Consider the following 111264-nt stretch of genomic DNA (forward strand, 5'->3'; position numbering starts at 1 on the left):
GTACCTGATCCGGCTCGACCGCCCCCTCCGCATCTCCGGGATCACCGTCGTAGCGCTCGCTGTGAACATCGCGCTCGACTTGGTCCTGATCCCCCGGCCACGGGGAGGGCCGGACCCGGGGCGCGGGCGGGTTCCGCGGCGAGGGCCTCCCGATATTCGCCCTCGTGGCGGAGATCGGTTACTTGCCCTCGTGGCGGTGGTCGCCGCGGTGGTCGCCGCCGCGGACGACGGTGAACTGGGCGGTGGCGGTCCGGTTGCCGACCTTGACCGTCACCGTCTTGGCGCCGAGCTTGGCCTTGGCCGGTACGGTCAGCGTCTTGGTGACCGTCCGCTGGTCGAGCGACACGCGGTAGCTCTTGCCCTCGGGGCTCGTGATCGTGGCCGCCTTACCCGCCGCCGCGCCCTTGACCACAATGGTCACCCCGTAGGAGGCGCCCTGCTTGACGCGGGTCGGGTTGACCGAGACCTCGAGAGAGGCCGGGCTCCGGCGCTCCTTCAAGTAGAGGGTGGAGGCCGTGGTCTCCCGCTCGTGGGCGGTGGAGGTCGGCCGCTTGGGCCGCGCGTTGTCGTCCGTCGCGGTGGGGTGGCCCGTCTTGACCGGTGCGGTGGGCTTGGTGGTCGGGGTGGTCTTCACGCCCGGCGTGACCGTTGTGACGGGCTGCGGCTGGCCGCTGTCGGCGAAGGCGCCGCCCGCGAACGGCAGGGCGACGAGGGCGGCACTGGCCAGGGTCACGGTGAGGGGCTTCAGGAAACGCACTGAGATCAACGTCCAATCCTGGATGACCCGGCCGCATCCCGATGAATTCGGCCCCCGAGAGTCATCCGCACGCCCTGAACTCTGCCGACGCCACATGAGAGATGTCTGATATGCCGCTTTGTTTTATCTATGTCGGGTTGACATAAATTTTGCGGTCGTGCCGGCGGCGAGAGTGCATCGACCATGTCGGGTCAGGTCGATGGCCACGACCGCCCAAGTGCCCCGTGCTCTCGGGCCCGTCTGGCAGGGGCAGGCGGCGCTCCTCGACCTGTCGGGAGCCGGTGTCCAGGCGGCGATTTTCCCTTCCAGCAGGCAGGCCGCAAGATCTCCCATTTTTCGGGAGGGAGTATGAGAGGCCACGTGCTAGCGTGGCAGCTGTTGCAGTTTTGGTACCCACGAACTTTGCGCGCCCGAAGGGTTCCGCCCCGACGGCGTGTTGTTTTCACCCGGTCATTTCCGGATGGGTCATTGCGGCGACATGGGATTCGTGACCTGCGGGTCCCGGCTCTGCGCCTATCAAAGGAGATCGACATGGCGACTGGCACCGTGAAGTGGTTCAACTCTGAAAAGGGCTTCGGCTTCATCCAGCAGGACGGCGGCGGCGCCGACGTCTTCGCCCACTACTCGAACATCGCCGCCCAGGGCTTCCGCGAGCTGCAGGAAGGCCAGAAGGTGAGCTTCGACATCACGCAGGGCCAGAAGGGCCCGCAGGCCGAGAACATCGTTCCGGTCTGATCAACGACGTAACACCACGACGAGCCGGGGTCCGCGCACGCGGGCCCCGGCTCGCGTGTGTTCAGGCAAAGATCCCGCGTGGTCCGGAAGCGCGTGTCAGGCAAAAATCCCGTGTGGTTCAGAAGCGGGTGGGTTCAGAGGCACGGGGGTTCAGAGGCACGGGGGTTCAGAAGCGGCGGTAGGTGATCGGGCCGTGCTGGACCGCCACCTCTCCCACCCGGACGTTCGCCCCCGGGTGCGGCGCGTGGATCATCTTGCCGTCGCCGATGTAGATTCCCACGTGGTCGGGCGGGGCGCCGAAGAAGACGATGTCACCGGCCTGCGGCGGCCCTGAGATCGGGCGCCCGCTCGCCTGGTAGCCGGCCGCCGTGGTGTCGCCGATCTTGATGCCCGCCTGGTTCAGCGAGTAGTAGACGAGCCCGCTGCAGTCGAAGGCGCTCGGGCCGTTGGCGCCCCAGACGTACGGCTTGCCGAGGTGCTGCCGGGCCGCGTTGACGATGTCGGCACCGGTGCCGCCACCCGGCACGTACGGCACGGCCTGGGCGACCGCACCCCCAGAGCCCCCGGAGCCCCCGGAGCCCGAAGATCCACCGGATCCGGAAGACGCGGCCACCGGGGCGGACGCGGAGGCGGGGCTGTAGGCGTTGCCGTTGCCGTTCGCACTCGCCAGTGTCGTCTTCTGCCAGTCGGGAAGCGGCGTCGGGTCCCAGTGGACGGTGTGGCCCGGCGCCGGCACGAACGTCTGGTCTCCGGGCGCCTTGATGGCGGCGAATGTCGCCTCCCGCCCGTTCCAGTGCTCGCCGATCGTCTTCACTGCCTGGTTCACGACCTTGTTGACAGAGGTGAGGTGCGTTTTCGCGTCCTCGACCGCGTCGGCGACGGGAGAGGCGAGCGCCTTGTCGAACTCCGCCTGCGTGGCGTCCGGATTGTTGGTCTTGTAGGCGCGGGCCTTGTCGAGGACGTCGCCGCAGATCCCGCGTACCTTCGAGGCGGCCGTCTCCAGCGCCTGGGCGACGTCGTCGAGAACCGTCGCGCTGTCCGTCAGGGCGTCGTGGAGCGCGCCGCCGGCCGTGGAGTAGCGGCGCATGTACTTGTCGAAGGCGTCGGCGGAGTCGCCCTGCCAGGCCGTGTTGACGCCCTTGACCGACGTGCCGAGGCGGCCGACGTACTCGCCCGTCTTGCCGCCGGCGCCGCGCCAGCGCTTGGCCACGCCGCGGACCGAGCCGGGATCGCCGCTGACGGACTTGAGGATGTTCGCAAGGCCGTCACCGCCGGGCAGGTCACCGAGCTCCACGCTTCACTCCTTGATCACGCGCCCGAGGCCTGGTTCGCCGTGTGGACGTTGTCGCGTACCTTCTCCAGCGCCCGCTCGACGCCCTGGAGCTTGTTCTGGACATGTCCCAGCTCGCCGGAGACCCCGGTCTCGATCTTGTCGAGGAGGGCGGCCAGCGAGGAGGAGCCGGTCAGGTCACCGAAGATCGAGGAGTCGGCCGTCTTGGCCGGATACCCGCCCGCGAGGTCGGCGAACTCCTTGGACAACCGGTTCGCCGCCGATTGGCAGTCTTCGAGCGCCTGGCGGTGAAGGTCGACCTTCGCCATCAGCGATCCTCCAGGGGTACGGGACCGACGGTGACGCGCCCATCAAACTGCGCATCCCCCACAAGTAGCTGATCGTATCGGTAAGCCCCTAATTCATCGCTAGATGCCCGACATCGGGCGGCCCAGCAGGCTGGTGGCCACGGCCTCCAGGTACGGGGCCACGTCATCGGGCGTGGCCTCGGCCAGGGCCGGGGTGGCGACGACCGAGCGCAGGATGCCGATGCCGACCAGCCAGGCGCTGAGCAGCTCCGCCCGCAGCTCCACGTCCGGCCCGTCGACCAGCTCCCCCAGAGCGTGGACATAGGTTCGTACCCCTCCCGGGCGAACCGCAGCCTGGCGACCTCCAGCAGCTTCGCCCGGTGCGGACGTGCACCGGGGCGGCCGGACGCGCTACCTCCTGCACCACCCCGGCTTCACCGGCTCGCTCAGACAGCCCGCGAAGACGATCATCCAGCTCCTGGCCAAGGTCGTCGCCCAGCCGATCGGGAAGAGCATCCAACCGATCATCGAGCTGACGGACGACCCGACCGGCCGGGGAGCGGGACGCGGGTCTGGGACGGTGAGCCGTTTCGCCGATCCGTACGTCGTAGGAGTATGAGAATCTTGCGGATCGCGCTCATCGTGGTCTTGAGTACCGCTCTGAGCGCCACCATGGCACCCGCCGCATCGGCCACGCCCGTCGCCAAGAAGGTGCTGGTCGAGCTGCGCGAGCAGGGCGGCTTCGCGGGCTTCGACAACCGGGTGATCGTCTACACCAACGGTTGCGTACGCCTGAGCCGTCGTACGGGCCCGACCGTGAACAAGTGCCTCACCCGCGGCGAACAGCGCAAACTCCAGCACGACCTGAAGCTCCTGCGCCTCGGCCACTCCCAGGCCAAGCCCCAGGGAGCCGACTTCCTCAAGTACACCCTCACCTACCGAGGCCACCGCGTCAGCCGCTACACCCTGACCGCCACCTGGACCCCGGTGGTACAGCGGATGGAGCGGTTTCTCGTGAAGTACTGGGCGCCGGACTGACAGATCGCCACAGATCACCTGATTCCTCGTAAGATGCGGGCATAGGTGAGGAAGGTGTAGGCGTGACCGAGCACGAGCTGCCCGCGGGGAAGGTCGACCCGACCGTTCCCAGTGTCGCCCGGATGTACGACTACTTCCTGGGCGGGAAGGACAACTTCTCCGCCGATCGCGAGGCGGCCGAGCACATCATCCGGATCAGTCTGGAGACCGGCTCCGACATCCGCGAGATCGCCCGAGCGAACCGCGGGTTCCTCATCCGCGCGGTGGAGGAGGCGGCCAAGGCGGGTGTGCGGCAGTTCCTCGACATCGGCACCGGTCTGCCTACCCAGAACAACGTGCACCAGGTCGCGCAGCGCGTCATCCCGGACGCCAAGGTCGTCTACACCGACAACGACCCGATCGTCCTGGTCCATGCCCGTGCCCTGCTCGCCGACAACCCCGACACGGTGATCGTCGAGGGCGACACGCGCGACCCGAAGGCGATCCTGGACGCCGCCGCCGCGCACCTCGACTTCAGTCAGCCGGTCGCCCTCCTCGTCGTCGCCGTGTTCCACTTCCTCGCCGACGACGAGGAGGTGGCCCGCATCGTCCAGACCCTGCGCGAGCCACTGGCCTCGGGCAGCTATCTGATCATCTCGCACGGGTACATCGAGGAGAACGAGGGCATCCCGGCCAGGCTCGCCGAGGCCCAGGACGTCTACCGGCAGACCAGCTCGGGGGCGATGACCTGGCGCGACCGCGACACCGTACGCGGCTACTTCGACGGCCTCGAACTGCTCGAACCGGGCGTCGTACCCGCGCAGGACTGGCGCAACGACGAGCAGTACATCCCGGCCAGCCTGGCGAAGGGCGGCGTCCTGGGCGGCGTCGCGCGCGTCCCGTAACCGCACGTCCGTCAGGGCGGCGGGGCGATTCCCGAGCCGGGCTCCTCGACCTCGGCCAGCGCTCGGAACAGCAGCGCCACTCCCACTGCCCCGGGATCGGCGACACCCTTGGCCCGCTCGCCCACGTAACTGGCCCGCCCGAGCCGAGCCCGCAGCCCGGCCGTGCTCCGGGCACCGTCGGCGGCGGCCGTGGCGGCGCGGGCGAAGGCTCCGGCATCGTCCGACTCCAGCGCCGCGACCGCGGGCACGAGCGCGTCGACCAGAGTGCGGTCACCCACCGCGGCCTCGCCCACCCGCTGAATCGCGGCCAGCCCGGCAGAGGCGCCCGCGGCCCAGCTCGGCACATCACCGTCGAGCGCCCGGCCCGTCGGCTTGTCACCATCGAGCGCCCGGCCGATCTCGGTGAACAGCAGCCCGAACAGCGGCCCGCTCGTACCCCCGACGTCGTCGAGGAACACCCGTCCCGCCACGTCGAACCCATGCCCCGCCGTACCGGCCCGGTCGAGCTCGTCGATGACGCGACGCAACCCGGAGCGCAGGTTGTCGCCGAAGTCGCCGTCCCCGCTGAGCTGGTCGAGCCGCGTCAGCTCGGCGTGGGCCGCCTCCACGTCGGCGGCGTAGCGGCGGAGTACGGGCGACGCGGTCATCGGTTCTCCTCAAGGCGGACGAAGGCGGGTGTCATGGCCGGAGCCCGCCACCAGCGGTCCCAGGACGGGTCGAGCCGGGTGAGGGTCAGCGAGAAGCCCGCCATGTCGAGCGCGGGCACATACGTCCCCACCAGCGAGCCGCGCACGTCCAGCCCGCGTGCCGACAGCTCGCCCGCCACCTGGTCGAAAACGCCGTACAGCTCCAGCTGGGTGGTCCCGCCGAGCCCGTTGACCAGCACCACGAGGTCGTCGGAACCCGGTGGCAGACCGGCCAGCAGCTCGTCGAGCATCCGGGTGACCAGCTCGCCGACGGGTGGCCTGGTGATCGTCTTGGTCGCCCGCTCGCCGTGGATGCCCACGCCGTACTCCAGCTCGTCGAACCCCAGCTCGAACGAGGGGGCGCCGGTCTGCGGCGAGGTCTGGGCCCGCGCCGCCACCGCGAGGCTGCGCGAGGCGGCAGCGAACCGCGCGCCGAGTTCGGCCAGTTCGTCGAGGCCGAGCCCCTCGTCGGCGGCGGCGCCGAGGAGCTTCTCCACGATGACGGTCGCGCCGGTGCCGCGCCGTCCCGTCGCCGTCTCCGCGCTCTCGGTCGCCAGATCGTCGTCGACCAGCACCCGGCGGACCTCGATGCCGTCGTGCCGCAGGCGTTCGGCGGCGATGCCGAAGTTGATCCGGTCGCCGGTGTAGTTCTTCACGATGTGGATGACCCCGCCGGGACCGGCGGCGGCCCGGCTGGCCGCCAGCACCTGCCGGTTGTGCGGCGAGGCGAACACCTGCCCCGGCGCCACCGCGTCGAGCATCCCCCTGCCGAGGAACCCGCCGTGCAGCGGCTCGTGCCCCGAGCCGCCGCCGGACACCAGCCCGACGGTCCGGCGCGGATCGCGGTCGCGGGCCCGCAGGAAGACCGGGTCCTCGCTCAGTTCGACGAGGTCGGCGTGCACCCGTGCGAACCCGCGCAGGGCGGGCGTCACGGGATCGCCTTCGGCGAGGAACAGGCTCATTGGATCGCCTCCTTGGCGGCGGGCACTCCACCGAGCGCCTCACGGTTGAGCTCGCCCGACCCCAGCCGACTGGCCGCCAGGCTGGACAGAGCCGCGATCGCGATCATATAGACCACGAGCCAAGTCCAGTGGCCGCCACCTGCCGCGAGCAGCGCGGTGCCGGCCAGCGGGGCGAGCCCGCCGCCGAGCGTGGCCCCTACCTGCTGGGTGACCGACAGGCCCGTGTAGCGCACCTGAACCGGGTAGAGGTTGGCGAACAGCGCCGCCTGCGCGCCGTACATGGAGCCGTGGCCGACGGCCAGGCCGAGCACCATGGCCAGGGTCATCAGCGGCAGGCTGCCGGTCTGCACGAGCAGGAAGAACGGCACGGCGAGCAGCAGCTGGAACACCGCGCCGCCTACGTACACCTTGCGCCGACCGATCCGGTCGGACAGCGCCCCGAACAGCGGCAGCGTGAAGCACTCGGCCAGGCACGCGATCAGTACGGCCATCAGCACCGGCCCGCGCGGCAGGCCCAGCTCCGTGGTGACGTAGGCGATGGCGACCACGTAGTAGACGTTGAACAGCCCGCTCTCGGCCACCTTGGCGACGATCGACAGCAGCACCTTGCCCGTGTAGTCGGCGAACAGCTCCTTGACCGGCAGCTTTCGTACCTCGCGCTCGGCCCGCATCTTGACGAACTCGGGGCTCTCGCTGATGCGCAGCCGGATGTAGAAGCCGACGGCCACCAGCGCGATGCTGGCCAGGAACGGCAGGCGCCAGGCCCACGACTCGTACGCGCCCGCCGGCAGGAACGCGTCCAGCGCCGTGACCAGGGCGACCGGCAGCAGCACACCGGCCGGGGTGCCGATGTGCACCAGGGAAGTGAAGAAGCCCTGGCGTCGCTTCGGGCTGTACTCCAGGGCCATCAGCACGCCGCCGCCGTACTCGCCGCCCATCCCCAGCCCCTGGATCAGCCGGATGAGCACCAGCAGCAGGGGCGCGGCGATGCCGATCGACTCGTACGAGGGGATCAGGCCGATGGCGAAGGTGCCGGTGCCCATCATCAGCATCGTGGTGATGAGGATGTTCTTGCGGCCCAGCCGGTCACCGAAGTGGCCGAAGATCAGGCCGCCGAGCGGGCGCGCCAGATAACCGACGAAGAAAGTGGCGAACGCGGCCAGCGTGCCGACCAGGGGGATCTCGGCCGGGAAGAAGACCTTGTTGAAGACCAGCGCGGCCGTCGTGGCGTAGAGCGTGAAGTCGTAATACTCCACGGTCGTGCCGAGGGCGCTGGCCCAGACGACACGTTTGACTGGCGTCCCGCTCTGCATTGGACATCCTTTCATGTCCGGGTGATAATCTAATGTATCAGACACTAGATTTAACATGGCCGCAACAGCCGGGCCACGAGGAGGATGTCGATGAGCGACCTGAACCTGCACGGGATGATCTCCACGGTGGTGACCCCGTTCGACGAGAACGACGAGGTGGACCTCGATCTCCTGCGCCAGGAGGTCAAGTACCTGCTGGAAGCCGGGGTCACCGCGATCTGCGCGTGCGGCAGCACCGGGGAGGGCCAGACACTCTCCCTGGAGGAGAGCCGGGACATCTGCCGGGTCGTGGTCGAGGAGGTCGCCGGGCGGGTGCCGGTGATCGCCGGAGTGATCCAGAACTCGACGGCCCAGGTGATCCGCTATTCGCTGGCGCTGAAGGAGGTGGGCGTCGACGCGTTGCAGATCACGCCGGTGCACTATGTCTTCGCGCCGTCGGCCGAGGAGACCGTGGCGTACTACCGGGAGATCGGGGTTGCGGTGGACCTGCCGATCGTGCTCTACAACGTGGTGCCGTGGGCCCTCGTACCCGTGGACGTGATCGAGCGGCTCGCGGCCGTTCCGCAGCTGGTGGCCATCAAGCAGAGCGGCGGCGACATGCACCTGCTGGTCGACCTGCTGGCCCGGGTACGCGACCGGTTCACCATCCTGGCGGCGCTCGACGACCTGCACTACCCGGCGTTCGTGCTCGGCGCGCACGGCGCGCTCGCGGCCATCCCGACCGTCACGCCGCGACTCAGCGTCGAGCTGTGGAACGCCATCCAGGACGGCGATCACGCGCTCGCCCTGAAGCTGCACGAGCGTATTCTCACGGTGTGGCGGGCGATCGACGGACCCAACCTGCCGGCCACGCTCAAGGCGGCACTGGAGCTGCAGGGCCGCAACGGAGGACGTCCCCGGAAGCCCTTCGCGCCGGCGAGCCCCGCCGAACGCGAGCGGATCGCGGTGGCCCTCCGCGCGGCTAACCTGATCGACTAGACATCACACATCTGCAGGGAGAGATCGTGCCGGGTCAGTCCGTCAAGCTCTCGAAGGGCTCGTCCCTGGTCGTGGATTCCATCGCGGACCAGCTCTACGGGATCCTGCGCGACCGCATCACCAGCGGGGTGTACGCCCCCGGCTCCCGGTTCGATCCGAACTCGGTGGCCACGGAGTTCGGCGTCTCGCGCACGCCGGTCCGCGAGGCGCTGGCCCGCCTGGAGCACGACCAGCTCATCGAGACACGGCCTCGGTCGGGGACGTTCGTGGCCCGGCCGGACGTCACCGACGTCCACGAGGTCTGCCAGCTGCGCAAGGGCATCGAGTGGCTGGCGACCGGCATCGCCGCCGCCGTCATGCCGCTCCCCCGGATCGCCGAGCTCCGCGCCGAGGTCGTCGAGGCACTGGCGTACGCGGAGAAGGGTGACTACGAGCCGTTCTTCGTCAGTGACACGCGCCTGCACACCGAGATCGTGGCGGCCACCGGCAACGAACGGCTCATCCGGGTCCGCTCCTCGACGGAGCCGTTCGTACAGTGGCTGCGCGTGCTGGGCGCCACCGGCCCGCACCGGATCGCCGGCTCCACCCGCCGCCACCTGGAGATCCTCGACGCCATGGCGGGCCGCGACGTCGCGGCGGCGCAGACGGCGGCCGCGATCCACCTGGACGAGGTCGAGGAGTGGACGGTGGCCGACATGGAGTCGCACGCCATCACCACCTGACAGATGGCGGATGACGGTCGCACGCCATCACGACCTGACGTACTTGGTAGGGCCTGCACTACCTCGATACGCCAGTGAGCGGGAGCGATCTGGAGGGGCGGCGACTCGTAACGTTCTTGGCATGACAACGCTCCGGCACCGCATCGCCACCGACACCCGCTACGTCCTGCTGGGTTTCCCCACCGCGGTGATGTCCTTCGTCCTGGTCCTGATCGGTGTCGCGGCCGGAGCGGGCAGCGCCGTCGCCTTCATCGGCCTGCCGATCCTGGCCGCGGCCGCCGCCATGGCGCGTAACTTCGCCGACGTCGAGCGTGTGATGCTGCCCGACGTACTCGGCCGCCGCGTCGCGCGTCCCCGCTACCGCCAGGCCCCCTCGGACGCCGGCTGGTTCCGCCGCACGATGAACCCGCTGACCAGCGGGCAGGCAGCGCTGGACATGCTGCACGCCGTCGTCGCCTTCCCCCTCGCCATCGTCACCTTCGTCGTCACCCTCGTGTGGTGGGCGGGCGCGATCGCCGGGCTGACCTTCCCCCTCTATGGCTGGATCATCGCCGGCCTGCCCGAGTTCCACGGCGGGCTGCCCGAACTGCTCGGCCTCGGCAGCGACACCACCACCTTCGTGGTCTTCAACACCGTGCTCGGCGTCCTGTTCGCGCTGACGCTGGTACCGGTCGTGCGCGGCGCCGCCCTGATCAAGGCCAGCCTCGCCCAGGCTCTGCTGACCCGCCCCGCGTACGACGAGCGCCCCGCGACCGTCCGGGCGCACCGGCTCGCGGCGGCCGAGTTCTAAGCCGCGTCGTACGATCCCTGTGGATCGGACACGGTCCGTACGACCCCGATCCCGGTAGATTGAACACGGTCCGTATGGAGTCCCAGCTCCGGTGGATTGAACCTGGACCAGATTCGGCCCGTACATCATGAGGACAGCTCAGGACGCTCCCACGGGCATGACGCGGAGGTATCCGTGCCGGTGAATCGCCAGCTGTTCGTGAGTGGCCTGGCCTTGGCCATGATCGCCGCGTGCAGCGCCTCTGGGACGCCGCCCCAGGCCGGTGCCTGGTCGGTGAGCGCCGGGCCCCGGGCGAGTACCGCACCGGCGCAGCCCACACTGACGGAGGACGGGGCCGAGTTCGTCCTCAACGGCTACCGTGAGCGACTGCAACAGGCCAGGAAGCGGAACGGTTCCGGACTGCAGGAAACGAGCGCCGGCCTGGCGTTGGAGCTCGACCGGGCCGTCTTCCGGCTCGCCAGGCTACGCGGTGACCGGCTCGGCACGCTGCCCCGCCTCACCAGCACGCGTTTCGTGATCCCGAAGAACCCCGGCAGCGCCCGCTGGTTCCTGGCCGAGATCACCGAGCAGGGCAAGGACTACCGGACCCAGCTCATCCTCCAGGAGACCTCCGGCGGCTGGCGCCTGGTCGCCGGATCGACCACCCCGCTCCAGGCACCCGCCCTGCCCATCGCGGTGGACGACGATGGACTGGCGACCGCGGTGGCCGCCGACGACACCACGGACCTCGCCGTCGCCCCCCGCGCGATGGCCGCCGCGCACGCGCGCTCCCTGGCCACCAACGGCAAGGACACGGAGGCCAAGCGCCTCCTGGCCGCAGGCCCCTACACGACCCAGTCCGCCACCGCCCGGCTCGCCGACATGCGCCTCCTGCGCGGCCAGTGGGACGTACGCGACCGCACCCAGGTGGTCCCGACGATCTACGCGCTGCGCGCCTCGGGAGGAGGGGCCGTCGTCTGGTACGGCGTACGGGAGCAGCAGAGCTTCACCGCCCGGCCCAACGCCGCGACACTCTCCTTCACCCGGCCGGAGCCCGCCGTGCTGAGCGGCAAGAAGGAGTTCCGCAGCCGGGTCATCCTCGTCCAGGCCACCTGGTTCGCCGCCGTCGTCCCCGCCGCGCCGTCGAAGAGAACACGCGTCGTCGCCGACTGGACCGCCCAGATCAGCGTCACGGGCGACTGAATGCGCTGCACCAGAGAGCCGAACCGAACAGGCAGCGGCGTTTGCGCATCTAGGCGAATTAGTCGCCTCGCAGCTCCGCCCGCAACTCCTCGCGGCTGGCCTCCCGAGCAGCGACCCGCTCGGCAGAGTCCCAGTCGGGGTCGATCTCGCGGATCTTGGCCTTGGTATCGGACCACTTCACGAACTCGCTCATCGTCGTTCCCCTTTGTCCTTTCTCGGCTTGTCCTCCTGCGGCGCGTCCAGTTTCCTCGAGCGTTATTACCTGCCGCCGGATCTCTATGATCTTTGATGCCCGGCCAGTAGCTTTTGCTCATGACGCCCACGCAGCTTCGCGCGTTCGCGGCCGTGGTGCGGCTCGGGTCGGTCAAGCAGGCGGCGGCGGAGCTCGACGTGTCGGAGGCGGCCGTCTCCCTGCACGTCGGCCAGCTGCGCAAGGAGCTCGGTGACCGGCTGTTCACCAGGACCGCCTCCGGGCTCGCGTTCACGCCCGGCGGGTTGCGGCTGGCCAGCAGGGCGGCCGAGATGCTCAGCCTGCAGGAGCGCACGATCATCGAGGTGAGCCAGGCAGGAGGCGGGCGCCGGCTGTTACGCGTCGCCGCGGAGAGCCTGTTCGCCGAGCACGCGGCGCCCGGTTTGATCGGGTTGTTCGCCGGGCGAGCCGCCGATCTCGACGTGGAGCTGAGCGTGCACGACCCACGGCGGTTCGGGTCGTTGCTGCGCGCGCGGACCGTCGACGTGGCGATCGGCCCCAGCCCCGGCGGAGCCGTGGATGAGACGCTGTCCTGCAAGCCGTTCCTGAACTTCCAGCTCGTCGTCGTGTGCGGGCCCGAGCACCCGCTCGCCGGGCGCGACGTCGGCGTGCACCAGCTTCGCGACCAGGTGTGGCTGCTCGGCCCCTCGGCCGCGACCGACCTCGGCGCCGTGCCGACGATGCTGCGCAAGCTCAACGTGCCCGAACACCATCAGCAGATCTACCAGAGCCACGCCGCGGCACTGGAGGAGGCACAGCGCAACAGCGGCGTGGCGCCGGCGATCTCGTTCGCGGTGGCGCCAGACCTCGCCAACGGGCGCCTGGTACGCATCGCCGGGCCCGCCCTGCGGTTCGACGGGGGCTGGGTCACGATGACGCTGGCCGAGGGCGGCGTGGCTCCGGCGGCGGCCGAGCTGGTCAGGTTCGTCACCACGCCCCGCGCCACTCAGGCCATGCTGCGCGGCCCCGGCGTGAACGTCGGCCGCTTCCGCCCGTCCATCCACATCACCCTGTGGAGCTGACCGTCTCAGCGCCCGTGAACACACCGCTCGACGAGGCCACGGATACCTCAACCCCACCTAACGTCGAAGACCCGGGAATTCAAGGGCTTCGGGGTGAGCGGCGAAGTAGTCGGCGATCGGGGTGGGCTTGCGGCCGGTAAGGTGCTCGACCGCGTGTGTGGTCACGTCGAACCAGCCGTCGCGCTTGTACGTCCCCAGGCCCGTCCATCCCTGAACGTACATCTCGGGGAGCCCACGTCCGGACAGCGTCGCGGCCAGGTCGGTGTCCGAGACCTGTTCGCAGCGGATCGGGCGGCCGGTGACCTGGGCGAGCGCGGCGGCCACGTCCGCGTCCGTGACCGCCTCCGGGCCAGTGACCTCGAGGAGTTGCCCCTCGCAGCCGCCCTCCGCCAGCACGGCCGCGGCGACGGCGGCGCTGTCGTCGCGGGTGATGTGTCCCACCCGGCCGTCACCCGAATTGCTGGGCAGCACCCCGGTGGCGACGGCGATGGCGGGCAGGCCGACGAGGTTCCACATCTCCGGCCACTGGTTGAACCGCAGCGCCGTGAACGTCAGCCCTGACTCGGCCAGCAGCCGCTCGGTCTCCCCGTGGTTCTGGATGAGCGCCTGGGGCTGGCCCGGATCGCCCGCCCTGGCGAACGACGTGTAAATCACCTGGCCTATCCCGGCCTTGGCCGCCGCCTCGATGGCGTTGACGTGCCCGCGAGGCGCTCCGGTGAGCGAGCCGATGCTGATCATCAGCAGCCGCTCCGCGCCCTCCAGCGCGCCGGGCAGGCCGGCTGGATCGTCGAAGTCGGCGTACCGGGTGGCCACCCCGAGGTCGGCGACGGCATCAGGGGTACGGGACAACGCCACGACTTGGGCGGCGTCCACCCGCTGGAGCAGGTGCCCGACGGTGAGGCGTCCGAGCTGCCCGGACGCTCCGCTGACCACGATCACGATGAATCCCCCTTGGAGGTCGATGTGCGTACCCTGATCTTTGGCCAACCGGCGAAAGGTCCGAAAGAAGGCACATTCATGTCCACTGCAGCCATCACCGTCCCTGTCACGGTGGCTGAGCACGAGAACTGCCCGGCGACCAGCGTGCTGCGTCGGGTAGGTGACAAGTGGAGCGTCGTGATCCTGTCGATTCTGGAGCGCGGGGCGCACGGCTTCAACGAGCTGGACAGGTCCGTGGAGGGGCTCAGCCGCCGCATGCTCACCCGTACGCTGCGTGCCCTCGAAGAGGATGGCCTGATCAGCCGCACGGTCCATCCGAGGGTCCCGCCGCGCGTCGACTACGCGCTCACCGACCTGGGCCGCTCCTTCCTGGGGCCGGTACGCGCCTTGGGCCTCTGGGCCGTCGCCCACCAGTCCGACCTCGAAGCCGCCCACAGCAGGTAGTGCTTGACCTCGAAGGCGCACAGCGTGACCGGATGGTGCGAGAACCGTCGCGCTGTCGCGCCTGCCGTGGAGGTCGGTCCTCGTGCGTACGATCAGGCGCGGGCGAGCTCCGCGAGTACGGTGCGGAGTGAGTCGAACGTGTCGGCCGGGAGCAGCAGGTCGCAGTACGGCAAGGCCGCCGCCATCCCGGCCACGCGTGGTTCGAAGCCAGGTGCCGCTGCCCGTGGGTTCATCCAGATCACCTGGTGCGCCCGGCGGCGCAGCCGGGCCATCGCGGCGCCCAGTTCCTCCGGTGGATCGGCGTCCCAGCCGTCCGAGCCGATGAGGACGATGGCGCCCCGCACCTTCGCGCCGTGGTGCGAGGCCAGCAGCGCCCGTACGTTGGTCGCGATCCGCGTGCCCCCGAACCTGTCGCTCACCCGCTCCGAGGCCAGCTCGATCGCGGCGGCCGTCGAGCGATGCGCGAGCACCGGCGTCAGCCGGGTCAGCGTCGTCGCGAACGCGAACACCTCCGCGTCCACCGCCACCGCGAGCACCCGCATCAACTGGAGGTACGCCGACGCCTGGGCCTGCATCGACTGGCTGACGTCACAGAGCATGACCACGCGCCGGGGCCGGTCGACGGGCCGCTGCCTGGCCAGCCGGAGTGGCTCCCAGCCGGTACGGCGGGCGCGGGCGAGCGTGGCTCGGACCGCTATCGCGCGGCCCCTCGACGACACCGCCCGCCTGCGGCTGCGCCGTACCGGCCAGGCGGCCACGGTCGTCGCCAGCCACGCGCCGAGCAGCTCGCACTCCCGCTCGCCGAGTCGCTCGAACGGCACGTCCGCCAGCCCTTCGGCGTCACTCGGCAGCCGTTCCGGAACGGCCGGGCCGTCCGAGCCCTCTGCGGTCGCGACCACTGCCGGCAGCGTCATCCAGGGCAGCCCGCCAGGGTCGTCGCCACCATGGGAAGCGGTCGGCAGCGGGGCGAACGCCTCATCGGTGGCGCCGTTGGTCGTGTTGAGAGGCCTGCGGCGGGCGTGCGGGTCGAGGGCGGGTCCCGTCGCGTGGAACACGGCCGCGAACACTTCGTCGAAGGGCTCGATCTCCGACTGCCGCCGTACCAGGTTGATGCGCGCGGTCCAGTACAGCTCCGGCAGCGTGCCGGGGGGCGCGATCGCGAGGGCGCGGGTGAAGTCCTCGATGCCGGTGAAGCCCACGGGCACACCGTGCCGCCTCAGGAGTACGGCCAGCGCCGCCGCGAACGCCGCCCGGTCGACGCCCGCCAGCAGGGCTCCCGGCCGCCGCCCGCTATGAGACAACGGTCCAGATGACGACCACCGCCACGATGACCACGACCACCCCGACGACGAGCGGCACCAGGCGCTTGTAGACGGCCCCACCGGCGACGCCCAGCACGTCCAACGACTCCGGCTCACCAGCAGGCGCCTCAGTCGTGTCGGGGGCCGCCGTCTCAGGGATCGGCTCCGTGAGCTTGGCTTCGAGGCAGGTGACGAACCGGCCGAGCAGCTTGTTGGAGACCTCCTTGATCATGCCGCTGCCGAGCTGCGCCACCTTCCCGGAGATCTTCAGATCCGTGTCCACCGACACGACCGTGCGCGGCCCGTCAGCACGCAGCTGCGCGGTGATGGCCGCCGAGGCGTTGCCCGCTCCACGCGAGTCCCGTCCCTTGGCGTCGATGACGGCCCGGTGCTCCGCGTCGTCCTTCTCCAGGAACCTGACCGTCCCGGCGTACTCGGAGACGACCGGCCCCACCTTCACCCGTATCTTGCCCGAATAGACGTCACCCTCCACCCCCGTGAGGCGGGCGCCCGGCATGCACGGGGCGATGCCCTCCAGGTCGGTGAGGACCTCCCAGGCTCGTTCGATGGGCACGCTGACCGTGAACTCGTTGTCGATCTTCATATGCCTCTCCCGGCCTCGATCGCCTCGGTGATGACGGCGCGGTCGTCCAGCGTCTTCGCGAGGGTGCTCAATGTCCGTACGACGTCCTCCCTGACCAGCCGCGACGCGCCCAAGGAGGACAGGGCCGAGACCCAGTCGATCGTCTCGGCCATGCCCGGCGCCTTGTCGAGGTCGAGGCGGCGCACCTGGCCGACGAAGTCCGTGGCCGAGTGGATCAGCGCGTCGTTCGCGGCGGGGACCGTACGCCGGAGGATCTCCGCCACCCGCTCCGGGGCGGGGAAGTCGATCCAGTGGTACAGGCAGCGCCGGCGCAGCGCGTCGTGCAGGTCGCGGCTGCGGTTGGAGGTCAGGACGACGACCGGGCGGCGTTCGGCGGTGAAGGTGCCCAGCTCGGGGATGGTGATCGCCGCCTCCCCGAGGAACTCGAACAGCAGCGCCTCGAACTCGTCGTCCGCCCGGTCGATCTCGTCGATCAGGAGGACGGGCGGCTGCGGCCCGCGGTGCCTGATGGCCTGGAGGATCGGGCGCTCCTGGAGGAACGCCTCGGTGAACAGGTCGGCGTCGTTCAGCCTGTCGTGGCGGGACTCGGCCAGGCGGATGGCCAGCATCTGCCGCTGATAGTTCCACTCATAGAGGGCCTCGCCGGCGGTCAGTCCCTCGTAGCACTGGAGCCTGATCAGCGGCGTGGCCAGGGCGCGGGCCAGGGCCTTGGCGGCGGTGGTCTTGCCGACTCCGGGCTCGCCCTCCAGCAGCAGCGGACGGCCGAGGGTCAGGGCGAAGTACAGCGCCGCCGCCGTGCCGTCGTCCACCAGGTAGTCGAGCTCGTCAAGGCGGCGGCGAATGTCGTCCGCACCGGCGAACGCGGTAGGCGCAATAGACGCCACGTCCTTACCGCCCTCCCGCCCGCGCGAGATCGCCCGTACGGATGGCGGTCACGATCTCGGCGAGGATCGACAGCGCGATCTCCGGCGCCGTGCGGGCGCCGATGCCGAGTCCGGCAGGCGAGTGGACCCGGCGGCGCTCCTCCTCGCTCAGCCCCATCTCCCCCAGCACCGAAGCACCCCGCCGCCGACTCGCCACCAGGCCGACATAGCCGACACCGGCCTCCAGCGCGGCCCGGATCGCCTCCGGCTCGCCGCGCCCGTGACTGCACACGACGGCCGCCGTGGCACCCGCCGGACCGGGTGAGGCGTCGGCAGGCCGTACGGTGAAGTCCAGAGGCCCGGCCAGGGCGGCGAGGGCTGTGGCGATCGGCGAGGAACCGACGATCCAGAGCACCGGAGGCGGCAGCAGCGGCTGCAGGAAGATCTCCAGTGCGCCCCCGGACAGGCAGTGGTTCACCACGACCTGCGCGCCCGGCGAATCGGGAAAGTCCGGCTCGCCCTCCGGCAGCACCCGCAGCAGCACCGTCCGCCCGTCCGACAGCGCCGAGAGCGCCGCCGTACGCACGGAGCTCTCGGCGCACTGCCCGCCGACGAACCCCTCGATGGACCCGTCGGACAGGATGATGGCGTCGTCGCCCGGACTGACCGCCGTGGGCAGTTGGGCCCGGACGACGACCGCGTGGACGAACGGGACGCGCTCGGCGACCAGCTCCTCCATGCGTTTGGTGTACGGCATGTACGGCTCCGAGAATCAGATGGGCGGCGTGGGCACGCCGCGCATGGCGTCCCACACCCGCGAGGGGGTGAGCGGCATGTCGGCGTGCCGGATGCCGAACGGCTTGAGCGCGTCGACGACCGCGTTGACGATCGCCGGCGGGGAGCCGACGGTGGCCGATTCGCCGACGCCCTTGGCCCCGATCGGGTGGTGCGGTGAGGGGGTCACCGTGAAGCCGGTCTCCCAGTCGGGCACCTCCAGCGAGGTGGGGATGAGGTAGTCCATGAGCGAGGCGCCGAGGCAGTTGCCGTCCTCGTCGAACGCGATCATCTCCATCAGCGCCATGCCGACCCCGTCGGTGAGACCGCCGTGGACCTGGCCCTCGATGATCATCGGGTTGATCCTGGTGCCGCAGTCGTCCACCGCGATGAACCGCCGCACCTTGACCTGGGCGGTGCCGGGGTCGATGTCGACGACGCAGATGTAGGCGCCGTGCGGGTAGGTGAGGTTCTCGGGGTTGTAGCAGATCTGCGCCTCCAGGCCGCCTTCGATGCCTTCGGGCAGGTCCCCGGCGCCGTGCGCCCGCATCGCGATCTCCTGGATCGTGACGGACTTGGCCGGGTCGCCCTTGACGCGGAAGGAGCCCTTGTCCCAGTCGAGGTCCGCGACCGACACCTCCAGCATGCCGGAGGCGATGATGCGGGCCTTGTCGCGTACCTTGCGGGCGACCAGGGCCGCCGCCGCGCCGGACACGGGGGTCGAGCGGCTGCCGTACGTGCCGAGGCCGAACGGCGTCTGGTCCGTGTCACCGTGCACCACGTCGATGTCGGCGGGCGGGATGCCGATCTCCTCGGCCACGATCTGCGCGAACGTGGTCTCGTGGCCCTGGCCCTGGCTCTGTACCGACAGCCGGACGACCGCCTTGCCCGTCGGGTGGACGCGCAGCTCGCAGCCGTCGGCCATGCCGAGGCCGAGGATGTCCATGTCCTTGCGCGGGCCCGCGCCGACGGCCTCGGTGAAGAAGGAGACGCCGATGCCCATCAGCTCGCCGCGGGCGCGCCGCTCGATCTGCTCCTTGCGCAGCTCCTCGTATCCGGCGATCTCCATGGCCTTGCGCATGGTGGGCTCGTAGTCGCCCGAGTCGTACACCCAGCCGGTCTTCGTCGTGTACGGGAACTGGTCGGGCTGGATGAAGTTCTTCATCCGCAGCTCGATCGGGTCCATCCCCAGCTCGTACGCCAGGCAGTCGACGATCCGCTCGACCAGGTAGACCGCCTCGGTGATGCGGAACGAGCAGGCGTACGCCACCCCGCCGGGCGCCTTGTTGGTGAAGACGGCGGTCATCTTGCAGTAGGCGGCCCGCAGGTCATAGCTGCCGGTGAACACGCCGAAGAAGCCCGCCGGATACTTCGTCGGCGCGGCGACGCCGTTGAACGCGCCGTGGTCGGCCAGCACGTTCGTACGGATGGCCAGGATCCTGCCGTCCCGGGTGGCCGCGATCTCGCCGCGCATGATGTAGTCGCGGGCGAAACCGGTGCTGATGAGGTTCTCGGCGCGGTCCTCCACCCATTTCACCGGCTTGCCGGTCACGATCGAGGCCACGATCGCGCAGACGTACCCGGGATAGATCGGGACCTTGCCCCCGAAACCGCCGCCGAGATCGGGCGAGATGACCCGGATCTTGTGCTCGGGCAGCCCGGCGACCAGCGCGTACAGTGTGCGGTGGGCATGCGGCGCCTGGGTCGTCGACCACAGGGTCAGCCTGCTCTCGACCCGGTCGAAGTCGGCCACGCAGCCGCAGGTCTCCATCGGCGCGGGGTGTACGCGCGGGTAGACGATGTCCTGACTTACTACGACGTCGGCCGTGTCGAACACCGCGGCCGTCTCCGCCGCGTCGCCCGTCTCCCAGTCGAAGCAGTGGTTGTCCGTCTTGCCGTCGAGGTCGTCGCGGATCACGGGCGCGGCGGGGTCGAGGGCCTTGCGGGCGTCCATCACCGGGTCGAGCACGTCGTACTCGACGTCGATGAGCTCCAGTGCGTCGCGGGCGGAGTAGCGGTCCTCGGCCACCACGAACGCGACCTCCTGGCCCTGGAAGCGGACCTTGTCCGTGGCCAGGACGGCCTGCACGTCGTTGGAGAGCGTGGGCATCCAGGCCAGGCCCTGGGCGGCCAGGTCGGCGCCGGTGACGACGGCCTTGACCTTCGGGTGCGCCTGCGCCGCGCTGACGTCGATGCTCACGATCCGCGCGTGCGCGACGGGCGAGCGCAGGATCGCCAGGTGCAGCATCGCGGGCAGTTGCACGTCGTCGACGTAGCGGCCCCGGCCGCGGATGAAGCGCGGGTCCTCCTTGCGGAGCATCCGGCCGTGGCCGAGCGGCTTCTGGTCGTTGTCGGTGAATCCGGCGGGCCGGTGTTCGGTGCTGGTCACGATGTCGCCTCCTTGGCGGCGGCCCAGCGCACCGAGCGGACGATGGTGGCGTAGCCGGTGCAGCGGCAGATCTGCCCGGAGATCGCCTCGCGGATCTCGCCCTCGGAGGGGTCGGGGTTGCGGTCGAGCAGCGCCCTGGCCGTCATCATCATCCCCGGCGTGCAGAACCCGCACTGCAGCCCGTGGCACTCCATGAAACCCTGCTGGACGGGGTCGAGCGTGCCGTCCTGTTCGAGGTCCTCGACCGTGCGCACCTCATGGCCGCCGGCCATCGCCGCCAGTACGGTGCACGACTTGACCGGCTCACCGTCGAGCCAGACCACGCAGGTGCCGCAGTTGCTGGTGTCACAGCCCCAGTGGGTGCCGGTCAGCCCGAGGTGGTCACGCAGGAAGTGGACCAGGAGCAGGCGCCCCTCGATCTCCCTGGTGACCTCCTCGCCGTTCACGATCATCGATACGCGCACGTCACACCCCTTCTCTGAGCCGGGCGACGGAGCGGCGCAGGGCCCTCCTGGTGAGCTCCTTGGCGAGGTGGCGCTTGTAGAGGGCGCTGCCGCGCATGTCCGTGGCCGGGTCGCAGTGCTGTGCGGCCAGCTCCCCGGCCCGCTCGTACAGCTCCTCGGACGGCTCTCTGCCGCGCAGGGCTGCGGAGACGGCGGGCATGCCGGTCGTGTTCGGGCCGACCGCGGCGAGGCCGACGCGGGCGTCAGCGATCACGTCGCCGTCCAGCCACACGGCCGCGCCCGCCGACACGATCGCCCAGTCACCCGCGCGCCGCTCGACCTTCTCGTACGCGCTGGACCCGCCGGACCGGATCGGGACCCGGATCTCCACCAGCATCTCGGCGTCCTCGACCGCGGTCTCATAGGGCCCCCGGTAGAACTCCTCCATGGTCACGACCCGTTCGCCCGAGCCGCCCCGGATCACGCAGCTGGCACCCAGCGTGGTGCACACCGCCGACAGGTCTTCCGACGGGTCGGCCTGGCAGAGCGAGCCGCCCAGTGTGCCCCGGTTGCGGACGACCGGGTCGGCGATGACCCGCTCGGCGTCACCGAAGATCGGGAACGTGGCGGCCAGCTCGGCCGACTCCAGCAGCTCGCGATGCCTGGTCATGGCGCCGATGCGGACCTGGCCGGGCTCGGTCCTGATGTAGCCGAGCTCGGCGTGCAGGTCGTTGATGTCGATCAGATATTCGGGAGTGGCGAGCCGTAACTTCATCATCGGGAGCAGGCTGTGCCCGCCCGCGATGAGCCGCGCCGAGCCACCGAGCCGCTCCAGCAGCCCGATGGCGTGATCGACGCTGGTGGCCCGCTCGTACTCCAACGGCGCTGGAACCTGCATCCGGACACCCCCTCGCTCGTCGTGGGCCCTCAGACGACTCCTGCGCAGCGAGGTTGTCAACGCTCACCTAAGGAAAGCCTTAACTGCCCGCGTGGGTGAGGGTCTCCCAGGCGACGAAGAGCTGGTTGGTGCCGGCGGGACGCTGCTGCTCGGTGAGCTGCTGGGTGTTCGTCATCGGGATGCCCTGGCGGTTGTGGAGCTGGTTGAAGCCGACCTCGGTGATCGGGCCGAGGCCCAGGTTCAGGCTGCCGCCGCACAACCATGAGGGCACGGCCGCGCCGAGCTGGTACTTCGACTGGAAGCCGAGCGCCTGCCTGAGCCGCTCGCCGACCTCCGGGTAGAGGTCCTGGCCCTGGATCTTGGTCGTTTCGGCGACATGGGAGATGGCCGAGATCCCGTAGCCGGTGTGGGTGAAGTCGCGGCAGGTCTCCTGAGTGAGGCCGGTGACGAAGGTCGTCTGCCCCTGCCAGTACTTGACGAGCTCGTCGCGGGTGTCGTTGCCGCTGCCGGGCGCGCCCTTGGGCAGTTCCCCGTCGGTGCTGAGGTAGACGTAGGCCGGCACCCGGCCGCGGTACTTGGTGATCGCCTTGTCGTAGCTCGTCCGGTCCTCCAGGAAGACGGAGATGCCGACGGCCGCCTCCATCATGCTCAGCTCCCAGTTGCCGTTGCTGTTGGAGCCGTTGATGACCTTCGGCAGGTAGACGGTGCGCAGCATGGTGGCGAAGCGGTCGACGTTCGGCCAGCTCGTGTAGGTGTAGCGGATGATCTCGGCCGCCCGTGGCCAGACCGAGCCGGCCCAGCCGGTCTGCAGGGGCGCGTTGCTGTTCGTGTGGTCCTTGATCACCGCGGACCAGGCGTCCATGATCTCGATGGCCTTCTTGGCGTACTTGGCGTCCCTGGTGACGTACCAGGCGAGAGACATCGTGTACGCGGCGAGCGCGTCCTGGCGCTCGTCGGTGCAGCCGTTGTTGGGGTTGGAGTAGGGGCCGCACTCGACGACGGCGCGGGGCTTGGCCGCGCGGGTGAGTGAGGCCAGCGAGTGGCCCATCATCTGGTCGTAGGCCGACTTCCACGGCTGCGCGCCCGCGTTGACCTTGGTACGCATGAAGTCCAGCTGGTCCCGGCCGAGCAGCACTCCGGGGTGGGTGAAGGTCGCGGGGGCGGCGGCCGCGGGCAGCGGCAGGGCCAGAGAGGCGACCAGGGCGGCGGTGGCGATGATACGGGGGGTCATGACAGCTCATCCAACGAGCGTTACGGGGCCCGGTCAAGACGCTTAGGAAAGTTTCCTAACTTTTCCGGGGAGTAGAGTGCCCGGCATGATCGACGTTCCCCTCTGGCCGGATACTCCCCCCGGCCCGGCCACCGGCGAGTCACCGAGCTTGACGCTGTACGCGGCGGACGGCCCGGCCACGGGCGCGGTGGTGGTGTGCCCCGGTGGCGGTTACTCCCGGCTGGCCGGGCACGAGGGCGCGGACGTGGCCCGCTGGCTGGTCACGCTCGGCATCGACGCCTACGTGCTGGCGTACCGGGTGGCCGGCGACGAGCCGGGGCGCGAGCCACTGCATCCGGCTCCGCTGTACGACCTGCGCCAGGCGGTGCGCGTCGTCCGTGAGCGCGGGGCCGGGCGGGTCGCCGTCATGGGGTTCTCGGCGGGCGGCCACCTCGCCGCCACCTTCGCCACCGCCAAGGACGAGGACCGCCCGGACGCCCTGATACTCGGCTATCCGGTCATCGACCTCATCGGGTGGAGCGCGCACTCGGGGTCGCGCCGACAGTTGCTCGGCCCTGACGCCACCGAGGAGCAGGCGACGGCCCTGTCCGCGCACCTCAACGTGACCGCCGAGACGCCGCCGGCGTTCCTCTGGCACACGGCGGCGGACCAAGGGGTCCCGGCTGCCAACACCCTGCTGTTCGCCGACGCGCTCGGCCGCGCCGGCACGCCGTACGAGCTGCATGTCTTTCCCGAAGGCAAGCACGGGCTCGGGCTCGCCCAGGGCGACCTGGCCGCGTCCGCCTGGCCGGGCCTCTGCGCCACCTGGCTCACCGCCCAGGGCTTCGGCCCGCGCCCCTAAGAACGGCCCGCACTTCTGAGACGAGCGGCGCGGCCGGCCGTGGCGGCTCTGCCGGTCCCGACTGCGCGGCCAGGTCGTCCCTTGCCGCGCAGCAGCCGGTCATAGCGGTTTGGGTGACTAACTTCCTGGGGTCAGTGCCGGGACGAGTCGTACCGGCCGTGCGAAAGGGAACGGCCGCGTCCCTCCCGGACCGTCTGCCGCAGCGCGGCGCGGAACCGCCCCGGCCCCCAGGCACGGCCGTGGACCATCCGGGCGAGCGTGTCGCGGTCGGCGGGACCGTGCTCGTCCAGCGCATGGGTCACGGCGTCGACCTCCCGGTCGAGCTGCTCGTCGGCGCTGGCGGTGACGCGGCCGCTCGCCGCGCCGGTGCCGACCATCCCGGGAGAGGGGAATGTGCTCCCCGGCCCCGGCAGGAACCGCCGAGCTCCCGTGGCGTCCTGCGCGTGGCGGTGGTGAATGCGCTCACGGCGCTCGTCCGCGTAGGCTCCGGCCTCCTCGGCCGTCAGCGGGCGGGCGATGTCCTCCAGCGACTGCTGTTCCGCCCGGACGCCGAACATCAGCTCGGCGACACCGCCGAGCGCCATGGCCGCCGCGCCGATGAAGAACCCGGCGGCCACCAGCGTCAGGTTGCCGCTGTGGATGAACTGCCCGAACAGCGCCGGCCCCGTGATGCCGCCGATCGCCGTCCCGACCGCGAAGAACAGGGCGATGGCCAGCGCCCGCGTCTCCATCGGGAAGATCTCGCTGACGGTGAGGTAGGCCGAGCCGGCCCCAGCGGAGGCGACGAAGAAGGTCAGCGCGATGAGCACCATGAACGAGGTCGTGGTCAGTGCCCGGTTCAGCATCAGAACGGCGATTACCGCGGTCAGGGCGGCCGACACCAGGTACGTGCCGGCGATCATGGGAATCCGCCCAACGGTGTCGAACCAGCGTCCCAGCAGGAGCGGCCCCAGGAAGTTGCCGAGCGCGAAAACGACCATGAAGTACGGGATGGACCCGGACGCCACCCCGAAGAAACCGTGCAGCAGCGTCCCCAGGTCGAACGTCACCGCGTTGTACAGGAACGCCTGCCCGATGAAGAGAGCGAGGCCCAGGAGCACCCGGCGCGGATAGCGTTCCATGGCCACCCTGGCGATCTCCCGGAACGGGATGGCGGCGCGCTGCCTGACCGTGATCTCGCCCTTGGGCGGGGGCAGGTCGCCGCCGATCTCGGCCTCGATCTGGTCCACGATGCGTTCGGCCTCCTCCTCGCGACCGTGGATGAACAGCCAGCGGGGACTCTCCGGAAGGCTTCGGCGGGTGAACATGATGGCGAACCCGAGCACGCCGCCGATGACGAACGCCAGCCGCCAGCCGATGTCCATCGGAAAGAGGGCGGTGCTGAGGAAGGCCAGCGCGGCGACGCTGCCGATGGCTGCCCCGGCCCAGTAGCTGCCGTTGATGGCCAGGTCCGCCCGGCCCCGGTTGCGCGCCGGGATGAGCTCGTCGATGGCCGAGTTGATCGCCGCGTACTCGCCTCCGATGCCCATCCCGGTCAGGAAGCGCATGAGGAACAGGTACCAGGGCTCGAACGCGAAGGTGGTGGCCACGGTGGCGACCATGTAGAGGCCCAGCGTGAACATGAACATCTTCTTGCGGCCGAGCCGGTCCGTGAGCTGCCCGAACAGCAGCGCTCCTACGCACGCGCCGGCGACGTAGATGGCCGCCGCGGTGCCGATGTCGGCGCTGTTGACGGCGATGCCGCTGCCGCGTTCCGTCATGCGGGAGGCGACCGCGCCGACGATCGTCACCTCCAGCCCGTCGAGGATCCACACCGTTCCCAGACCCAGCACCACCCTCCAGTGGAACCGGGACCAGGGCAGCCGATCCAGCCGGGCCGGGATGTTGGTCCGGATCATGCCAAGGTCTTCTGCGGTCATGGTCAAAGCTCCTTCACGGAACGTCCTTCAGCGGTGCTCCGGAGGGATGCCGGCAGTACAGTCGTTTTAATGCTGCTTTGTCGGGTTTTCGGGCATCGTTTTCGCTTCGAGAATGAGGGGGAGACGATGCGCTGGCATTGTCAGCGCGGCTGCGGAGCAGAGGGCGCAAAGTGCTACGCGAGCGTCCGGGACGCCCGCCACTACGCCCGCGCCTTCGACAAGGAGGACCGCGACGATCTTGGCAGGCGGGCTCCCCTGGTGGGGCTCCTGCCACTGCGGCTCGTCCGCGCCCTCCGTAAAAGGAGTCGGAGGAGCTGAATGCCGCTATGGGAGCAAGGAGGCGAGGTCCTTCGGCATCCCCGCCTTCACGTCCTCCCACTCGCCTTCGGTGATGTGACTCTTGAGCACTTCAAGAACCTTCCTGACCATCTCCTCCGTGCTCCCGTCATGGTCGAAGGCCACTTCGGCGCGTACGCGGTCGAGGAACTCCTCGCGGTTCACCTTCACCGGGACGCTGCTCGGCCGCCAGCCGTCGAAGTAGACGCCCCGCAACAGCAGCGGAAGTTGGGCGGCGAGGTGGGCGCTCGCCTCCACCGTCAGCCGGTCGCGCAGCGCGTGCAGCACGGCGCGCAGCGCGCCGTAGGAGTGGTTACGCCGCTCCGAGGGCCAGCCGCAGGCCTCCTCGATCTCGTGCAGGATGCGGTTGGTCCTGTCCACTGTCCGGTTGAACGGCGCGTAGCCAGTTTCAACCATGTCCCCACCTCCTTTCCCGGGGTCCCAACTCCTTTCCCGGGCATCACCTCGAGACTCGTCCCAGCTGCTCCCCGGCCACATCCCCGAAACGTGCAGTGGCGTGAATGATCTCCAGAAGCATGGGCTTCACCGTTCCTCCTCTGGGAGGCGGTCTGACATGCGGGGACGCGAACAGGAATGGCATGACGTGGACGGCCTGCTCGACGCCGTTCAGGCGGGCAAGGGCGCGACCCTGCTGGTGGACGGGGAGCCGGGGGTCGGCAAGACCCGGCTGCTCGACGAGGCGGCCGCCACCGCCGGCGAGCGCGGCATCGCCGTGCTCCGGGGCGCGCTGGAGGAGCTGGGCGAGCTGGTGCCGTGCGGCAGCCTGTTCGAGGCCCTGGACCTACGGCTCGACCCAGACTCGCGGACGCTGGAGGCGTTGCGAACGCGCTTCGAGGAATGGCCCACGGCTCCGGTCCTGGCCGTGCTCGACGACCTGCAGTGGGCCGATCCGGCGACGCTGGTCGCCCTGCGCACTCTCCACGGCCTGCTCGAATTCCGGCCGATCGGCTGGCTGCTGAGCCGCTCGACCGGTGTGGGACAGGACCAGTCCGCCTCCCTGTTCGACCTGCTGGAGCGCCACGGGGCCGGCCGGGTGCGGCTCTCGCCGCTGTCCCCGGCCGCCGCCGTCGCCCTGGCCACCGACACGCTCGGGGCCGCGCCGGGACCGGCGACGCTGGCTCTGGTGGACATCGTGGGCGGCAACCCGCTGCTGATCACCGAGCTGCTCGCCGGCCTTCTCGACGAAGGCCAGGTCCTCGACGGCGACGTCGCCCTGCGCATCCCCGACCGGTTCACCAGGGTGGTGCGGCACTGGATCGGCGGCCTGAGCGCGGTCGCCAGGAACCTGGTGGAGACGGCCGCCGTGCTCGGCCGGTCGTTCGCCCCCGAGCAGGCCGCGTCGCTGCTCGGCACGACAACGGCCGCGCTGCTGCCCGCGGTGGAGGAGTCCATGGCGGCGGGCATCCTGGCCGCCACCGCGCATGACCTCGCCTTCCGCCACGAGCTGGTCAGGCTTGTCATCGCCGAGCGGGTCCCGCCGCCCGTACGGCAGGCGCTGCTGGGCCAGCTCGACCTCGTCGCGACCATCGACACCGCGATGGCGGAGGGGCGGCTGCGGGCGGCCGAGCAGCTGGTCCGCGGCGGCCTCGCCGAGCACTCCTCCGCACACGCTTCGACGCACAGTGTGGCCGAGCTGCACTGCGTGCTTGCGGACGTCATGTACCTGACCGGCAGCCTCGAGGAGGCCATGCGGGAGGCCGAGACGGTGCTGGCCCTGCCCGACCTTCCCGGCCACGTGCGCGACCGGGCGCTGCTCGTGCGCCTCTACACCATGACGCGCCTGCGCAGCGACGAGGCGTCCGTCCGCACGTACGCGCACGAGGTCATCGAGGCGGGCGCCCGGCACAGCGCGGCGGCCACCGCGGCGGCCCTGATCGCGCTGGCGCAGGCGGAGCGGGATGAGGGCCGCCTGTCCAACGCGCTGGCGCTGGCCGCCGACGCCAGGCGGCTGTCCGGCGCGAACGGGTCGGCCGTGCATCCGTACGAATCCCGGCTGATCTCCGCCGCGATACTCACCGACATCCACCGGCTGGACGAGGCGCGGCTGCTCGTCGAGGACGCGCGCGAGGACATGTTCGACTGCGGCCACCAGGCATGGGAGGCCGACCTGTCCGCCCTCGCGGCCCGGTCCGAGCTGCTCGAAGGGCGGCTGGACAGCGCCGCCGGCGAAGCCCAGCGGGCGCTGAGCCTCGCCGCGGACCGGGCCACGCCCCTGTCCGCCGCAGCGGCCACCAACGTCCTGGCCACCGTCGCGCTGCGGCGCGGCGACGTACGGGCGGCCGTCCGGCACGCCGCCGGCCTGCCCGGCGACTCACTCGAACACGCCCTCATCGTGGCCCAGGTCACCGAGGCGTGCGACGGACCGCTGAAGGCGATGACCTTGCTGGCCGACCTGCTCGAAGGGCAACGTTCGATGCTCGCCGGCAACCCCACCGCGAGCGCCTGGCTGGTCCGCGTCGCCCTCGCCGCGGACGCCCGCGCGGTGGCCGAGGCCGCCGTCGCCACCGCGGAGGAACTGGCGGCCGTCAACCCGGGTTTCCTGGCCCTGACCGCGTCCGCCGCGCACGCGCGCGGCCTGCTCGACGGCGATCGCGAGGCCCTGTCCCGGGCCGCCGAGCGCGCCGACGACGTGTGGGGGCGCGCCTCCGCCACGGAGGACCTCGGCGTGCTGCAGGCCGCCGGCGGGCGGCACGACGACGCGGCGGTAAGCCTCGACCGCGCGCTCGCGATCTACTACGAGATCGGATCCGTCAGGGATTCGGCCCGCGTACGCAAGCGGCTGCGCGCCATGGGTGTGCGCCACCGGCACTGGAGCTACGCCGACCGGCCGGCCTCCGGCTGGGACAGCCTCACCGAGACGGAATGGCACGTCTCGCTCCTGGTCGCCGACGGGTGGTCCAACCGGAAGGTGGCGGAGCAGATGTTCATCAGCGCGCACACGGTCGCCTTCCACCTGCGGCACATCTACTCCAAGCTGCAGATCAAGTCCCGCGTCGAGCTGACCCGCCTCGTGATCGTCCGGGGGCGGGACGACACCGACGGCTGAGGGATTTGCCCCAGAACTACACGCATGGGGGATGTGACCCCGGAGCGCCAGGGAAAGCCTGGAAAAGCGTGTGAGCCACCTGGAAATCGGGCTGCTCGTCGGCCTCTTAGTCTTCGCGCTCACCGCCATCGCCATGATTCTCTGTGGCCGGCTCTGGGGAGCGGTCGCGGAAGAACTGCTCGCGAGTATCAATCGCTAGGGGGAGCCGCGATGCGCGCTCAGCGGCGAGCTCCAGCAGGCCGACGACGACGTGATCGACGCGGACTTCACCGAGGTCAAATGAACGCCTACGAACAGCACCTAGAGGAGGCCCCGGAGGCGGCCGCGAAAATCGCGGAGCTGGAGGACGTGCTGTCCCGCCTCGGCTACGCCCGCCGCGACGAGACCTGGCAGTTGCGGCCCGCCGTGGTGGTCGTGGCCAAGAAGGCGGAGTGATGGCCGACCGCCGGGACTTCTACGAGGTGCTCGGCGTGGACAGGAACGCCGACGCCGACGAGATCCAGCGGGCCTACCGCAAGCTCGTACGCAAGTACCATCCCGACGTCAACAAGAACCCCGGGGCGGAGGACCGGTTCAAGGAGATCTCGGAGGCGTACTCCGTGCTCTCCGACCCCCAGACGCGCCGCAGGTATGACGCCTTCGGGCATGATTTCCGCCAGGTGCCGCCCGATGTGGACCCCGAGGAGTGGTCCCGCGGCAGGGCACGCGCCGGAGCCGGGGCACGGGCCGGCGGCGGTCAGCGGCGCTCCGCGCGTGCCGAGGACTTCGGGTTCGGCGCCGACGTCGATCTCGAGGCCCTGCTCGGAGGCATGTTCGGCGGCCGCGGCAGGCGCGGCTGGGGACCCGTGCCCGGCGCCGACCAGGAGGCGGAACTGCCTCTGACGGTCGAGGAGGCATACCAGGGCGGGCGGCGCACGATCACGCTGCCCGGCGGCAGGAGGCTCGACGTCACGATCCCCAAGGGGGTCACCAACGGCCAGCGCATCAGGCTCGCCGGTCAGGGCGGCCAGGGGAGCGGAGACGCGCCACCGGGCGATATATACCTGATCGTGCGGATCGCCGAGCATCCCCGCTACCGCGTGGAGGGCCGCGATCTGCACACCACGCTGCCGCTCGCTCCCTGGGAGGCCGCGCTGGGCGCCACGGTGGCCATCGACACGCCGGGCGGCGAGGCGAAGCTGAAGGTGCCGCCGGGCACCTCGTCGGGCCGCCGCCTTCGGCTGCGCGGGCGTGGCATGCCCGCCCAGCGCGGTCCGGCCGGAGACCTGTTCGCCGAGGTCCGGATCCTGGTGCCGCCCCGGCTCAGCGAGGAGGAGCGCCGCCTGTTCGAACAGCTCGCCGCCGTCTCGACCTTCGATCCGAGGAGAGACTCATGACGTACGCGCTGGTCCGGCAGAGGTGGCTGGACATGAACGCCTACGCGCGCGCCACCGGACTGGCGCTCGGCCTGCTCACCGACTGGAGACAGCCCTCCGCGACCTGTCACGACGACACCAAGACGACACTAAGGGGACTGGAGTGGACCCGAACCGGATGACGCAGAAATCGCAGGAGGCCCTGCACGACGCCCAGACCAAGGCGCTGCGCCATGGGCACACCGAAATCGACGGTGAGCACCTCCTGCTGGCCCTGCTCGACCAGCCGGACGGGCTCGCGCCCCGGCTGCTGATCCAGGCGGGAGCCGACCCTGACGGCCTGCGCGCGGACCTGGAGAACGAGCTGTCGCGCCGCCCCAAGGTCAGCGGCCCGGGTGCCGCGCCCGGCCAGGTCTTCGTCACCCAGCGGCTGTCGCGCCTGCTCGACAGCGCGGAGCGCGAGGCCAAACGCCTCAAGGACGAGTACGTCTCCGTCGAGCACCTGCTGCTGGCCATGATCGAGGAGGGCTCCTCGACGGCCGCCGGACGCCTGCTGCACGAGCGGGGCCTGACCAGGGACGGGTTCCTGCAGTCGCTCACCTCCATCCGCGGCAACCAGCGGGTCACCTCCGCCATGCCCGAGGTGACCTACGAGGCGCTGGAGAAGTACGGGCGCGACCTGGTCTCCGAGGCCCGCGCGGGCAAGCTGGACCCGGTGATCGGCCGCGACACGGAGATCCGCCGCGTGATCCAGATCCTGTCCCGCAAGACCAAGAACAACCCCGTCCTGATCGGCGACCCCGGCGTCGGCAAGACCGCCATCGTCGAAGGGCTCGCCCAGCGCATCACCAGCGGCGACGTCCCCGAGGGGCTGCGCGACAAAACCGTCTTCAGCCTGGACATGGGCTCACTCGTGGCCGGCGCCAAGTACCGCGGCGAGTTCGAGGAACGCCTCAAGGCCGTGCTGAACGAGGTCAAGGCGGCGGAGGGCCGGATCCTGCTGTTCGTGGACGAACTGCACACCGTGGTCGGAGCCGGGGCGACCGAGGGCGCGATGGACGCCGGCAACATGCTCAAGCCGATGCTCGCCCGCGGCGAACTGCACATGATCGGCGCGACCACGGTCCAGGAGTACCGGCAGCACATCGAGAAGGACGCGGCCCTGGAGCGCAGGTTCCAGCCCGTCCTGGTGGACGAGCCGTCCGAAGAGGATGCGATATCGATCCTGCGGGGGCTGCGCGAGCGGCTGGAGATCTTCCACGGCGTGAAGATCCAGGACAGCGCCATGGTCGCCGCGGTGACGTTGAGCCACCGCTACATCGCCGACCGGTTCCTGCCGGACAAGGCGATCGACCTGGTCGACGAGGCGTGCGCGATGATCCGTACGGAGATCGACTCCATGCCGGCCGAGCTCGACGAGCTCACCCGGCGGGTGATGCGGCTGGAGATCGAGGAGGCCGCGCTCGCCATGGAGGACGACCCCGCCAGCCAGGCCCGCCTCGCCGACCTGCGCAAGGAGCTGGCCGACCTGCGCGCCGAAGCCGACGCGATGCGGGCGCAGTGGGAGGCCGAGCGCGCGGCCCTGCGCAAGGTCCAGGCCCTGCGCCAGGAACTGGAAGCCGTGCGCCGGGAGGCCGAGCAGGCCGAACGCGACTACGACCTCAACCGCGCCGCCGAGCTGCGCCACGGCAAACTCCCCGAGCTGGAACGCCGCCTGCAGGCGGAGGAGGAGCAGCTGGCCCTGCGCCAGAGCGGCCGAAGACTGCTGCGCGAGGTCGTGACCGAGGACGAGATCGCCGACATCGTCTCCCGCTGGACCGGCATCCCGGTCACCCGCTTGAAGGAGGGCGAGCGCGAGAAGCTGCTGCGCCTGGACGAGATCCTGCACGAGCGGGTCATCGGCCAGGAGGAGGCCGTACGGCTGGTGGCCGACGCGGTCATCCGCGCCCGCTCCGGCATCAAGGATCCGCGGCGGCCCGTCGGGTCGTTCCTGTTCCTCGGACCGACCGGCGTAGGCAAGACCGAGCTGGCCAGGACACTCGCCGCCACGCTGTTCGACACCGAGGACAACATGGTCCGCATCGACATGAGCGAGTACCAGGAGCGGCACACGGTCAGTCGCCTGGTCGGCGCCCCTCCCGGTTACATCGGGTACGAGGAGGGCGGCCAGCTCACGGAGGCGGTGCGGCGCAAGCCGTACTCGGTGGTCCTCTTTGACGAGGTGGAGAAGGCGCACGCGGACGTGTTCAACACGTTCCTGCAGGTCCTGGACGACGGGCGGCTGACGGATGCGCAGGGCCGTACGGTCGACTTCCGCAACACCGTGGTCATCATGACCTCCAACATCGGCTCGCAGTACCTGCTCGACGGGGTCACCTCCGACGGCGAGATCAAGCCGGAGGCCCGCGACCGGGTCATGAACGAGCTGCGCACGCATTTCCGGCCCGAGTTCCTCAACAGGGTCGACGACATCGTGCTGTTCAAGCCGCTGACCGAGGCCCAGATCGAGCGGATCGTGGACCTGATGTTCAACGACGTCAGGCAGCGGCTGGCCGACCGGCGGCTCACGCTGCGGGTCACCGACCAGGCGCTCAAGCTCATCGCCAACCAGGGCTACGACCCCGTGTACGGGGCCCGGCCGCTGCGCCGGTTCATCGCCCGCGAGGTCGAGACCAGTATCGGGCGGGCACTGCTGGCCGGAGACGTCCCCGACGGCTCGACCGTGACGGTGGACGTCGACCACGGCGAGCTGAGCGTCACCTTCGCCGGATCGGAGAGCTGACATGATCTCGACCACCGTCGCCTGCTCGAACTGCGGCAAACGGAACAGGGTCCCGGCCGCGGCCGACGGCGTGCCCCAGTGCGGGAACTGCCACCGGCCGCTGCCATGGATCGCCGAGGCGGGCGACGACACGTTCGCCGAGGTCGCCGAGCGTGCCGGCCCGCCGGTCATCGTCGACTTCTGGGCGGACTGGTGCGGGCCGTGCCGGATGGTCACGCCCGCACTCGAACAGATCTCCCAGGACCTGGCCGGCCGCGTCAAACTCGTCAAAGTCGACGTGGACCGGTCGCCCCGCCTGTCCGAGCGCTTCACGATCAAGCACATTCCGACGCTCATGATGATGGTCCGCGGCGAGGTCGTCGCCCAGCGGGCGGGCGCCTCGCCCGCCCACGAGCTGCGCCGATGGGTCGAGGACGCGGTCAGGACGCGCACATGACGCCGGTTCCCGAGACGCCGGATCTATACGGCGCCTTCCCCCGGCTGAGCGAGGCGCAGCTCGCCGAGCTCTCGCCCCACGGCGAGCGCCGGGCCGTCTCGCTCGGCGACGTCCTGTTCAGGGAGGGGGAGCCCACCACGGAGTTCATCGTCGTGCTGAGCGGCAAGGTGGCCATGGTCGAGGGGCACGGCTGCGGCCCGGACGAGAAGACGATCGCCGTCCAAGGCCCGGGCCGCTTCCTCGGCGAGCTCAGCCTGCTCACCGGCCAGGCGGCATTCCTGACCGCCGTCGTCCAGGAGCCAGGCGAGGTGCTGGCCGTCCCGGCCGACGAGGTGCGCGCGCTCGTGGCGCGCGACCAGGCGCTCGGCGACCTCATACTGCGGGCCTACCTGGCCCGGCGATCCCTGCTGATCGGGCTGGGCACCGGCTTCCGCATCATCGGCTCCCGCTATTCGGCGGACTGCAAGCGGCTGCGCGAGTTCGCCGCCCGCAACAGGGTGCCGCACCGGTGGATCGACCTGGAGCAAGACGAGGAGGCGAACGCGCTGCTGCGCGAGCTACGCGTCCCGCCCGCGGACACCCCAGTGGTGATCTGGCGCGGCGACAAGGTCCTGCGCAACCCGACCGTCGCCGAGCTGGCGAAGGCGATCGGCCTGCCCGCCCCGGTGCCCGGCGACGGCGTCTGCGACCTGGTCGTCGTGGGCGCCGGCCCGGCCGGCCTGGCCGCCGCTGTATACGGGGCCTCGGAAGGGCTGACGACCGTCGTACTCGACGCCGTGGCCGCGGGCGGCCAGGCCGGCACCTCCTCCCGCATCGAGAACTACCTCGGCTTCCCCTCCGGCATCTCGGGCGCCGAGCTCGCCGAGCGCGCCGTCATCCAGGCGCGGAAGTTCGGCGCGGCGCTGACCGTCCCGGCCGAGGCGACCGGCCTGCAGCCGGACGACGGCTTCTACGGCGTCCTCGTCGAGGACGGCAACACCATCAAGGGCCACGCCGTGATCATCGCCACCGGCGCCCGCTACCGGAAGCTCGACGTCCCCGAGCTGGAGAAGTACGAGGGATCCGGCGTCTACTACGCGGCGACGCCCTTCGAGCTGCGCATGTGCAGCGACTCGCCGGTGGTCATCGTCGGCGGCGGCAACTCCGCCGGTCAGGCGGCACTCTACCTGGCCAGGAACGCCTCGTCGGTGCGCGTGCTCGTACGCGGCGACGACGTGCGCGCCAGCATGTCCCACTACCTCGCCGACGAGCTCGACCGCACGCCCGGCATCGAGATCATGCTCAACACCGAGGTACGCCAGCTCATCGGCGACGGCACGCTGACCGGCGTCCGCGTCCACAACCGGCGCACAGGGGAGTCCCTGGAGATCGCCACCAAGGCGATGTTCGTCTTCATCGGCGCCGACCCACACACCAAGTGGCTGGAGGGCGCCGTGCCGCTCGACGACCGCGGCTTCGTCATCACGGGACGGCGCAGCACCTGGAACGCACTGCTTCCCCTGGAGACCGACCACCTGGGCGTCTTCGCCGTGGGCGACGTCCGCAGCGGATCGGTCAAGCGGGTCGCCTCCGCGGTAGGGGAGGGCGCCATGGCCGTACGCCTGGTGTACGAACGGTTCACCACCACAGAAAATCGACAGAGAAGACGGTGATCCACATGCCGGTCATGGCACACTCCAGGTTCGAGCGCTTCTTCCGCGCCGCCGCGGGACTCAACGTGGACAAGAACGACCTCAAGCGCTTCAACGACTTCGTCAACCGCAAGCTGTACGACATGCTCGTCGTCGCCGAAGCCGCGGCCAAGGAGAACAGGCGCGACATCATCCAGCCATGGGACCTGCCCATCACCAAGGGCCTGCAGGAGAACATGCACGACTTCCGCGACCTCGACGAGGAGCTGGACCTGACGCCGATCCTGGAGCAGCTCACCGCGCTTCCGCCGCTCGACCTGTCGCTCAGTGTGGACGCCGAGGCCCGGCTGCCGGCCGTGGCGGGCGGGCTGTCCATGGCGCTCGCCCGGGCGTTCAAGATCGTCGAACCCGATCTCAAGAACCTCTCCAGCGAGCACTGGGAGCGCATGACCCGGCTGTTCGGCCTGCTCCTGTGAGCGTGACGCGGCGGGGCGAGCGACCACCGGGGACCCTACCGATCTTCAGCAGCCGGCGATGGTCGAAGGCGGCGTTGCCGGGCACGACGGCGAGGCCCGTGCTACTCGACCAGGAACTGCTGTACGCCTGATGGCGATCGGTTCAGCCCGACGGCGGGCGGGGGGATCGCGGGGCAGCGGCTTCCCGCGGCGGTGGGCACGGTCAGCGAGATCAGGTAGCGGTCCATCGCGCCTGTGACGCAGTCGCTGCGGCCATAGACGCCGTGCCCCCAGCCCTCGTAGGTGAGCAGCGCCGCCTCTCGCCCTATCTGGCCCGCCACACCGGCCGCCCACAGGTAGCTGGTGGCGGGATCGTAGAGCGAGTTGGCCACCAGGATGGGCGGTGTGCCGTCAACGTTCAAGCGATGTTGAGGGTTGGGGATCGGCGTGGGCCAGTCCAGGCATGCGGCGATCGCGTACAGCGCGGCGGGGTTGTAGCGCATGTCCGGCGCGAGGGCGCGCTGGCGATCCAGGCGCGCGGCGTACTCGCGGTAGTCACGGACGGGAAAGGAGAAGTCCTGGCAGAAGACCGCCCGCGGGAACGGCGACAGCTCCTCGGCCCGGCTCGCCTCGCCGGACGGCGTCTTCGTCGCGGCTGCGGTGTCCGTGGCCAGCAGTGACTCGGCCAGTTCCGTCCAGTACGGCCCGTAGAAGGCGCCGAAGGCCTGGTCGATCAGATCCCAGCTGGTGAGAGGAACATCTGGCTGTCCTGGCTGGTGCAGTTCGCCGCGGTCGGCGCGGGCCAGGAGTTTCGCCCAGAAGGCGCGCACGTCCTTGCCGTGCAGCGGGCATGTCGCGTTCTTGGCGCACCAGTCGGCGAACTCGTCGAAGGCGCTCTCCGCGTTGATGGCGGCGGTGTCGAGGTAGGCGCCGGTGCCCAGGCTGTGGTCGAAGTTGCTGTCGAGGACCAGTGCCCGCACTCTGCCGGGATATCGCTCGGCGTACTGCTGGCCGATCAGCGTTCCGTACGAGACCCCGTAGAAAGTCACCCGCTCCTCATCCAGCGCGGCGCGGATGGCCTCCAGATCACGCACCACGCTCACCGTGCTGACATGGTCGAACAACGGCCCGGTCCTGGCCTCGCAGTCCTCGCGGAGCCGCTTGTTGTAGGCGATGCGGGCCTCGAAGTCGGCCTGGCTCCTCATGAGAGTGGGCGGCATCGCGCGCAGCAGGGCGCTGGAGCACACGACGGGATGGCTGCGGCCCACCCCGCGCGGGTCGAAGCCGACGATGTCAAAGCTTTTCGTGAGCTCGGCGCTCAGGAAACGATCCGAGAAGAGGGCGAAATCCACGCCCGAGACGCCCGGGCCACCGGGGTTGACCACCAGCGAGCCGATCCGCTTCGTGGCGTCGGTGGCCTTGCGCCTGGCCAATGCCAGGTCAATGGTGCCGCTCCCGGGCGTGGCCCAGTCGATGGGCACGGTCAGGGTGCCGCACTCGGCGGTGGCGTCCTGATCGCATGGCTTCCAATCGATCCCCGATGTCCGCGCGGCGGCCGGCGCGGTGGGCATCAGGAGGACCGCGAGCAAGGTGAGTGCGAGAGCCGGCAGGAGTGATCTTCGCATAGCGTCCCGTCGTCGAAGGGCTTCTGACCGACGACTGTGATCGATTCGGCATAACCAGGACGTAACCACCTGGCTTCTATCGGCGAATCCGTACTCTGACCTGCGCGTTAGAGGCTAACGCGCCGCACAGGACCCGACCGTTACAAGGCGGCGATCAACCGTAGAGGTCGTCAAGTGTGATCAGGTGCACGTCACTCCCTGGATCTGCGTGCGATTGGCGGGATCGGGTACGACTCCACTCCCCACCTCACCGGCCGCGGTATCGGCATGCAGGGCGTACTCGCGGCAGAGCACCTCGACATGGGGGCCGACGACCTGCGACAGGAAGCGTGCCCTGCTGCCACGCCACACCGTCGCCGCGTCCCCGCGCTCCAACCGCGCCCACTCCCTGACCATGATCGCCTGATAGAACGTGATCAGCGGTTCGGCCACCCGGTAGTAGCTGCGGTTCGGCCGGAAGAGATCGCGCTCTTTGACCAGGAGATGGCTGTCTTCCAGGACGCGAAGCGGGTGCGCGATCTCGTTGGACTTCCGCCCCACGTAGCCGGCGATCCCCCCTGACGTCGTGTTGCCGTCAGCGACGGCGGCAAGAACGGAGTGATAGAGCGACGGGTCGCGGATCTCCATCTCCTCCGCCAACAGGTAGCGGGCCTCCCTGAACAACGGGACCTCGGCGTTCAACACGGATCTGATCACCCAGTCGTCGAAATCCGCCGGCCCGGCCGGGACATCGCCACGGACGAACTCCTTCCGGTAGGCCGGTGTCCCACCGCCGCACATCCGCTGGGCTGCCGCCGGCCCCGAGTCCCGGATCGGATCGTGTTCGACGGGATGGGGTCACAGGGCATCCCCATCGTGCAAATAGTTGGAAAAGTGGGTAATATTCCACAAGTTTGCCGAGGAGGGGTTCATGGCTGGGAGATTGATCGAAGGGCCGGACGGCCGTTACATCGTGGGGACCGTGAAGATCGGGGAGAAGGGCCAGATCGTCATCCCGAAGGATGCGCGGGACTTGCTCGACCTCCAACCGGGCGACACCCTGCTCGTGCTCGTGGACCGCAAGCAGGGCATCGCGCTGGTCGACAACGAGAGGTTCCGGCACTTCGCCACAGGTGTCCTCGCTGCACAGCAGGAGCCGGCCACCGGGGACGACCAGGAGACGGGCCGATGACCGGTTACCCAAACCCCTTCGAGGGACAACGTGAGCCATTGCCGCCCGCACTGGCCAAAGCCGGCTTCCGCCAGGAGTTCGCCCAGTTCGACAGGGTGCTCATCAGCTATGTCCGCGGCCCCGAAGCAGGCGTGCCGCTCCTGCTTGTCCCCGGTCAGATGAGCTTATGGAGCAGCTATCGCCGGGTCATGGCCAGGCTCGCACGGCGATTCACGGTCTACGCCATCGACGTCCGTGGGCACGGGAACTCCTCCTGGACGCCCGGAGACTACTCCTGGGACTCTGCGGGCACCGACCTGGCGCGCTTCCTGCGCCAAGTCGCCGGCAGACCCGCGATCGTCAGCGGGAACTCCTCCGGCGGCATCCTGGCCCTGTGGTGTGCCAGCCGCGTCCCGGAACACGTCGCCGCGATCGTGCTGGAGGACCCGCCGATCTTCTCAGTCGAGATGCCACGCTTCCGCGACCGGGACCGTTGGGTCTACGGCAGCTTGGCGCACACCGTACAGGTGCTGGGTGACCTCGATCATCAGCGGGTGACCGATATCTATCGCCAGGAGATCCCTGTCGCCGAGACCAAGACCATCCGCATGCCGGATCGGTTCGTCGACTTCCTCGACCGCCGGGTGACCCGTTACCGACGACGGCATCCCGACCGCCCGGCCAGTCTCGGCATCCGATGGCTGCCGCGGTCCCTGGACGAGGTGGTTCGGGCAGCCTCGATGTTCGACCCCGACTTCGCCAGGGCGTTCCTCGACGGCCGCTTCTACGGCGACTTCTCACACGAGGCCGCGCTCCAGACGACGACCTGCCCTGTCCTGCTGCTGCACGCCAATTGGAACCGGTACGAGAGATACGGGCTCGTCGGAGCCATGGACGACGAAGACGCCCGCCGAGTACGCCAACTCGCCCCGCAGACCGTCTACCGGCGGATCGACGCCCAGCATGTCATCCACAACGACAAGCCTCACACATTCGTCGCTGCCGTGACCGATTTCGCCGACAAGCTCCCCTTCTCGGGGGCTGTCGGAAGCGCTACACGCCAATGAAACGCCGATCACAAAGGCCCTGTGAGATCGCGTGGATTGGTGAGGATCATCGGGTTCGAGGGGGACGTGCCTCCCAGCGGTGAGTGATCCAGGCGCGGCGGATGAGGCTACGGACGGTGATGATGGCGTCGGCCAGGTCGAAGAACGCCTCGACGACGCGTGCGCACCGTTCGTGGCAGCGCGCCAGCCGGGTGAAGGCGTTGTGCCATGCCTTCGTCCGCTCGATGTGCCGGCGCTGCGGCGCCAGGAGCGGTGAGTCGTGGCGGTTGGCTGGGGCAGCACACGGCCGAGCGGGATGCCGTAGTCCTCGACCAGCAGCGACCGCTTCATGCCGAGCTTGCGCCGATCGACTGGGGACGGTCCAGCGAGCTCGCCGCGTTCGGCACACCATGATGGCAGGACAGGCACGAGCGACCCTCGTTGTCGATCACGGAGAGTAGACAACTACGTGATCTTGAGGCTCCGTACCCGTGTCACATCGGCTTTCGGAAGCTTGTGGTCGGTCGCAACACCTGGAGCACTGCCGTAGCGCTTGGTTTTGCGCAGCGATAGTCGACTATTCAGTGTCCTTAGGATGTCGAGGCGATGCGTAGATCACCCAGGCCGTACGGGTGGCGTCATCGATGGCATAGCGCACACGCCCGCCGCTGATGACCTCGAATTCCCACTGCTCCAAGTTCTTGCCGTTGTGACGATGAGTCGAAAGGTCGCCGCGCAGGCGATGCTGCCGGTCGCGGCTGGAGCCTGAACGGGGATCAGCCCGCAGCGCCTCGAAGCATCAGCGCGTGTTGGCCAAGGCATGACGGCACAGCTCTTCCCAGCCCTCAACCGCAGCGCCGGTACCAAACCGAACATCCCACTCGCCATCCGGCGGTGGCACCGTAACCCGATCTCCGCGCTTCGGGCTCACCCAGAAACCTGTACCGGTCCGAAGTCACCGCTCGTGGGCCTGCGAGCCTCGGCGTAGTGCGCGGGATCGGCCTTGATTCTGGCAGTGGCCCGCCAGCCCGCGATGACCTCCTGGGTGGTGGCGTCGACATCCAGCTCGGCCGCGTCGGAGAGCGCTTCAACCAGTTCCAGAGTGAAGGCACGCAGTTCGTCCGAGGACAGGTGGCGAACCCACGGGAAGACCTCCGGCATGGCTATGACCAGCGCACGCGCGGTGGGATCATGCTTGATCAAGGCAAGGAACAGGCGGGACGCGGTGGCCAGCGTCTGTTCGCGTTCCTCTTCGCGATCCGCTGCGGTCAGGTAGAAGTCCGGAGCATCCCGGTGTGTGACACGCACGCGCCCCAGGCGTGCCGCGCGCTCGGCGACCGCTCGCGGATTTCTCGACAAGTCAGAAAATGTCACTGCGTCGGCATGGCTGGTGCTCACGCCACGAGTGTATGTCAGAACACGTTCTGATGTGAGCGATTCGACTGGCCCATACGCCGGAACGCCGGTCAAGCGGCCCGTCCACTGACCGGGCAGACTGTCTTTCCACTATCCGACGGAGCGATCAGCTCGACAAACGGGATGGCGACCCGGAGGACAAGCGATCACCCGTAGAGGTCGTCAAGTGTGATCAAGTGCACGTCGCTCCCTGGTTCGGCGCCGAGCCCCCGGGCGAACCCGGCGCCCGAATAACACGTGAGCACCGTGTCGCGGGTGTCGTACCCCTTGGCCGTGAGCAGATCGCGCGCGCGCCGGAGCCGGGCCACATGCTCGGCTCCCATGGCCATGTCCCACTTGACCTCGCCCAGTGAGAGAATCCGTCGCGGGCGTCCGTGATCTGCGGGCGCCAGAACCGCGACATCGACCTGGATCTGCGTGCGATTGGCGGGATCGGGTACGACTCCACTCCCCACCTCACCGGCCGCGGTATCGGCATGCAGGGCGTACTCGCGGCAGAGCATCTCGACATGGGGGCCGACGACCTGCGACAGGAAGCGTGCCCTGCTGCCCCGCCACACCGTCGCCGCGTCCCCGCGCTCCAACCGCGCCCACTCCCTGACCATGATCGCCTGATAGAACGTGATGAGCGGTTCGGCCACCCGGTAGTAGCTGCGGTTCGGCCGGAAGAGATCGCGCTCTTTGATCAGGAGATGGCTGTCTTCCAGGACGCGGAGCGGGTGCGCGATCTCGTTGGACTTCCGCCCCACGTAGCCGGCGATCCCCCCTGACGTCGTGTTGCCGTCGGCGACGGCGGCAAGGACGGAGTGGTAGAGCGACGGGTCGCGGATCTCCGTCTCTTCCGCCAACAGGTAGCGGGCCTCCCTGAACAACGGGACCTCGGCGTTCAACACGGATCTGATCACCCAGTCGTCGAAATCCGCCCGCCCGGCCGGGACATCACCACGGACGAACTCCTTCCGGTAGGCCGGTGTCCCACCCACCACCGCGTGGACCTGGGCCGCCAGACGCGGGTCGCTGATCCCCCAAAAGCGGGCGGCCTGGCGGTAGTCGAAGGGCCTGATGACCATTTCCAGTCCCGCGCGTCCGCGTAGCGGAGCCGTACCGGACAACAAACCGCCCATCACCGACATCGCTGAACCGCAGAGCAGCACCCTGGCCGTGCTGGCGGCTCCGGAGCCGCCAGGACCCAACTCCCGCTGGATGATCGAGGGAAGCTCTGGGGATGCCTTGACAAGATACGGAAACTCATCAAAAACGACAGGCACCGCCCGATCGCGCACGACCCCGAAGAGGTAGGGGATGGCGTCGATCCAATCGCGGAAGGCCGGAACAGGCGCGCCGGTGAATCTGATCAGCTCGTCCGCGAAGAGGCGCAACGCCACCGCCTCCGTCACCTCGAGCGCGGGGAAGTAGATGCCGCCCATGCTGCTCGCCAAGGCCTGCAGGAGATAACTCTTCCCTTGGCGGCGGCGGCCGCTCACCACACCGAGCCGAGCTCCCGGGCCCGCTTCCGAAGCGAACGAGACCAGGCCCGCCCACTCTCGCTCACGGCCGAACACATGCTGAGGCTTCCGCATGAGTCGAAGTATAGTTGACCGAACTATAGTTGACTCAACCGTACTTCACAAAAGCTACAGCGACAGGCGCGACTGGGGGTGACTGAGCGAGAGCATGATGGGCGCGCTTTCATGCTCGGGAAGATAGGTTGGTCGGTATGACCGCTCAGCCTGTGGAGCCCGTTGCGCGTCGTGATCCAGGTGAGGATCCGGCCGCGATCTTCGAGGCGCTTCCGCCGTCGCACCGTGCCCGGTTCCGGGCGGAGTACGACGAGGCTTTGGAGGCCGCGCACGACTTGGCCCGCTTCAAGCAGGTGCAGACGCTGTTGCGTCAGTGGCGCCTGCGTGCGATCGCCTACGCCCGTCCGGGCTACGAGGAAGCCGTCCAGGACGCTCTCCAGAACCGTACAGAGATGTTCACGCGCTACACCCCGCCGGAGTGGGAAGGCCGGGTGTGAGCTACAAGTTCGACGGTTTCCACGGACGCGCCCTCTACGAGCTGAACGGTCTTCCTTCTTCCTAAGGAGGTCCGTGACGGCCCGCTGCTGGAGCGTCTTCTTGAACTCCTCCGCGATCCGTGGGACGCGGTCGCGGAGCGTCCCGGTCAGTCCGCGGTGAGGCACGCCTTCTTCGGAGATAACGGCCAAGGCATGATGACGTTCATCCTCGATGAGGAGACCCGGGCCTTGCGCATCATCGACCTCCTCTGGGCCGGCTGACCTCGCTGGAGCCGAAGTTGATCTGTTCGCTTTGGATGCTCGTGGACGTCCTTGATCCTGCTCGTCATCAAGGGCTCATCAGCGCCATGTCGGTTCCTTGAGAGTCTCTCTATATCGGTTATAGCTATTAGCTTCTTTCGCCGACGCGCTCGGTCGCGCGGGCAGGCCGTACGAGCTGCATGTCTTTCCCGAGGGCAAGCACAGGCTCGGGCTCGCCCAGGGCGACCTGGCCGCGTCCACCTGGCCAAGCCTCTGCGCCACCTGGCTCGCCGACCAGGGCTTCGGACCGCGCCCCTAACGTCGTACGGGACACGACCGTTCCGAGCTGGCTTAGCTCAATCGACGTGGGAATGCCTCTGCTCCAGGTAGTCGTTGAGCTGCCGCCACTGAGTCGGATGAATGTCCAGCATGCGCAACTCGCCCGGCTCGACCCACCGCACGTCGCTCGCCTCATCATTGGCCTCGGGCCGACCGCCGACCGGACGGGCGATCAGCATGACCTCGTACTCCTGGCGGACCTCCCCATCCGTGTAGGCCACGATGTGGCCGGGGTCGGAGTAGATCCCGAGGATGCCGACCGGCTCGACGCGAACGCCGGTCTCCTCCTCGGTCTCCCGCACGGCGCACTGTGAGGGCGTCTCGCCGATCTCCATCTTGCCCATCGGCAACGCCCATTGGCCGGTGTCCCGTCGGCACTGCATCAGGATGCGGCCCGCGCCGTCCACGGTGACCGTCCCGCAGGCCGGCACCAGGCTGTTCGCCTTCGGGGCGTTCGGGTCGTTCCAGTACTCAACTCGTCCCATGGGATGCGCCTCTCAGATCTCCTGCCGGACCACGGAACGACTCCGGCCCAGACTCGGTCGAACGATGACATGTAGTGGTTGGCCATCGTCCCCGCGTCGAGGTGGCGGAAGGCGAAGTGCTCGGCTTCGATGAGCGTCAGGGGACTTAATCTCCGTTGAGGACCTGCGTCATCCACTCCAGCGACCCCGTGCTGAGCACCTCGTCCGCGAGGCGCTTCGCGGACGCCGTCCGCAGCGCGGCGAGCGAGCTGTCGATCCACGGTTGGACGTTCTGGTGGCCCTGCTCGCGGTACTCGACGGCCTGGATCAAGCATTCGAGCTTGTCGGCGTCACGCGCGCAGACGGCCTCGAGGCTGCTCTTCTCCTCGTACTCGCCGACCGCGCCACCCACCATCTCCGCGACCGGCTCCGGAATGCCGCGTACCTGGTCGGCGGTGACCTCCTCGTTCGGCGCCGCTGTCAGATAACGCTTGCCGATGTAGGGGATATCGGTAACACGGGTCTCCTGCGTGTCGTGGAACAGGCTCAGGAACGCCGCACGCTCGGGATTGCCACCTTCCAGGGCCGTGATCACACTCGCGATGACCGCCGCCCGGAAGGAGTGATCGGCGATGCTCTCGGGATCCCGTACTCCCGCGACCAGCCAGCCCGTGCGCTTGTAACGCTTAAGCAGCCCGATCTCGTACAGCAGGCCCGTCAGCCTCGACAGTTCCTCCGCCATGGAAATCCCCTCTCACCCTCGGTGGATCATGCGCAGAGCGTAGATGACCGCCTCCAGTTCGCGTTGGGACTGCGGTGACGCGATGGCCTCGTCCAGCGTACGGATGGCCGCGTCTCTGAGGGTATCCGCACGCTGCGCGTCCAACGTCGAGGGGCGCAGCATGACCAGTGCCCACAGCGTGTGGACCACCACGTCGAGGTAGGGGTTGGCGGAGTCCAGCTTGCCGATCAGATGCCGGAGAAGCTCAGTCCCCCGCCAGACGTCCGGCTTCAGCTCGATCATGAACGTGTCCGCCAACTGGGGCTCGCCGACCTCGCCGAGCCAGTAAGCCCAGTAGTTGAGGTTCGCCACCTCGCAGACCTCGTCGGCCAGGTGAACCCGGATGAAGTGCTGCAACCCCTCGCGGTCGCCGAGCCTGGCCAGTGAGTGGGCACCGGACCGCACGACGGCCCACGAGGGAGTCCACTCACCCACCCGGCTCATCCGATGCTCTTCAGCTCGTTGCATGACTGTGAGCCAGTCCGCGGTTTCCGCGGTGTCGTCGAAGCTGGCGACGTAGTGGGCCTGGCGGCGCAGCAGCATGCCGTCCACCCGGTCCGTGTCGGCGCGCTCGGCGGCTACCTTCAGGTGATCGAAGAAGTGCGCGCGTTCGTCGGGAAGAAGAGAGGGCGCGGTCGCCACCGGCCCCCGGCGGCCGATCCCCCGAGCGGCTCCCGCCATGGCAGACGGTGCGGTCCCGGTGAAGAGCCAGGCCACGAGATCAGTAAACGGGCGAGTGATCACCCATGACGCCAACGGATGATTCTCGAGCCCGGCCTTTTCCGGCTCCGTGCCGAGCACATAGCCGACGAACCGATCCGCCTCAAGGGCCATGTCCAGTTGGAAGAGCAGACGCGGCTGGACGCCGAACCGTAGAAGCCAGTGTCGCAACGACAGGTACGTCCCTGTGGAGATCGCCATCAGTGGGCGGCGCCCGGATTCCCACCCCTGAATCGTCGTGACATCCAGGCCAAGGCGTTCGGCGAACCGTTCCTGGGTCAACCCGGTCGACTCACGGATGACCTTGAGCACATACCCGGAGATCCGGCCCTCAGCGTTACCCCGACCGATGGTCAGGGTTCCCGTGCCATGGGGAGTCATGAGAGGAGCCACCGCCGTCCGTACTCGTACTTCCGGTCAGTTCTGCGGCATTCGCGCTGTTCGTAGCGTTGCCACCAGCACGAACAAGCCGATCCAGCGTAACCCGCAAGGGCCTGGCGCGACCGACTCATTCAGGTGGATCAATGGAATCACCACCCAGAACGAAGACCATCAGGGGTTCTGACAACGGCCCCACTACTCGCCCGCCCTGGGTCGCCTCTGCGGAGCGCCTGAAGCTCTCGCTCGCTGACCTCCAGATCGCCGCCGACGTTCACGAGGGACAGGGGATCGCACTCGTGTCGGTCTGGCTGGATCTCGTCGTCTGGACGAACGGACGTTGGTACCGATGGTGGACGGGACGGATGTCACAGAAGACGGGCAGATGGCTGTACGCCGTCCACAACGCGGAGAACCCGATCGCCACCGCTCATCACATCGCCCTCCGGTATCGCGAGCTTCGCGCCCCGCTGCCAGCCGCACCGGCTGAGGTGCGCTGTGCTCCTGTCTGACGAGTGCCTGAACCCGCACGTGCCCATGGCCCAGCATGGTCACACGCGACTGGACTGGCGACCTCCGCACCGGGCTTTCGAACGGGTACGTCATGTGGCCTGGACCTGTGCTTGCCGGGCCACGGTGTACGAGCTGTGTGAGGGCGGCGGGCAGGCATTCATCCGGCGGACCGTCCAGCTCGACGGCACTCCCAAGGTCCGCGAGACCTCTCCGTGCTCGATCCATGAGGCTGGGGCGATCTGGACAGCGTTGCTGTCCGGGCAGGCCCGATAGACCGGGCGTGGCGGCGTGGGATCTGGAGGGACGGCGCCGCCACGCCTGTCAGGGGTCACGGGGGTTACCCCGCGGATTCCTGGCCCATTCCTCCCCCGCCCCGATAGCCTCCGGTTTATGTGGCCCGGCCAAGGTTTCAACTCCGTCTTCGCGTGTCCGTCCGCCCCTGACGTGCACGTCAGCCCTCACCCAACGGGTACAGACGGAGTTGACGCCGGCCGACCGAACACGAGCAATGAGGCAGTGGCCAAGGCATGACGGCACAGCTCTTCCCAGCCCTCAACCGCAGCACCGGTACCAAACCGAACATCCCACTCGCCATCCGGCGGTGGCACCGTAACCCGATCTCCACGCTTCGGGCTCACCCAGAAACCTGCACCGGCCCGAAGTCGCCACTCGTGGGCTTGCGGGCCTCGGCGTAGTGCGCGGGATCGGCCTTGATTCTGGCAGTGGCCCGCCAGCCCGCGATGACCTCCTGGGTGGTGGCATCGACATCCAGCTCGGCCGCGTCGGAGAGCGCTTCGACCAGTTCCAGAGTGAAGGCACGCAGTTCGTCCGAGGACAGGTGACGAACCCACGGGAAGACCTCCGGCATGGCTATGACCAGCGCACGCGCGGTGGGATCATGCTTGATCAAGGCGAGGAACAGCCGCGACGCGGTAGTCAGTGTCCGTTCGCGCTCCTCCTCACGGTCCGCCGCAGTCAAGTAGAAGTCTGGAGCATCCCGATGCGTGATACGCACGCGTCCCAGACGTGCCGCACGCTCCGCGACCGCTCGGGGATTTCTCGACAAGTCAGAAAATGTCACTGCGTCGTGATGGCTGGCGCTCACGCCATAAGCGTATGTCAGAACACGTTCTGATGCTTGCGATCCGACTGGTCCATACGCCAGAACGCCGGTCAAGCGGCCGTCCACGTACCGAACCGACCGCCTTCCGCTGTCCGACGGAGCGATCAGCTCGACATTTGACCGGTCTACCCAGCCGGCTTCGTGCGCGTGCCAGCCACGCTCCTCTTGGAGCTCAGGCGCCGATCTGACGTGGGCGTAGCTCGCCCCCAGGGACTGTCTGACCTGGATTGTTGAGGTCTCCCCAGAGGAGCGGCGGCTACCTCCGTCGCGGGTCTCGATGCGAAGGCGAGTGATCCGCTGCTTAAGGTCCGGAGCTGTTGGGACGAACAACTCGTTCGTGATGCTGACGCTCGGAGAGGCGCGAGTCTCAGCTCGTCAAGGGATCGCAGTTCTGTGCAGAAAAATATACAGTTGATGTATGACTGTTCTGCACGATGCTACTGAGCTGAGCGTCACGGAAGCGGCCCAGCGAGGGGTCGCCCGCCTGGTGGCCGATGCGGAGCAGGGGACCGATCTGGTGGTTACCCGTCGGCATCAGCCGGTGGCGGCCGTGGTAAGCATCCGACGGCTCAACGAGTTGGAGGAGGCGGCGGCCGATCTGCGTGATCTGGCGCTTGTACTTGCCCGGTCGGTCGCGGATACGGGAGAGCGAGTCTCGCTCGATGAGGTAATCGCCGCTTTCGGGCATACTCGCGAGTCGCTGGCCGCCCTCCCGGACGACGAGTGATGTGACAGGTGTCCGACGTCGTCTTCACCGCACCAGCGGTCGATGACCTTCGGCGCATCGGCCCAGACGCGGTACCCAAGGTGCTCAAGAAGATCCTTCTCCTGCTGGACAATCCCGAGGCTGGCTACCCCCTCGGCGGCGAACTGACCGGTTTCCGGAAGCTTGTGGTCGATCGCAACACCTGGCGTGTCGTCTACCGCATCACCGAGGACAAGTCGGTGGAGATCTGTGAGGTGTGGGCCGTCGGTGAGCGAGCCGACGCGGAAGTGTACGCCGAGGCCACGGCGAGGGTTCGCGAGGCGGATGCCGAGCGTCCGGAGATTGTCCAGCTCGGACAGGTGATCGAGCGTCTTGGCACGCTCGCCGATCACACTCGGATGGAGAAGGCGCCCCCTAGAGACCCGGTTCCAGATTGGCTCGCCGACCGGTTGATCCACACAGTGGGGATGGCCCGCGAGGACGTTGCCGCTCTTGATCTCCAAGAGGCCGTCGACCTGTGGGCTGAGTACCGGTCGAAGCCGAGTTAGGTCGCGCATCTATTGCCTGAGGCGGAGCACTGCGTGCTGCTCCGGGCAGTGCCCAGTGAGCGGGCGCGGGTCTAGTGGTGGGCCGGGCTCTGGGGCGGGAGGGTGGCCGTCACGATCAGGCCGCCGCCTTCGCGGGGACGGGCCGAGACCTCGCCGCCGTGCGCGAGCGCGATCGAGCGCACGATGGACAACCCCAGCCCCGCGCTCTTGGCCGTCACCACGCGTTCGGGGCCGAGCCGCCGGAAGGGCTTGAACAGCGTCGGGATCTCGTACGGCGGCACGACGGGCCCGGTGTTGCTGACCTCCACCTCGACGCGGCCGTCATACGCGATGCGGCTGGCGGCCCGCACCCAGCCGGTGCCGTCGTCGATGTTGTGCCGGATCCCGTTCTCGACCAGGTTGTGCACCAGCCGTTCGAGTAGGAGCGCGTCCCCGCTGGTCGGCGCGGGCCCGGCCGCCTCGTGCAGGGTGATCTTCGACTCCGTGGCCTCGGCGGTGGCCTGCGCGATCACGTGACTCACCACGTCGGCCAGATCCACGGGTGACCGATCGCCGATCTCGTGCTCGGCGCGGGCCAGGAGCAGCAGTCCGGAGATGAGCCGCTCGTGCCTGGCGTTGATCTCCAGCAGGCTCTCACCGAGCTGCTTGACGTCGGCCGAGGCCGTACGGCGGTGCATGGCCAGCTCCACCAGCGCGCGGTTCAGCGTCAGCGGGGTGCGCAGCTCGTGCGAGGCGTTGGCGACGAACCTGCGCTGCCCGTCGAAGGAGTGATCGAGCCGTTCGACCATGGTGTCGAAGGTGTCGGCCAGCTCCTTCACCTCGTCGGCCGGACCGTTCAGCGCGATCCGCTCGTGCAGGCCGCGCTCGGCGACCGGCGCGGCCGCGATCCGCCGCGCGGTCTCGGTCACCTGGCGCAGCGGCGTGAGCACCCGTCCGGCGACCAGCCACCCCACACCCGAGGCCGCGCCGCCGACCACGACCAGCGCGATCGCGCCCTGGGTGAGCAGCGAGGTGGTCGCGGCGCCGCGTAGCAGGCTCTGCTGCTGCTTCATCCAGTTCATGGCCTTGTCGCCGTCCAGCGAGCCCGTGTTGGTGTCCAGCGAGCCGGGACCTCCGCCTCTGACGATGATGGATACCGTCTTTTGCTCGAGCTGCTGGTTGAACAGCAAGTACGTGACGCCGAGCAGCGTCAGTCCCGCGACGAAGAACAGCGTGCCGTACACCAGGGTGAGCCGGGCGCGGAGGGTGGGAGTGGTCATGGAATCTGGTACCCCACTCCCGACATGGTCTCCACGACCGGCGGCTCGCCGAGCTTGCGGCGCAGCTTGAGGATGGTCAGGCGGACCGCGCTGGTAAACGGGTCGGCGTGCTCGTCCCACGCCTTCTCCAGCAGGTGTTCGGCGGGCACCACGGCCCCGTCGGCGAGCAGCAGCTCGGCCAGCACGGCGAACTCCTTCTTCGACAGCGGCACATACCTGCCGTTCCTGAACACCTCCCGCCGCGCCGGATCGAGGGTGATCCCCGCGCGCCGCAGCACCGGCGGCGCGGCCGGCCGCGAGCGCCGCCCGAGCGCCAGGACGCGGGCCGCGAGCTCGGGGAACGCGAACGGCTTGGCCAGGTAGTCGTCGGCGCCGAGGGAGAGCCCGGTCACCCGGTCGCCGATCTCGGCGGCGGCGGTGAGCATCAGCACCCGCGCGGTCGACGCGGACTCGACCAGCTCCCGGCAGACGTCGTCACCGTGGACGAGCGGCAGATCACGGTCCAGGACGACCACGTCGTAGTCGTTGACCGCGATGCGTTCCAACGCCGCCTCCCCGTCGTGCGCGGTGTCGACCGCGTGCGTCTCCTCGCGCAGCCACTCGGCTATCGCGTCGGCGAGCATGCGCTCGTCCTCGACCACCAGCACCCGCATCGCGCCCTCGTCCCCTTCGGTCATGTACTGGGGTGATCGTGCCGGTTGCGCTGTTTGTTCGGCGTTAGCACCCATGGAAACGCCGGGGAAACGGCGTGCGCTGTTGGCTTCCGTCTCGTACACCCGAGCTGCAAGAAAGAGGAGACCATGAGACGACGAGGCATCCTGGCCGCGATCCCGCTCGCGCTGACGCTGGCCCTGGCGGGCTGCGGCGCGAACGACGCGGGCGGCTCCGACGTGGCATCGGTGAGCAGCGGCAAACCTGCCGCCGCCCCCAGCGCCTCGGCCAGCGTGGACCGGGCGGGGATGGGGCTCAAGTTCGCCCAGTGCATGCGCGAGAACGGCGTCCCCATGGACGACCCCGAGCCCGGCAAGGGGGTCATGCTCAAGATGGACAAGAGCATCTCCCCGGAGACGGCGCGGAAGGCGCAGGAGGCCTGCAAGGAGTACGCGCCGAACGGCGGTGGCCCGGGCGGGAAGGTGGACCCCAAGATGGCCGAGCAGATGCGCAAGTTCTCCCAGTGCATGCGGGACAACGGCGTCGAGGCCTTCCCCGACCCTGACGGTGGCGCGCTGCGCATGACCGGTGAGGCCGGCGACGACCCGGACTTCAAGGCCGCGCAGGAGAAGTGCTCGAAGGAGTTCCTGCCCCAGATGGGCCAGGGCGGCTCCTGATGTCCACAGCCACCCTCGACGACAAGGCGGCGGCGGGCGGGGATCGCCCGCGCCGCCGCCGCGGTCGCGGCAGGCGGGTCGTGGGTTTGCTCGTCGCGGTCGCCGTCATCGGTACGGCCGGCGCGGCCGTGAACGGCATGGGCCTCCTGGGCGGCGACCGGGCGGCGGGCAAGACGGCCGGGGCCCTGCCGCCCGCCACCACCACGGTGACCAGGCAGACGCTGCTCGACACGCGGGAGGCCGACGGCGACCTCGGTTACGGACCGACCACCACGGCGGTGAGCAGGAAGCCGGGCACGGTCACCTGGCTGCCGGACAGCGGTGACATGATCGGCAGGGGCAAGTCCCTGTACCGGCTCGACGCCAAGCCGGTGGTGCTGATGTACGGAACCACGCCCGCCTACCGCGACCTGCGGATCGGCACCGAAGGCAAGGACGTCGAGCAGCTCGAACGCAACCTCAAGGCCCTCGGCTACGACGGCTTCACCGTGGACGACGAGTACACCGCTTCCACGGCCGACGCGGTCAGAGAGTGGCAGGAGGACCGCAACCTCGACGAGACCGGCGTCGTCGAGCTCGGCCGGGTCGTCTTCGCCGCCGGCAAGGTACGCGTGGACAGCCTGGAGGCCCAGGCTGGCCAGCCCACCGCGCCGGGCCAGAAGGTGCTCTCCTACACCGGCACCGACAAGGTGATCACCGTCAAGCTGGAGACGGAGGACCAGCGGGTGGCGAAGAAGGGCGCCAAGGCGTCGGTCACGCTGCCCGACGGCAAGACCGTGTCCGGCAAGGTCACCGAGGTCGCCACCGTCATCGAACCGGGCGACGGGCAGGGCGCGGAGCCCGAGACGCGGGTGGAGGCGCTCGTCTCCCTCGGTAAGCAGCGGGCCGCCAAGGGGCTCGACCAGGCCGCGGTGGACGTGACCTTCACGGCGTCGAAGCGCAAGAACGTGCTGACCGTGCCGATCGCCGCGCTCGTGGCGCTCCAGGAAGGCGGGTACGGCGTGGAGGTCGTCGAAGGCGGCAAGTCCCGATATGTCGGTGTGAAGACGGGTCTGTTCTCCGGCGGCCGGGTCGAGATCTCCGGCGACGGCCTCACCGAGGGCATGAGCGTCGGGATGCCCCGATGATCCCTCCTTCGCTGACCTCTTATTCGATGATCTCCCTCACGGACGTCACCCGCTCCTATCCCGGCGGGGTCACGGCGCTGGACAAGGTGTCCCTGGAGATCGAGCGCGGTGAGCTCGTCGCGATCGTCGGCCCGTCGGGCTCGGGCAAGTCGACGATGCTCAACGTCGTCGGCACCCTCGACCGCCCGTCCTCGGGAACTGTCCGCATCGACGGCTACGACGTGGCGAAACTGTCGGACGGCCGGCTCTCCGCGCTGCGGGCCACCCGCATCGGCTTCGTCTTCCAGCACTTCCACCTCGCCGCCAAGGTCCCGGCGATCGACAACGTGGCCGACGGCCTCGTCTACACCGGCATCGGGCGCGCCGAGCGGCGGCGGCGGGCCGCGACCGCGCTGGAGCGGGTCGGGCTCGGTCACCGCCTCGACCACGAGCCGCACGAGCTGTCCGGCGGCGAACGGCAGCGCGTGGCCATCGCCAGGGCCGTGGCGGGTGATCCCCCGCTCCTGCTGGCCGACGAGCCGACCGGCGCCCTGGACTCCGTCTCGGGCACCGGGGTGATGGACCTGCTGCACGACCTGAACGCGGCCGGCACCACCATCGTGATCATCACGCACGACCGGGAGATCGCCGCGAGCCTGCCCCGGCAGGTACGGATGCGCGACGGCCAGATCGTCGCCGACTCCGCGGCCGAAGAGAGAGTGGCCTGATGGCGGCCGTCGTCGAGCACGCGGGACTGCCGAAGCTCACCCCGGCCAGGATGCGGTCGGGCGATGTGCTGCGGGTCGGCGCCGTCGGCCTGCGGACCCGCCCGCTGCGGGCCTTCCTGTCCGCGCTCGGCATCGCCATCGGCATCGCGGCCATGATCGGCGTGGTCGGCATCTCATCCTCGTCGGGAGCCGAACTCGACCGCACGCTCTCGGCTCTCGGCACCAACCTGCTCACCGTCTCCTCCGGGCAGACGCTTATGGGCGAGCCGGCCAAGATGCCGGTCGAGGCGGAGGCGATGATCGAGCGGATCGGGCCGGTCCAGGCCGTCTCGGCGGCCGGGAAGGTCAGCGCGGCCAAGGTCTACCGGTCGGAGGAGGTGCCCAAGGCGCAGACCAACGGCATCAACACCTACGCCGCCCGGCTCGACCTGCCGGCCACGGTGGGCGCGACGCTGCGCAGCGGCACCTGGCTCAACGCGGCCACCCAGCGCTACCCGGCCGCGGTGCTCGGGTCGAGCGCGGCCCAGCGGCTCGGGGTGGGCGCGGCGGGGCCGGACACCCAGGTGGTCGTGGGCGGCAAGCGGTTCACGGTGGTCGGCGTACTCGACCCCGTGCCACTCGCCGACGAACTGGACACCGCGGTGCTGGTCGGCTGGCCCGTCGCGGAGGCGGAGCTGGACTTCGACGGCTACCCGACGACCCTCTTCACCCGCGCGGAGGAGTCAAAGCTGGAGAACGTACGCTCGGTGCTGGCGGGCACGGCCAACCCGGAGGCGCCCAACGAGGTCGACGTCTCGCGGCCGTCCGACGCGCTGGCCGCCAAGCAGGCGACCAGCCAGGCGTTCACCGGGCTGCTGCTGGGCGTCGGCGCGGTCGCGCTGCTGGTCGGCGGGGTCGGGGTGGCCAACACCATGGTCATCTCGGTGCTCGAACGGCGCTCCGAGATCGGCCTGCGCCGCTCGCTCGGCGCGACGCGCGGGCAGATCCGTACGCAGTTCCTCGCCGAGTCGCTGCTGCTTTCGGCGCTCGGCGGGGCGGGCGGGGTGCTCCTCGGCACCGGCGTCACCATGGGGTACGCGCTGTACCAAGGGTGGCCCGCGGTGATCCCCGCGTGGGCGACGGCCGGCGGGCTCGCGGCCACCCTGGCCATCGGCGCCGTCGCCGGACTGTACCCGGCGATCCGCGCCTCCCGCCTCTCCCCGACCGAGGCGCTCGCCACACCCTGACCCGCCCACTCTGACCCGCGCCACCCTGACCCGCCCAGCACCGCCAACCAACGGCGGCCCGCCCGGCGCGGTCAACCCCGGCGCGGGTCAGCGCTGTGCGGGCAGTCCGGCGGCGAGGGCGGCGAGCATGCGCTTCATCGTCGGCCGGAACGGCAGGCAGCGGGCGGCGATGTCGGGGTCCTGGGCGTAGAGCTCACGCAGGGCGGGCGGCGGGTTCGACATCGGGAAGAGCGTGCCCGCCAGCGCGGCGGCCGCCCCGGCCAGCTCGATCCCCTCACTGGCGGTCAGGCCGGGGTAGGCCAGAGCGACGCGCGCTCCCAGGTCGTCGATCGCGCTGTGCACGGCCCGCTTGAAGGCACGAGCCGCCGGGACCGAGATGTTGTGCTCCAACGTGATCGAGACGTGGCCCAGCAGGTCGCAGAAGAGCGTTCGCTCGGCCAGCGTGTCGGTCAGCGCGGCGACCACGTCGTCCGGACCGGCGGCCGTGGCGAGCCGGGCGGCGACCTCGTCCGCCCAGCCGATCCACTCCTCGACGGTGAGTTCGAGGTAGATCTCCTCCCGGGTCCCGAAATATCGCACCACGTTGGACTTCGCCAGTCCGACCGCCGCCGCGACCCCGCCCAAGCTGACGTTGCGAACCCCTGATTCGGTGGCAAGCCGACGAGCGGCGGCGAGGATCTCCTCGCGCCGCTGCTGCTTGTGCTCCGGGCGCCTGGCCCGGAGAAACGCCGATCGCGTCATGGTTGAGCCAAGCATACGAGCAAGATAAGGAAACGTCGTCCTCTTGTTAAGATTACACCGTCCTGTTAACGTCGCCCTCAACTGACGCGCATCATTCGGAGGGCAATGTGGTCACGCTGCGGATGCGGGTGAACGGCGTAACCCGTTCGCTCGAACTCGAACCATGGGTCAGCCTGCTCGACGCGCTACGCGAGCACCTCGGCCTGACCGGCACGAAGAAGGGCTGCGACCAGGGCGCCTGCGGCGCCTGCACGGTGCTGGTCGACGGCGAGCGGATCAACTCCTGCCTGGCCCTCGCGGTGCAGTACGAGGACCGCGACATCACCACCATCGAGGGGATCACGCACCCGATCCAGCGGGCGTTCATCGAGCACGACGGCTTCCAGTGCGGTTACTGCACCTCCGGCCAGATCTGCTCGGCGATCGGCATGCTGGCCGAGCACGGGGCGGGGATGCCCAGCGCGGTCACCGAGCCCGGCGCCACCGGGCTGTCGGAGGCCGAGATCAGGGAGCGCATGAGCGGCAATTTGTGCCGCTGCGGCGCGTACAACGGGATCGTCGACGCCATCAAGGAGGTCGCGCGATGAAGCCGTTCGCGTACGTCAGCGCGCCCGACGTGGCGACGGCCGTCCGCGCGATCGCGACGGAGCCCAACGCGAAGTTCCTCGGCGGCGGGACGAACCTCGTCGACCTGATGCGCGAGGACATCGAGCGGCCCGACACGGTGGTCGACATCACCCGGCTGCCGCTGACCGAGATCGAGGAGCTGCCCGGCGGCGGCGTGCGCGTCGGGGCGCTGGTGCGCAACAGCCACCTGGCCGCCCACCGGCTGATCAGGACCCGCTTTCCGCTGCTGTCGCAGGCGCTGCTCGCGGGCGCGTCGGCGCAGCTGCGCAACATGGCCACGGTGGGCGGCAACCTGCTGCAGCGCACCCGCTGCCCCTACTTCTACGACGGCGCGTCGGCCTGCAACAAGCGCGTGCCCGGCAGCGGCTGCGACGCGATCGGCGGCTTCAACCGCAACCACGCGATCCTCGGCACGAGCGACGACTGCATCGCCACGCACCCCTCCGACATGTGCGTCGCGCTCGCCGCGCTCGACGCCACCGTGGAGGTGGAGAGCGTACGCGGCCTGCGTCGCGTGCCGATGGCCGACTTCCACCGGCTGCCCGGCGGCACACCGCACCTGGAGACGGCGCTGGAGCCCGACGAGCTGATCACCGCGGTCGAGGTGCCGGCGCTGACGGCGCCCTCCTGCTATCGCAAGGTGCGCGATCGGGCCTCGTACGCGTTCGCCCTGGTGTCGGTCGCCGCGGCGCTGGAGGTCACGGACGGGGTCGTGTCGGAGGTACGGCTGGCGCTCGGCGGCGTGGCGGCCAAGCCGTGGCGGGCCCACCAGGCCGAGGCGGCCCTGCTCGGCGCCCCGGCCACGGAGGAGTCGTTCCGCCGGGCGGCCCAGGCGGAGCTGGAGCCGGCGGTCGGCCGGCCGGACAACACCTTCAAGATCGAGCTGGCCCAACGGACGATCGTGGCGACGCTGCGGCGGCTCAGCGACGGGAGCCTGGCATGACCACCACCACCGAGAAGCAGAGCCCGCCGCGCGAGCGGGCGGTCGGCAGGGGCATCGACCGGGTCGACGGCCCGGAGAAGACGACGGGCAAGGCCCGGTTCGCGGCCGAGTTCCCGTACCCGGACCTCGCCTACGCCGCCCTGGTGCACGCGACGGTCGCCCGCGGCCGGATCACCGGCATCGACGTCAAGGCGGCCGAGGCGGTGGCGGGCGTCCTGTCGGTGCTCACCCATCTGAACGCGCCCGTGCTGAAGCCGGCGCCCGCGCGGAGCATGCTCGACCTGAGCACGATGGTCTCCGCGACCTCGGTCAACTACCTCAACACCGACGAGGTGCACTGGGACGGCCAGCCGGTGGCGGTCGTCGTCGCGGAGAGCCTGGAGGCGGCGCGGCACGGCGCGAGCCTGGTCGAGGTGACCTACCAGGAGTTCCCGGCCGTGGTGGACTTCGCCGCGGAGGAGGCGAACGCCAAGCCGCAGCCGAGCAGCATTCTGGGGCCGGGCAGCGCCAAGAAGGGTGACGCGGAGGCGGCTCTGGCGGTGGCGCCGGTGTCGGTGGACCTGCGCTTCACCACCCCGCCCCACAACCACAACGCGATCGAGCCGCACGCGACCACCGCCGTCTGGGACGGCGACCGGCTGACCGTGCACGAGGGCAGTCAGGCCATCTCCTGGATGCGCAAACACCTCGCGGTCAGATTCGGCATCCCCGAGCGGAACGTACGCATGACCTCCCCGTACGTCGGCGGCGGCTTCGGCGGCAAGGGCTCGATCTGGCCGGGCACGATCCTGACCGCGCTGGCCGCCCGGGCGACCGGCAGAGCGGTACGGATGATGCTGACCAGGGAGGGCGTCTACCGCACGGTCGGCGGGCGCACGCCCTCGACCCAGCGCGTCGCGCTCGGCGCCGGCCAGGACGGCAGACTGACCGCGCTGATCCAGACCAGCGTCACCAGGACCGGAAAGGTGGGCGGCAACTCCGAGCCGGTGACCGAGGCGGCCCATCATCTCTACGACGCCGAGAACATCCTCGTTCAGCAGAAGCTCGTCGAGATGGACCTGCTCCCCAACACGTTCATGCGCGCGCCCGGCGTGTCCATCGGCACGTTCGCGCTGGAGGCGGCGATCGACGAGCTGGCCGGCGAGCTCGGCGTCGACCCGATCGAGCTGCGGATGCGCAACGAGCCGGAGCGCAACCCGCTCGACGGCAAGCGCTTCGCGCACCGGAAGCTGCGCGAGGCGTACGCGCTGGGCGCCGAGCGGTTCGGCTGGGCCGAGCGCACGCCGGAGCCCGGCTCGATGCGCGACGGCAGGTGGCTCGTCGGTATGGGGGTGGCCACGGCCTACCACTCGTCGGTGCAGTTCACGGCCAACGTCACCGTGCGGCTCTCGGCCGACGGCACGGTCGTGGTGCGCTGCGGCTTCCAGGAGATGGGCATGGGCGGCGCGACCGCGCAGGCGCAGATCGCCGCCGATGAGCTGGGCGTGCCGTTCGAGGCGGTCCGGGTGGAGTACGGCGACTCCGACCTGCCGACCGGGCCGATGGCGGGCGGTTCCGCGCAGACCGCGAGCATCGCGGCCAGCCTGCTGTCGGCCTGCGAGAAGCTGAGGGGGTCGGTGCTGGCTCTGGCCCGGCGCTCCGGCGACTCGCCGTTGCGCGGGCAGCGGCTCGCCGCGGTCGAGGCCAGGGACGGCGGGCTCTACCGGCGCGACCGGCCGGACGCCGGCGAGAGCTACGAGGCCATCCTGTCCAGGGCGGGCCGGCCGTCCGTCGAGGCGGCGATCGGCTCCGAATCGGGCCTCGGCGCTCTGGCCGGGCAGATCAGGTTCATGGCCAAGTTCGTCAACGACCAGCGGCGCTGGGTCAAGGCCGCGTCCGGCGCCCAGTTCTGCGAGGTACGCGTCGATCCGGACACCGGCGAGGTACGGCTGTCACGCTGGCTCGGCGTGTTCGACGTGGGCCGGGTGATCAACTCCAAGACGGCGGCCAGCCAGCTCCGGGGCGGCATCGTGATGGGGATCGGCATGGCGCTGTCGGAGGAGACGCTCGTCGACCCGCGCAACGGGCGCGTCATGAACCCGGGGCTGGGCGACTACCACATCCCGGTGCACGCCGACGTCCCACCGATCGACATCCTCTACCTGGACGAGCCGGACCCGACCATGCCCCTGGGCCTGATCGGGATCGGCGAGGTGAGCATCACGGGCGTCGCCGGGGCCATCGCCAGCGCCGTGCACCACGCCACCGGCAAGCGCGTCCGCGACCTGCCCATCACGCTCGACAAGCTGCTCTGACCAATACCCCCTCCGGGGCAGCGGAAGAAGCTGCCCCGGAGGGAAAGCAAGTCACTGACCGGCCAGGCCGGTGTGGGCGACTCCTCGGATGATCTGGCGCTGGAAGAGGACGAAGACCACCAGCAGCGGCAGCCCGGCGAGCACCACACTGGCCATGATCTGCGCGTACCGAAGCCCGAACGTGCCCTGCACCACGTTGGCCAGCCCGACCGGGAGGGTCATTGTGTTGGGGTCCGTCGAGACCAGGAACGGCCAGAGGAAGTTGTTCCACGTCGTGATGAACGTGAAGATCGACACGGCCGCGAGCACCGGGCGCGACAGCGGCAGGACGATGGTGAAGAACACCCGCCAGCGCCCGGCCCCGTCCACGAAGGCCGCCTGCTCCAGCTCAAGCGGCACATCCTGGAAGAACTTGTAGAGGATGTACACGATCAGCGGCGCCGCGACCTGCGGCAGGATGATCGACCACCAGGTGTCGACCAGCCCGAGCGAGACCATCTCGGCGAACAGCGGCGCCATGAGCACCTGCGGCGGCACCATGATCCCGGCCAGGATGACCGCCAGGAGCACCCGCTGGCCGCGGAACTGCGTGCGCGCGAACCCGTACGCGGCCATCGCCGAGAACAGCACGGTCATGAAGGTGACGACGACCGCGGTGACCGTCGAATTGATCGCCCACTTGACGATGCCGCCGGTCGCCAGCACCAGCCGGTAGGCGTCCAGGGTGAGCTCGCTGCCGAACCACTGGAGCGGCAGCTTGGTGGTCTCGCTCTCGGGCTTCAGCGAGGTGGCGACGGCCCAGGCGAGGGGCGCGAGCCAGACGATGGCGAGCGCCGCCGCGATCACCAGCAGGATGATCTGGGAGGGGCTGAACCGCTTGGTCATGACAGGGCCTCCTCGCGCTTGCGGAGCAGCCGGAGCTGGCCCAGCGACACGATGACGATCAGGACGAAGAGGATGTAGGTGATGGCCGACGCGTAGCCGATGCGGTAGCCGGAGAAGCCGACCTCGTAGGCGTACTCGATGATCGGCCGGGTGGCCTCCTCGGGGCCGCCGTTCGTCATCAGGTAGATCTGGTCGAAGACCTTCAGCGACGCGAGGAGCTGCAGGATCACGATGAGCCCGGTCGTCCGGCCGAGCAGCGGCAGTGTGATCGAGCGCAGCTTGGTCCAGGCCGTCGCGCCGTCGATCGCGGCGGCGTCGTACAGGTGCTGGGGGATCGACTGCAGGGCGGCGAGGTAGAGCAGGAAGTTGAAGCCGACCGTCCACCAGACGGTGGTCAGCACCATCGACCACATCGCCACGCTCGGGTCGCCCAGCCAGAGGACATCGGTGCCCAGAGTGCCGTTGAGCAGGCCGTACTCGGGCGGATAGATCATCTGCAGCCAGAGCACCGCGACCACGGCCGACGGCAGCAGGAACGGCCCGAAGAACGACAGCCGCCACAGCCACTGCAGGAAGCGCAGGTTGTGCACCAGCAGGGCGAATCCCAGGCCGAGCAGCACCAGCGGGATCGTGCTCAGCACGGTGAACACCACGGTGTTCCACAGCGAGTGCCACATTCTGGGGTCGCCGAACGCTTCGGCGTAGTTGGCGAACCCGACGAATTCGTTGTTGCCGCCCGCGATGTTGACACTCGACAGGCTCATCCGGAGGCCGAGCACGGTCGGCCACACCAGGAAGGCGGCATAGATCACCAGGAAGGGCGCGACGAACAGCAGTCCGTGCTGGGTCCAGCGGCGCCGTACCGGGGCGTGGGCGACGGGAGTGGTGGTGACGGGGGCGGCGGCAGTGGTGGCCATCATCCCTCCTTGGCGGGGAAGGGGTTCGGGGCTGACATGAGCCGGCGCAGCGCCTGCTTGGCCGTCTCCAGGCCCTGCTCGGGCGTCCGCGCCCCGCTGATGACCGGCGAGAACGCGCCGCCGAACTCGATCCACAACCGCGACGCCGACCCGGCGAACCACACCTTCGGGTCCAGGGCGACCTCGGTGATCACTGAGCGGTACTCCGACTGTGGCTGCAGCGCCAGGTAGGCGGGCTCCTCAAGCGCGGGCAGGTAGGCGGGCACATGCCCGGCCACCGCCCAGTCGGCACTGTGCTTGACCAGGTAGGCGATGAACCGGTAGGTCGCCGCCTCGGTCTCCGGGTCCCGGTTGCGCTGGTGCGGCAGCACGAACGAGTGGCAGTCGGCCTGGGCCGCGCCGCTGCCGAAGACACTGGGGAAGCGGGCCATGCTGAACGGCGTCTTGCGTTCCTTCAGCCCGGTCGTCTCCCAGTCGCCGTTCCACAGGAAGGCCGCCAGGCCGTTGGTGAAGGCGGCCACGGACGCGCCGTAGTCGGTCTTGGGGTTGCAGAGCCCCTCCTGACCGAGCTGGCGCATGAACCGTAGCGCGGTCAGCGCCTTGGTGTCGTCGAGGGTGATCCGGGTGCCGTCGTCGGACACCAGGGTGCCGCCGCTCTGCGCGTACAGGGACTCCCACACCCGCCACGGGCCCACCGTGCCGAGGCCGAGGGCGTCGAATACCAGCGGCGGCTTGCCGCCGAGCGCGTCCTTGGCCTTGCGCAGCATGGCCAGCAGCTCGTCGGTCCCGGTGGTCGGCTTCAGCTTGCCGTCGTCGCCGAGCAGGCCGGCGCGGCGGGAGAGGTCGGTGTTGTAGTACTGGACCATGGGGTGGGCGTCGAACGGCACGGCGTACAGCTCGCCGTTGACGTGGGCGCGTTCCCAGATGGGCGGGCTGAAGTCGGCGGCCCGCAGGCCGTTCTTGGCGAGCAGGTCGACGTTGATCGGGTCGAGTATCCGGCCGGCGCCGATCCCGGACAGGCGGGCCAGGTGGAACGTGGCCAGGTCGGGCGAGCGCCCGCCCGCTCCGGCCATCGCGACCTTCGTGTAGTACGGCTCGCCCCAGGCGAGCACGTTCTCCTCGACGAAGACGTCGGGATTGGCCTTGGCGAACGCGCCGACCATCCGGTTCATGATGATGCCGTCGCTCGCGCCGAGGAAGTGCCAGTAGCGGACCCGCCGCTGGGCCGAGCCCAGGCCGACGGGGATCGCACAGCCGGCCGCGCCGGCACCGAGAAGAGCGAGGCCGCCACCGAGGAGGTGGCGGCGGGAGACGGACGAGGGACCTTCCATGAGCGGCCTCTTTTCGGGTTACCCGAGTGTTTGCGGTAACACGTGAGCTGTCAAGAGCCTTGACCAGGTCTATGAGAGCGCTAACAATCTAGACATCACTTTCGAGGAGTCTGCACAGTGCACGAAGCACATCTCACGATCGACCCCGCCTTCCGCGTGGCCCCCGTACGCCGCCGCACCTTCGGCACGTTCGTCGAGCACCTGGGCCGGTGCGTCTACACCGGCATCTACGAGCCGGGCCACCCGACGGCCGACGAGGACGGCTTCCGCCGGGACGTGCTCGACCTGACCCGCGAGCTGGGCGTGTCCACGGTCCGCTATCCGGGCGGCAACTTCGTCTCCGGCTACCGCTGGGAGGACGGCATCGGGCCGGTCGCCGAGCGGCCCCGGCGGCTGGACCTGGCCTGGCACAGCACCGAGACCAACGAGGTCGGGGTGGATGAGTTCGTCCGCTGGTGCCGCAAGGCCGGGGTGGAGCCGATGATGGCGCTCAACCTCGGCACGCGCGGCATCGCCGAGGCCCTTGACCTGCTCGAATACTGCAACCACCCGTCCGGCACCACACTGTCGGACCTGCGGATCGCCAACGGCGCCAAGGAGCCGCACGGCATCCGGATGTGGTGCCTGGGCAACGAGATGGACGGCACGTGGCAGACCGGCCACAAGACCGCCCGCGAGTACGGCCGGCTGGCCGCCGAGACCGCCCGCGCCATGCGCACGATGGACGGCGAGCTGGAGCTGGTCGCCTGCGGCAGCTCGGCCTCGTCGATGCCGACCTTCGGCGCGTGGGAGGCCACGGTGCTGGAGGAGACCTATGACGTGGTCGACTATGTCTCCTGCCACGCCTACTACGAGGAGAAGGACGGCGATCTGGCGAGCTTCCTGGCCTGCTCGACCGACATGGAGTACTTCATCCAGTCGGTCGTGTCCACCGCCGACCACGTCGGAGCCCGGCTGAAGTCGCGCAAGAAGATCAACCTCTCGTTCGACGAGTGGAACGTCTGGTACCTGTCCCGCTTCCAGGCCGCCGAGCCGCCGCGGGACTGGCCGGTCGCGCCGCCGCTGCTGGAGGACCACTACCATCTGGCGGACGCGGTGGCCTTCGGCGGCCTGCTGATCACCCTGCTGCGCAACAGCGACCGGGTGACCTCCGCCTCGCTGGCCCAGCTGGTCAACGTGATCGCGCCGATCATGACCTCGCCCGGCGGATCGGCGTGGAAGCAGACCACTTTCCACCCCTTCGCGCAGGCGTCCCGCCTGGCCGCCGGCGACGTGCTCCGCGTCGAGGCGACCTCGCCGAGTCACGACACCAAGGAGTACGGGGAGGTGCCGCTGCTGCACGCCGTCGCCACGCACTCCGGCGACGAGACCGTGATCTTCGCCGTCAACCGCTCGACCGACCAGCCGCTCTCCCTGGAGATCGACGCGCGATCACTGGGCGACGTCCGCGTCGTCGAGGCCACCACGCTGTCGGGCCCCGACGTCTACGCCCGCAACACGGCCGAGGCGCCGGACACGGTCGCCCCTCGGACCAACCCGGACGTCCAGCACGATCCCCTGCGCGTGCTGCTGCCTCCTGTCTCCTGGAACGTGATCCGCCTCGGCTGATCACCTCGTACGGCTCGGCTGATCACCTCGTACGGCTCGGCTGATCACCTCGTACGGCTGGCGCCCGTGCTCTCCCTGACCACGAGCTCGGGCTCCACCAGCCGCTGGGTCTCCCGCTTCGTGCCGGCCATCTGGTCGAGCAGCAGGTGGAAGGCGTTGCGACCGACCTCGCCGAAGTCCTGCCGGACCGTGGTCAGCGGGGGCCAGAAGTAGGCCGCTTCGGGGATGTCGTCGAAGCCGACCACACTCACCTCCTCCGGCACCCGGCGCCCGGCCTCGCGCATCGCCCTGAGGACGCCCAGCGCCATCTGGTCGTTGCCCGCGAAGACGGCCGTGACCGACGGGTCGGCGGCCAGCCGCCTGCCGTGCTGGTAGCCCGAGCGGGAGCTCCAGTCGCCGCGTAACAGCTCGGGCACCGGCCGGCCCTCGGCTTCCAGCGCTCCTCGCCAGCCTTCGATCCGGCCGCTGGCGTCGATCCAGTCGACCGGCCCGCTCAGGTGCCAGACCGTCTCGTGTCCGAGGCTCAGCAGGTGGCGCGTCGCCCGCGCGGCGCCCGCCCGCTGGTCGACCATGACCACCGGCACCGGGACCTCCTTGCCCGCGTCGACGGCGACCACCGGCAGATCGGGCGGCAGGTAGCGCAGGCCGTCGACCGCCGACTCGTGGGGCGCGACGATGACCACGCCGTCGACGGACTGGGACCGGAGGCGGTGCACGCCCTCCTCGATCGACTTGCGGTTGAGCAGGCTCAGGCTGGCGATGCTCACGGTGTAGCCGCTCAGCCGGGCCGCCTGCTCGATGCAGTAGAGAGTGGAGGCCGGGCCGTACAGGGTGGTGTCGATGCTGACCACGCCGAGCACGCCCGAGCGGCCCGTGACCAGCTGGCGAGCAGCCGAGTTGGGCCAGTAGTCCAGCTCGCGCACGGCGGCCAGCACGCGCTCCCTGGTCTCGGCGCGGACCCGGTCGGGCGCGTTGAGCACCCGCGAGACCGTCATCGCCGAGACGCCGGCCAGCGCGGCCACATCGCCGAGCACGGCGGGCCTCGTGCGCGGTTTGCCGTCCGATCCCCCAGCCATGCGGATCACCACCTCCGCGATAACGCTAACAGGCAGGTCGCGCAGGTGTGGATCGCTGACCGCAGTGTGGACACGCGAACGGGCACTTGACACTTCCTTCCCGGCAATGGTCTGCTAGCGCTGATTCGGAATGGCATTCCGTAATACGGAATAGACGAAATACGGAAAAGAAAGGGGCGCGCGTGAAGGCCCTGGTGTTCACCGGTCCGAGCGTCGTGGAGCTGCGCGAGGTGCCCGAGCCCGTGGTCGGCGCCGACGAGGTGCTCGTCCACGTGGCCGCGTCCGGCATCTGCGGCAGCGAGTTGCACGGCGTCAGGACACCGGGCTTCCGGGTGCCGCCCCTCATCATGGGACACGAGTTCACCGGTCACACCGACGACGGACAGGCCGTCATCGTCAACCCCATCCTGGCCTGCGGCACGTGCGACCTGTGCGCCCAGGGGCAGCCCAACATCTGCCGGAACCGGAAGATCCTCGGCATCCACCGGCCCGGCGGCTTCGCCGAACGCGTCGCCGTCCCCGCCCCCGCCGTCATCCCCCTGCCTGACGGCGTCGGCCGCACCGCCGCCGCCCTCGTCGAGCCCGCCGCCAACGCGGTGCACGCCTGGCGCCTGGCCGGCCACCCCGCCGGAGCGCGCGTCGGCGTCATCGGCGCCGGCGCCATCGGGCTCACCTGCCTGCACACCGCCCTCGCCGGCAAGGCCGCGTCCGTCCACGTCGCCGACCGCTCGCCCGAACGCCTGGCCATCGCCGCCCGGCTCGGCGCCACCACCGGCCCCGAGCTGACCGGCGAGTACGACGTCATCTTCGACGCCGTCGGCGCCGCCGCCACGCATGAGCAGTCCCTCACCCACCTGCGCCCCGGCGGCGTGACGGTATGGCTCGGTCTGGCCGCCGCCGACCCCGGCTTCGACGCCACCGACCTCGTACGCACCGAGAAACGCGTCCTCGGCTCCTTCGCCTACGGCGACGCCGACTTCACCGCCGCCATCGACCTGGTCGGCGGATGGGACCTCAGCTGGACCGACACCTACCCCCTCGACCAGGGCGCCGACATCTTCACGACCCTGATGAACGGCCACACCACCCCGGTCAAGGCCCTCCTGATCCCCTGAGAGGTGGCAACCATGTGCCCAGCCGATCCGCCGTTGTCCCGCTACCGGCCGGTGTCCCACCTCCGGGTCGCGGTCCACGAGGTCGACCGGGCCGGTGTGCCCGCGGTGGACGCCCACGTCCACCTGGGCCGGTGGCTGAGCGAGGACGGGGACTGGACGGTCAAGGACGTACCGGCCCTGATCGGCCTGATGGACGAGGTCAACCTGCGCGGCATGGTCAACCTCGACGGCCGCTGGGGCACCGAGCTGGCCGCGAACATCGAGCGCTACGACGCGGCCCACCCCGGCAGGTTCGCCACCTTCTGCCACGTCGACTGGGGACAGACCGCCGAGCCGGGCTTCGGCGAGCGGCTGGCCGCGCAGCTCCGCCGCTCGGCGGCCGAGGGCGCGGCGGGGCTGAAGGTCTGGAAGGACGTCGGCCTGCGGGTCCGCGACCACCGCGGCGAGCTGGTGATGCTCGACGACCCGAGGCTGGACCCGCTGTGGGCGGCCGTCGGCGAGGCGGGCATCCCCATCGCGCTGCACACCGCCGACCCGGTGGCCTTCTTCGAGCCCGCCGACGAGCGCAACGAGCGGCTCGAACTGCTGACCGCCCGCCCGGACTGGAACTTCTCCGGGCCGGAGTTCCCGCCGTTCGAACGGCTGATGGAGGCGATGGAGGCGATGATCGCCAAGCATCCCGCCACGACGGTGATCGGCGTCCACGCGGGCTGCTGGCCGGAGAACCTGGGCTTCGCGAGCCGAATGCTCGACACATACCCGAACTTCCACATCGACATCGCCGCCCGCGTCGCCGAGCTGGGCCGCCAGCCCAGGACGACGCGGGCGCTGATGCTGCGCCACCCGGACCGGGTGCTGTTCGGCACCGACGAGATCCCGCCGGACCGGGAGAGCTACCGGATCCACTTCCGGTTCATGGAGACGGACGACGAGGCGTTCGCCCACTCGCTGGACGACCCGCCGCTGATGGGCCGCTGGACCATCTCCGGCCTCGACCTCCCACCGGACGTACTCGAACAGGTCTACTCGGCGAACGCGCGCCGGCTCGTACCAAGGCTGACATGAGCGGCCACCGTGCCAGACGGGTACTTTCCTCGTAAAAACCTGCCTTTTACCTGCGCGTTCGCGGAATGGTCGGCGCGGTGGCGGACACCATCGTGGAGTGGAGCTTCTCAGGGCCGAGGGCCTGCGTAAACGCTTCCCGGGCGTGCTGGCGCTCGACGGCGTCGACCTGACCGTACGCGCCGGTGAAGTGCACGTCCTGCTGGGCGAGAACGGCGCGGGCAAGAGCACGCTCATCAAGATGCTCTCCGGCGCCTACCACCCGGACGAGGGCCGCGTGCTGCTCGACGGGCGAGTCGTGCACATTCGTACGGCCGGCGACGCGCAACGGCTCGGCATCGCCACCATCTACCAGGAGTTCAACCTGGTCCCTGAGCTCAGCGTGGCCGAGAACCTGTCGCTGGGCCGGCCGCCGCGCAGGTTCGGCTTCGTCGACACCAAGAAGATGCACGAGCGGGCCGTGGAGCTGCTGGCGCGGGTGGGCGTGGACGTCGATCCGCGTACGCCGGTCGCCCGGTTGGGCATCGCGCGCATGCAGATGGTGGAGATCGCCAAGGCGCTCGCCCTCGACGCCCGCGTCCTGATCATGGACGAGCCGACGGCGGTGCTCACCACCGGCGAGGTCGAGAAGCTGTTCTCGATCGTCCGCCGGCTCCGGGAGGAAGGGGTGGCGATCGTGTTCATCACCCACCACCTGGAGGAGATCGCCGAGATCGGCGACCGCGTGACCGTGCTGCGCGACGGCCGATCGGTCGGCGAGGTGCCCGCCGACACGCCCCAGGACGACCTGGTCCGCCTCATGGTGGGCCGTCCGATCGACCAGCAGTTCCCGCGCGAGCGCGGCCAGGCGGGCGAGCCGCTGCTCAAAGTCACCGGGCTCGGCCGCAAGGGCGTCTTCGAGGACGTCTCCTTCGAGGTGCGCGCGGGCGAGGTGGTCGGCCTGGCCGGGCTGGTGGGCGCCGGTCGTACCGAGGTCGCCAGGGCGGTGTTCGGCGCCGACCGCTACGACACCGGCGAGGTCACCGTGCGCGGCCGGCGGCCCGCGCCGGGGGACGTGGTCGCGGCCATGGAGGCCGGCCTGGGGCTGGTCCCCGAGGACCGCAAGGGCCAAGGGCTGGTCCTGGGCGCGGACATCGGCGAGAACCTGGGGCTGGTCACTATGCGCGAGGCCACCCGCGCCGGATTCGTCGACCGCGGCGGCCAGCGCCGGGCCGCCGCGGAGGTCGCGGAACAGCTCGGCATCCGGATGACCGGACTGGCCCAGGAGGTACGCACGCTCTCCGGCGGCAACCAGCAGAAGGTCGTCATCGGCAAGTGGCTGGAGGCCGACGCGGGGGTGCTGATCCTCGACGAGCCGACCCGCGGCATCGACGTGGGCGCGAAGGTGGAGATCTACCAGCTGATCAACCAGCTCACCGCGTCGGGGCACGCGGTGCTCATGATCTCCAGCGACCTGCCCGAGGTGCTCGGGATGAGCGACCGGATCCTGGTGATGGCGCGCGGGCGGCTGGTCGGCGAGCTGTCCGCGGCCGAGGCCACGCAGGACGGCGTGATGGCGCTGGCGGTCGCCGAGGTGGCGGGTCCCCGTGGCCAGTAACGTCTTCCTCCGGCGATCCTGGCTGGCCGAGAACGGCGCGCTCGCGGCGCTGGTGGTGCTGATCGTGGCGCTGTCACTGCTGTCGGCCGACTTCCTCAGCGTGACGAACCTGCTCAACGTGGGCGTCCAGGCGGCCGTCACCGCGATCCTCGCCTTCGGCGGGACGTTCGTCATCGTCACCGGCGGCATCGACCTGTCGGTGGGCTCCGTCGCCGCGCTCTCCGCGATCGTCCTGGCGTGGACGGCCGCCGTCCCCGGCCTTCCCTGGCCGCTGGCCACCGTGGTCTCCCTGGTGGTCGGCGTCGCGTGCGGCCTGGTCAACGCCGCTCTCATCGCGTACGGCAAGCTGCCGCCGTTCATCGCCACGCTGGCCATGCTCGGCATCGCCCGCGGCCTGGCCCTCGTCATCTCCCAGGGCAGCCCTATCCCGATGCCGGACGCGGTCTCCCACCTGGGCGACACCATCGGCGGCTACCTGCCGGTCCCCGTCCTCGTGATGCTGGTCATGGGCGCCCTCGCGGCCGTGATCCTCAACCGGACCTATGTGGGCCGCGCGATGTACGCCATCGGCGGCAACGAGGAGGCCGCCCGGCTGTCGGGCATCAAGGTGTCCCGGCAGAAGCTCATCACGTACGCGCTGTCCGGCGGGTTCGCCGCGGTCGCCGGGATCGTCCTGGCCAGCCGCCTGGCCTCGGCCCAGCCGCAGGCCGCCGCCGGCTACGAGCTCGACGCCATCGCGGCCGTGGTCATCGGCGGCGCCAGCCTGTCCGGCGGCAAGGGCCGGGCGCTCGGCACGTTCGTCGGCGCGCTCATCCTGGCCGTCCTGCGCAACGGCCTGAACCTGCTCTCCGTCTCGGCCTTCTGGCAGCAGGTCGTGATCGGCGTGGTCATCGCGCTCGCGGTCCTCGTCGACACGCTGCGGCGCAGGGGGATGTCATAGGAAAGGGATAGATCATGCGGATTCCCGCGCTCGTCATAGCCGGCGCCGCTCTCGCGCTCGGCCTCACCGCCTGTGGCTCCGCCGGCCCGTCAGGCTCGAACACCTCCGCCTCACCGGGCGGAGCCAACGTCAAGATCGGCATGACCGTGTCGACGCTGAACAACCCGTACTTCGTCCAGCTCCGCGACGGCGCGCAGGCCGAGGCCCAGAGGGTCGGCGCCAAGCTCACCGTCACCGACGCCCAGAACGACGCCTCCCAGCAGGTCAACCAGGTCCAGAACTTCGCCAGTCAGGCCATGAAGGCGATCATCCTGAACCCGGTCGACTCCGACGCGGCGGCGCCCGCGGCCAAGGCGGCGGAACGCGCCAACATCCCGGTCATCGCGGCCGACCGCGGTGTCAACGGCGCCGAGGTGACGCAGACCGTGGCCTCCGACAACGTGACGGGCGGCAAGCTGGCCGCCCAGGAGTTGGCCGAGCTGCTCGGCCACAAGGGCCAGGTCGTCGTGCTGCAGGGCGTGGCCGGCACCTCGGCCGCGCGCGACCGCGGGCAGGGCTTCACCGAGGGGATCAAGGCGTTCCCGAACATCCAGGTCGTGGCCCAGCAGCCGGCCGACTTCGACCGGACCAAGGGCCTCGACGTCATGACGAACCTGCTCCAGTCGCACCCCGGCATCAACGGCGTCTTCGCCGAGAACGACGAGATGGCGCTGGGCGCGATCAAGGCCCTGGGCGCCAAGGCGGGCAAGGAGGTCAAGGTCGTCGGCTTCGACGGCACCCCCGACGGCCTGAAGGCGGTCAAGGCGGGCACGATGAACGCCAGCGTCGCCCAGCAGCCCGCACTGCTCGGCCAGCAGGCGGTGGCGGCCGCGGTCAAGGCCGCCAAGGGCGAGAAGATCGAAAAGACCGTGGCCGTGCCGGTGAAGGTCGCGACCACGGAGAATGTCGACGAATTCAAGATCGACTGACCGGCGTCCAGATTCCTAGTTTCTCGGCGTGAGGACCCAGTCCCAGCGGTCGTTGTTCCTGTCATGGCTACCGGTGAGCCGGGTCACCCGGGAGCCGTCGACGCTGACCAGCACCAGACCGTTGTCGAACTCGTTCCCACATTTGCCCGCGCAACCGAGCGCGACCACGTTGTCGTTGTCGGCCCAGGCGAGCAGCCGGAGCACCTCCTGTCTGCCGACGACCGCTCCGGACCGGTCGGTGATGCGGGTCGGCAGGCCGTCGCGGCCGAGGACCAGCTTGCCGTCGGGCGAGACCTTCGACCTGCCAGTGGCGTAGACGTACTGGTCACCGGCCGGCGCCTCCTGCTGCCTGCCGTCGAGGTCGAGGAAGACCTTGTCCGTCCCGGTGACGCTGGGCTGCCAGAGCAGCGATCCGTCCAGGCTCCAGCCGAGATCCTGGCGCGCGTTCGAGTTGCTTGGAGACCCGTCCCTGCTCATCGGCCCGAGCTCGTGGTAGTCGGCCTCACCCGTGGCGACGTCGATGACGTAATAGCCGATCCGCGTGGACTCGGGCATCGACCTGGAATCCTTCCCCAGGACCTGCCACCGGTCCGGGTACTCGGAGTAGGCCGTGGCCAGGACCTTGGTGCCGTCGGGCGACCAGACCACCGACCCGACGGCGTGCTCCAGCCCGATCCAGGCCTTGATCTGCCGGGTGTTCATGTCGAGGATGCCCACTTGCTTGCCGATCAGGTCGCCCCCGACCACCGCGGCGAGCTGGAGTCCCGGCGCCACGTCCACCCAGGCCCAGGGGGTCTGCTCGTAGGTGTCATCGCGCGGGTCGTAGAGCGACCAGGTACGCCGGGCGCGCACCCAGTCGCCCTCCAGCTTCTCGACCTTGGTGACGGAGTACGCGGACAAGGCCACGTTCCCGGCCGCGACCAGCTTCCGCGGCGGCGCGTTCTCCTCGTCGCCGCGTACGTCGGTCGAGGTCACCGTCGGCCTGACCGGGACACTCACGCCGTCGGTCGCCGGGCGCACGGTCGTGTTGTCGCCCCGCAGGCCGAAGGCGAACACGGCGACGGCCACCGCCAGCCCGACCGCCAGCACCGTCGCGCCAATGGGCAGCCAGGCGCGCCTCCGTAGCGCCCGGTCCGCCAGGTCGTGCGGGACCCGCGCCTCCGAGGCCCATTCCTCCAGGGTGTCGCGAAGCAGTCGGCTCATGTCGCAGCCTCCAGTTCCATGGCCAGCTCGGGGGCGATCAGCCGGAGCCGGGCAAGTGATCGGTGCGTGGTGCTTCTGACCGTGCCGACCGAGCACCCCAGCTCGCGGGCGACCTGGTGGTCGGCCATGTCCTCGAAGTAGCGGAGCACGAGTACCGTGCGCTGCTTCGGGGTGAGCTTGGCCAGAGCGCCGCGCAGCACCATGCGCAGCTCGCTCTGGTGCGTGCGGTCCGCACCCGGCAGGTCGGGCGGGGCCGCCTGGACGACCTCGCCGCGCCGGTTGGCCGCGCGCCACCAGCTCACCTGCTGGCGGTACATGATCTGCCTGGCGTACGCCTCGGGCGCCTCGACCCGCTGCCATTTGGCCGCCAGCTTCGTCAGTGCGGTCTGGACCAAGTCCTCGGCGCCGTGCTGGTCACCACCGGTGAGCAGGAAGCCGAGCCGCATCAGGGCGGGAGAGCGCGCAGAGACGAACTCGCGGAAGCCTTGCTCGTCCGCAGCGTCCACGACCACCTCCAAAGGGTTGATATCAGCCCTCAGACGCCGGGGAGCCTGCCGCGCTATGCCTCTGCCGGGTAACTATTTCTGGCTGAACCGGATAAGCGCTTTTGCCGGGGCCACTGACCATTGGAGTAGGTGACCTAGAGTTTGGGAAGATAACCGGTTCACAGGAGGGTTTCGTGAAGCGACCGACGATCGCCGACATCGCCAGCCGGGCGGGAGTCTCCAAGGTGGCGGTCTCCTACGCGCTCAACGGTCAGCCGGGGGTGTCGGAGGCCACCCGGGCGAGGATCGTCGCCATCGCCGAGGCGATCGGCTGGCGGCCCAACAGCGCCGCCCGCGCGCTGAACGGCGCCAGGGCGCACACCGTGGGACTCGCGCTGTGCCGTCCCGCGCGCTTCCTGGGCGTCGAGCCGTTCTTCATGGAGCTCATCAGCGGCATCGAGGGCGAGCTCGCGGACCACTCGTACGCCCTGATGCTCCAGGTGGTCGCCGACCATGAGCAGGAGATAGAGGTCTACCGGCGCTGGTGGGGCGAGAGCCGTACGGACGGCGCCTTTCTCGTCGACCTGCGTTACTCCGACGCCAGGGTGCCCGCCATGGAGCAGTTGGGCATGCCGGTCGTGGTGATCGGCCATCCCGCCGAGTCGGGCCCGCTGCCCGCGGTCTGGTCCGACGACGGCGAGGCGATCCGCGAGACCATCGCCTATCTCGTCGCGCTCGGGCACCGCCGCATCGCCCGCGTCGCCGGGCTGTCCGAGCTGGTCCACACGGCCGTGCGCGATCGGGCGTTCGCGGAGTCGTGCGCGGGCGCGGCCGAACACGTTACGGTGCACACCGACTACACGGGCGAGGAGGGCGCCAGGGCGACCAGGCGGCTGCTCAGCTCGGCGGCGCGGCCCACCGCGATCATCTACGACAACGACATCATGGCGGTGGCGGGCCTGTCGGTCGCCCAGGAGATGCGGCTCGACGTGCCGCGCGACCTGTCGATCGTCGCCTGGGACGACTCACCGCTCTCCCAGGTGGTCCGGCCGCCGCTCACCGCGCTGACCCGGGACATCCCGGCGTACGGAGCGCACGCCGCCCAGCGGCTGCTGGCCCTGATCGCGGGCGAGACCGTCCCCCCGTTCGAGGACCAGGCGGCCAGGCTGACTCCGCGCGGCAGCACCGGCGCCGTGCTGATCGACACACACTGAGCTCGACCGCTTTGAGCGCCGGACCCATCTCAGCTGATGGTGCGCCAGGACTGCTCCTCGACGAGTTCGCGGCTCCGCCAGCCGTCGGCGGTGGGCAGCATCCGGTGGTGATACCAGCCCCCGCCCTGGATCAGCCCCTTGCTGTCGGCGGAGACCAGTTCGCGCGAGGGAGCGAGAGTGTCGGCGAACGACGCGATCACGCGGGCCTCGCCGGCCTCGAAGGCGATCCTCGTGGCGCCGATCAGGTGCAGCCGTCCGGGCCAGTTGGCCAGGACGTCGGCGAGCCAGACCTTGGCCTCGGCCCGCGTGCCGCGGATGCCGCCCGCCGTCTGGTAGTCGATCAGCGCGTCAGGGGTGAACACCTCGTCGAGCAGGTCCCAGTCCCCCGAGTCGATGGCGTAGGCGTAGCGGGCCAGCACCTCGGCGATCTGGAGGCGGTCGGCGATCTCGCGGTCGTCCATACAGCGATCCAACCAAACGCTTGCTACAAACGCCAGCCGGCTCAGTGCGCGTGGGCGTACTCGTCGCGCCGGCGCAGCATCACCAGCAGCATGAGCGGGAACATCGCCACGTGCGCGGCCATCATCAGCCCCATCCCGTCGATGACCCCCAGCCACAGCAGCGGGAACAACGGCACGACCGGCACGAACATGGCGGCGCACATCTCCAGCGTGCCGGCCCACCCGTGACCCCGGAAGCGCATCCAGGCGGCCATGCCGACGGACATGTCGAACGCCATGAGCAGGTAGGCCGGCTCGGGATCCCGCTCGTACGTCAGCCCGAGCCCGACGGCGTCGAACAGGAAGCCCAGCACGAGCATCCCGACGAACATCGCGATGACCATCTCCACGTAGTGCCAGGCGAATCGGCCCCATGATCTCTGTGTCATGCGCCGACCGTCCCACCCCGCGTCTCCCCGCCAAAAGGCGGGCAAATCGACAGGTCCGGAAACTTGGGGTCCAGGTCCTTCCGGCGTAGGGTCTGGCCATGACCGTACGGCGGATCATCGTCATCGGATACGCGGCGGCGGAGCTGCTCGACATCGCCTGCATCACCACCTCCCTGGTGACGGCCAACCACCATGCCCGCCGCCCCCTCTACGAAGTGCGGCTGGCCACCCTCGGCGGCAACCCCATCACCTGCGGCACCGGACTGACGCTGCAAGCCCAGGAAGTCCTCGAACGCGTCACCGGCCCCCTCGACACGGTCGTCGTCGTCGGCGGAATCGGCCACCAGGAGGCGGCAGAGAACCGGCCGATCCTGGCGCACCTGCGCCGCCTCGCCCGCGAGAGCCGCCGCGTCGCGTCGGTCTGCACGGGAGCCGGCATCCTGGCCGCGACGGGCCTGCTGGACGGCCGGCGGGTGACCACGCACTGGGAGTGGGCGCGCGACCTCGCCGTCCGGCACCCCTCGGTGACCTTCGACCCCGACCCCATCTTCATCCGCGACGGCAACGTCATCACGGCGGCCGGCGTCACCAGCGCTCTCGACCTCACGCTGGCCTTCATCGAGGATGACCACGGCGCGGACCTGGCCAGGAAGGTCGCCCGCACCCTGGTGACCTACCTGCAACGGCCCGGCAACCAGGCGCAGATGAGCATCTTCACCGGCGCGCCGGCGGGCGAGGACAAGCTGGTCAGGCAGGTGACCGAGTACATCACCAGCCACCTGGCCGCCGACCTGACCACCGCCACACTGGCGGCCGACGCCGGGGTGAGCGAGCGGCACCTGACCCGGCTGTTCATCAAGGACCTGGGCCAGACGCCCGGCCGGTTCGTCCGGCAGGCCCGTACGGAGGCGGCCGCCCACCTGCTGGCCTCGACCACCCTGCCCATGGCCGGTGTGGCGGCCCGCTGCGGCTTCGGCACAGCCGAGACGCTGCGGCAGGCGTTCGTCGACCGCTACGGGATCCCGCCGTCGCGCTACCGGCTGACGCAGCGATCGGCGTGAGTACTACTACTCATCTGCCTTGAACGCGAAGCTGGTCGGCGGGGTGAAGGACGGGTCCGGCACGCCGTACACGAGCGAGATCTGCTCGTGCGCCTTGATCGCGATGGTCGCCGGATCGCCGGTGAACGGCTTGCCGTCGACCTGGGTGGTGAGCACCTTGCCGTTGCCGGTCCGCAGCGCACCGATCTGGTTCGCCGAGAGGGTGACGCCCCACTGCTTGAAGATCTGGCCGAGGGTGTAGACCTCGCCCTTGGCGCGGGATTCGACGTGGATCACGCCGCGGGCGTCATGGGTGTGTACGGGGGTCATCTCCTCCCCCTCGATCCCGATGTTGGCCGGGACCGCCACCTCCTTGCCGTCCACGAAGAGGCTCAGATGGGCGTGGTAGTGCTCGGCGGTGCCCATCGGCCCGGCGGTGAGACCGGCGGCCTTCATCCCGGGGGCCGGGTCGTCCGGGATGGACCAGGGCGGCGTCCCGCCGTACGGCTGGGCGGGCTTGGCCGAGACGGTCTGGAAGATGCCGTACCCGGCCGCGGCCAGGGCGACCAGCGCGACGGCCGAGCCGATCCCCGCGGTCACCCACCTGCGGCGGCCCGGCTCTTCGATGACCGGCGGCTCGGCGGGGCGTTGCTGGGATTCCGGCGTCTCAATCGTGGACATGGGCGCTCCTGGGCAACATGCGGCTTTGCGACCTTCAGCTCATCATCCGCGAAGAAGGATCAGCGCAGATGACGCCGCCACCGGCCGGATGTGGCCGTGCTTTACGGCCAGCGGAGTCACCTGGCCGTTGAATCGCCACGAAAGGCACATCGGGGCCATCCTCTCCCCCGAAACCGGCTTCAACGCCCCCGATAGCGGCGAGAACCATCCAACAAAGGGTCCACGACGTTCAGAGGGCCGCAGGGCCCCTCGGGGAGGCACACGGATGCCGATCAAGGTCACCGTCTGGAGCGAGAACTACCACGAGCCACGCGAGGAGGACGTACGCCTGCGCTACCCGGAGGGCATTCACGGCGCGATCGCCGCCGGCCTGACCGAGCGGCTCGGCGACCGCGTACAGGTGCGCACCGCGATCCTGGAGGAACCGGAGCACGGGCTGTCGGAGAAGGTCCTCGCCGAGACCGACGTGCTCACCTGGTGGGGGCACATGGCCCACGAGGAGGTGTCCGACGAGGTCGTGGAGCGGGTGCATCAGCGCGTGCTCGGCGGAATGGGCCTGCTGGTGCTGCACTCGGGCCACTACTCGAAGATCTTCCGCAAACTGATGGGCACCACCTGCTCGCTCACCTGGCGCGACGCGGCCGAGCGCGAGCTGGTGTGGACGGTCGCCCCCGGCCACCCCATCGCCGAGGGCGTACCGCGGCCGCTGGTCATCGGCGAGCAGGAGACGTACGGCGAACCGTTCGGCATCCCGGAACCCGACGAGCTGGTCTTCGTCAGCAATTTCAGCGGCGGCGAGGTCTTCCGCAGCGGCTGCTGCTACCGCCGGGGCCTGGGCCGGGTCTTCTACTTCAGCCCCGGCGATCAGGGGCACCCGGTCTACCACCACCCGGACGTACGGCGCGTGCTGGCCAACGCGGTGCTGTGGGCCGCCCCCGCGTCCGGCGTCGGCGACCCCCTGCGGAACGCCCACACCCCCATCACCTGGTAGGAGCCGCATGACCTTCATCACCCTCGAGGAGGACCGTCCGCTGCGGGCCGTGGTCGTCGGCGCCGGGTACATCGGCGGCCAGTGGGCACCCGAACTGCTCGCCCATCCCGGCACCGAACTGGTCGGCTGGGTGGACGTGGCCGAGGAGCGCGCCCGCGCCTCCGCCGCCGCCCTGGGCCTGGACGGGCTGCCCGTCAGCGCCTCGCTCACCGCCGTGCTCGACGGCGAGGAGCCCGACTTCATCGTCAACTGCACCGTGCCCGGGGCTCATCGCGAGGTCACCGTCACCGCCCTGGAGCGCGGGGTGTCGGTGCTCAGCGAGAAGCCGATGTCGATCACGCTCGACGAGGCGCGGAGCATGGTGAGCGCGGCGGACCGGGCGCGGCGGCTGTTCGCGGTCAACCAGAACCGCCGCTTCCTGCCGAACCTGGTGGCCTTCCGCAGGACCGTGGCCGAGCTCGGGCCGCTCGGGCTGCTGACCTCGGAGTTCTTCATGCCGTACAAGGGGCCGCCGTTCCTGGACACGCTGGAGCACCCGCTGTTACAGGACATGGCCATTCACCTGTTCGACGCGGCCCGCGCGGTGTCGGGGGCCGATCCGGTCAGCGTCTACTGCGAGTCGTTCCGGCCGCCGTGGACCTGGTATCCCGGCACCTGCTCGGCCACGGCGATCTTCGAGATGACCGGCGGGCTCCGCTACACCTTCACGGGGAGCTGGTCCGCGCCCGGCCAGGCGACGTCCTGGACCGGCAGCTGGCGGGCCGCCGGCACGCACGGCACGGCGCGCTGGGACGGCGAACAGCGGCCGACGGTGGAAGGGGCAAACGGCCACAAGGTACGCAGACATCCACCCGAACCTGACCGGTATCCGGGGCGGGCCCGGTTCAGCGGGCTGGCAGAGGGGCTGGAGGAGTTCCTGGCCGGGCTGCGTACTGGGCGGCCGCCGCAGGGTGAGTGTCATGACAACATCCGCAGCCTGGCCATGGTGACGGCCGCCCTGGAGTCGGCCCGCACGGGGGCCCGGGTGCCGGTGGGCTTCGACGTCTGAGGGGTTGCGTCGGTGAGATCCGCACATTGAGACCGGCATGTGGGCCAGATCCGCGTGTCTGTGAGAGGTGCGTGGGTCAGGTCCGCGACAACGGGTTGGGCAGCCGGGCCCAGCGGTCGCCGGTGGGGCCGCCTTCGAACTGCATCACCGTGTGCGCTTTGACGGGGAGCTCCGCGCCGAACAGCGCCGCCCGGTCGGCGCGGGTGTCGGCGGTGGCGGGCAGGTCGTCGAAGACCTGGCCGGCCACCGCCACCACCACCGCCCACAGCCGCTCCTCCACCTCCCGGTCGCCCTGCCCGAGAGCCGAGACGAGGCTGCTGAACGTGGTACCGACGAGCGAGCCGAACAGCTTGGCGTGCAACTCGTCCGGATCGTCGGTGATGAGGCGGGCGCTGAGCGGCGGCGGCGTAAGGCCGTTGCGGCGCAGGCGCGCGGGGCTGACGCGAATGTCGGCCAGGTCCCGGTAGACCAGGCGGATCGGGTGACCGTGACGGTCCAGGACAACCAGGAGGTTCTGCCCATGCGCCTCCAGCGTCACGCCGTACGCCAGCAGCCCCAGCGCCGCCTCCAACGCCTGCCGCGCGAACTCCCCCAGCCACTCCACGGCCGCATCCAGGCTGGGGACGAAGGGCGGACCGCCGGACGGAGACCGGACGACGCCGTGGAAAGGCGAGCCACCACTCAGGGCCTGGACGACGCCGTGGATCAAGGGCGGGCCGCCGGTCGGGGGCCGGACGATGAGGGCCGCCACGGGAAGCACGGTCTCGCCCGCGCCCGCGTACTCCGTCGGCGACTCGCGCACCAGGACCGCCAGGTCGGCACTGGGCTCGCCGTCCACCACCGCGCAGGCGGCGGCCAGGTTGCGGGTGATCCGCAGCGGCCCGCCCAGCCGCCGGGCCAGGTGCACCAGCATGGCCGAGAGCGGCGCGCTGTCACGGATCGAGCCCGGCGAGATGTCCCGCACGTTGGACGTCAGCCGCGTGGAGAGCGCCGTCTTGAAATGCGGCCCGCCGCCGACGGGCGCGAGCGTACGTACACAGATCAGCGGCCGGGCCGCTATCCCGCCGGCCACGAACGGCCGGAACCCCACCTCCGGCAGCACATGCCTGCTCTGCCACGGATGGGCGGGCAGCAGCAGCCGGTCACCGTCGCGCAGCCAGTCGGGCCAGGCCCCGATGACCACGCACCGCGACGCCGGCACCGCCACCAGATCCAGATCGACGACGGGCCGGTGTTCGGGCATGTACGCGATCTGCTCCGCCGGCGACACCCCTGGCCGGTTACGACAGGACGGATGATAGGGATGCCCGTCCACCACACTCTGCTCGAACCACTCCAGCGACCCCTCCTCCGCCCCCGTCCCCAGCCCCAGCCTGGCTCCGGCACGCGCGAGCGCCAGGGAGGCGACGCTGCGGTCCAGATCGGCGCCGAAGCGCTCCGATCCCGGCAGCCCGAGCGCCGCCAGCAGCTCGCCCGGCCGCGTGTAGGCCCGCCCATCCAGCAGCACCGCCGGGTCCTCCCCCGCCCCCAGGTCGTACGCCAGGCGGCTGGGCCCGGTGAGCAGACGCCCATCGGCCAACCGGACCCGCCCGACCACGCTGTCCCGCCGGGCCGCGCCGTCCTGCCCGTCTGGGCTCTCCCGCCCGGCCATCCCGGGCACCGGCTCGTACAGCAGCCCCCGCCAGAGCAGGCCCAGGATGGTGGCCCGCGCCCCCGGCAGCGCCTCGGCGTAGGCGGCGGCCAGACCGGGACGGACCTGTGCCAGCGTTGCGGCAAATTCCGCTTCTGCCCGACCTTGAGGGGGATCCTCCAATTCAATACTCATAACGGGTAGTTACCCAGTGTATGACCACCGATACGAGTGGTGAGGGATCCGCGATGGCGCATCATCCCGAGGGGCCGGACGCGGCACAGGTGACCGTCGCCGACGCTCTCACGATGACGGCTCTCCTCAACTGCCTGGTCCGCGAAGTGGTCAGCCCCGAGAGCGGCCAGAACGACGGCCATCAGACCTACCGTCTGCCCGCGACCGGCCACCTGCTGCGCGTTCGGGCCGGACGCTACCCCGGTCACCCCGCCCTGTACACGCCCGGTGGCTGGCTCCCTCTGTCCCTGGACCTCCTGGTGGCACTGACCACCGAGGAGCTGACCGCGTACACCGGCGTGTCCAACGACACCCTCGCGAGCGAGATCCGCCACAGCAGAGACGTCGTCGCCACTCTGCTGTCCACCCGGCGCACCCCCACATCCAGCACCCAGCCGTTCATCGAACCCACCGAACTGTTCCTGCGGTCCGAGCAGGCCCTGGTCGCCGGGCACCGCTACCACCCGGCGCCCAAGGCCCGTGGCGGGCTCGGTCCGGACGCCTGGCTCCCCTACGCGCCCGAGGCCCGCGCCCGCTTCCCGCTGATCCTGCTCGGGCTAGCGCCCGAGATCGTGCTGGAGGAGGGCGACACCACCGCGCTGGACGCCCTCGGACCGCCGCCGCCCGATGGCGGCCTCCTGTTGCCCGCCCACCCCTGGCAACTTGAGCTGCTGGGCGGCCATGCCGCCCTACGGGACGGGCGGCTGCGGAATCTGGGCGAGACCGCCGCCGTACGGGACGGCCGACTGCTCTATCTCGGCGAAACCACCGCCATGGCCGTACCCACCTCTTCGCTGCGCACCGTCTACCTGCCCGACGTGGATCTGTTCTGCAAGTTCAGTCTCGACGTCCGGATCACCAACGACGTCCGCCGCCTCTGGGCCCGCGACCTGCGCCAACTCACCGCGGTCGACCGCCGGCTGCGGGAGGTCTTCGACGACCTGCCCGCGCATCTGCCGAGACCGTCCGTACTCTCCGACCGGGGCTACCGCACCGTGGACCTCGGCGATGGCGACGGTGGTGAGGCGCTGGCGGTGGTCGTGCGCGACGGCCTGGGGGCGCACCTGCGTCCCGGCCTGACGGCACTGCTGGCGGCGGGGATCAGCGAGGGCTTTCCCGGCAACCCGCTCGACGGCCTCGACGAGGACCGGGCGCTCGCCTGGTGGCAGGGCTACCTGGAGCACGTCGTACCGCCGGCCCTGCACGCGTATTTGCGTCACGGCGTGGTCCTGGAGTGCCACCTGCAGAACGTACTGATCGGCGTGGACGCCACCGGCGGCCCGGCGCAGGTGATCTTCCGTGACCACGAGGGCGTCAAGCTGGTCGCCGACCGGCACCCGGACACGACACCAGGCGTCAGCGCGGCCTACGGCTGGGAGCGGCTGGTCTACTGCCTGGTGACCAACAATCTCTGGGAGATCGCCGGCGCGATCGAGGAGCGCCACCCGGGCCTCGGCGGTGAGCTGTGGGCATGGGCCAGAGATCTGCTCGCCGGGTACGCGGCGGACCACATAGAGGTCCGCGCCCTGCTGGCCGCCGACCACGTGCCCGCCAAGGCCAACCTGCTGCTGCGCTGGCTCGGCGCCGACGGCGGCGCGATGCGCTGCGTGCCCGTCCCCAATCCGCTGCGACCCCGCCCCTAGCCCCCCTGCGTGCCCGTCCCTACCAACCCCCCTGCGTGTCCGTCCCCAGTCCCCTGCGACCAGTAGCCGGCCGGCACAGAAACCGTGACCATGGTCATCGCTATTAGTAACCGAATAGCTACTGTCAGTGACAGTGCCGGGTAGATAGACATGGGCGTGACCGACATCATCTCTGAAAGGAGAAGGTCATGCACGCACCAGCCGCGTACGAGCCGCCGGCCCTGGCCGAAGTCGGCGACTTCGCCGACCTGACGCGCGGTTTCCCGTCAGGCTTCGTCCTTGATTGGGCCCCCCAGCCGTTCCAGTGGTTCTCCGGCTGACGGGCGGGAGCATCGGTGCTAGGTGAGATGTGGTTCGCCGTCCTCCCCGACGGTGAAGCCGGTCTTGCCGCGGCAGGCGTGCTGCTTCCTGGAGCCAGTCAGGTGATCGACCACGCCTCCGGGCGGCCGTGGTTGATCGGGGACTGGCCCGGCCACCAGATCCGTCTGGCGGCGGCGGGAGCGGCACGGGTGGCGGTGATCGGGCGCTGCCCGGTCACCGCCACTGACCTGGCCCTGCGGCTGGCCCGGATATCCGACGTCGAGCGGATCGAGCAGGTCGTCGCGGGGCTGACGGGCAGCTTCCACCTGGTCGCCTCGATCGACGGCCGGGTGGCGGTGCGGGGCACCGCCTCGGCCGTCCGCCGCGTCTTCCATGCCCGCGTACGCGGTGTGACCGTGGCCGCCAGCCGTTCCGACGTGCTCGCGTGGGCGACCGGCGGGCGGATCGACGAGCGGGTGCTGGCCACGCGGCTGCTGCCGAGCGGGGTGGTCGGCCCGTTGCAGGACCTCGGTGTGTGGCGCGACGTCAGCTGCCTGCCGCCCGACCGTACGCTGCTGATCGAGCCCACCGGCATGACCGGCATCCGCACCTGGTGGCACCCACCCGAACCGGCCCTGCCCCTGGCTGAGGGAGCGACGGCGCTCCGCGAGGCGCTGACCGGCGCCGTGGACGCGTGCACCGCCGACGGCGGCACGATCAGCGCCGACCTGTCCGGCGGCATCGACTCCACCAGCCTCTGCTTCCTGGCCGCCCGCGGCCGGGCAAGCCTGATCACCGTGCACTGCGAGGGCATGGACCCCGGCAACGACGACCCGGCCTGGGCCTTCCGCGCGGCCACCGGCCTGCCGGATGCGACGCACCACGTCATCGGCAGCGACGAGCTCCCGCTGTGGTTCGCCGGGCTGACCGAGCCCCAGCCGTCGATGGAGGAACCCTCCGGCTGGGTACGCGACGCGGCGCGGCTGGCCGACCTGGCCTGGCGGCTGAGCACCGCCGGTTCCCGGCTGCACCTGATGGGGGTCGGCGGCGACGAGCTGTTCTCCGCCCTTCCGCCCTACCTCCACGACCTGGTCAGAGACCGCCCGTTCACGGCGCCCGCGCACCTGCGCGCCCGCCGGGCCCGCTGGCGCAGCTCCTGGTGGCGGATGCTGCGGGCGCTGGCCGACCGCGCCGACCACCCGGCCTGGCTGGAGCGCTGCGTCGCCGATCTGAGCACCACACCCGCGGCCGCGGACGCCTATTCGATGGCCTGGGGGCCGCCGCTGCGTATGCCGCCCTGGGCCACCGCCTGCGCCGTGCACGCGGCCCGCGACGTACTGGCCGGGATCGCCGCCGCGCGGCCGGCGCCGCTGTCGCCGCTACGTGCCCAGCACCAGACCCTGCTCTACGCGCGCACCGGCGGGGCCGGGCTGCGCCAGATCGACCAGGCCACCTCCCGCCTGGGTCTCCCGTACGCCGCGCCCTACCTGGACGACGCCGTGATCGAGGCCGCGCTGTCGGTACGGCCGGACGAGCGCGCCGGCCTCGGCCGTTACAAGCCGCTGCTGGCGGCCTCGATGGACGGCGTCGTGCCGGCCGAGATGCTCGAGCGCTCGACCAAGGGCGAATACGGCGCCGACTTCTACGCCGGCTGGCGGCGCCATCGTGACAGCGTGCTGGAGCTGTTCGAGGCGTCGGAGCTCGGCCGGCTCGGGCTGATCGACACCGGCGCCCTGCGTGCCGCCCTGCTCGGCGTGCACCCGCGGCCGCACGTCATGGAACCCCTGTCGCAGACGCTCGCCTGCGAGATATGGCTGCGCTCACTGACCCCACACCGGATGCCGGCCATGACCACGGGAGACTCCTGATGCCCTTCAGCCTGCGCGGCGGCGTGTCCGCCGCGCACTCCATCGACGGCATGGTGCTGCTCGACGAGCACGCCGACCTGCTGGCGGCCCTGCGCCGAGCCGGACTGGTGATGCCGTGAGCCACCCGATGACCTCCGAGTCACGCGCCCGGGCTTCGCTGGCCATCTTGTGCCGGCTCCGGGGCACCTGGCCCACCTGGTGCGCGGGGGTGCGCGTGGAGCCGTTCCGCGCGCACGCCTGGGTGCAGGTGAACGGGCAGCCCGTCGGCGAGCCCTATCCGGCCGGCTACTACCGGCCGATCATGACCGTCGCGGCCCCCCCGGCCGCCCCATGAGGCCGGGGGCGATCCACACCCGCTCGCTGCGCAAGTCCTACCAGGGCATGCGCGCTGTGTGCGGGATCAGCCTGAACGTCGAGGCCGGGGAGATGTTCGGCTTCCTCGGGCCCAACGGGGCCGGCAAGTCCACCACGATCTCGATGCTGTCCACGCTGCTGCGGCCCAGCGGCGGCCGGGCCCTCGTCGCGGGCATCGACGTGCGCGACGACCCAAAGGAGGTACGCCGGCGCATCGGGCTGGTCTTCCAGGAGCCGACCGTTGACGCCGACCTGACCGTACGCGAGAACCTCGCCTTCCACGCCACGCTCTACGGCCTGGGCAAACACGACGCGCGCCGCCGCGTGGCCGAGGCCGCGGACCTCGTGGGCCTGACCGGCCGCGGCGACACTCTGGTACGCACCCTGTCCGACAGCATGAGACGCCTGCTGGAGATCGCCCGCGGGCTGCTGCACGAGCCGGGGGTGCTGTTCCTCGACGAGCCCACGGTGGGCCTGGACCCGCAGGCCCGCGCGGAGATCTGGGAGCACCTGCGCGAGTTGCGCCATCGCCGGGCCATCACCGTGTTCCTGACCACCCACCACCTGGAGGAGGCCGAATACTGCGACCACATCGCCATGGTCGACCGGGGCCGGGTGGTCGCCGACGACTCCCCGGCCGCGCTGAAGCGACTGATCGGCACCGACCGCATCCATCTGCGCACCGGCGACGACCAGGCCGCGGCCGCCACGCTGTCCGACTACCTGGGCCTGTCGAGCGCGTGGGGGCCTGACGGCCTGTACGTCCAGGTGACCGACGCGGCCACCGCCATCCCCTGGGTGTGCACCGTGCTGCGGGTGCCCGTTCACTCGATCGAGGTACGCCGTCCCAGCCTCGACGAGGTGTTCCTGCGCTACACCGGCCGGACCTTGGACGGCGCGTCACGTCCGGGGGTGTGGCCGTGACCGTGGACGCCCGTCCCTCCCTCTGGTCACGTCTTCTGCGCCGGCTCTGGTGGGAGACCCGGGCCGCCCATGTGGTGTGGCAGCGCGAACTGCTCCACTATGTCCGCAACCCGGCACGTCTGATCATGACCCTGGTCCAGCCGGTCGTGTACCTGCTGGTCCTCGGCACCGGGCTCGCCGCCATGCTCCCGGGCGGTGGCGGCTATCTCACCTACCTGTTTCCCGGCGTACTGCTGATGACCGTCCAGGCGCCCGCGATCGCCATCGGCGCCTCCGTCGCGGTCGACCGCGAGGCGGGCTTCCTCAGGGAGATGCTGGTCGCGCCCGTCCATCGGGTGAGCCTGCTGGCGGGCCGGTGCGCGGGCGCCGCCACGGTGGCCACCTGTCAGGGCGTGTTCGTCCTGGGTCTGGCGGGGGTGGCGCACATCCCGTACGCGCCTGAGCTGATGCTCGCCCTGGTCGCCGAGATGGCGCTGATCGCGTTCGCCATGACCGCGTTCGTCGCCCTGCTGGCCGTGGTCATCTCCCCGACGCCGAGCTTCCACGCGGCACTGGGGTGCGCGCTGACGCCGCTGGTGTTCCTGTCGGGCGCGCTGTTCCCGATCGCGGGCCTGCCTGGCTGGTTGACTGCTCTCATGATGGCCAACCCGCTCACCTACGTGATCGACCTGCTCCGGCGGACCATCGCCCCGTACCTCGCACGGCCGGAGCCCGCCGCCGTCCACTCGCCCGTCCTCATGGAGCTCGCCGTCACCGCCGGGGTAGGGCTGCTCTCCCTCCTACTGGCCGCCCGCCGCCTCTCCCGCCCGCACTGAGGCCGTCCAGAGACCCCAGCCCGACGGACCGTCTTCCTCCCCTCCCCGAAGGGGGTCCCTCCAGAGAGACATTGCGGTCCCTACACCAGGCCGACCATGAACCCCTCATCGCGGATCCCCAGGTAGGCCGCGGGACGATATTGCCGCATCGCCCGCTCGATGACCGGAATGTACTTGGGGTTGGAGCCGAGAGGCAGCCGATAGCCGTTCTTGACCGTGTGGAACTCCCACAGGTGCTCCAGTTCCGGGTGGCGGGCGCGGAACCCGGGATCGGCGGGGAAGAGATCGAGGCGCACCATCACCTTGCGCATGATGTAGTCGGCGAGCTTGACCCGGCGCTGCTGGGTGCGCGAGATGCCCACTCCCGACAGCTCGGCCCACGGCGCCGACCACGGCCTGCCCTGGGGATCGTCCCAGCGCACGCCATAACCGTCGAAGACCAGCCTGCGGGGGCGGCTGAGCTTGCGCCACGCGATGATCGGCAGGGCCCCGATGGCCAGGAACAGCAGCCCGAACAGCCCGGCGACCACAGTGGTCCCGGCGCCGCCCCTGACCTGGCCGGTGAGCGACGACACGATCGTGATGAGCCCGATGGCCCCCGCCACGGAGCCGCCGATCAACGCCTTCGTCTTGGCGTCCCCGCCGACGTCGATCACCACGGGAGGCGGGGCGAAGGCGGGGGGCTGCTGCTGCGGGGGATACGGGGCGTTGAACTGCTGCTGGTGATGGGGTGGATACGGTGGCTGTTGCGGCGGCCGGTACGTCATGAAAAGTCAGGCTAGTTCGGGCGACCAGGCCCCCCGCGATGCTTCACCGTTTTGCGAAGCGAGTTCGAGCAGGTTCAGCAGCTCCGGGTGGCGAAGGCCAGGAACTGCGTCGTCTCCTCAGTGGAGAAGTTGTCGTCGGACCCGATCACGAGCGTGCACTCGCCCGTGCGCAGCCGCGGCCCCCAGGCGAGGCTCTCCAGGTTCTGTACCGGCGTCCGGATGTCGTCGAGGTCGGTGACCAGGCGCTTGGAGACCGCACGGTAGGGCTCGCCGGTCGTCAGGCTGTTCCTGGCCAGCACGTTCGTGGCCCCACGCAGGTCGATCTCGTACAGCTTCACCCGATAACCGACGCCTTCGAGCCAGGAGCGCTCCAGAGCCAGGAACCGGTGCTCGTCGATCGCCAGGATCTCCGAGACCCCGCTGTCGGAGTGCCCGGTCGGCGGGACGGGGGCGGTGGGCAGGGGGTCGACGGGGTAGACGTACTGGGCGCTCGGCTTGCTCCTGAAGCGGCTCCATACGGTGAGGCGGGCCGCCGCGCCGTGCTCGACGGTCGGCGGCTCCCCGTCCTCGAAACGCGGGCCCTCGGTGGCGGTCGTGATCGTGCGCGAGGTGAGGGCCAAGCCCTCGATGCCGAAGTTGCGTCTGGGCCCGGCGTCCGTGGCGGTCATGCGCAGGTTGGCGGGCATCGGCAGCTCGCTGACCTGCTGTCCCTGGGCGTCGGCCCGGTGGACGTACAGGCCGGACGGCGGAATGTCCGGGTGCCCCTCGTCCGGGCGGTCGCCTTCGTCACCCCACAGCAGCCGGCCGGTCCACTGGTCGTAGCGGATGGTCTCAGGGTCGGCGGACTCGGGCTCGCCGTACGGGGGGTAGGTGCTCCCGTCGGGGCGCAGGAAGGTGTTGACCCCGGTGAGGTGAACGCCGGTGAACGCGCCAGTCCTCCAGTCGAAGGCGAGTCGCCCGGTGTAGAAGCGGGCCGGTCCGTAGCGGCCGCGGTCGTCGGAGATGAGGTACCAGGTGCCGGTGAGCGGGTCGCGATCGAGTCCGGACAGGCCACCGACCGTGGTGCCGGCGTAAGGCATCTTGTACGGCAGTCGCTGCTCGCCGAGGAAACGGGTGATCTCGATGGGCTGCGGCGAGGCACTCGCCGCCGTGGCTGCGGGCACGGCGGCGAGGCCGATCGTGACCGCGACGGCCGCGGTGATGCCCACTATTCTCCGCATTCATCTCTCCCCACTCGGCGACACCGGCGGGGATATGAGACCGCGGATTCATCGAAAAGTCCACGCGAATTAATAACGGCGATTCAGCCGCGATCAGCGAGAAAAGTGCTCACATGATGGCGAGTTGCCCACCGTCGATGACCAGCTCGGTGCCGTGGATGAAGGCCGCGTCGTCCGAGGCCAGGAAGGCGTATCCGGCCGCGACCTCCTCGGCCAGCCCGGCCCGGCCGAGCGGGATGTGGTCGCGCTCGTACGCCGACACGAAATCGTCCGCCAGCCCGGCCGAGATGGTGGAATTCAGTGGAGTCTTGATATATCCGGGACAAAGGGAATTGACGCGGATGCCGTGTTTTCCGAGCTCCACGGCCATGGTCTTGGAGAGCAACAGCACGCCGCCCTTGGAGGCGTTGTAATGCGCGTAGTCGGCCTCGCCGCCGAGCCCGTTCGTGGACGACATGTTGAGGATCACTCCGCCGGCGCCGCGCGCCACCAGATGCCTGGCCACGGCCTGGGCCACCAGGAACATCCCCCGCAGATTCACCGACACGATCCGGTCCCAGTGATCGGGCGTGATCTCCAGGAACGGCTCGCGCCAGGCGATGCCCGCGTTGTTGATCAGGACGTCGATCCCGCCCAGCGTCGAGATGGCGCCGTCCACCAGCCGGGCGACGTCGCCCTCCGAGCTGATGTCGCCCGCCAGCCCGTGCGCCTCGCCCAGCGGGGCCAGCTCGGTCACCGCCTGGTCCACCTCGGCTTCGTGGAGGCCGCCGAGGACGACCCGGGCGCCCTCTTCCAGGAACCGGCGCGCGGTGGCGGCGCCGATGCCGCTGCTGCCACCACTGATCAGCACCCGCTTTCCGGCCAGTCCACGCATGATGCCCTCCACTGTCGCGACTCGGCTCCGAACGTAGCATTGGTTCCGCCATACGCACGATCGTTCTGCTATTCGGAAAGGCCAGCGAGTTCCACGAGTCCCTGACGCCTGCTCATAACCGTAGGCGGCCCGGAACAGCGTTCTGTTTTACGGAAAGGTGGCCCACCCCGGTAGGGCCACCTCGCCCGCCTACCTACAGGGCTTGTAGGGCAGATCCTTGAGGGAGTAGTCGGTCGCCTTCTTGATGGCGTTGACGTTGAGCGTGGCCGCCTTGCCGCAGAAGCCGGCCGGCGAGGTCAAGTACTCCACCTGGAACACCGGCTTGCCCGCCTGGATGAACGGCGTCAGCTCCCCGCACTCGTCGAACTCGAAGCACTGCTCGTTGACCGCGTAGTCGAAGTCACCCACCAGGTCGGACACCTGGGAGAGGTCGTTCTTCAGCGCCACCGACAGGCCCTTGGCGTGGCCCAGGGCGGCCAGGGCCCGGTTGAAGATGAGCTGGGTGGCCGGGGTGACCGTCCAGCCGGTGACCGACTTGCCCTCCTCGTGCGCGTTCACCACGTCGAACTCGACGCCGTCGAACCCGGCCTGGGCGCACTTGTCGACCCGGGCCGCCATCATCGTCAGCAGGAAGTCCCGCTGGCCCTTGTCGTTGTTGATGTTGGCCCAGCGCTCGTTCGGGAACTCCTCGCTGAACGGCTTGCCCAGCAGGGAATTGCCGTGGCTGTTGTCCCAGTCGACGAACGTCTGGTAGTCGGGCCGGTACTCCTCGATCGAGCCGGCGTCGACGTAGCAGATCGCCTTGGCGCCCTTCGCGTGGATGGCGGAGACGGCGGCGGTGTTGAGCGTGGTGTTGTTGCCCACCACATCGGCGTCCGCGTAGAGATCGATGTCGAACACCGTCGGCTTCACGCAGGCGCCCCCGGTCTGCGGGACCTGGCAGATGTCGACGTTGACGCCGCCGGTGGCGGGGTAGGCGGAGTTGCCCTGGAGCTGGTACTGCCAGCGACTCCGCAGCGGAGGCTTCCAGATCGCCGCACGAGCGTCGGCGTTGGGAGCGGCGGCCTTGGGAGCGGCGGCCTTGGGAGCGGTCGTGGCGGCGGCGGCCGATTCGGCGGCGCCAAGGACCGCCACCGGCGCGATGACCAGCGCCGCGGCCACGGCGGACCGGGTGAAGAACGATCGGGGGTTGACCATACTCTCACCTTCTATTCCGAGGGGTGGAATGTTATTCCGACCTCAAGGAAATCGGGCAAGATCGCACGTTGTCAATCTTGTCTCGATGTCGAGAATTCCTCACAAAAGGCGTGTAACGCCGACCAGGCGGCTCATCAAGCGCTTTCCGTGTAGCGGAACGCTAGTCTGTATCGTGGATGGATGGCTATACTCGCCGCACGCAGCGGGCCCTCACGCCCGCCGTGGTCCGTGGAGGGAAAGAGCCCGATGGCACGCATCATCTTCATCGGCGCCGGCAGCGTCGAATTCACCAAAAACGTCCTCTCCGACATCCTGACCTTCCCCGAGCTGGGGGACTCGACCTTGGTCCTCCATGACATCGACCCCGAGCGGCTCGCCACCGCGGCGGCCATGGCCGAGTGGATGGTCGCCGCGCTCGGCCTCGGCGCCAAGGTGGAGGCCCACCTCGACCGCCGCGCCGCCGTGGACGGCGCCGACTACGTCATCAACGAGATCGCAGTCGGCGGGCACGCCGCGACCCGCGTCGACTTCGAGATCCCGCGCCGCTACGGCCTGCGCCAGACGATCGCCGACACCCTCGGCATCGGCGGCATCTTCCGCGCGCTCCGTACGATCCCGGTGATGGTCGGGCTGGGGAACGACCTGGCCGAGCTGGCACCGGACGCACTGCTGCTCAACTACACCAACCCGATGGCGATGATCCCCCGGGCCGTCTACCAGGGCACCCCCTTCAAGCGGGTCGTCGGGCTCTGCCACTCGGTGCGCGACACGCAGGCCCGCCTCGCCTCGCTCGTGGGCGTACCCGAGGACGAGGTCTCCTTCGTCACGGCCGGGGCCAACCACCAGGCGTTCGTGCTGCGGTTCGAGCACCGGGGCCAGGACCTTTACCCGGCGCTCGACGACGTGATCGCCCGGGACCCCGGCCTGCGCAGGACCGTGCGGGTGGAGATGTACCGCCGCTTCGGCTACTTCCCCACCGAGTCGAGCGAGCACGGCTCGGAATACCTGCCCTGGTTCCTGCACCACGACGACCAGGTGGCGCACTTCCGCATCCCGGTGGACATCTATCTGCGCTGGTCGGAGGAGAACCTCGACACCTACGAGGAGACCAAGCGGCGCCTGGCGGCCGGCGAGGGCGTGGAGATCGAGCCCGCGATGGAGCTGGCCTCCGAGGTCATCCACTCGATCGAGACCGGCACCCGCAGGGTGGTCCACGGCAACGTACGCAACGACGGGCTGATCAGTAACCTGCCGCCCGACGCCTGCGTCGAGGTGCCCTGCCTGGTCGACCGGTCGGGGATGCGCCCGACCCGGATCGGCGACCTGCCGCCCCAGCTCGCCGCGCTGAACCAGACGTTCCTGAACGTCGGCGACCTGACGGTGCGGGCGGCGCTCGAAGGCCGCCGCGACCACGTCTACCACGCGGCCATGCTCGACCCGAACGCCGCCGCCACGCTCACCCTCCAGCAGATCCACGACCTCGTGGACGAGATGATCGCCGCCCACGGCGACCTCCTTCCCGAGGGCGTCCGATGAGGCGCGCCCTGATCGCCGTCACGGGCCTCGCCCTGCTCGCGACCGGCTGCGGCTCGCCGGCCGGGAGCGAGCAGGCGGGCGGCCCGGTGCGGATCACCGTCTGGGACGGCCAGTCGGACGCCGCCGCCAAGTCGATCGCGAAGCTGGTGGCCCAGTTCAACCAGGCCCATCCGGACATCAAGGTGAGCCTCGAGTCCGGGGCCGCGACCGCCGACGGCATGCTGCCCAAGCTCACCGCCGCGCTCACCTCCGACGCCTATCCCGACATCGCCTACCTCTACGGCTCCTGGGCGCCCAACCTGGCCAGGAACCCGAAGACGGCCGACCTCACGCAGTACGCCAAGGATCCGGCCGTCGGCTGGGCGGACTTCTGGGCCAGCGAGCGGGAAGCGGCCACCGTCGAGGGCAAGGTCATCGGCTTCCCGGCGGTGGTCGACAACATGGTGGTCCTCTACAACAAGAAGCTGCTGGCCAAGGCCGGAATCGAGGCGCCGAAGCCCGACTGGACCTGGGACGACTTCCGGGCGATCGCCAAGAAGACCACCGACGCCGGGTCCGGCACCTTCGGCACCACCTGGGCGATCAGCGGTGGCGAGGAGGCCGTTTGGGGCCTGTGGCCGCTGGTCTGGCAGGCGGGCGGCGACGTGCTCTCTCCCGATCGCAAGAAGGCCGTCTTCAACTCCGCCGCCGGACAGCAGGCGCTCGGCCTGCTGCGCGGCATGGCCATCGACGACAAGTCGCTCTACCTCGACTCCAGCCCGGCCGAGAAGGGGCAGAAGCTCTTCGAATCGGGCCGGCTCGGCATGTTCCTGGCCGGTCCGTGGGTGCTGCCCGACCTGCAGACCGCCAAGGTCGACTACGGCGTCGCCCAACTCCCCGGTACGAACGGCAACCACGAGACGGTCTCCGGCCCCGACAACTGGGTGGTGTTCAAGCACGACGACCGGCGGGTCAAGGCCGCCGCCACGTTCCTGACCTGGCTGACCGCGGCCGAACAGCAGCTGGAGTGGATGAAGGACACCGGCTCGCTGCCCATCCGCGAGTCGATCACCAAGCTGCCCGGCTACCAGGACTACCTCACGAAATATCCGGGCATCGAGGTGATCTCCACCAACCTGGCCAACGCCAAGCGGGTCAGGCCGCCGACGACCAGATATCCGCGGGTGTCGGCGTTCGTGGCCGAGGCCATCGCGCAGACCCTGCTCGGCAAGGCCGATCCCAAGGAGGCCCTGGACGAGGCCGCCGCCAAGGCCGACGCGGCGCTCGCCGTACCGGGATCGTGAACAGCACCGCGCCGGCCCTGGACCGGGCCGCCGTCGGCCACCGGCAGCCGCGCGACCGCCGCAGACTCGCCGAGAACGTCGCCGGCTGGACCTTCGCCGGCCCCGCCTCACTGATCATCCTCGGCTTCTCGTTGGTCCCGATGGTGTGGGCGCTCGCGCTGTCCTTCACCGACTCCGACCTGCAGACGCCGGGGCGGAACGTGGGGCTGGCGAACTACCGGGCGTTGCTGGAGGACCCCGTCTTCTTCCAGGCGCTGCGCAACACCGGGCTGCTCGTCGTGCTCTACATCCCGGCGTCGCTGATCGCGGGCCTGCTCGTGGCGGTGCTGCTGAACAGGAAGGTACGCGGGATCGGCTTTTACCGGACCTGCTTCCTGGTGCCCTACATCGCCTCGGCGACCTCGGCCGGGCTGCTGATGGGCTACATCTTCGACCGGGACTTCGGGCTGATGAACGGGCTGTTCGTCAAGCTCGGGCTGCCGGTGCAGGGGTTGCTGAGCAGCCCTTCGCAGGCCATGTTCGTGCTCACCCTGATCTTCTTCTGGACCCGGTTCGGGTTCGCGGTGGTGATCTATCTGGCCGCGATCCAGGAGATCAACAAGGAGATCCTGGAGGCCGCCTCGATCGACGGGGCGGGCAGGTGGACCACGTTCCGGCACATCATCGTGCCGTCCGTACGGCCGATGACGCTCTTCCTCACGGTCTGGGGCGTGATCGACGCGCTGCAGTTCTTCGACCTGGTCATGACCACGACCAAGGGCGGCCCGGCCAACGCGACCGTGACGATCGTCTACTACATCTGGCAGCTCGCCTTCAACTACTTCACCGCCGGCTACGGCGCGGCCGTGGCGTACGTCCTGTTCGTCGGCACCCTGGTGCTGATCGTCGGCGGCTTCCTGGTCGCGCGCAGGAAGGGGGCCATGGCGTGAAGCTCCGCCTGCCCAGCAAGTGGCATCTGGTGCTCCTGCCGATGTCGTTGGTGACCGTGCTGCCGTTCGTCTGGATGATCCTCAGCTCGGTGATGACCCAGGGCGAGCTCAACCGGTTCCCGCCGCCGTTCTGGCCGGAGGGCATCGACCTGGGCGGCTACCGTACGGTGCTCAACGGCTCGAACTTCCCGCGCTGGTTCCTCAACAGCGTGATCGTGTCGGGCGCCATCGTGCTGGCCCAGCTGGCGCTCTGCAGCCTGGCGGGCTACGCGTTCGCCAGGATCAGGTTCACCGGCTCCAGGATCACGCTGGTCCTGGTCATCGCCACCGCACTGATCCCCTTCCAGCTCACGGTGATCCCGACCTTCCTGATCTTCAACAAGGTCGGGCTGACCGACACGCTCGGCGCACTCATCGTGCCGCAGCTCAGCTCGGCGGTCGGCATCTTCCTGATGACCTCCTTCTTCCAGTCCTTCCCGAGGGAGCTGGAGGAGGCCGCGCGAATCGACGGCTGCTCGCGGTACGGAGTGTTCTTCAAGGTGGTGCTGCCGGTGGCGCGGCCCGCGCTGGCCGCGCTGGCGGTCATCACGTTCATCACCGCCTGGAACGATCTGTTCTGGCCGGTGGTGGCGATCAACTCGGACGCCAACTACACCGTGCAGGTGGGGTTGACGTCGTTCCAGGGCCAGCACCGGGCCGACTGGCCGGCGATCATGGCGGGCACGGTGCTGACGACGCTGCCGGTGCTGGGCGTGTTCCTGTTCGGCCAGCGCCGGTTCGTCCAGGCGCTGACCGGCGCGGTCAAGGGCTGATCGGGGCGGGGGCTGAGGTCGCGGTCACGGGTTCAAGTCGCGGTAGGGGTTGGTGGGCAGGCCGGTGAACGAGGTGCGCCGCCGCCACAGCTCGCCGCCGGTCCGGCCGTCCCAGGCGGTGGTGACGTACAGGATGTCGAGGTCGGGGCCGCCGAAGGCGCAGCTCGTCACGTTGGTGGCGGGCACCTCCACCGTCAGGTCGGGCTGCCCGTCCGGCCGCAGCCGGACCACCTTCCCGCCGCCCCACAGCGCCACCCACACATGCCCCGACGCGTCTACCGTGAGGCCGTCGGGGCTCGGGAGCACGGCGAACAACCGGCGATCCGCGACCTGACCGGTCGCCGGGTCGTAGTCGAAGACGTCGACCCGGTCCATGAGCGTGTCCACGTAGTAGAGCAGCCGCTCGTCGGGGCTCCACCCGATGCCGTTGGAGATCGTGACGCCGTCGAGGATCCGCTCGACACGGCGGTCGGGGTCGAGGCGGTAGAGCGAGCCCGCGCCAGGAGTGTCGTCCTGCGCCATGGACCCGGCGAAGAACCGGCCCGCGCGATCGCACGCGCCGTCGTTCATCCGGTTTCCGGGTGGTTCGGCCGCCGTCACGGGCGCGACGACGGTCAGCTCCCCGTCGATCAGCTCTCCATCGTGTACGGCGAAACCGTCCCTGACGGCGAGCGCCAGCCCGCCGGAAGCACGCGGAACCGCCACGCCCACCGGCTGCCCCACGTCGATCGACTCGTGCGAGCCGTCGGCGGGGTCGAGCCGGTGCACCAGGCCCGCGGGGATGTCCACCCAGAGCAGCGTCCCCGTCCGCTCGTCCCAGCACGGCCCCTCACCCAGCCGCGCGTGCGGTACGGGTACGACCTCCATCGCCACTCCCCTTGTTCCGTATGTCAGAACGTCATTCCAGTTAGAGTGCCAGGAGATCACCCGGAAGATCGCACTGTCAACCGATCAGCCCTGCCCCCGCGACCGCCCACCGCAGATCGTGGCCGCTGGTCAGCCCTGCTCCGCGACCGCCCGCCGCAGGTTGTGGCCCACCTCTTCCATCCGGGCCGGTGACATCCTGTCCTTGATCGCGGTCACGCTCACCGCGGCGACGGGAGCCGTCCGCCCCAGGAAGACCGGGGCGGACACGCAGCGCACGCCGGGTTCGTTCTCCTCCATGTCGAGCGCGTAGCCGCGCTGCCGGACCTGGTCCAGATGGGTGGCCAGCTTGGCCGGGTTCGTGATCGTGTTGCGGGTCCTGGTCGCGAGCGGGCCGTAGCGGTCGGCCCATGCCTTGATCGCCTCGTCGGTCGGGTAGGTCCACGCCAGCAGCGCCTTGCCCACGCCCGTGCAGTGGGCCGCATTGCGCCCGCCGACCACGGAGGTCATCGTGATGGACCGCACCGCCTCGACCTTGTCCAGGTAGACGACCTCGCCGCCGTCCAGCATGGCCATGTGCACGGTCTCGGCGAACTCCTCGCTCAGCCGCAGCAGCAGCGGGCGCACCAGCGTGCGCAGGTCCATGGTTTCGTAGAATCTGAAGGCCGTGGCGAGCATCTCGGTGCCCAGGAAGTACGGCCCGCTGGGTTCCGGCTGCGCGGCGAAGCCGCGATGCTTGAGCGCGCCGAGCAACCGGTGGAGCGAGCTCTTGGGCAGGCCGAGCCGGGTGGCCAGCTCGTCGAGCGTCACCCCCCGGCTGTGCTTGCCGATCTCCTGCAGGATCAGCAGGGCGCGGTCGACGCTGCCCACCGGCGACTGGGCCTCGGCCATGGATTCTCCTAGCGTATTCCGAATAATGGAATGCTATCGCGTACTGCGGAAACTTGGCTAGTCGCCACCCTCAACTCTTTACGGCATAAGCTATTGTGTGGATGATTGGTTTACAGCGTATGGAGTTAGAAGGAGATCCTTGATGACCGAGGCCAAACTGCACGACGGAAGCACGATCCACCTGGAGGTGCACGGCCAGGGCCCGACAGTGCTGCTACCGGTCAACCCGGTGCCGATCGAAGGCACCAAGGCCGACGACATGCGCAAATGGGGCGTCGACCCGGCGCTCGGCCGCAACCTCATCGACGGGCTGTCAGACGCGTTCAGGGTCGTCGCCTTCGACTACGAGGGCCACGTCCTGGCCACCCCCAAGCCGGACACGCTGACCCCGGCCAACATCGCCGCCGACCTGCTCGCCGTCGCCGACGCCGTGGACGCCGACCGGTTCGCCTATTACGGCTACTCGTGGCTCGCGCTCAGCGGGTTGCAGCTGGCGATCAGGACCGACCGGCTGTCGGCGCTCGTCATGGGCGGCTACCCGCCGCTCGACGGGCCGTACGCGGAGATGCTCAGCGTGACCATGGCCACCTACGAGATGTCCGGCCAGGACCCCGCCCCTCAGCCCAAGACTGAGGGCACCAAGGCCGATGAGTACGACTGGGACTCCGCCGAGGTCACCATGACGGAGGCCCAGACCAGGCAGTTCGTCACGCTCTACGAGGGTCTGCAGGACTTCGACGACCGGGCGGCGCAGGCGAGCCTGAGCTGCCCGCGCCTGTGCTTCGCGGGCTCGGCCGACAAGATCGAGTACGGCGAGCGGTGGGGCGGCGTGGACGTGGACATCGCCGGGCCGATGGTCAACCGGCGCGCGGAGCTCGAATCGCTCGGCTGGGACGTGCGCGTGCTCGACGGCCTCGACCACATCCGGGCGATGCAGGTCGCCAATGTCCTGCCGATCCTGCGGCCCTGGCTCGAGAGCCGGATCAGGTGAGCTCGGCGATGGGGACGCGGCGGAAGACGATGGTGGAGTAGGCGCTGGTGTCACCTGTCTCGTACAACAGCCCGACCGTGTCCGCGTCCACCCTGACCAGGTCCGAGTAGGCCGCGGGCAGGCCCGACACCGTGTGCACGGGCCGCCACGTGACGCCGCCGTCCGCGCTGGCCCGTACCGTCATCACCGCCCTGGCGTCGGGCGCCCCCGGGGCGGAGAACAGCAGGACGTCCGGCGTGTCGCACTGCAGCACGCTGCCCTCCACGACCGGGCAGACCAGATCGGCCTGCGGGCGGAACGGCGCCTCGAGCGTCTGCCCGCCGTCGGCCGAGTAGGCGTCGGCCCGGTTGCCGGGAGCGGTGGAGTCGGTGCGGGAGTTGACGTAGAGGCGGCCGTCCGGCAGCTCGGTGGCCGTGGACTCGTTGATGTTGAGGTAGCCGTCGGGGTTGCCGTCGACGTACCCGATGCGCCACGAGCTGCCGCCGTCGTCGCTCAGCAGGCAGTGGCCGCCGTTGTACTTGCCCTCCGTGCCGTTGTCGCGACCGGTCGGGGGCACCGAGTGGTTGGCGGGTACGACGAGGCGGCCCGCGTGCGGCCCTTGCCGCAGCTCGACCGCGTGGCCGGGACCGGTGGCGTACCAGCGCCACTCGGGCCGCTTCGCGCTCGCGGTGATCTCGCGGGGCGCCGACCAGGTGACGCCGTCGTCGTCGCTCGCCTGCACGTACACGCGGCGGCCGTCGGCGGCGGCGACCTGGCCGCGCCTGATCTTGTCCTCGGTGGCGGCGGGGCCGTTGCGCACGTACACCAGGACGATCCGGCCGTCGTGAGTCACGATGGGGGCCGGGTTGCCCGCGGTGCCCTTGTGCGGTTCGGCGGCGACCACGCGCGGTCCGTCCCACGTGGCACCGCCGTCGGTCGACCTCTTGAGCACGATGTCGATGTGGCCCGAGTCACCGGCTGAGCCGTGCCGCCCCTCGGCGAAGGCCAGGATCGTGCCGGCCTTGGTCACCACCGCCGCCGGGATGCGGAAGGTGTGGTAACCGTCGGTGCCCGCCCGGTAGGGCACCGATGTGGGGTAGCCGTGCGCCATCGGGTTCCTCCTCGTCCGCCTGCGGATGCGACCTTATGGCGCGTACGTACGGTCGCCGGGTCCGCTCACCTGCCCGCCCGCAGGCGATCATCCGCTGCTGCACCAGCGTTAACTCCCTCTTCACCTGACCCGCGCCGATTGTCCGCTGCCAGCCAATTGCCAGGAACGCTGGGTAACCTCCAAGCGCATGACCTGGCAGCACAAGATCAACAAGGCGCTCGGCAAATATGCCGGCGTCCAGTTCTCGCGGGTCAGCAAGGCGGCTCCGGAGAGCCCGGCAAGGCCACCTGCCGACCCCGCCGACAGGCTGTTGAGCGAGCCGGTGTTCATCCTGTCGCCCGTCAGATCGGGCTCCACCCTGCTGCGCGCGATGCTCGACGCCCACTCCCTGGTCCACGCCCCGCACGAGCTGCACGTACGCAGGCTCGGGGTCGAGTTCGGGACGTCGCTGGCGGAGCGGTCGATGGCGGCGCTCGGCCACAACCGAGCCGATCTGGAACACCTGCTCTGGGACCGGGTGCTCCACCGCGAACTGGTCCGCAGCGGCAAGCGGCACATCGTGGACAAGACCCCGGCCAACGCCTTCGCCCACGAGCGCATCGCCACCTGCTGGCCCGACGCGCGCTTCGTCTTCCTGCTGCGCCACCCGGCCTCCATCGCCGCCTCCTGGCACGAGGCCGCCCCGGACAAGCGCGACCGCGAAGCGGCGGCGGCCGACGCGCTGCGCTACATGAAGGCGGTCCAGCGGGCCAGGAAGGCGCACACCGGCCTGACCGTGCGCTACGAGGACCTGACCGCGGACCCCGAGCGCGAGACGAGAGCCGTCTGCGAGTTCCTGGGCGTCCCCTGGGAGCGGGAGATGCTCGCGTACGGCCGGCCTGACGTGCTCACCAAGGGGCTCGGCGACTGGCGAGACAAGATCCGCTCCGGCAGCGTGCAGCCGGGCCGCGAACTTCCCACACCTGAGGAGGTGCCCGAGACGCTCCTGGCCATGTGCCGGAGCTGGGGATACTCATGAAAATCCGATATCTGCTGCTGCATGCCTATGGGCAGGGCGGGACGATCCGTACCGTCATCAACCAGGCCAACGCGATGGTCGCACTCGGTCACGAGGTGGAGATCGCCAGTGCCGTACGACGGCGCGACAAGCCCCAGTTCCCCATCGATCCCCGCGTGACGCTGGTTCCGCTGGCCGACCAGCGCGCCGGTGTGCCGGTCGACTCCCTGGGCCGCAAGCTGTGGCGGAGGATGCGCGGCAAGATCGTGCCCTTCGGGGAGTTCGCCGCCGACTACTTCACCGAACGGGTGGAGAGGGCGGTCATCGACTATGTCTCGCGCCTCGAAGGCGGCATCCTGGTCACGACCCGGCCCGCGCTCAACCTGATCGCCGCCCGCCGTACTCCCAAGAGCGTCATCTGCGTCGCCCAGGACCACATGAACGTGAGCGCCTACCCCGAGACGATCACCCGGGACATCGCCCGCTACTACGGCCGCTTCGACGCGGTCGTCGTGCTGACCACGAAGAACCAGATCGAATACCGCATCCTCCTGCCTGACACGCCCATCGTGCGCATCCCCAACGCGCTGCACGGATCGGGGCCGGTCTCCAAGCAGGTGAACCCGGTCGTGGTGGCGGCCGGGCGGCTGGTCAAGCAGAAGGGCTTCGACCTGCTGATCCCGGCGTTCCAGCAGGCGGCGCGGCGGCATCCGGACTGGCGGCTGCGCGTGTACGGCGGCGGCCCCCGGAAGGCCGAGCTCAACGCGCTCATCGCCGAGCTCGGCCTGGAGGACCGGGTGCAGTTGATGGGCCGTACGGACCGCCTGGAGGAGAAGCTGGTCGGGGCGTCGATCTATGCGCTCTCGTCCCGCTTCGAGGGGCTGCCGATGGTGATGATCGAGGCGATGGGGCAGGGGTTGCCGATCGCCGCGTTCGACTGCCCGACCGGGCCCGCCGACGTGCTCACCTCGGGCAAGGACGGGCTGCTGGTGCCGCCCGGGGACGTCGCCGGGCTGGCCGACGCGCTCGACCGGCTGATGTCGGACAAGGCGCTGCGGGTGCGGATGGGGGCGGCGGCCAAACGGACGGCCGCCAACTACCACGCCGACTCGGTGATGCCGCTGTGGGAGGACCTGTTCGCGGAGCTGCTGAGCCGCGAGCCCATCATCGACAGCTATTGGACCCGCTAGCGGCCCTGGTGGTCGCGCCATTCGGAGATGACGCGCTCGACGTCGTACGGCATCAGGTTGAGCGGCGGGCCCTGCAGCCCGGTCCTGATCGCCTCGCGGATGCGCGCGTTGATCTCCTCGATGATCCGCCGCGCCTCGGCCTCCGACCTGGCGCCCACGGCCTCGGCGCGCGCCTCCTGGGCGTCCTTGCGCAGGGCGAGCGTCGGCGGCAGCGGCATCGACAGGCCCTCGCTGCGCACCTTCTGCTTGATCCACCACATCTCGTCGTACGGCTTGTCGAGGTCTGGAAGCGGCTTGCCGGCACCTGGCAGATTGTCGAACTCGCCGCGCTCCGTCGCCTCACGGATCTGCCGGTCGATCCATGACTCGAAGCTCATCCCACCCGGTTTGCGCTCTGTCATCCGCGACCCCTCTCCTCACCCAAGATTATGCCGAGGCGCGATGGGCGCTCTCCAGCCGAGCATGGCTTCGGTCATCCGTACGGCCGCGACCGTCGCGGGCACGTCGTGCACGCGGAGGATCCGGGCGCCTTTCAGGACGGCGGTCACGTTCGCGGCGATCGTGCCTTCCGTCCGCTCGCGCTGCGGGCGATCGAGGGTCTCGCCGATGAAGTCCTTGTTCGACAGGGCGACCAGGGTCGGGTAGCCGATCGAGGTGATCTCGTCGAGCCTGCGCATGAGCTCCAGTGAGTGGAAGGTGTTCTTGTTCAGGTCGTGGCCGGGGTCGATGATGATCCGCTCGGCGGGGATGCCGAAGTCGAGCACGAACCGGACCCGCTCGCGCAGGAAGTCGGCGACCTCCGTCACGACGTCGCCGTACACCGGCCTGACGACCGCCTTCCCGGGGCCGGCGAGGCTGTGGGTCACGATCACGGTCGCGCCGCTCTCCGCCGCGATCGCGGCCATGCCGGGCTCGCGCAGGCCGTTGGTGTCGTTGATGACGTCGGCGCCGGCCGCCAGGGCCGCCTTCGCCACGTCGGCGCGGTGAGTGTCGACCGAGATGACGGCGTCCGTCACGTTCCGGATCTCGGCGATGACGGGGACCACCCGGTCGACCTCCTCGCCGACGCTGATGCCGTCCTGATCGGCGCTGAACGCGAACCCGCCGACGTCCACCCAGTCGGCGCCGGCCGCGACGGCGGCCCGCGCCGCCTCGACGGCCCTGTCGAGCTCGAACGTCCGGCCCTTGTCGTGGAAGGAGTTGGGTGTCCTGTTGACGATCGCCATGATGGCCACCTGGCGCGCGAAGTCGAACTCGCGGCGGCCGATGCGCCGGACGGGGAAGAGGATGTCGCTCACGTTGATGCACTCTCCAGGAGATTCGCCCAGCGATCGATGGACCCGTCGAACAGCCGGGCCACGAGCGCCGCGTCCATCACCATCTCCCCAGTATCGAGCCTCGGCTGTCACACGCCGACCTGGGTCCGGCTCACGGGGTGGCGGGCGCTTTCAGAATCTTCGAAATGCTCGACAAAGGCCCCCTGATCACACCAAACTCTCCTGGCAGGGGGCGCGCGACGAGGGGCGTCACCGCCGCTCCCATCAGGTTGGCCGAGGCCCACTCTCCCAAACGGCGGTGGCCCCCGTGGACAGCGCGGCGGCTCCTGTGGACAGCGCGGTGGCCCCCATGGCCTTGGTCACCAGCGCGTCCACCAGCCAGGCGAAGCTGTCGTCCAGCGAGACGCGCAGCGCGAACACCCCGGCCGACTCCAGCGCGCAGAACCCCTGGACCGCGCTGCGGATACCGCGGGCGGCGTGCACCAGGGCGGCTCCGGTCAGCGAGCCGACGGCCAGGACGTCGACGGTGACGGCCGCCGCCTCGTCCGCGGCACTGCGTACTTCCTCGTCGTCGAAGCCGTCCACCGCGAAGTGCGTGGCCGCGTACAGGGCAGGATGCTCGCGCGCGTATGCTCGCTGGGCGTGGGCCAGCGCTCTTAAGGCGTCGGCTCCCGACCGGCCGGTGGCGGCGCGGCGGCAGTGTTCGGCGAGGTCGCGATGTCCCTTGACGGACAGGGCGATCCGAAGGTCACGCAGCCCGCCGGGCAGGTGGACGTACAGGCTGGGCGCGGCCACACCCAGATGGCGGGCCAGGGCGCTGATGGACAGGGCGTCGATGCCGTGCTCATCGGCATAGGCGATCGCCCCATCTATCGTCGTCTGCCGCGTTAGTCTCTTACGCATCGTCCGCCCCGCAACCCTAACGGCTATAGGATTAATCCTATAACCAATAGGGGGGAAGCTGACGTGATCACCAGGAGTATCGCGCGTCTTGCCGGAGCGGGAGCGGCTGCGGGTGTGCTGGTGGCCGCTATCGCCCTGCCTGCCGTGGGCGGCGCGGGGGCGCTGTTCAAGACCGCTTCCGCCGAGCTGAATCTCAAGGCGACAGATCTCCCCGAGGAGCCGCCGGCCGAGATGACCGCGATCCTCGACGCCAAGGGCAACCAGATCGCGCAGTTCTACGAGCAGTACCGCAAGGTCATCCCGTTGGCCGACATGGGCGACCTCATGAAGAAAGCGATCATCTCGATCGAGGACTACCGGTTCTACGAGCACGGCCCGATCGACATCGAGGGCACGATCCGCGCGCTGGCGAAGAACCTGGGCACGGGCCGGGTGGCGCAGGGCGGCTCCAGCATCACCCAGCAGTACGTCAAGCAGGTACTGCTCAACAACGCCACCACCGAAGAGGACAAGAACAAGGCGCTGGAGGCCACCTACGCGCGCAAGCTCAACGAGCTGCGTTATGCGATGGCCGTCGAGGAGAAGTACACCAAGGACCAGATCCTTGAGAAGTACCTGAACATCGCCTACTTCGGCGCGAGTGCCTACGGGGTGGAGGCCGCCGCCCTGCGGTTCTTCGGCGTACACGCCTCCGAGCTCAGCCTGGCGCAGGCGGCCACTCTGGCGGGCGCCGTGCAGGACCCCAACTCGACCGACCCCAACCTCGGCAAGAAGTTCCGGGATCGCCTGGTGGTCCGCCGCGACACCGTACTCAACCGGATGGCCGAACTCGGCAAGATCACCCCGGAAGAGGCCAAGGCGGCCAAGGCCAAGAAGCTCGGCTACAAGGGCACCCCGTTGCCCGGCGGCTGCGAGTCCAGCAAATACCCATACTTCTGCGTGTACGTACGCAACGAGATCACCAAGAGCAAGCTCTTCGGCAAGACGCCGAAGATCCGCGCCGCGCTGCTCAGCCGGGGCGGCCTGAAGGTCAAGACCACGCTCGACCCCAAGATGCAGGCGGCGGCCGACAAGGCCATCAAGAAGCACGTCTTCGCCACCGACAACCCGATCGCCAGCGAGGCCCTGATCCAACCGGGCACCGGGGCGATCAAGGCGATGGCGGTCAGCAGGCCATACGGCACGTCCAAGCGGAAGCACCAACTGTCGCTCAACGTGGCGGCAGACGCGGCCCACGGCGGCGGCACCGGCTTCCAGCCCGGCTCGACCTTCAAGACGTTCACGCTGATCACCGCCCTCAAGGAGGGCATGAAGATCAACGACGGCTTCACCGTGGGCAGCGGCTACCGGGCCCCCTACTACTCCTCCTTCAAGAACTGCAAGGGCGAGAACATCGGTGACCCGACGCACACCGTCACCAACGACGAGGGCGGCGGCGGCTTCAAGACGCTGCAGACCGGCACCTGGGGCTCGGTCAACACCTTCTTCCTGACGCTGGAGCAGCGCGTCGGCCTCTGCGACACCATCAAGACCGCCCAGTCGCTCGGCATCAAGCGGGCCGACGGCGGCAGGCTGCAGGAATACGAGACCTTCACGCTCGGCATCAATGAGATGGACCCGATCACGGTCGCCAACGCCTACGCCGCCATCGCGGCGCGCGGCAAGTACTGCACACCAATGGCCATCACCCAGATCACCGACCGCGACGGCAAGGTCACCAAGTACAACCCCAACTGCAACCAGGCGGCCGGCCTCGACCCGGAGGTCGCGGACGCTGCGGCGAACGTCCTGAGCGGGGTGTTCACCAAGGGCACGATGCGGAGCGTCGGCGGCATCGGCCGGGACGCCGCGGGTAAGACCGGCACCACCGACAACCAGGCCACCGCCTGGTTCGCCGGGTTCACACCCGATCTGGCCGGCGCGGTGAGCATCGGCGACATCCGGGGCTCCCAGAAATACAAGCTCAACAACATCACCATCGGCGGCCGCTATTTCAGCTCGGTGTTCGGCGCGAGCGTGCCGGGGCCGATCTGGAAGGACACCATGCTGGCGGCGCTGAAGGACACCGAGCCCACCTCGTTCACGCCGATCAACTCCGCCCGCTTCGGCGGCTGCGGCCAGGGCTGCGCTCCCGTACGGACGCCGACCGACGACGAGAAGAACGACACGGGCCCCAACGACGACGAGCCCCTCATCGACAACACGCTCCCCCACTAGCCGGTCCAGCGTTCCGCGTTCCGAGACCGACCAGCCGGTCCAGCGTTCCGAGACCCGCGAGCACGCCGTGCTCGCGGGTCTCGTGCTGACAACACTGTCAAATCGCCCTGTTAACAGCGGCGAAACATTGGTAACGTGGGAGCGCTCCCAGGATCTTTTCCGCGAGGTGCTCCCATGTCTGAGCAGCCCACACTGGCACAGGTAGCGGCCGAAGCGGGGGTATCGCCCGCGACCGCATCCAGGGTCCTCACCGGCTCCGTACGGGTCAGCACCTCGACCCGCCGGCAGGTCTACGACGCGGTGTCCCGCATGGGATACGTACGTCATCGCGCGCCCAGGGGAACGGGGGCCAGAGGACCGGCCGCCGGGGTGACGGCGGTGGTCTGTGACCATCTGCCCCGATTATTCTCCGAGCCCTACTACGCCAGGCTGCTGTCGGCCGCCGGTGCCGTACTGGCCGAGCACGGCACGCAGCTCATGGTGACGACGGTGACCCCTACCGCGTCGGTGCTTCCCGAGTTAGGCGGCGCGGTGCTCCTCATCGGTGCCCGCGAACGCCATCCCCTGGCCATCAAGCTCTGCACATCGGGCGTACCGGTGCGGAACGTCGGCCGCCCCCCGCACGACCTCAAACTGCCGTACGTGGACGTGGACAACCACGACGGCGGCCGGCAGGCCGCCGAGCACCTGCTGCTGTCGGGCCGCCGGACGATCGCCGCCATCGGCGGCCCGCCGTCCCTGCCAGGGGCGCGAGACCGGCTCGACGGGCTGGTGCGTACGCTGCGCACCGCCGGAGCGACGGAGGTGCCCGTGGCCTACGGCGACTTCACGGCCGCCTCCGGCACGCATGCCATGCAGTGGCTGCTGCGCCACGCCCCCGGGCTCGACGCGGTCTTCGCCGCCTCCGACCTGATGGCCGCCGGGGCGGTCCAGGCCCTGCGCCGCGCCGGTCGCCGGGTCCCCGCGGACGTCGCGGTGATCGGCTTCGACGACGCCCCCGTCGCCCGGCGTACCGTCCCGGCCCTGACCACGGTCCGGCAGCCGGTCGAGGAGCTCGCGATGGTCGCCACCCGATTACTGCTGGCCGGTACGACCGGCATCGACCCAGTCCTCCCCACGGAACTGGTCATCCGTGAGTCGGCTTGACCCGGGTGACGTCCTGGCCCGCAGATACCTGCTGCTGGATCCCCTCGCCCGCGGCGGCATGTCGATGATCTGGCGGGCCTTCGACCAGTCGCTGCACCGGCTGGTCGCGGTCAAGGTGCTGACCTCCTCGCTCCAGGCCGGGCTCGGCGAGCGCGTCCGCGTACGCAGTGAGGCCCGCGCCGCCGCCCGGTTCCTCCACCCGGACGTGATCGACATCTACGACTACGGCGAAACCGTGACGGAGGACGGCGAGGTGGCGGCCTACGTGGTGATGCCGCTGCTCGACGGCTCCACCCTTGGCGAGCGCATCACCGAGGGGCCGCTGCCCTGGACCGAGGCCGCGGCCATCGCCCTGCGGCTGGCGCGGGCGCTGCGCGACGGACACGCCCGCGGCCTGGTCCATCGGGACGTCACCGCCGACAACGTGCTGCTCACCGCGTCCGGCCCGAAGCTGCTCGACTTCGGGATCGCGGCCGCCTCCGGCGACCCCGATGACGACCGGGGCACCCCGCCCTACGTCGCACCCGAACGGCTGGCCGGTGCCCCCACCCATCCGGCGGTCGACGTGTACGCGCTCGGGGTGCTGCTGTTCGCCATGCTCACCGGGCGTACGCCCTATCCGGAGACCACCTGGGAGCAGATCGAGGCCGCCCACCGCACCTCGCCGCCGCCCCGGGTGACCGGCGCCCCGCACGGCATCGCCTCACTGTGCCGGAACTGCCTCGCGCACGACCCCGCGCGACGGCCCACGGCGGCGGAGATCGCGGACTCGCTGGCCGCCACGCTCAGGGGCGCCGCGCTCGGCCGGCGGGTCCGGCATGGCCTGGCCGTCGCCGGGACGGGTGTGATGGTGCTGTCCTCGGTGCTGTGGCTCAACCGGCCGGTCGACCACCTCCCCATCTCGCCCTCGCCCCCCGCCGGCACCACGACCACGCCCCGAGCGTCCGCTACCACCCCGCCGCGCGCATCGGACATAACCCCCGCCACGCGAGCGCCCGGCGAGGGCGTCGTCACTGCCTGGCCGTCCGCGAGCCCCGCCCTCACCGCGTTACCGTCGGCCACCACGGGACCGGCCATCACCGCGGGGCCATCCACCCGCACCGTCCAGCGGTCGGCCGGCCAGGAGCGTACGGCCCGGCAGGCGGTGGCCGGCTTCCACGGAACGCTGTCGGGCGCCGCGGCGTGCGGGGCCATCGATCACGACGTCACGCTGGACCTCCAGCAGGTCCTGCAGGGCGTGCTCGACACCCCCGGCCCCATCGAGCCCGGCATGGCGGCGCTGAGGCGCAAGCTGACCGACCGCGAACGCGAAGGCCGCCTCACACCGTCCTGCCGAACGCAGCTCCAGGCCCGTCTCGACGAGATCGCCACCGCGCTGGGCCCCCAATAGGGGTACTACCGGACGCACTCGAGCAGATCGTGTGCACGGCCGCCGCCACGACGCCGGAAAGCCCTGCCCAGGTCACAGTCGTCGGTGTTGAGCAGGGCTACGATGAGCACGAACGCTTGAGGAGGCGCGGCATGGCGGAACCCACGGACGCGCTCCCCCAGCAGGTGCTGAGCCCGCTGACCAGAGCGGCGATCTTCATCGTGGCGACGATCGATCCGGGTGGCGGACCGGCGGTCCGAGACCTCCTCTCCGACCTGGACGCGCTGCAGCGGGCCATCGGCTTCCGGGCGCCGGACAGCACGCTCAGCTGCGTCGCCGCCATCGGCTCGTACGCCTGGGACCGGCTGTTCGCCGGGCCTCGCCCCGCCGAGCTCCACCCCTTCCGCGAACTTGCCGGAAGCCGGCATCGTGCCGTGTCCACACCCGGTGACCTGCTGTTCCACATCCGGGCGCAGCGCCTCGACCTGTGCTTCGCGCTGGCATCGGAGATCATGGACCGGCTCTACGGCGCGGTGACCGTCCGCGACGAGGTGCACGGGTTCAAGTACTTCGACGTACGTGACCTGCTCGGCTTCGTCGACGGAACGGAGAACCCCATCGGTGCCGATGCGCACAAAGCGGTCCTGATCGGCGACGAGGATCCCGCGTTCGCCGGCGGGAGCTACGTCATCGTGCAGAAGTACCTGCACGACCTGCGAGCGTGGAACGCGCTGACGGTCGAGGCGCAGGAGAAAGTGATAGGCCGCAGGAAGCTGACCGACATCGAACTGGACGACGACAGCAAACCGGCCGACTCGCATGTCGCCCTGACCACGATCGTCGACGCCGACGGTACCGAGCGGCAGATCCTGCGCGACAACATGCCCTTCGGCGCCGTGGGGCGTGGCGAGTTCGGCACGTACTTCATCGGCTACGCCCGCACCCCCACGGTCACCGAGCGGATGCTCGAAAGGATGTTCCTCGGCGCCCCGCCGGCCGGCCACGACCGGATCCTCGACTTCTCGACGGCCGTGACCGGCACGCTCTTCTTCGTCCCGAGCGCCGACTTCCTCCAGGACCTGCCTGATCCGCCGAACAGCGAACCCTGACCGACGCGGGCCCCTTCCCCGCGCCTGACATCCCTTAGGGATCTTTCCCTTAAGGATCCTCCAGGGATCGGATGAGCGTGGCCAGGAGGTCGGCGGCTGGGGTCAGCACGGCCTCGTCCAGGTCGAAGGTCGGCGAGTGATGCGGTCCGTATGTTCCGGCACCCATGAGCAGGTATCCGGCGAGTCCGCCGCGTTCCTGGACGTGCCGCATGAACAGTGTCGCGTCATCGCTCGCGCGCAAGGGACGCGGCGGCAGAAGACGCAGACCACAGCTCGGGGCGAGGGTTTCGACCCTGCCGAGAATCGCGCCGTCGGTGGTCGCGCTGGTCGCCCAGCCGGTTCTGGTGATGTCCACGGTGACACCGTGCATGGCGGCCGCGCCGTGGAGGACAGCGCGGGCACGCTGCTCCAGGTCGTCGTGTTCGACGGCGGCGTCTGCCCGGACCTCGGCGTCGAGAACTGCATGGGCGTTGACGATGTTCGCCGCACCGGGTGCGTGCAGCGCCCCGACGTTGACGCGGGTCGTCGCCGTCGCGTAGCGGGGCAGAGCGTGCAGGCCCAGAACGGCGGACGCCGCCGCCAGCAGGGCACTGCGGCCCTGTTCGGGCGCTCCGCTGGCGTGGGCGGCGACCCCGGTGAACTCCGCGCGCAGCTTCGAGGTCCCGTACAGCTCGGTCGCGGCCGCGACGCACCCGTCCGGGGTGCCGAAACCGAGGTGGACGGCCAGCAGGACGTCGGCGTCGTCGACCAGCCCGGCGGCCACCATGGGAGCGGCGCCGCGGACACCCTCCTCGGCGGGCTGGAACAGCAGCCGTACGGTGCCGGCGAACCGCCTGTCGGACAGCAGGGCCGCCGCCCGCAACGCGATGGCCACGTGCCCGTCGTGTCCGCAGGCGTGCATCGCGCCGTCGATGGTCGAGTCGAAACCCTGGGCCGCCGGGGGGTGGCCGCGGTGGCGGCTCTCCTGGATCGGCAGGGCGTCCATGTCCACCCGCAGGGCGATCAGCGGACCCGGGCGGGCGCCCCGCAACTCCGCGACGAAGGCGGTGTTCCCATCACGGAAGCGCTGCACCGATGACTCCGGCACACCCTGCGTGGTGGCCCGCCGGACGGCGGCGCCGAGCTCGTCGCGGCTCGGCAGACCAGGGTGATCGTGTACGTCGACGAGGTCGCTGCCGCCGCGTAGCCGCCAGCCCAGATCGGAGAGGAGGTCCCAGGCCAGGTCCGCGGTCTCGATCTCAAGGAAGCCGATCTCGGGCCGCCGGTGCAGATGACGCCGGACGGCGGTCGCGTCCAGTGGATCCGGCCAGGCCTCGGCTCGCGGGCGCGTGCTCACGGCCCAGCCTCCAATCTCGGGCGCGTGCTCACGGCCCAGCCTCCAATCTCGGGCGCGTGCTCATGGCCGAGCCTCCATGCGCGAGCGCGTGCTCACGGCGTTCCCCCGGCGAGGGCGTGGACGACGGCGGTCGTGAACTGCTCGGTGCTCGCCGTGCCGCCGAGATCGGGTGTGGCGGTCCCCGTACGGAGGACGTGCTCGAAGGCGGACACGAGCCTGGCCGCGGCCGCGGGTTCGCCGAGATGGTCCAGCATCATGGCCGCCGCCCAGAGAGTGCCGACCGGATTGGCGATACCCATGCCGGCGATGTCGGGTGCCGATCCGTGCACCGGCTCGAACATCGACGGGTACGTCTTGGTGGGGTCGAGGTTGGCGCTGGGCGCGACCCCGATCGACCCGGCCAGGGCACCGGCGAGGTCGGAGAGGATGTCGCCGAACAGATTGGAGGCGACGATGACGTCAATGCTCTCCGGCCGCAGCACGAGGCGGGCGGCCAGGGCGTCGATGAGGACTTTCTCCAGCTCCACCCCGCTGTCGTCGGCCACCTCGGCCACCACCTCGTCCCAGAACGGCATCGTGTGAATGATGCCGTTCGACTTCGTCGCCGAGATCAGCCGGCCCGAGCGTCGCCGGGCCAGGTCGGCGGCGAAGCGTGCGACCCGCTCGATGCCGGTCCGGGTGAACACCGCCTCCTGGACGGCGAACTCGCCGGGCCGGCCGCGGTTGACCCGGCCGCCGACCTCGCTGTACTCGCCTTCGACGTTCTCGCGTACGACCACCAGGTCGATCGGGACATTCGACCGCAGCGGTGAGCGGATTCCGGGCAGGGATCGGACCGGCCGGAGGTTGACGTACTGCACGAACTCCCGGCGGATGGGGATGAGCAGACCCCACAGGGTGATGTCATCGGGGATGTCCGGCGCTCCGACAGCGCCCAGCAGGATGGCGTCGGCGGAGGCCAATTGTTCGAGGCCGTCGACGGGCATCATGCGCCCGTGCGCCCGGTGGTGGTCGCAGCCCCACGCGCGGTCGCGCCACTCGATGGTGAACCCGAAGGTTCCGGCCAGGTGGTCGACGCAGCGGACGGCGGCGGGGACGACCTCGGTGCCTATGCCGTCCCCCGGGATGACGTCGACGACGTAGCGCCGTGTCGTCCCGGGGCCGGTGTGTTCGGGGGTGGTCGTGGTCACGACAGCTTCGTGTCCTTCGTCAGCAGGGTGCGCTCCATCGGGTCGGTCGGCAGGCCCTTGACGGCGGCCGCCACACCCATGGTCAGGCTCTCGTGGACGAGCGGGATGAACGCCACGTCGCCGGCCAACTGGGTGGCGATCTGACCGTAGAGGGCGTGGCGCTTGGTCGTGTCCCCGGTGCTCCCAGCCTCCTTGACCAGCCCGTCGACCTTCGGGCTGCAGTATCCGGCGAGGTTGAAACTGCCTTTGCAGGTCTCGTCCGAGCGCAGCATGCTGATGGGCTCGGGCATGTCGATGAGGTGGTTGCGGGACAGCAGGGTCGCCTGGAACTTGCC

The 111264-nt window shown here is 69.9% G+C and carries 111 protein-coding genes and 3 pseudogenes (1 of these 114 only partly in view); 60 read left to right on the plus strand and 54 right to left on the minus strand.

Going from position 1 to position 111264, the window contains the following annotated elements; genetic code table 11:
- Positions 1 to 178: 178 nt before the first annotated feature.
- Positions 179 to 766, minus strand: a complete 588-nt coding sequence (locus tag AB0L53_RS27055; RefSeq protein ID WP_363999185.1) for a hypothetical protein — start codon at positions 764 to 766, stop codon at positions 179 to 181.
- A gap of 522 nt (positions 767 to 1288) precedes the next feature.
- Between AB0L53_RS27055 and AB0L53_RS27060 the strand changes: the two genes are divergently transcribed.
- Positions 1289 to 1492, plus strand: a complete 204-nt coding sequence (locus tag AB0L53_RS27060; RefSeq protein ID WP_214640926.1) for a cold-shock protein — start codon at positions 1289 to 1291, stop codon at positions 1490 to 1492.
- 166 nt (positions 1493 to 1658) lie between these two features.
- Here the strand turns inward: AB0L53_RS27060 and AB0L53_RS27065 are convergent, their stop codons facing one another.
- From AB0L53_RS27065 to AB0L53_RS27075, 3 genes and pseudogenes are all read right to left on the minus strand, one after another.
- Positions 1659 to 2786 carry an NlpC/P60 family protein gene (locus tag AB0L53_RS27065; RefSeq protein WP_363999189.1) on the minus strand — a complete coding sequence of 376 codons (1128 nt, stop codon included), beginning with the start codon at positions 2784 to 2786 and terminating at the stop codon, positions 1659 to 1661.
- 14 nt (positions 2787 to 2800) lie between these two features.
- Positions 2801 to 3091, minus strand: a complete 291-nt coding sequence (locus AB0L53_RS27070; RefSeq protein WP_358533113.1) for a hypothetical protein — start codon at positions 3089 to 3091, stop codon at positions 2801 to 2803.
- A 99-nt stretch (positions 3092 to 3190) separates the two neighbouring features.
- Positions 3191 to 3418: pseudogene (locus AB0L53_RS27075) on the minus strand (hypothetical protein); the annotation flags it as partial.
- Between the two features lie 40 nt (positions 3419 to 3458).
- On the opposite strand from AB0L53_RS27075, the gene AB0L53_RS27080 reads away from it, so the two are divergent.
- The 3 genes from AB0L53_RS27080 to AB0L53_RS27090 all read left to right on the plus strand — a co-directional run bounded on the left by AB0L53_RS27080 (position 3459) and on the right by AB0L53_RS27090 (position 4992).
- Positions 3459 to 3689: a hypothetical protein gene (locus AB0L53_RS27080; protein ID WP_363999192.1), complete on the plus strand. Its 231-nt coding sequence runs from the start codon at positions 3459 to 3461 to the stop codon at positions 3687 to 3689.
- A complete protein-coding gene (locus AB0L53_RS27085) occupies positions 3686 to 4108 on the plus strand; it encodes a hypothetical protein (RefSeq protein WP_363999194.1) in 423 nt (140 codons plus the stop codon). Before AB0L53_RS27080 ends, AB0L53_RS27085 begins: the two co-directional genes overlap by 4 nt.
- Before the next feature lie 62 nt (positions 4109 to 4170).
- Positions 4171 to 4992 (plus strand): SAM-dependent methyltransferase, encoded by an 822-nt coding sequence (locus tag AB0L53_RS27090; RefSeq protein WP_358533118.1) that lies wholly within the window; start codon positions 4171 to 4173, stop codon positions 4990 to 4992.
- Between the two features lie 11 nt (positions 4993 to 5003).
- Here the strand turns inward: AB0L53_RS27090 and dhaL are convergent, their stop codons facing one another.
- From dhaL to AB0L53_RS27105, 3 genes are read right to left on the minus strand one after another with little or no spacing between them, the layout of a single operon-like run.
- The gene (gene dhaL / locus AB0L53_RS27095) at positions 5004 to 5639 is read right to left on the minus strand and encodes a dihydroxyacetone kinase subunit DhaL (RefSeq protein WP_363999197.1); all 636 of its coding nucleotides are present in this window, start codon (positions 5637 to 5639) and stop codon (positions 5004 to 5006) included.
- The gene (locus AB0L53_RS27100) at positions 5636 to 6640 is read right to left on the minus strand and encodes a dihydroxyacetone kinase subunit DhaK (RefSeq protein ID WP_363999201.1); all 1005 of its coding nucleotides are present in this window, start codon (positions 6638 to 6640) and stop codon (positions 5636 to 5638) included. Before AB0L53_RS27100 ends, dhaL begins: the two co-directional genes overlap by 4 nt.
- Positions 6637 to 7953: an MFS transporter gene (locus tag AB0L53_RS27105; RefSeq protein ID WP_363999204.1), complete on the minus strand. Its 1317-nt coding sequence runs from the start codon at positions 7951 to 7953 to the stop codon at positions 6637 to 6639. Before AB0L53_RS27105 ends, AB0L53_RS27100 begins: the two co-directional genes overlap by 4 nt.
- A gap of 90 nt (positions 7954 to 8043) precedes the next feature.
- Between AB0L53_RS27105 and AB0L53_RS27110 the strand changes: the two genes are divergently transcribed.
- The 4 genes from AB0L53_RS27110 to AB0L53_RS27125 all read left to right on the plus strand — a co-directional run bounded on the left by AB0L53_RS27110 (position 8044) and on the right by AB0L53_RS27125 (position 11625).
- Positions 8044 to 8931, plus strand: a complete 888-nt coding sequence (locus AB0L53_RS27110; RefSeq protein WP_363999207.1) for a dihydrodipicolinate synthase family protein — start codon at positions 8044 to 8046, stop codon at positions 8929 to 8931.
- Positions 8932 to 8957: 26 nt separating this feature from the next.
- Complete coding sequence (locus AB0L53_RS27115; RefSeq protein ID WP_358533131.1) at positions 8958 to 9653, plus strand: GntR family transcriptional regulator; 696 nt, start codon at positions 8958 to 8960, stop codon at positions 9651 to 9653.
- 121 nt (positions 9654 to 9774) lie between these two features.
- The gene (locus tag AB0L53_RS27120; RefSeq protein ID WP_363999211.1) at positions 9775 to 10443 is read left to right on the plus strand and encodes a sensor domain-containing protein; all 669 of its coding nucleotides are present in this window, start codon (positions 9775 to 9777) and stop codon (positions 10441 to 10443) included.
- 174 nt (positions 10444 to 10617) lie between these two features.
- Positions 10618 to 11625, plus strand: a complete 1008-nt coding sequence (locus AB0L53_RS27125; RefSeq protein WP_363999214.1) for a hypothetical protein — start codon at positions 10618 to 10620, stop codon at positions 11623 to 11625.
- Positions 11626 to 11683: 58 nt separating this feature from the next.
- Here AB0L53_RS27125 and AB0L53_RS27130 read toward each other — a convergent pair whose 3' ends face one another.
- Positions 11684 to 11818: a hypothetical protein gene (locus AB0L53_RS27130; RefSeq protein WP_363999217.1), complete on the minus strand. Its 135-nt coding sequence runs from the start codon at positions 11816 to 11818 to the stop codon at positions 11684 to 11686.
- A 119-nt stretch (positions 11819 to 11937) separates the two neighbouring features.
- Between AB0L53_RS27130 and AB0L53_RS27135 the strand changes: the two genes are divergently transcribed.
- Positions 11938 to 12897, plus strand: a complete 960-nt coding sequence (locus AB0L53_RS27135; protein ID WP_363999220.1) for a LysR family transcriptional regulator — start codon at positions 11938 to 11940, stop codon at positions 12895 to 12897.
- Between the two features lie 57 nt (positions 12898 to 12954).
- Here the strand turns inward: AB0L53_RS27135 and AB0L53_RS27140 are convergent, their stop codons facing one another.
- On the minus strand, positions 12955 to 13884 hold the full coding sequence (locus AB0L53_RS27140) for an NAD(P)H-binding protein (protein WP_363999223.1): 930 nt from the start codon (positions 13882 to 13884) through the stop codon (positions 12955 to 12957).
- Between the two features lie 30 nt (positions 13885 to 13914).
- Here AB0L53_RS27140 and AB0L53_RS27145 point away from each other — a divergent pair, with 30 nt between their 5' ends.
- Positions 13915 to 14280 carry a helix-turn-helix domain-containing protein gene (locus AB0L53_RS27145; RefSeq protein ID WP_363999226.1) on the plus strand — a complete coding sequence of 122 codons (366 nt, stop codon included), beginning with the start codon at positions 13915 to 13917 and terminating at the stop codon, positions 14278 to 14280.
- 92 nt (positions 14281 to 14372) lie between these two features.
- Here AB0L53_RS27145 and AB0L53_RS27150 read toward each other — a convergent pair whose 3' ends face one another.
- The 8 genes from AB0L53_RS27150 to AB0L53_RS27185 form a co-directional block, all read right to left on the minus strand.
- Positions 14373 to 15581, minus strand: a complete 1209-nt coding sequence (locus AB0L53_RS27150; RefSeq protein WP_363999229.1) for a VWA domain-containing protein — start codon at positions 15579 to 15581, stop codon at positions 14373 to 14375.
- The gene (locus AB0L53_RS27155; RefSeq protein WP_363999232.1) at positions 15571 to 16185 is read right to left on the minus strand and encodes an SRPBCC family protein; all 615 of its coding nucleotides are present in this window, start codon (positions 16183 to 16185) and stop codon (positions 15571 to 15573) included. Before AB0L53_RS27155 ends, AB0L53_RS27150 begins: the two co-directional genes overlap by 11 nt.
- A complete protein-coding gene (locus AB0L53_RS27160; protein WP_363999235.1) occupies positions 16182 to 17069 on the minus strand; it encodes a MoxR family ATPase in 888 nt (295 codons plus the stop codon). The genes AB0L53_RS27155 and AB0L53_RS27160 overlap by 4 nt, the downstream gene beginning before the upstream one ends.
- 4 nt (positions 17070 to 17073) lie before the next feature.
- A complete protein-coding gene (locus AB0L53_RS27165; RefSeq protein ID WP_363999238.1) occupies positions 17074 to 17805 on the minus strand; it encodes an XdhC family protein in 732 nt (243 codons plus the stop codon).
- Positions 17806 to 17820: 15 nt separating this feature from the next.
- Positions 17821 to 20211 carry an aerobic carbon-monoxide dehydrogenase large subunit gene (locus AB0L53_RS27170; RefSeq protein ID WP_363999241.1) on the minus strand — a complete coding sequence of 797 codons (2391 nt, stop codon included), beginning with the start codon at positions 20209 to 20211 and terminating at the stop codon, positions 17821 to 17823.
- A complete protein-coding gene (locus tag AB0L53_RS27175) occupies positions 20208 to 20675 on the minus strand; it encodes a (2Fe-2S)-binding protein (protein ID WP_363999244.1) in 468 nt (155 codons plus the stop codon). Before AB0L53_RS27175 ends, AB0L53_RS27170 begins: the two co-directional genes overlap by 4 nt.
- Position 20676: 1 nt before the next feature.
- Positions 20677 to 21552, minus strand: a complete 876-nt coding sequence (locus AB0L53_RS27180) for a xanthine dehydrogenase family protein subunit M (RefSeq protein ID WP_363999247.1) — start codon at positions 21550 to 21552, stop codon at positions 20677 to 20679.
- A 79-nt stretch (positions 21553 to 21631) separates the two neighbouring features.
- Complete coding sequence (locus AB0L53_RS27185) at positions 21632 to 22783, minus strand: alginate lyase family protein (protein ID WP_363999250.1); 1152 nt, start codon at positions 22781 to 22783, stop codon at positions 21632 to 21634.
- Positions 22784 to 22868: 85 nt separating this feature from the next.
- Here AB0L53_RS27185 and AB0L53_RS27190 point away from each other — a divergent pair, with 85 nt between their 5' ends.
- Complete coding sequence (locus AB0L53_RS27190) at positions 22869 to 23624, plus strand: alpha/beta hydrolase (protein ID WP_363999253.1); 756 nt, start codon at positions 22869 to 22871, stop codon at positions 23622 to 23624.
- 131 nt (positions 23625 to 23755) lie between these two features.
- Here AB0L53_RS27190 and AB0L53_RS27195 read toward each other — a convergent pair whose 3' ends face one another.
- A complete protein-coding gene (locus AB0L53_RS27195; protein WP_363999256.1) occupies positions 23756 to 25543 on the minus strand; it encodes an MFS transporter in 1788 nt (595 codons plus the stop codon).
- 324 nt (positions 25544 to 25867) lie between these two features.
- A complete protein-coding gene (locus AB0L53_RS27200; RefSeq protein ID WP_363999259.1) occupies positions 25868 to 26296 on the minus strand; it encodes a DUF2267 domain-containing protein in 429 nt (142 codons plus the stop codon).
- A gap of 157 nt (positions 26297 to 26453) precedes the next feature.
- On the opposite strand from AB0L53_RS27200, the gene AB0L53_RS27205 reads away from it, so the two are divergent.
- From AB0L53_RS27205 to AB0L53_RS27245, 9 genes are all read left to right on the plus strand, one after another.
- Positions 26454 to 28946 carry an AAA family ATPase gene (locus AB0L53_RS27205; RefSeq protein ID WP_363999262.1) on the plus strand — a complete coding sequence of 831 codons (2493 nt, stop codon included), beginning with the start codon at positions 26454 to 26456 and terminating at the stop codon, positions 28944 to 28946.
- Between the two features lie 70 nt (positions 28947 to 29016).
- Entirely contained in the window at positions 29017 to 29145 is a 129-nt protein-coding gene (locus AB0L53_RS27210; protein ID WP_363999265.1) for a hypothetical protein, read from the plus strand.
- 80 nt (positions 29146 to 29225) lie between these two features.
- Positions 29226 to 29381, plus strand: coding sequence for a hypothetical protein (locus tag AB0L53_RS27215; protein WP_363999268.1), 156 nt, complete (start codon positions 29226 to 29228; stop codon positions 29379 to 29381).
- Positions 29381 to 30322, plus strand: a complete 942-nt coding sequence (locus AB0L53_RS27220; RefSeq protein WP_363999271.1) for a DnaJ C-terminal domain-containing protein — start codon at positions 29381 to 29383, stop codon at positions 30320 to 30322. The genes AB0L53_RS27215 and AB0L53_RS27220 overlap by 1 nt, the downstream gene beginning before the upstream one ends.
- On the plus strand, positions 30319 to 30483 hold the full coding sequence (locus AB0L53_RS27225; protein ID WP_363999274.1) for a hypothetical protein: 165 nt from the start codon (positions 30319 to 30321) through the stop codon (positions 30481 to 30483). The genes AB0L53_RS27220 and AB0L53_RS27225 overlap by 4 nt, the downstream gene beginning before the upstream one ends.
- On the plus strand, positions 30465 to 33083 hold the full coding sequence (gene clpB / locus AB0L53_RS27230; protein ID WP_363999277.1) for an ATP-dependent chaperone ClpB: 2619 nt from the start codon (positions 30465 to 30467) through the stop codon (positions 33081 to 33083). Before AB0L53_RS27225 ends, clpB begins: the two co-directional genes overlap by 19 nt.
- 1 nt (position 33084) lies before the next feature.
- Entirely contained in the window at positions 33085 to 33519 is a 435-nt protein-coding gene (trxA, locus tag AB0L53_RS27235) for a thioredoxin (RefSeq protein WP_363999280.1), read from the plus strand.
- Positions 33516 to 35171: an FAD-dependent oxidoreductase gene (locus AB0L53_RS27240; RefSeq protein ID WP_363999283.1), complete on the plus strand. Its 1656-nt coding sequence runs from the start codon at positions 33516 to 33518 to the stop codon at positions 35169 to 35171. The genes trxA and AB0L53_RS27240 overlap by 4 nt, the downstream gene beginning before the upstream one ends.
- A gap of 5 nt (positions 35172 to 35176) precedes the next feature.
- A complete protein-coding gene (locus AB0L53_RS27245; RefSeq protein ID WP_363999286.1) occupies positions 35177 to 35626 on the plus strand; it encodes a DUF1931 family protein in 450 nt (149 codons plus the stop codon).
- 101 nt (positions 35627 to 35727) lie between these two features.
- Here the strand turns inward: AB0L53_RS27245 and AB0L53_RS27250 are convergent, their stop codons facing one another.
- On the minus strand, positions 35728 to 37230 hold the full coding sequence (locus tag AB0L53_RS27250; protein WP_363999289.1) for an alpha/beta hydrolase: 1503 nt from the start codon (positions 37228 to 37230) through the stop codon (positions 35728 to 35730).
- Positions 37231 to 37410: 180 nt separating this feature from the next.
- Positions 37411 to 37926 (minus strand): hypothetical protein, encoded by a 516-nt coding sequence (locus AB0L53_RS27255; protein WP_363999292.1) that lies wholly within the window; start codon positions 37924 to 37926, stop codon positions 37411 to 37413.
- Between the two features lie 214 nt (positions 37927 to 38140).
- On the opposite strand from AB0L53_RS27255, the gene AB0L53_RS27260 reads away from it, so the two are divergent.
- Positions 38141 to 38401 (plus strand): AbrB/MazE/SpoVT family DNA-binding domain-containing protein, encoded by a 261-nt coding sequence (locus AB0L53_RS27260; RefSeq protein ID WP_363999295.1) that lies wholly within the window; start codon positions 38141 to 38143, stop codon positions 38399 to 38401.
- Complete coding sequence (locus AB0L53_RS27265) at positions 38398 to 39447, plus strand: alpha/beta hydrolase (RefSeq protein WP_363999297.1); 1050 nt, start codon at positions 38398 to 38400, stop codon at positions 39445 to 39447. The genes AB0L53_RS27260 and AB0L53_RS27265 overlap by 4 nt, the downstream gene beginning before the upstream one ends.
- Positions 39448 to 39493: 46 nt before the next feature.
- Here the strand turns inward: AB0L53_RS27265 and AB0L53_RS27270 are convergent.
- From AB0L53_RS27270 to AB0L53_RS27280, 3 genes and pseudogenes are all read right to left on the minus strand, one after another.
- Positions 39494 to 39822 (minus strand): annotated as a pseudogene (locus AB0L53_RS27270) (IS5/IS1182 family transposase); the annotation flags it as partial.
- A 531-nt stretch (positions 39823 to 40353) separates the two neighbouring features.
- Positions 40354 to 40824 carry a hypothetical protein gene (locus AB0L53_RS27275; RefSeq protein ID WP_363999300.1) on the minus strand — a complete coding sequence of 157 codons (471 nt, stop codon included), beginning with the start codon at positions 40822 to 40824 and terminating at the stop codon, positions 40354 to 40356.
- Between the two features lie 164 nt (positions 40825 to 40988).
- Positions 40989 to 42422, minus strand: a complete 1434-nt coding sequence (locus AB0L53_RS27280) for an ATP-binding protein (RefSeq protein ID WP_363999303.1) — start codon at positions 42420 to 42422, stop codon at positions 40989 to 40991.
- 137 nt (positions 42423 to 42559) lie between these two features.
- Here AB0L53_RS27280 and AB0L53_RS27285 point away from each other — a divergent pair, with 137 nt between their 5' ends.
- A complete protein-coding gene (locus AB0L53_RS27285; RefSeq protein WP_358450425.1) occupies positions 42560 to 42859 on the plus strand; it encodes a DUF6247 family protein in 300 nt (99 codons plus the stop codon).
- A gap of 596 nt (positions 42860 to 43455) precedes the next feature.
- Here the strand turns inward: AB0L53_RS27285 and AB0L53_RS27290 are convergent.
- From AB0L53_RS27290 to AB0L53_RS27300, 3 genes are all read right to left on the minus strand, one after another.
- Positions 43456 to 43923, minus strand: coding sequence for an NUDIX domain-containing protein (locus AB0L53_RS27290; protein WP_363999307.1), 468 nt, complete (start codon positions 43921 to 43923; stop codon positions 43456 to 43458).
- 145 nt (positions 43924 to 44068) lie between these two features.
- The gene (locus tag AB0L53_RS27295; protein WP_363999310.1) at positions 44069 to 44644 is read right to left on the minus strand and encodes an HD domain-containing protein; all 576 of its coding nucleotides are present in this window, start codon (positions 44642 to 44644) and stop codon (positions 44069 to 44071) included.
- 12 nt (positions 44645 to 44656) lie between these two features.
- Positions 44657 to 45784, minus strand: a complete 1128-nt coding sequence (locus AB0L53_RS27300) for a helix-turn-helix domain-containing protein (protein ID WP_363999313.1) — start codon at positions 45782 to 45784, stop codon at positions 44657 to 44659.
- Between the two features lie 495 nt (positions 45785 to 46279).
- Between AB0L53_RS27300 and AB0L53_RS27305 the strand changes: the two genes are divergently transcribed.
- Positions 46280 to 46567 (plus strand): hypothetical protein, encoded by a 288-nt coding sequence (locus tag AB0L53_RS27305; RefSeq protein WP_363999316.1) that lies wholly within the window; start codon positions 46280 to 46282, stop codon positions 46565 to 46567.
- A gap of 361 nt (positions 46568 to 46928) precedes the next feature.
- On the opposite strand, the gene AB0L53_RS27310 is transcribed toward AB0L53_RS27305, so the two are convergent.
- Positions 46929 to 47399, minus strand: coding sequence for a hypothetical protein (locus tag AB0L53_RS27310; protein ID WP_363999319.1), 471 nt, complete (start codon positions 47397 to 47399; stop codon positions 46929 to 46931).
- A 436-nt stretch (positions 47400 to 47835) separates the two neighbouring features.
- Here AB0L53_RS27310 and AB0L53_RS27315 point away from each other — a divergent pair, with 436 nt between their 5' ends.
- Together AB0L53_RS27315 and AB0L53_RS27320 are read left to right on the plus strand one after the other, a co-directional pair.
- The gene (locus AB0L53_RS27315) at positions 47836 to 48144 is read left to right on the plus strand and encodes a type II toxin-antitoxin system prevent-host-death family antitoxin (RefSeq protein WP_357657046.1); all 309 of its coding nucleotides are present in this window, start codon (positions 47836 to 47838) and stop codon (positions 48142 to 48144) included.
- An 8-nt stretch (positions 48145 to 48152) separates the two neighbouring features.
- Entirely contained in the window at positions 48153 to 48671 is a 519-nt protein-coding gene (locus AB0L53_RS27320) for a type II toxin-antitoxin system RelE/ParE family toxin (RefSeq protein WP_363999322.1), read from the plus strand.
- Positions 48672 to 48742: 71 nt separating this feature from the next.
- Here the strand turns inward: AB0L53_RS27320 and AB0L53_RS27325 are convergent, their stop codons facing one another.
- Positions 48743 to 49930, minus strand: a complete 1188-nt coding sequence (locus tag AB0L53_RS27325) for a HAMP domain-containing sensor histidine kinase (RefSeq protein WP_363999324.1) — start codon at positions 49928 to 49930, stop codon at positions 48743 to 48745.
- Entirely contained in the window at positions 49927 to 50583 is a 657-nt protein-coding gene (locus AB0L53_RS27330) for a response regulator transcription factor (protein WP_363999828.1), read from the minus strand. The genes AB0L53_RS27325 and AB0L53_RS27330 overlap by 4 nt, the downstream gene beginning before the upstream one ends.
- Before the next feature lie 147 nt (positions 50584 to 50730).
- Between AB0L53_RS27330 and AB0L53_RS27335 the strand changes: the two genes are divergently transcribed.
- The 4 genes from AB0L53_RS27335 to AB0L53_RS27350 are packed head-to-tail and all read left to right on the plus strand — an operon-like array spanning position 50731 to position 54318.
- Positions 50731 to 51258, plus strand: a complete 528-nt coding sequence (locus AB0L53_RS27335; protein WP_363999327.1) for a hypothetical protein — start codon at positions 50731 to 50733, stop codon at positions 51256 to 51258.
- Positions 51258 to 52385, plus strand: a complete 1128-nt coding sequence (locus AB0L53_RS27340) for a peptidoglycan-binding protein (RefSeq protein WP_363999330.1) — start codon at positions 51258 to 51260, stop codon at positions 52383 to 52385. The genes AB0L53_RS27335 and AB0L53_RS27340 overlap by 1 nt, the downstream gene beginning before the upstream one ends.
- Positions 52386 to 52411: 26 nt before the next feature.
- Entirely contained in the window at positions 52412 to 53092 is a 681-nt protein-coding gene (locus tag AB0L53_RS27345; RefSeq protein WP_358533211.1) for an ABC transporter ATP-binding protein, read from the plus strand.
- The gene (locus AB0L53_RS27350; RefSeq protein ID WP_363999334.1) at positions 53092 to 54318 is read left to right on the plus strand and encodes an ABC transporter permease; all 1227 of its coding nucleotides are present in this window, start codon (positions 53092 to 53094) and stop codon (positions 54316 to 54318) included. Before AB0L53_RS27345 ends, AB0L53_RS27350 begins: the two co-directional genes overlap by 1 nt.
- A gap of 87 nt (positions 54319 to 54405) precedes the next feature.
- Here the strand turns inward: AB0L53_RS27350 and AB0L53_RS27355 are convergent, their stop codons facing one another.
- The gene (locus AB0L53_RS27355; protein ID WP_363999337.1) at positions 54406 to 55059 is read right to left on the minus strand and encodes a TetR family transcriptional regulator; all 654 of its coding nucleotides are present in this window, start codon (positions 55057 to 55059) and stop codon (positions 54406 to 54408) included.
- 122 nt (positions 55060 to 55181) lie between these two features.
- On the opposite strand from AB0L53_RS27355, the gene AB0L53_RS27360 reads away from it, so the two are divergent.
- From AB0L53_RS27360 to AB0L53_RS27370, 3 genes are read left to right on the plus strand one after another with little or no spacing between them, the layout of a single operon-like run.
- Positions 55182 to 55646: a 2Fe-2S iron-sulfur cluster-binding protein gene (locus AB0L53_RS27360; RefSeq protein ID WP_358176897.1), complete on the plus strand. Its 465-nt coding sequence runs from the start codon at positions 55182 to 55184 to the stop codon at positions 55644 to 55646.
- On the plus strand, positions 55643 to 56629 hold the full coding sequence (locus AB0L53_RS27365; RefSeq protein WP_363999340.1) for a xanthine dehydrogenase family protein subunit M: 987 nt from the start codon (positions 55643 to 55645) through the stop codon (positions 56627 to 56629). Before AB0L53_RS27360 ends, AB0L53_RS27365 begins: the two co-directional genes overlap by 4 nt.
- Positions 56626 to 58923: a xanthine dehydrogenase family protein molybdopterin-binding subunit gene (locus AB0L53_RS27370; RefSeq protein ID WP_363999343.1), complete on the plus strand. Its 2298-nt coding sequence runs from the start codon at positions 56626 to 56628 to the stop codon at positions 58921 to 58923. Before AB0L53_RS27365 ends, AB0L53_RS27370 begins: the two co-directional genes overlap by 4 nt.
- A gap of 51 nt (positions 58924 to 58974) precedes the next feature.
- On the opposite strand, the gene AB0L53_RS27375 is transcribed toward AB0L53_RS27370, so the two are convergent.
- Genes AB0L53_RS27375 through AB0L53_RS27385 form a run of 3 tightly spaced genes read right to left on the minus strand, consistent with a single transcriptional unit; the run spans position 58975 to position 62056 of the window.
- Entirely contained in the window at positions 58975 to 59808 is an 834-nt protein-coding gene (locus tag AB0L53_RS27375) for a carbohydrate ABC transporter permease (RefSeq protein ID WP_363999346.1), read from the minus strand.
- The gene (locus AB0L53_RS27380) at positions 59805 to 60728 is read right to left on the minus strand and encodes a sugar ABC transporter permease (RefSeq protein ID WP_363999349.1); all 924 of its coding nucleotides are present in this window, start codon (positions 60726 to 60728) and stop codon (positions 59805 to 59807) included. Before AB0L53_RS27380 ends, AB0L53_RS27375 begins: the two co-directional genes overlap by 4 nt.
- On the minus strand, positions 60725 to 62056 hold the full coding sequence (locus tag AB0L53_RS27385; RefSeq protein WP_357939042.1) for an extracellular solute-binding protein: 1332 nt from the start codon (positions 62054 to 62056) through the stop codon (positions 60725 to 60727). The genes AB0L53_RS27380 and AB0L53_RS27385 overlap by 4 nt, the downstream gene beginning before the upstream one ends.
- 117 nt (positions 62057 to 62173) lie before the next feature.
- Here AB0L53_RS27385 and AB0L53_RS27390 point away from each other — a divergent pair, with 117 nt between their 5' ends.
- The gene (locus AB0L53_RS27390) at positions 62174 to 63664 is read left to right on the plus strand and encodes an alpha-N-arabinofuranosidase (RefSeq protein WP_363999353.1); all 1491 of its coding nucleotides are present in this window, start codon (positions 62174 to 62176) and stop codon (positions 63662 to 63664) included.
- Positions 63665 to 63708: 44 nt separating this feature from the next.
- Here the strand turns inward: AB0L53_RS27390 and AB0L53_RS27395 are convergent, their stop codons facing one another.
- A complete protein-coding gene (locus AB0L53_RS27395; RefSeq protein ID WP_357657101.1) occupies positions 63709 to 64740 on the minus strand; it encodes a LacI family DNA-binding transcriptional regulator in 1032 nt (343 codons plus the stop codon).
- A 182-nt stretch (positions 64741 to 64922) separates the two neighbouring features.
- Between AB0L53_RS27395 and AB0L53_RS27400 the strand changes: the two genes are divergently transcribed.
- The 5 genes from AB0L53_RS27400 to AB0L53_RS27420 all read left to right on the plus strand — a co-directional run bounded on the left by AB0L53_RS27400 (position 64923) and on the right by AB0L53_RS27420 (position 70422).
- Entirely contained in the window at positions 64923 to 65855 is a 933-nt protein-coding gene (locus tag AB0L53_RS27400; protein ID WP_363999357.1) for an alcohol dehydrogenase catalytic domain-containing protein, read from the plus strand.
- A 12-nt stretch (positions 65856 to 65867) separates the two neighbouring features.
- Positions 65868 to 66920, plus strand: a complete 1053-nt coding sequence (locus AB0L53_RS27405) for an amidohydrolase family protein (RefSeq protein ID WP_363999359.1) — start codon at positions 65868 to 65870, stop codon at positions 66918 to 66920.
- Positions 66921 to 67017: 97 nt separating this feature from the next.
- Positions 67018 to 68514, plus strand: coding sequence for a sugar ABC transporter ATP-binding protein (locus AB0L53_RS27410; protein ID WP_363999362.1), 1497 nt, complete (start codon positions 67018 to 67020; stop codon positions 68512 to 68514).
- Positions 68504 to 69454: an ABC transporter permease gene (locus tag AB0L53_RS27415; protein ID WP_363999365.1), complete on the plus strand. Its 951-nt coding sequence runs from the start codon at positions 68504 to 68506 to the stop codon at positions 69452 to 69454. Before AB0L53_RS27410 ends, AB0L53_RS27415 begins: the two co-directional genes overlap by 11 nt.
- 14 nt (positions 69455 to 69468) lie before the next feature.
- Complete coding sequence (locus AB0L53_RS27420) at positions 69469 to 70422, plus strand: substrate-binding domain-containing protein (RefSeq protein ID WP_363999368.1); 954 nt, start codon at positions 69469 to 69471, stop codon at positions 70420 to 70422.
- 15 nt (positions 70423 to 70437) lie between these two features.
- On the opposite strand, the gene AB0L53_RS27425 is transcribed toward AB0L53_RS27420, so the two are convergent.
- Both AB0L53_RS27425 and AB0L53_RS27430 read right to left on the minus strand, forming a co-directional pair.
- Positions 70438 to 71625, minus strand: coding sequence for a hypothetical protein (locus AB0L53_RS27425; protein ID WP_363999371.1), 1188 nt, complete (start codon positions 71623 to 71625; stop codon positions 70438 to 70440).
- Positions 71622 to 72131: a SigE family RNA polymerase sigma factor gene (locus AB0L53_RS27430; RefSeq protein ID WP_363999374.1), complete on the minus strand. Its 510-nt coding sequence runs from the start codon at positions 72129 to 72131 to the stop codon at positions 71622 to 71624. The genes AB0L53_RS27425 and AB0L53_RS27430 overlap by 4 nt, the downstream gene beginning before the upstream one ends.
- Positions 72132 to 72304: 173 nt before the next feature.
- On the opposite strand from AB0L53_RS27430, the gene AB0L53_RS27435 reads away from it, so the two are divergent.
- A complete protein-coding gene (locus AB0L53_RS27435) occupies positions 72305 to 73324 on the plus strand; it encodes a LacI family DNA-binding transcriptional regulator (RefSeq protein WP_363999377.1) in 1020 nt (339 codons plus the stop codon).
- Between the two features lie 29 nt (positions 73325 to 73353).
- Here the strand turns inward: AB0L53_RS27435 and AB0L53_RS27440 are convergent, their stop codons facing one another.
- Together AB0L53_RS27440 and AB0L53_RS27445 are read right to left on the minus strand one after the other, a co-directional pair.
- Positions 73354 to 73785 (minus strand): nuclear transport factor 2 family protein, encoded by a 432-nt coding sequence (locus AB0L53_RS27440; RefSeq protein WP_363999380.1) that lies wholly within the window; start codon positions 73783 to 73785, stop codon positions 73354 to 73356.
- Between the two features lie 41 nt (positions 73786 to 73826).
- Positions 73827 to 74213 (minus strand): hypothetical protein, encoded by a 387-nt coding sequence (locus tag AB0L53_RS27445; RefSeq protein ID WP_358431357.1) that lies wholly within the window; start codon positions 74211 to 74213, stop codon positions 73827 to 73829.
- A 98-nt stretch (positions 74214 to 74311) separates the two neighbouring features.
- Here AB0L53_RS27445 and AB0L53_RS27450 point away from each other — a divergent pair, with 98 nt between their 5' ends.
- Positions 74312 to 75274 carry a GlxA family transcriptional regulator gene (locus AB0L53_RS27450; protein WP_363999384.1) on the plus strand — a complete coding sequence of 321 codons (963 nt, stop codon included), beginning with the start codon at positions 74312 to 74314 and terminating at the stop codon, positions 75272 to 75274.
- A 6-nt stretch (positions 75275 to 75280) separates the two neighbouring features.
- On the opposite strand, the gene AB0L53_RS27455 is transcribed toward AB0L53_RS27450, so the two are convergent.
- Entirely contained in the window at positions 75281 to 75934 is a 654-nt protein-coding gene (locus AB0L53_RS27455; protein ID WP_363999387.1) for a hypothetical protein, read from the minus strand.
- A gap of 265 nt (positions 75935 to 76199) precedes the next feature.
- Here AB0L53_RS27455 and AB0L53_RS27460 point away from each other — a divergent pair, with 265 nt between their 5' ends.
- Both AB0L53_RS27460 and AB0L53_RS27465 read left to right on the plus strand, forming a co-directional pair.
- The gene (locus tag AB0L53_RS27460) at positions 76200 to 76925 is read left to right on the plus strand and encodes a ThuA domain-containing protein (protein ID WP_357939016.1); all 726 of its coding nucleotides are present in this window, start codon (positions 76200 to 76202) and stop codon (positions 76923 to 76925) included.
- A gap of 7 nt (positions 76926 to 76932) precedes the next feature.
- Entirely contained in the window at positions 76933 to 77973 is a 1041-nt protein-coding gene (locus AB0L53_RS27465; RefSeq protein WP_363999390.1) for a Gfo/Idh/MocA family oxidoreductase, read from the plus strand.
- Positions 77974 to 78049: 76 nt separating this feature from the next.
- Here AB0L53_RS27465 and AB0L53_RS27470 read toward each other — a convergent pair whose 3' ends face one another.
- Positions 78050 to 79798, minus strand: a complete 1749-nt coding sequence (locus AB0L53_RS27470) for an IucA/IucC family protein (protein WP_363999393.1) — start codon at positions 79796 to 79798, stop codon at positions 78050 to 78052.
- Between the two features lie 53 nt (positions 79799 to 79851).
- Between AB0L53_RS27470 and AB0L53_RS27475 the strand changes: the two genes are divergently transcribed.
- The 6 genes and pseudogenes from AB0L53_RS27475 (at position 79852) to AB0L53_RS27500 (ending at position 85741) form a co-directional block, all read left to right on the plus strand.
- Positions 79852 to 81480, plus strand: coding sequence for an IucA/IucC family protein (locus AB0L53_RS27475; protein ID WP_363999396.1), 1629 nt, complete (start codon positions 79852 to 79854; stop codon positions 81478 to 81480).
- A 188-nt stretch (positions 81481 to 81668) separates the two neighbouring features.
- Positions 81669 to 81800: a lasso RiPP family leader peptide-containing protein gene (locus AB0L53_RS27480; protein WP_358533286.1), complete on the plus strand. Its 132-nt coding sequence runs from the start codon at positions 81669 to 81671 to the stop codon at positions 81798 to 81800.
- 15 nt (positions 81801 to 81815) lie between these two features.
- Positions 81816 to 83648 carry an asparagine synthase-related protein gene (locus AB0L53_RS27485; protein WP_363999399.1) on the plus strand — a complete coding sequence of 611 codons (1833 nt, stop codon included), beginning with the start codon at positions 81816 to 81818 and terminating at the stop codon, positions 83646 to 83648.
- A gap of 76 nt (positions 83649 to 83724) precedes the next feature.
- Positions 83725 to 83982 (plus strand): annotated as a pseudogene (locus AB0L53_RS27490) (lasso peptide biosynthesis B2 protein); the annotation flags it as partial.
- Complete coding sequence (locus AB0L53_RS27495; RefSeq protein ID WP_358533298.1) at positions 83979 to 84926, plus strand: ABC transporter ATP-binding protein; 948 nt, start codon at positions 83979 to 83981, stop codon at positions 84924 to 84926. The pseudogene AB0L53_RS27490 and the gene AB0L53_RS27495, both read left to right, overlap by 4 nt.
- Complete coding sequence (locus AB0L53_RS27500; protein WP_363999402.1) at positions 84923 to 85741, plus strand: ABC transporter permease; 819 nt, start codon at positions 84923 to 84925, stop codon at positions 85739 to 85741. The genes AB0L53_RS27495 and AB0L53_RS27500 overlap by 4 nt, the downstream gene beginning before the upstream one ends.
- An 80-nt stretch (positions 85742 to 85821) precedes the next feature.
- Here the strand turns inward: AB0L53_RS27500 and AB0L53_RS27505 are convergent, their stop codons facing one another.
- The 4 genes from AB0L53_RS27505 to AB0L53_RS27520 form a co-directional block, all read right to left on the minus strand.
- Positions 85822 to 86508 carry a hypothetical protein gene (locus AB0L53_RS27505; protein WP_363999405.1) on the minus strand — a complete coding sequence of 229 codons (687 nt, stop codon included), beginning with the start codon at positions 86506 to 86508 and terminating at the stop codon, positions 85822 to 85824.
- Positions 86509 to 86582: 74 nt separating this feature from the next.
- Positions 86583 to 87728, minus strand: coding sequence for an esterase-like activity of phytase family protein (locus AB0L53_RS27510; RefSeq protein ID WP_363999408.1), 1146 nt, complete (start codon positions 87726 to 87728; stop codon positions 86583 to 86585).
- Positions 87729 to 87837: 109 nt separating this feature from the next.
- On the minus strand, positions 87838 to 88602 hold the full coding sequence (locus AB0L53_RS27515) for an SDR family oxidoreductase (RefSeq protein WP_363999411.1): 765 nt from the start codon (positions 88600 to 88602) through the stop codon (positions 87838 to 87840).
- Positions 88603 to 88791: 189 nt separating this feature from the next.
- The gene (locus AB0L53_RS27520; protein WP_363999415.1) at positions 88792 to 89799 is read right to left on the minus strand and encodes an endo alpha-1,4 polygalactosaminidase; all 1008 of its coding nucleotides are present in this window, start codon (positions 89797 to 89799) and stop codon (positions 88792 to 88794) included.
- 246 nt (positions 89800 to 90045) lie between these two features.
- On the opposite strand from AB0L53_RS27520, the gene AB0L53_RS27525 reads away from it, so the two are divergent.
- Genes AB0L53_RS27525 through AB0L53_RS27540 form a run of 4 tightly spaced genes read left to right on the plus strand, consistent with a single transcriptional unit; the run spans position 90046 to position 94359 of the window.
- Complete coding sequence (locus AB0L53_RS27525) at positions 90046 to 91335, plus strand: alpha-glucosidase/alpha-galactosidase (protein ID WP_363999418.1); 1290 nt, start codon at positions 90046 to 90048, stop codon at positions 91333 to 91335.
- Positions 91332 to 92618 (plus strand): ABC transporter substrate-binding protein, encoded by a 1287-nt coding sequence (locus tag AB0L53_RS27530; RefSeq protein ID WP_363999421.1) that lies wholly within the window; start codon positions 91332 to 91334, stop codon positions 92616 to 92618. Before AB0L53_RS27525 ends, AB0L53_RS27530 begins: the two co-directional genes overlap by 4 nt.
- Positions 92615 to 93547, plus strand: a complete 933-nt coding sequence (locus AB0L53_RS27535; RefSeq protein WP_357938984.1) for a sugar ABC transporter permease — start codon at positions 92615 to 92617, stop codon at positions 93545 to 93547. The genes AB0L53_RS27530 and AB0L53_RS27535 overlap by 4 nt, the downstream gene beginning before the upstream one ends.
- On the plus strand, positions 93544 to 94359 hold the full coding sequence (locus AB0L53_RS27540) for a carbohydrate ABC transporter permease (RefSeq protein WP_363999425.1): 816 nt from the start codon (positions 93544 to 93546) through the stop codon (positions 94357 to 94359). Before AB0L53_RS27535 ends, AB0L53_RS27540 begins: the two co-directional genes overlap by 4 nt.
- 24 nt (positions 94360 to 94383) lie before the next feature.
- On the opposite strand, the gene AB0L53_RS27545 is transcribed toward AB0L53_RS27540, so the two are convergent.
- On the minus strand, positions 94384 to 95226 hold the full coding sequence (locus tag AB0L53_RS27545; protein WP_363999428.1) for an SMP-30/gluconolactonase/LRE family protein: 843 nt from the start codon (positions 95224 to 95226) through the stop codon (positions 94384 to 94386).
- Between the two features lie 129 nt (positions 95227 to 95355).
- Positions 95356 to 96114 carry an IclR family transcriptional regulator gene (locus AB0L53_RS27550; RefSeq protein ID WP_358533328.1) on the minus strand — a complete coding sequence of 253 codons (759 nt, stop codon included), beginning with the start codon at positions 96112 to 96114 and terminating at the stop codon, positions 95356 to 95358.
- 142 nt (positions 96115 to 96256) lie between these two features.
- On the opposite strand from AB0L53_RS27550, the gene AB0L53_RS27555 reads away from it, so the two are divergent.
- Complete coding sequence (locus AB0L53_RS27555; RefSeq protein WP_363999431.1) at positions 96257 to 97105, plus strand: alpha/beta hydrolase; 849 nt, start codon at positions 96257 to 96259, stop codon at positions 97103 to 97105.
- Here AB0L53_RS27555 and AB0L53_RS27560 read toward each other — a convergent pair.
- A complete protein-coding gene (locus tag AB0L53_RS27560; RefSeq protein WP_363999434.1) occupies positions 97098 to 98195 on the minus strand; it encodes a sialidase family protein in 1098 nt (365 codons plus the stop codon). The genes AB0L53_RS27555 and AB0L53_RS27560 overlap by 8 nt on opposite strands.
- Positions 98196 to 98382: 187 nt before the next feature.
- Between AB0L53_RS27560 and AB0L53_RS27565 the strand changes: the two genes are divergently transcribed.
- Complete coding sequence (locus AB0L53_RS27565; RefSeq protein ID WP_363999437.1) at positions 98383 to 99213, plus strand: sulfotransferase; 831 nt, start codon at positions 98383 to 98385, stop codon at positions 99211 to 99213.
- Entirely contained in the window at positions 99210 to 100382 is a 1173-nt protein-coding gene (locus AB0L53_RS27570) for a glycosyltransferase family 4 protein (protein WP_363999440.1), read from the plus strand. The genes AB0L53_RS27565 and AB0L53_RS27570 overlap by 4 nt, the downstream gene beginning before the upstream one ends.
- Here the strand turns inward: AB0L53_RS27570 and AB0L53_RS27575 are convergent.
- The 3 genes from AB0L53_RS27575 to AB0L53_RS27585 form a co-directional block, all read right to left on the minus strand.
- The gene (locus AB0L53_RS27575) at positions 100379 to 100783 is read right to left on the minus strand and encodes a DUF1992 domain-containing protein (protein WP_358533343.1); all 405 of its coding nucleotides are present in this window, start codon (positions 100781 to 100783) and stop codon (positions 100379 to 100381) included. The genes AB0L53_RS27570 and AB0L53_RS27575 overlap by 4 nt on opposite strands.
- Before the next feature lie 15 nt (positions 100784 to 100798).
- On the minus strand, positions 100799 to 101680 hold the full coding sequence (folP, locus tag AB0L53_RS27580; RefSeq protein WP_363999445.1) for a dihydropteroate synthase: 882 nt from the start codon (positions 101678 to 101680) through the stop codon (positions 100799 to 100801).
- Between the two features lie 243 nt (positions 101681 to 101923).
- Positions 101924 to 102562: a WHG domain-containing protein gene (locus tag AB0L53_RS27585; protein ID WP_363999447.1), complete on the minus strand. Its 639-nt coding sequence runs from the start codon at positions 102560 to 102562 to the stop codon at positions 101924 to 101926.
- Positions 102563 to 102625: 63 nt separating this feature from the next.
- Here AB0L53_RS27585 and AB0L53_RS27590 point away from each other — a divergent pair, with 63 nt between their 5' ends.
- The 4 genes from AB0L53_RS27590 to AB0L53_RS27605 all read left to right on the plus strand — a co-directional run bounded on the left by AB0L53_RS27590 (position 102626) and on the right by AB0L53_RS27605 (position 108403).
- The gene (locus AB0L53_RS27590; RefSeq protein WP_363999449.1) at positions 102626 to 104779 is read left to right on the plus strand and encodes a transglycosylase domain-containing protein; all 2154 of its coding nucleotides are present in this window, start codon (positions 102626 to 102628) and stop codon (positions 104777 to 104779) included.
- A 174-nt stretch (positions 104780 to 104953) separates the two neighbouring features.
- Entirely contained in the window at positions 104954 to 105925 is a 972-nt protein-coding gene (locus AB0L53_RS27595; protein WP_358533355.1) for a LacI family DNA-binding transcriptional regulator, read from the plus strand.
- Positions 105912 to 107315 carry a protein kinase gene (locus AB0L53_RS27600; protein WP_363999453.1) on the plus strand — a complete coding sequence of 468 codons (1404 nt, stop codon included), beginning with the start codon at positions 105912 to 105914 and terminating at the stop codon, positions 107313 to 107315. The genes AB0L53_RS27595 and AB0L53_RS27600 overlap by 14 nt, the downstream gene beginning before the upstream one ends.
- Before the next feature lie 131 nt (positions 107316 to 107446).
- On the plus strand, positions 107447 to 108403 hold the full coding sequence (locus AB0L53_RS27605; protein ID WP_363999456.1) for a Dyp-type peroxidase: 957 nt from the start codon (positions 107447 to 107449) through the stop codon (positions 108401 to 108403).
- A gap of 49 nt (positions 108404 to 108452) precedes the next feature.
- Here AB0L53_RS27605 and AB0L53_RS27610 read toward each other — a convergent pair whose 3' ends face one another.
- The 3 genes from AB0L53_RS27610 to AB0L53_RS27620 form a co-directional block, all read right to left on the minus strand.
- The gene (locus AB0L53_RS27610; RefSeq protein WP_363999459.1) at positions 108453 to 109739 is read right to left on the minus strand and encodes an amidohydrolase; all 1287 of its coding nucleotides are present in this window, start codon (positions 109737 to 109739) and stop codon (positions 108453 to 108455) included.
- Positions 109740 to 109831: 92 nt separating this feature from the next.
- Positions 109832 to 110929 carry a tartrate dehydrogenase gene (locus AB0L53_RS27615; RefSeq protein ID WP_363999462.1) on the minus strand — a complete coding sequence of 366 codons (1098 nt, stop codon included), beginning with the start codon at positions 110927 to 110929 and terminating at the stop codon, positions 109832 to 109834.
- Positions 110926 to 111264: the final stretch of an ABC transporter substrate-binding protein gene (locus AB0L53_RS27620; RefSeq protein ID WP_363999465.1), read on the minus strand. Its footprint extends 1191 nt past the window's final position; 339 of the gene's 1530 nt are visible here — the last part of the coding sequence; its start codon lies beyond the right edge, outside the window; it ends in the stop codon at positions 110926 to 110928. The genes AB0L53_RS27615 and AB0L53_RS27620 overlap by 4 nt, the downstream gene beginning before the upstream one ends.

The organism is Nonomuraea sp. NPDC052129, from assembly GCF_040680095.1.
GTDB lineage: Bacteria > Actinomycetota > Actinomycetes > Streptosporangiales > Streptosporangiaceae > Nonomuraea.

What these genes read in the sequence shown, in the direction of transcription:
- AB0L53_RS27060 (WP_214640926.1), top strand. Translation starts at nt 1,289, where the DNA reads ATGGCGACTGGCACCGTGAAGTGGTTCAACTCTGAAAAGGGCTTCGGC.
- AB0L53_RS27070 (WP_358533113.1), bottom strand. Translation starts at nt 3,091, where the DNA reads ATGGCGAAGGTCGACCTTCACCGCCAGGCGCTCGAAGACTGCCAATCG.
- AB0L53_RS27085 (WP_363999194.1), top strand. Translation starts at nt 3,686, where the DNA reads ATGAGAATCTTGCGGATCGCGCTCATCGTGGTCTTGAGTACCGCTCTG.
- dhaL (WP_363999197.1), bottom strand. Translation starts at nt 5,639, where the DNA reads ATGACCGCGTCGCCCGTACTCCGCCGCTACGCCGCCGACGTGGAGGCG.
- AB0L53_RS27100 (WP_363999201.1), bottom strand. Translation starts at nt 6,640, where the DNA reads ATGAGCCTGTTCCTCGCCGAAGGCGATCCCGTGACGCCCGCCCTGCGC.
- AB0L53_RS27105 (WP_363999204.1), bottom strand. Translation starts at nt 7,953, where the DNA reads ATGCAGAGCGGGACGCCAGTCAAACGTGTCGTCTGGGCCAGCGCCCTC.
- AB0L53_RS27110 (WP_363999207.1), top strand. Translation starts at nt 8,044, where the DNA reads ATGAGCGACCTGAACCTGCACGGGATGATCTCCACGGTGGTGACCCCG.
- AB0L53_RS27120 (WP_363999211.1), top strand. Translation starts at nt 9,775, where the DNA reads ATGACAACGCTCCGGCACCGCATCGCCACCGACACCCGCTACGTCCTG.
- AB0L53_RS27130 (WP_363999217.1), bottom strand. Translation starts at nt 11,818, where the DNA reads ATGAGCGAGTTCGTGAAGTGGTCCGATACCAAGGCCAAGATCCGCGAG.
- AB0L53_RS27135 (WP_363999220.1), top strand. Translation starts at nt 11,938, where the DNA reads ATGACGCCCACGCAGCTTCGCGCGTTCGCGGCCGTGGTGCGGCTCGGG.
- AB0L53_RS27145 (WP_363999226.1), top strand. Translation starts at nt 13,915, where the DNA reads ATGTCCACTGCAGCCATCACCGTCCCTGTCACGGTGGCTGAGCACGAG.
- AB0L53_RS27155 (WP_363999232.1), bottom strand. Translation starts at nt 16,185, where the DNA reads ATGAAGATCGACAACGAGTTCACGGTCAGCGTGCCCATCGAACGAGCC.
- AB0L53_RS27165 (WP_363999238.1), bottom strand. Translation starts at nt 17,805, where the DNA reads ATGCCGTACACCAAACGCATGGAGGAGCTGGTCGCCGAGCGCGTCCCG.
- AB0L53_RS27180 (WP_363999247.1), bottom strand. Translation starts at nt 21,552, where the DNA reads ATGCAGGTTCCAGCGCCGTTGGAGTACGAGCGGGCCACCAGCGTCGAT.
- AB0L53_RS27185 (WP_363999250.1), bottom strand. Translation starts at nt 22,783, where the DNA reads ATGACCCCCCGTATCATCGCCACCGCCGCCCTGGTCGCCTCTCTGGCC.
- AB0L53_RS27190 (WP_363999253.1), top strand. Translation starts at nt 22,869, where the DNA reads ATGATCGACGTTCCCCTCTGGCCGGATACTCCCCCCGGCCCGGCCACC.
- AB0L53_RS27195 (WP_363999256.1), bottom strand. Translation starts at nt 25,543, where the DNA reads ATGACCGCAGAAGACCTTGGCATGATCCGGACCAACATCCCGGCCCGG.
- AB0L53_RS27200 (WP_363999259.1), bottom strand. Translation starts at nt 26,296, where the DNA reads ATGGTTGAAACTGGCTACGCGCCGTTCAACCGGACAGTGGACAGGACC.
- AB0L53_RS27205 (WP_363999262.1), top strand. Translation starts at nt 26,454, where the DNA reads ATGCGGGGACGCGAACAGGAATGGCATGACGTGGACGGCCTGCTCGAC.
- AB0L53_RS27215 (WP_363999268.1), top strand. Translation starts at nt 29,226, where the DNA reads ATGAACGCCTACGAACAGCACCTAGAGGAGGCCCCGGAGGCGGCCGCG.
- AB0L53_RS27220 (WP_363999271.1), top strand. Translation starts at nt 29,381, where the DNA reads ATGGCCGACCGCCGGGACTTCTACGAGGTGCTCGGCGTGGACAGGAAC.
- AB0L53_RS27225 (WP_363999274.1), top strand. Translation starts at nt 30,319, where the DNA reads ATGACGTACGCGCTGGTCCGGCAGAGGTGGCTGGACATGAACGCCTAC.
- trxA (WP_363999280.1), top strand. Translation starts at nt 33,085, where the DNA reads ATGATCTCGACCACCGTCGCCTGCTCGAACTGCGGCAAACGGAACAGG.
- AB0L53_RS27240 (WP_363999283.1), top strand. Translation starts at nt 33,516, where the DNA reads ATGACGCCGGTTCCCGAGACGCCGGATCTATACGGCGCCTTCCCCCGG.
- AB0L53_RS27245 (WP_363999286.1), top strand. Translation starts at nt 35,177, where the DNA reads ATGCCGGTCATGGCACACTCCAGGTTCGAGCGCTTCTTCCGCGCCGCC.
- AB0L53_RS27250 (WP_363999289.1), bottom strand. Translation starts at nt 37,230, where the DNA reads ATGCGAAGATCACTCCTGCCGGCTCTCGCACTCACCTTGCTCGCGGTC.
- AB0L53_RS27260 (WP_363999295.1), top strand. Translation starts at nt 38,141, where the DNA reads ATGGCTGGGAGATTGATCGAAGGGCCGGACGGCCGTTACATCGTGGGG.
- AB0L53_RS27265 (WP_363999297.1), top strand. Translation starts at nt 38,398, where the DNA reads ATGACCGGTTACCCAAACCCCTTCGAGGGACAACGTGAGCCATTGCCG.
- AB0L53_RS27280 (WP_363999303.1), bottom strand. Translation starts at nt 42,422, where the DNA reads ATGCGGAAGCCTCAGCATGTGTTCGGCCGTGAGCGAGAGTGGGCGGGC.
- AB0L53_RS27285 (WP_358450425.1), top strand. Translation starts at nt 42,560, where the DNA reads ATGACCGCTCAGCCTGTGGAGCCCGTTGCGCGTCGTGATCCAGGTGAG.
- AB0L53_RS27290 (WP_363999307.1), bottom strand. Translation starts at nt 43,923, where the DNA reads ATGGGACGAGTTGAGTACTGGAACGACCCGAACGCCCCGAAGGCGAAC.
- AB0L53_RS27295 (WP_363999310.1), bottom strand. Translation starts at nt 44,644, where the DNA reads ATGGCGGAGGAACTGTCGAGGCTGACGGGCCTGCTGTACGAGATCGGG.
- AB0L53_RS27300 (WP_363999313.1), bottom strand. Translation starts at nt 45,784, where the DNA reads ATGACTCCCCATGGCACGGGAACCCTGACCATCGGTCGGGGTAACGCT.
- AB0L53_RS27315 (WP_357657046.1), top strand. Translation starts at nt 47,836, where the DNA reads ATGACTGTTCTGCACGATGCTACTGAGCTGAGCGTCACGGAAGCGGCC.
- AB0L53_RS27325 (WP_363999324.1), bottom strand. Translation starts at nt 49,930, where the DNA reads ATGACCACTCCCACCCTCCGCGCCCGGCTCACCCTGGTGTACGGCACG.
- AB0L53_RS27330 (WP_363999828.1), bottom strand. Translation starts at nt 50,583, where the DNA reads ATGCGGGTGCTGGTGGTCGAGGACGAGCGCATGCTCGCCGACGCGATA.
- AB0L53_RS27335 (WP_363999327.1), top strand. Translation starts at nt 50,731, where the DNA reads ATGAGACGACGAGGCATCCTGGCCGCGATCCCGCTCGCGCTGACGCTG.
- AB0L53_RS27340 (WP_363999330.1), top strand. Translation starts at nt 51,258, where the DNA reads ATGTCCACAGCCACCCTCGACGACAAGGCGGCGGCGGGCGGGGATCGC.
- AB0L53_RS27345 (WP_358533211.1), top strand. Translation starts at nt 52,412, where the DNA reads ATGATCTCCCTCACGGACGTCACCCGCTCCTATCCCGGCGGGGTCACG.
- AB0L53_RS27350 (WP_363999334.1), top strand. Translation starts at nt 53,092, where the DNA reads ATGGCGGCCGTCGTCGAGCACGCGGGACTGCCGAAGCTCACCCCGGCC.
- AB0L53_RS27355 (WP_363999337.1), bottom strand. Translation starts at nt 55,059, where the DNA reads ATGACGCGATCGGCGTTTCTCCGGGCCAGGCGCCCGGAGCACAAGCAG.
- AB0L53_RS27360 (WP_358176897.1), top strand. Translation starts at nt 55,182, where the DNA reads ATGCGGGTGAACGGCGTAACCCGTTCGCTCGAACTCGAACCATGGGTC.
- AB0L53_RS27365 (WP_363999340.1), top strand. Translation starts at nt 55,643, where the DNA reads ATGAAGCCGTTCGCGTACGTCAGCGCGCCCGACGTGGCGACGGCCGTC.
- AB0L53_RS27370 (WP_363999343.1), top strand. Translation starts at nt 56,626, where the DNA reads ATGACCACCACCACCGAGAAGCAGAGCCCGCCGCGCGAGCGGGCGGTC.
- AB0L53_RS27375 (WP_363999346.1), bottom strand. Translation starts at nt 59,808, where the DNA reads ATGACCAAGCGGTTCAGCCCCTCCCAGATCATCCTGCTGGTGATCGCG.
- AB0L53_RS27380 (WP_363999349.1), bottom strand. Translation starts at nt 60,728, where the DNA reads ATGATGGCCACCACTGCCGCCGCCCCCGTCACCACCACTCCCGTCGCC.
- AB0L53_RS27385 (WP_357939042.1), bottom strand. Translation starts at nt 62,056, where the DNA reads ATGGAAGGTCCCTCGTCCGTCTCCCGCCGCCACCTCCTCGGTGGCGGC.
- AB0L53_RS27395 (WP_357657101.1), bottom strand. Translation starts at nt 64,740, where the DNA reads ATGGCTGGGGGATCGGACGGCAAACCGCGCACGAGGCCCGCCGTGCTC.
- AB0L53_RS27405 (WP_363999359.1), top strand. Translation starts at nt 65,868, where the DNA reads ATGTGCCCAGCCGATCCGCCGTTGTCCCGCTACCGGCCGGTGTCCCAC.
- AB0L53_RS27420 (WP_363999368.1), top strand. Translation starts at nt 69,469, where the DNA reads ATGCGGATTCCCGCGCTCGTCATAGCCGGCGCCGCTCTCGCGCTCGGC.
- AB0L53_RS27425 (WP_363999371.1), bottom strand. Translation starts at nt 71,625, where the DNA reads ATGAGCCGACTGCTTCGCGACACCCTGGAGGAATGGGCCTCGGAGGCG.
- AB0L53_RS27440 (WP_363999380.1), bottom strand. Translation starts at nt 73,785, where the DNA reads ATGGACGACCGCGAGATCGCCGACCGCCTCCAGATCGCCGAGGTGCTG.
- AB0L53_RS27445 (WP_358431357.1), bottom strand. Translation starts at nt 74,213, where the DNA reads ATGACACAGAGATCATGGGGCCGATTCGCCTGGCACTACGTGGAGATG.
- AB0L53_RS27450 (WP_363999384.1), top strand. Translation starts at nt 74,312, where the DNA reads ATGACCGTACGGCGGATCATCGTCATCGGATACGCGGCGGCGGAGCTG.
- AB0L53_RS27455 (WP_363999387.1), bottom strand. Translation starts at nt 75,934, where the DNA reads ATGTCCACGATTGAGACGCCGGAATCCCAGCAACGCCCCGCCGAGCCG.
- AB0L53_RS27460 (WP_357939016.1), top strand. Translation starts at nt 76,200, where the DNA reads ATGCCGATCAAGGTCACCGTCTGGAGCGAGAACTACCACGAGCCACGC.
- AB0L53_RS27465 (WP_363999390.1), top strand. Translation starts at nt 76,933, where the DNA reads ATGACCTTCATCACCCTCGAGGAGGACCGTCCGCTGCGGGCCGTGGTC.
- AB0L53_RS27470 (WP_363999393.1), bottom strand. Translation starts at nt 79,798, where the DNA reads ATGAGTATTGAATTGGAGGATCCCCCTCAAGGTCGGGCAGAAGCGGAA.
- AB0L53_RS27475 (WP_363999396.1), top strand. Translation starts at nt 79,852, where the DNA reads ATGGCGCATCATCCCGAGGGGCCGGACGCGGCACAGGTGACCGTCGCC.
- AB0L53_RS27480 (WP_358533286.1), top strand. Translation starts at nt 81,669, where the DNA reads ATGCACGCACCAGCCGCGTACGAGCCGCCGGCCCTGGCCGAAGTCGGC.
- AB0L53_RS27495 (WP_358533298.1), top strand. Translation starts at nt 83,979, where the DNA reads ATGAGGCCGGGGGCGATCCACACCCGCTCGCTGCGCAAGTCCTACCAG.
- AB0L53_RS27505 (WP_363999405.1), bottom strand. Translation starts at nt 86,508, where the DNA reads ATGACGTACCGGCCGCCGCAACAGCCACCGTATCCACCCCATCACCAG.
- AB0L53_RS27510 (WP_363999408.1), bottom strand. Translation starts at nt 87,728, where the DNA reads ATGCGGAGAATAGTGGGCATCACCGCGGCCGTCGCGGTCACGATCGGC.
- AB0L53_RS27515 (WP_363999411.1), bottom strand. Translation starts at nt 88,602, where the DNA reads ATGCGTGGACTGGCCGGAAAGCGGGTGCTGATCAGTGGTGGCAGCAGC.
- AB0L53_RS27520 (WP_363999415.1), bottom strand. Translation starts at nt 89,799, where the DNA reads ATGGTCAACCCCCGATCGTTCTTCACCCGGTCCGCCGTGGCCGCGGCG.
- AB0L53_RS27525 (WP_363999418.1), top strand. Translation starts at nt 90,046, where the DNA reads ATGGCACGCATCATCTTCATCGGCGCCGGCAGCGTCGAATTCACCAAA.
- AB0L53_RS27530 (WP_363999421.1), top strand. Translation starts at nt 91,332, where the DNA reads ATGAGGCGCGCCCTGATCGCCGTCACGGGCCTCGCCCTGCTCGCGACC.
- AB0L53_RS27545 (WP_363999428.1), bottom strand. Translation starts at nt 95,226, where the DNA reads ATGGAGGTCGTACCCGTACCGCACGCGCGGCTGGGTGAGGGGCCGTGC.
- AB0L53_RS27550 (WP_358533328.1), bottom strand. Translation starts at nt 96,114, where the DNA reads ATGGCCGAGGCCCAGTCGCCGGTGGGCAGCGTCGACCGCGCCCTGCTG.
- AB0L53_RS27555 (WP_363999431.1), top strand. Translation starts at nt 96,257, where the DNA reads ATGACCGAGGCCAAACTGCACGACGGAAGCACGATCCACCTGGAGGTG.
- AB0L53_RS27560 (WP_363999434.1), bottom strand. Translation starts at nt 98,195, where the DNA reads ATGGCGCACGGCTACCCCACATCGGTGCCCTACCGGGCGGGCACCGAC.
- AB0L53_RS27565 (WP_363999437.1), top strand. Translation starts at nt 98,383, where the DNA reads ATGACCTGGCAGCACAAGATCAACAAGGCGCTCGGCAAATATGCCGGC.
- AB0L53_RS27570 (WP_363999440.1), top strand. Translation starts at nt 99,210, where the DNA reads ATGAAAATCCGATATCTGCTGCTGCATGCCTATGGGCAGGGCGGGACG.
- AB0L53_RS27575 (WP_358533343.1), bottom strand. Translation starts at nt 100,783, where the DNA reads ATGACAGAGCGCAAACCGGGTGGGATGAGCTTCGAGTCATGGATCGAC.
- AB0L53_RS27585 (WP_363999447.1), bottom strand. Translation starts at nt 102,562, where the DNA reads ATGCGTAAGAGACTAACGCGGCAGACGACGATAGATGGGGCGATCGCC.
- AB0L53_RS27595 (WP_358533355.1), top strand. Translation starts at nt 104,954, where the DNA reads ATGTCTGAGCAGCCCACACTGGCACAGGTAGCGGCCGAAGCGGGGGTA.
- AB0L53_RS27605 (WP_363999456.1), top strand. Translation starts at nt 107,447, where the DNA reads ATGGCGGAACCCACGGACGCGCTCCCCCAGCAGGTGCTGAGCCCGCTG.